The sequence below is a fragment of the Kocuria salsicia genome (assembly GCF_039532055.1).
Lineage (GTDB): Bacteria > Actinomycetota > Actinomycetes > Actinomycetales > Micrococcaceae > Kocuria > Kocuria salsicia.
The window spans coordinates 1-115,343 of sequence record NZ_BAAARF010000005.1; the positions used below are offsets into that span (position 1 = coordinate 1).

Genomic DNA, 115,343 nt, shown 5'->3' on the forward strand with positions numbered 1-115,343 from the left:
GACTCGTACAAGTCCACCGCCCGGCGACGGAACTCGTCGGTGTAGTTCTTCCTGGCCATCCTTGGATTCTCGCTTCTCCCAGCATCGTGCTGGATTCCGCGTGTCCAAGATCAAGGGTCAAGCCCCCTTCCAGCCCTCACCCGAACCGTGGCGCGTCATGCTCGACCCGATGGGTCACCTCTTCTGCTTGAGCGCTGTCCGCCTGGACTGATGAGAAACTCAACCGGAGGGCCCCAAACCATCGACCTCACACCGCCCGCGGCGATCAGCCCCGGCCGGCACCCCCTAACTCGCCTCTCGCGCGTGGTCTGAGATGCGTGCCATGGCCTCCCGGAACGGATCCGCATCTGCCCCGTCCAGGACTGTCACAGGAGCTTTGAGGTCTCGGCTGACCCACAGGACGTGCCATGCGAGGTCGTCCCAATCGGGTGCGCCCACCAGGAAACGGCAGCCGCGAGCAGTGGGTTCCAGATGGCTCCGATAGGGGGCCGGTATCCGGACGGTGGCTTTCTCCACATCGACGCCCATCTCCACGCGGACACGGCACGGGTAGCGGCTGGCAAGATCACGGCGGAAGTCCAGCGGCGGCGCCTCACGAACCGCGAACTGCCAGGTCGTGGCGCGGAGGTTGGTCACCCGGTCCAGGCGGAACACCCGCCAGTCGTCCCGCACGCGGTCGAAACCCTGCAAATACCAGTGCTCCCCCCGGGGTCATGAGTCGCACCGGCTCCACCTCCCGGGAGCTGACCTCCCCGGTGGGCTTGCGGTAGTCGAAACGCACCAACATGTGGTCACGCTGTGCCGTCGCCAGTTGCTGCAGCAGGTGGAGATCAACGGCAGGTCTGTTGCGCGGGAGAGCTCGAGTAGCCCCGTCGACGGCTGCGACGAGTGAGTGCAGTCGCGGAGGCAGAAGCTGGTCAAGCTTCGTCAGCGCGCGCAGAGCGGCTTCTCCCACGTCATCTGTGCCAGAGAGCGCGCCCATGCGGAGGCAGGCAACCAGGGCGACTGCTTCGTCGTCATCGAGCAGCAGGGGTGGGAGGCGGCGCCCGGCACCCAGGCGGTACCCGCCGTCCAGACCTCGTGCGGCTTCCACCGGGTAGCCCAGCTGCCGCAGCCTGGTCACATCCCTCCGTACGGTGCGCTCCGTCACTTCCAGACGGGTGGCGAGTTCGTGCGCCTGCCAGGTGGTGCGAGCTTCCAGCAGCCCGAGCAGGCGAAGGACGCGCTGAGTGGTTTCGGCCATGTCTGCATTCTCGCGGAGGCAGCGGACCGAAGCTGTCCGCAGGGCCTGGTGTCATGGTCGTGACAGCGCCCGCTGACCCCGAGAGGACATCATCGTGTACCTGCCCCAGATCGACAACGAGCGTGCCACGCTCTGCAACTACCTGGACGTTCAGCTCGATGCCATCCGAGCCAGCTCCTACGGTCTCGACGACGACCAGGCTCGTCGCGCTCCCCGGCGCAGCACCTTGAGCATCAGTGGGATCACCAAGCACGTCGTCTACTGCATGAAGCAGTCGCTCTCCGGGGCGGGACGCCACGAGCACGACCAGCCGTTCGAGGCGTTCTTCGCGAGCTTCACGCCGTCGGACGACGAGGACATCGTGACGCTGCTGGAGACCTTCGACGAGGTTCGTGGCGAATACATGAGGATGTGCCGTGACGGTGAGCTCGACGCGGAGCTGCCAGTGGGCCCCATGCCCTGGGTGGGCATGACTGAAGCACGCCCGGCGAAGTTGCGATACCTCTACGTCCACCATGTGGAGGAGTTCGCCCGGCACGCGGGGCACGCCGACATCATCCGCGAGGAGATCGACGGCGCACAGGCCGCGGAGCTGCTCGCGGCGGTCGAGGGACGACCCGCGAATGACTTCGTGACCCCCTGGCAGGCCAGATAGCGCCGTCGTCCTGAACGCACGATCAGCACGGCGGGCAGACGGTGCGGTGTCCCGCCGTCACAAAGGTGGGGCAGGTCGTCGTCAGGCCTGGCCGCGCGAGATCAGGCGGCCGGTGGGTGTCTCGTAGTCCGCCTCGTGCCCGCCCACGAAGGTCTTGCGGACCTTCCCGGAGAGCACCGTGCCCTGGTGGGGGTGATGGGGTTCTCGTGGTTCAGTCGCTCGGCGTCCACCACGTGGCCCTCGTCCGGGGCGAAGACGGCCATGTCCGCGTCGTGCCTCGGTCCAGATCAGGGACACCCCCAGCTGCAGCGAGGACACCCCGCCCCACGCGACCTCGAAGTCCCCGTTGCCCTGGTCCTTGAGCTCGAGCGTGGAGGGGGAGCGGTCCGAGACGATGTCGTCGACGGTGCCGTTCACCAGCCCCTCCACAGCATCTCCCGGGTGGAGACTTCGCGCACGGGTGGGCAGCACTTGCCCGCAGTGGCGCCGTCCGGGATCTCCTCCGCGAGCAGTGTGAGGTAGTGGTGGCGGGTCTCCACGGTGATGTCCAGGCCGTCGTTCTTCGCGGAGCGGATCATGGGGATCGCGTCCGAGGAGGACGGGTGCAGGATGTGCGAGCGCCCACCGGTCCAGCGGGTGCGCCCGACGTTCTCCGCGAGCGCCTCCGCCATCTCGTCCGCCTCCAGGTGGGGGAACTCCTCCACCCCCGGAGTGCAGCAGGAAGCACTTGAAGCCGGACACGCCGTCATCGTGCGGGGGCGCAGGTCCTTCCTTGTTGCCGGGGACGGCGCCGCCCCGGAAGCCGATGTCCACGAACGCGTTCTGCGCCGTGAACAGCCGCTCGTACTCCAGGGCGGGCACGTTCACGGTGGCGGTCACGGAGTTCAGGGGCATGCGCCTGGTCCGCCGTGGCCCGCACCCGCTTCTTTGCGCGCTCCTCGTCGACCTCGGGGTCTGCGGCCGCCCCGGGCTGGGGGGGGTCTTGTCCCGGGTGGACTCCGGGGTCTTCCTCTGACGTGAACCGTGCTGCGGGGAGGCATTCGTGGAAGGGGTGCCCTTCCGCTGGCGCGTTCCGGCGCTCGTGGCCGGGCGGTGCGGTGCGTGAGGGGCGGCTCGTCCTCGAGTGCCCGTGGAAGTGGAAGGCTCCGTCACTGCGAGGCGATGCGGCGACCGACCTCACGGAGCAGGCGAGGTGCCCCTCGCATCGACGTTTCTGGGTCCGCTGCAAGCGCGCGCAGTTCGTGGACGGCGGCGAACCCCGCCTCGCGAAGTGTCGCGGCATCCAGGGTGGTGCGTCCGCACACGGCCACCACGGGCACGCCGTGGCGCCGCCCCACGTGCAGCACGCCCAGCGGCGTCTTCCCGCCGAGACTCTGCTCGTCCAGGCTGCCCTCGCCGGTGAGCAGCAGGTCCGCGCCGGCCACGGCGACGTCGAGCCCCACGAGGTCCAGCACGACGTCGATCCCCGGCCTGCGTTCCGCGCCCAGCACCGCGAGTGCCGCGTAGCCGACGCCGCCCGCAGCCCCCGCGCCGGGTGCGTCCGCGGCCTGGCGGGCCGGTTCGCCGAGCGCGTCCGCGAGGCGGTCGCGGAACACGGCCAGGGCGGCGTCGAGATCCGAGACGTCCTGCTTGGAGGCGCCCTTCTGGGGGCCGAAGACCGCGGCGGCTCCGCGCGGGCCGAGCAGCGGGTTGTCGACGTCCGCGGCGAGCACGAACTCTGCGTCCCGGATACGCGGGTGCAGCTGTGAGGCGTCCACGCGATGCAACCCCGCGAGCGCCGCGCCGCCAGGGGGCAGGTCGCGGCCGTCCAGGTCCAGCAGGCGCAGCCCCAGCGCGGCGAGCATCCCCGCGCCGCCGTCAGTGGTCGCGCTGCCGCCCACGCCGAGCAGCACGCGGGTGCAGCCGGCATCGAGCGCGGCGGCCACGAGCTCGCCCGTGCCGCGGCTCGTGGCGGTGCGGGGTGCGAGCACGGGGCGGCCGTCCTGGATGGGGAGGACAGCGAGGCCCGAGGCCAAGGACATCTCCACCACGGCCTCGTCCCCGCGTCGACCCCACGCGGCGGGGACGGGACTTCCCGCGGGTCCGGTGACGGTGAGGTCGTGGCGCTCGAAGCCCGCGTCCAGGGCGGCGTCGAGCGTCCCCTCCCCGCCGTCGGCGACCGGCAGAACCTCCACGACGGCGTCCGGGCGCACCTCGGCAATGCCCGCCGCAAGCTCGGCCGCCGCCTCGTGGGCGGTCACCGACCCCTTGAACTTGTCCGGTGCCACGACGACGCGCACGGTGTCCTCCTTCTGCGGATGTCCGGTTCCAGGACCATTCCAGCACGACGCCGCCCGCTCGGGGCCCGGCCGCGCGGTGCGCAGCTGTGCGGTGTCGGTGTGCCGAACAGGCGTGCGGCCTCACGCGCGCCGGTCGCGGGGGAGCCACGCGAAGGGGTCGTCCTGGGAGGGGACGTACTCCAGCGCCACCGGTCCGTGGTAGCCGCGCTCGTGGGCCCGGGCCACCCACCGGAGCAGCGGCAGATCGCCCGTGCCCGGCTCGTGGCGGCCGGGCGCATCCGCGAGCTGGATGTGCCCGAACTCCGCGGCGTGCCGTTCGATCAGGGCCTCGACGTCCTCCCCGTTGACCGCCAGGTGGTAGGAGTCCGCGAGCAGCTTCACGTTCGGGCAGTCCACGCGGTCGAGCACGGCCATGACGTCCGCGGCGGTGCGCAGAGGATACGTCGAGGCGCCGGAGAGCGGTTCCACCAGGACCGTCCCGCCGAAGACCGCCACCGCGTCCGCGGCGTACCGGAGGTTCTCGACGGCGGCGTCGTCCTGGTCGGCCACGGGCACGTCCGGCAGGCGGTTGCCGTGGAGGGCGTTGAAGGCCCGGCAGCCCGTGGCCTGGGCCACGCGTACCAGGGAGTCCACGCCTCGCCGGAACTCATCCGTGCGCGTGGGGTGGGAGAGGACTCCCCGCTCACCGGCAGGCATGTCCCCGGCAAAGAAGTTCAGGCCCGTGAGCTGGACGTTCGCGTCCTCCAGCGACCGGGCGAAGTCCTCGATCTCCCTCTCGGACGGGGTGGTGGCGGGGAACGGCCACCAGAACTCGACCGCGGAGAAGCCTGCACGCGCCACGGCGGCGGGGCGCTCCAGCACGGGCAGGTCGGTCAGCATGATCGAGGCGTTCACGGTGTACCGCACGGTGGGCCCTCTCCGGGGCGGTGGCGCGGCCGCCCGTTTTTCGCTTTGATTCCATGATATGGAATTTGAGTTCTGATGAATGAAAAATTATCGACCGATGTGATGCGCGTCAACCCTTGGTGTGGGATTTGAGAGCTGGACGGGGCGACGTCCTCTCACGGTTTCCTCCAGGACTTCCCCCGCACCACGGAGCAGGCGGCCGGTCGCCCCGAGCCCGGGCGCCCGCACGCACCGCCCGACGTCGCCCACGAGCCGCGCTCGGGCACGAGCGAGAGGCTCTACAACGTGGACCTCGCACCCACCAGCCGTTACGGGCGCACATGGAGCGCGCAGAGCATCTTCACCATGAGGGGCAACGACCTGCACTCTCCGGGCAACTACGGCTTCGCCATCGGCCTCTTCGCCCTCGGACTCGGTGCGTGGCAGGTGCTCGCGGTCCTGGGTGCGGGCGCGCTGCAGGTGCTCGCGTCCCTGGCGCTGCTGATCCTGCCGTGGAACCTCTACACCTCGCCCGTGGTGATCGTGTGCTTCCTGGGTGGGTTGGGCGCCGCTGCTCGGGTCGCTCTTTGGGATCAGCATGGTGGACTACCGGCTGATCCGCCGCTCCAGCGTGAACGTGCCCCGGGGCCTCCACGGACACCCACCACGGCGAGTACGTCTACCGCGGCGGCGTGACCCCCGGGCAATCGGGGCGTTCATCCCCGCAGCACCGGTCTCTCTGGCGCTCGCCCTGCTGCCCGTCTTCAGGCCACCAGCGCGTTCTCGTGGTTCATCGGGGCCGGCCTGGGCGCCCTGGGCTACCTCGTCACCGCCGAGCGCGAGCTCGAGTACACCGACCAGCACGGTGAGGCCACCGTGGCCGCCACTTCGCACCGACCCTGCGTCTCGCACGAGATCGCGGCCGACGACGCCGCCGCGGGCTGCCTCCCGCTCGCCCCGCAGGGTGGAGCCCGGCGTCGTCGTGCCACCCGATCCCCGGCCACCCGAAGGACCCACCAGGCGCATCCTGACCGTCAACGTGAACGCCACACCGTCCGTGACCGAGTCCATTGCGGAGGCCCCGCGCGCCGTGGCCGAGCCCGGCGTGGAGATCGTGGGGCTCACGCCCACATTCGGCGCGCCGTCGTGCGAAGGGAACGTGCAGTCCTACCTGGCCGCGGTGGGAGTGATGGACGCGGTGCTGACCTGTGACCAACCCTTCAACCCCGTGATCCAGGCCAGGTTCGGCGAGCACCGGCGGGAAGGTCTGCAGGAGCTCCTCGACCAGCCCGTCGTGGACATCCCGAGGCGGCCGCTTACATCGCCACCTTCGTGGGGCGCAGCGACACCGGGAGTGAGCACCCTGGGCCGCACCGTGCCGCTGATCGAGGACCGGTTGCGGCTGGCCGGGCTGATGGAGCGCTGCGCGTCCGTGCGGGCGTCGAGCACCTCCGTGCCGGACCTGGAGCGGGATGAGAACGCGGCGGTCGAGACGATCGTGGCTGAGGCGCAGCGGGCCGTCGAACAGGACCGCGCCGAGGTGGCTGTCCTTGGCTGCGGCGGGATGGCCGCCCTTGAGGGCGTCGTGCACCAGCGGTGCGGCGTGCCCGTGGTGGATGGCGTGGCTGCCGCGGTCAGCGTGGCGCAGTCGCTCGTGCGGCTGCGGCTGAGGACCTCCAAGGTCCGCGCGTACACGAGCCCTCTGCCGAAGGACCTCAAGGGTTTCCGGTTCGGGCGGTGAGGCCGGCTCGCGTCCCGGGCTTCCGACTACTTGCGGGGGAAGCCTCCGGCCAACAGGGCTGCCGCGATCAGGGCCGGCTGCCCAAACAGGCGGGCCAGTCGCCTGCCATCGGTGTCCAGGCCGAAGGCGTCGTGCCGTTCGGCGTACTGGCTGATGTTGCCGGGGAAGATCGCGGCGTAGAACGCGGCCAGCCCGGCGCCCACGGCGGCGCGCCGCTTCGGCAGTGCGAACAGTGCCGCACCGAACGCAATCTCCATCACCCCGGAGGCGAGCACCACCGTGTCTTTGTCCACAGGGAACCAGTCGGGAACCTGTGCCTGGAAGTCCTCGCGGGCAAAGGTCAGGTGGGAGATCCCCGCGGTGGACATGAACGCCCCGAGCCCCAGGCGGGCGACGTTCTGCGCAGTGGTGGGCTTGGGAGCGGGCGCGCTCAGTGACTGCAGTGCGTTGACAATGCGGGACATGGGATCTCCTGGAAGTCGCGTCGGGTACTTATACTTATCAGTAACAAACCCACCGGGCCCGTGAGTATTCCTCGGTGCTCCAGTGTGACACCGGAGCACCGAGGGACTACAGTCACCCGCCATGACTACCAACGTTGCTGCCTATCAGGCCGTTGCCTCCGGTGCCCCGCTCGAGAAGGGGACCGTCGAGCGGCGGGACCTGCGCCCGGACGACATCCGCATCGAGATCGAGTTCGCCGGGATCTGCCACTCGGACATCCACACCGTGCGCGAGGAGTGGGGGCCCATCGAGTTCCCCATGGTTCCGGGACACGAGATCATCGGCCGCGTCACCGAGGTCGGTTCCGAGGTGCGGAAGTTCACCGTGGGGGAGCGCGCCGGAGTGGGCTGCCTGGTGGACTCGTGCCGCGAGTGCGAGTGGTGCCTGAAGGGCGAGGAGAACAACTGCCCCCAGGCCGTGGGCACCTACAACGGCAAGGACCGTTTCGACGGCCGCCCCACCGACGGCGGGTACTCCACCGAGATCATCGTCTCCGAGGCGTTCGCCCTCCACATCCCCGAGAGCCTCGACCCGGCGGCCACCACGCCGCTGCTGTGCGCGGGCATCACCACCTACTCCCCGTTGCGCACCTGGGGCGTGACCGAGGGCTCCAAGGTGGCTGTGGTGGGCATGGGCGGGCTGGGCCACGTGGCCGTGAAGCTCGCCGCCGCCATGGGGGCCGAGGTCACCGTGATCAGCCAGACCCGCTCCAAGGAGGAGGACGGCCGGCGATTCGGCGCCACGAACTGGATCGCCCGCAAGGAGGACCCGGAGGCCCTGAAGGAGCACAAGGGCGAGTTCGACGTCATCATCAACACCGTGTCCGCGCACATCGACGTGCAGGAGTTCATGGCCACCCTGCGCCCCCACGGCGCCATGGTGCTGCTGGGTCTGCCCACCGAGGCCCTGGAGGTCAGTGCGGGTTCGCTCATCGGCGGTCGCAAGTCCCTCACGGGCTCCAACATCGGCGGCATCCGCGAGACCCAGGAGATGCTGGACTTCTGTGCCGAACACGGCGTCACCGCGGAGATCGAGCTCATCAAGGCGGACGAGATCAACGACGCCTACGACCGCGTGGTCGGCTCGGACGTCCGCTACCGCTTCGTGATCGACGCCAAGACGATCTGAGGTTCCGAACTGCGACGACGGCGCTCCAGGCCATGACGGCCCGGGGCGCCGTCCTCGTCTGGCCAGGGAATCAGGGATCGCCAGAGACACCTCGCGCTCGGAACACGTGAGCGCCACGAGGGCGGCCTCAAGCCTCCGGGTGATTCTTGGAAACGGGTCCGCGCGGGGAACCTGCCCGTCCTGCCGCAGAGGCTCTCCTCGCAGCCAGCCGAATCCCGCCGTACGCCACGACGGCGGCGATGCGAAAGGCCACGCCGGCTGGGGTACCGGCAATTTTTCGTGGGGGCGTCATCGTTTCTCCTCACGCGGCAAGCCGCGTCGTGGTGCGCCTCAAACGCAGGCAGCAAGATGCCTCGCGCACCATGGCCGTGCGACCACATGAAATCGCTCTCCTGGACCTCACACCAGTCCTCGTGGAGCCGGTACACGGCCTGGCCCTCGAGGATGTGGGGCCCGGGCTCCATCACGTGGGTCTCCGCGAAGGGGATGACCCCGCCGGGGAGGAACGTCACGATGGTCAGGTGCATGTCGTGGCGCAGGTCCGCGCGGGGCATAGAGCCCTCGGAGAGAACGGGGGCGTCCCCCGCCGCGCCGCGCGGGGCGGTCGTGGCGGGGGACGCGTGAGCGGCGTGGGCCGGTTGGGTCACTTGCTGCCTTCCAAGAGGTCATACGCGGACAGCGTGAGGAAGTTCGGGTAGTCCTCCCTGAGCACCATGTCCGAGATGAGCCGCCCGGCGGGCACGAACCACTTCTCGTAGTTCTCCTGGTCGATCTCACCGCGCAGCACCTCGAGCTGAGTGTCCAGTGCGTCGGAGACGAGCTCGCGCGTGGCGGTGTTGCCGGTGTCCGTGTAGACCACGCCGTTCTTGATCTGCTGCCAGATCTGCGAGCGGGAGATCTCCGCGGTGGCGGCGTCCTCCATGAGGTTGTGGATGGCCACCGCGCCGCTGCCGGACAGCCACACCGCCACGTAGCGGATGGCCACGTACAGGTTGGCGTTGAGCTCCTTCTCTGTGCGCTGGTCCCCCGCAGAGGGCACGTTCAGCAGCATCTCGGCGGTCACGTCCACGTCGGGGCGCTGGTGGTCCACCTGGTTGGGCTTCTCGCCGAGCACGCCGTCGAAGACCTCCTGGCACACGGGCACGAGGTCAGGGTGGGCCACCCACGAGCCGTCGAAGCCGTCCCCGGCCTCGCGGGTCTTGTCGTTGCGGACCTTCTCGAACGCGGCCTTGTTGATCTCCTCGTCCTTGCGGGAGGGGATGAACGCGGCCATGCCGCCCATCGCGAAGGCGCCGCGCTTGTGGCACGTCTGCACCAGCAGGTCCGTGTACGCGCGCATCAGGGGAGCGGTCATGGTCACGGCGGAGCGGTCTGCCAGGATGAACTTCTCCCCGGCGTCGCGGAAGTACTTGATGATGGAGAACAGGTAGTCCCAGCGCCCGGCGTTGAGCCCGGAGGCGTGGTCCCGCAGCTCGTAGAGGATCTCGTCCATCTGGAACGCGGCGGGGATGGTCTCGATCAGCACGGTCGCACGGACGGTGCCGTGCTCGATGCCCAGGTACTCCTCCGCGAACGTGAACACGTCGTTCCACAGCCGAGCCTCGAGGTAGGACTCCATCTTGGGCAGGTAGTAGTACGGGCCCTGGCCGTTCTCGATCAGCTGCTTCGCCGTGTGGAAGAAGTGCAGCCCGAAGTCCGTGAGGGAGCCGGAGCCGGTCTTGCCGTTGACCGTGATGTTGTACTCGGGCAGGTGCCAGCCGCGCGGACGCATGACCACCACGGCCAGGGGCACGTCCTCGCGCAGCTTGTACTCCTTGCCCTCCGGGGAGGTGAAGCCCAGGGTTCCGCGGGCGGCGTCGCGCAGGTTGGCGATCGCATCCACCTGGTTGGCCCAGCTGGGGGAGGCGGCGTCCTCGAGGTCCGCGAGCCACACCTTGGCGCCGGAGTTCAGGGCGTTGATCGCCATCTTCGCGGGCGATGCCGGTCCGGTCATCTCCACGCGCCGGTCCTGCAGGGCGGCGGGTGCCGGCGCGACCTTCCAGTCGCCCTCGCGGACCTCACTGGTCTCGGGGAGGAAGTTCATGGTCCCGGTCTCGGCGGCCTTGGCACGGGCGGTCTCGCGCTTGCCGAGCAGCTCCTCGCGGCGGTCCCCGAACTTCTGGTGCAGGGCCTCGACGAACGCGAGGGCCTCGTCCGAGAGGATCTGGTCCGCGGCGGCCACGTTCTCGGGCGTCGTGTGGGTGATGCTCATGGGTTGCCTCCTGGATGTCGGTGCAGTCGGTCGTGCCAGGGCAGCGGGCGCTGCGCCATTAAAAATCCGCATGGTGGAAAAATAATTCCACTAATGGCATCGTAGGCGTAGAATGTGACGCATGACAACCGCCAATTGAGTCCTGGCTCACACGGTGCGGTCGGTTCTTGAGGGCATCTCCCGGGGCGTCGCGGCACCCCTGCGAGCCGGTGACCCGGCCGACCCGGCGGTCAGCCCAACTCAGCAAGCAGAGGGAGCACACGCATGGTGGACGGCAGGAGCGCGGGCGGGGTCCGGTCCGTGGAGCGGGTCTTCGACCTGCTCAGCATCATCACCGCCTCCGGCGGAGAGTCCTCGCTCAGCGAGCTCGCCTCCCGGGCCGAACTGCCGCTGCCCACCATCCACCGACTGCTGCGCACGCTCATCCCGTTGGGCTACGTGCGCCAGCTTCCTAACCGCAGCTACGCGCTCGGCCCGGGGCTCATCCGGCTGGGCAACGCGGCCGGGCTGCAGCTCGGCACCTACGCGCAGCCCGTGCTGCAGGGGCTCGTGGACGAGCTGGGGGAGTCCGCGAACATGGCGATGCTGGACGGGCAGATGGTCATCTACGTGGGTCAGGCACAGTCCTCCCACTCCATGCGGATGTTCACGGAGGTGGGCCGCCGGGCCCACATGCACGACACCGGGGTGGGCAAGGCGATCCTGGCAGCCCTGCCGGAGCAGCAGGTTCTGAGCATCGTGACGTCCATGGGCATGCCCACCCCCACCGTGAAGAGCCACGGCACCGTGGAGTCCCTGCTCGCGGACCTCGAGGTGATCCGGGAGCGCGGCTACGCCGTGGACGACGAGGAGCAGGAGATCGGCGTGCGCTGCTTCTCCATGGTCCTGCCCAACGCCCCCACGCCCACGGCCATCTCGGTCTCGGGTCCCACCACGCGGGTGGACTGGGGGTTCGGCGAGCGTGCCGTTCCCCTCCTGCGCGACGCCGCCCAGCGGCTCTCGGCGCAGTTCGCCTCCGCGCGCTGAGCGCCCCACGGGACGCGGTGGTGCCGCCGTCGTGACCGCGCACGTGCGCGCGGTGAGGTGTCAGCGGCGAGGGAGTGCAGGCAAAATCGACGGCGCGGTAGCCGCCGATGTGCTCCGTGCCCAGGAGCAACGCCCGCGCGAGACCGTCCGGACGCGGATGCTGCGCGTACGTGGTCCACATGCCGAACCGTGGCCCGTCCTCGAGCCGCTCGGCGTCGTGCGGGGTGGTGATCACCAGGATCTCCCGCACCCCGGCCACCAGCAGCGTGGACAGCGGGTGACAGACCATCGGCGTGTCGTAGACGGGGGCCAGCTGCTTGCCCGCACCCTCGGTCACGGGGTGCAGGCGGGTGCCCGGGTGGCGTCGTCCCCGGCGCTGCCGCGCGGTGGCTAGCATGAGGGCATGAAACCCTTCGTGCTCCTGGCCACGCGCGCCGACGACACCATTGCGGACGAGGAATACCGTGCCGTGGCCCGCTTCGGGGGGCTCGAGGAATCCCAGCTCACCCGCATCCGGCTGGAGTCCGGGCAGTGGCCCGCGCTGGACCTGGACGAGTACAGCGGGATCATCGTGGGCGGCTCGCCGTTCAACTCGTCGGACCCGCCGGAGGAGAAGTCCAAGGCGCAGCGCACCGCGGAGACCTGGATCAGCTCCCTGCTGGACGAGGTGGTGGCCCGCGACTTCCCATTCCTGGGCGCGTGCTACGGCGTGGGAACCCTCGGCATCCACCAGGGCGCCACCGTGGACCACACGTGCCACGAGGACGTGGGACCCATCACCGTGACCCTCACCAAGGAGGGGGAGAAGGACCCGCTGCTCGCCGGGCTGCCGCACGAGTTCAGCGCGTACGTGGGCCACAAGGAGGGCACCCGGGTGATGCCGTCCCACGCCGTGCTGCTCGCCACGGGCTCCGTGTGCACAGTGCAGATGTACCGCATCAAGAACAACCTCTACGCCACCCAGTTCCACCCGGAGCTGGACCCCCAGGGCCTGGTCAGTCGCATCATGGCGTACAAGGACCTCGGCTACTTCCGACCCCAGGACACCGAGGCCGTGATCGACCGCGTGGTCAACGGGCCCGTGGTGGACCAGGCGCCCCGGATCCTGCGTGCCTTCGTGGAGCGATACCAGCGCTGAGCCGACGCCGGACCCGCGTGGACACGGCACGAGCCCCCGCGTCGGCACGAACACCCCGGTGCTGAGCCGGACCCGACCACGGGCCACCGCAGCCCGCCGGTCCACAGCGGGGCGGCCTGACGTCGTGCGGGTCCCCGGACCCGTTACCGTGGACGCATGAGTCAGCCGAGTGCCCCGTGGTCCCGCCCGACACCCCCGCAGCAGGGTGAGCAGCCCCGCCGCAGGGACCCCGGCGTGCGAGTTCCCGGCGTGCAGAACCCGGGCGTGCAAGGCCTGGCGCGGCCGTCCGACGGCCGCCACGTCCCCGGCCCGGTCTCAGCCCCCGGTCCCATCAGCGCGGGCACCACCCGCACGTTCTTCTACCACCGGCTGGCGCTCGCGGACCGCAACCACCGCTGGTGGATGCCCCTCGTGGAGGGTGTCATAGGGGTGGGCATCTACCTGGTGCTGAGCATCCTGTTCGGGATCGTCATCGCGTTCACCCTCCCGGAATCCCTGTCCGAGGACATCCTGGCGATGGACCAGATGGACCCGGCAGTGTTCCTGCTGCTCTTCGGCTCCGTGGCGCTGATGCTGCCCAGCGTGCTGCTGGCACGCCTGGTGCTCGGCCCCCGCCCGCTGGGCCTGGTCTTCTCCGTGGCCGGACGCATCCGCTGGAGGTGGCTGCTCACGTGCCTCGGGGCCGCGGCGGCCGTGTACGTGGTGGTCAACGCCGTGGGGATCGGTCTGGACATGACCACCGGCGGCGGCGTCCCGCAGCTCGAACTGGCACCGGGCTTCGGGTGGCTCGTGGTGCTGTGGCTCGTGGTGGTGCCCCTGCAGTGCACCGCCGAGGAGCTGGTCTTCCGCGGCTACCTGGCGCAGACCATCGGCCGCTGGCTCAAGCACCCGGCCTGGGCCATCCTCCTTCCGGTGCCGCTGTTCGTGCTCGGCCACACCTACGACGTGTGGGGTCAGGTCTCCGTGGGCATCATGGCCGTGACCATGGGCGTCGTCACGTGGCGCACGGGCGGCCTGGAGGCCGGGATCGCACTGCACACGGTGAACAACATGGTGGTCACAGCCATGGGCATGGTCGGTCTTGCGGACATGAACGAGACCTCCGGCAGCCCCTCGGACGTGGTCTTCGAGGTCATCCTCAACGGCGCGTACCTGGCGATCGTGTTCTGGCTCGTGCGCCGTCGCCCGGCGCTGGCCGTGACGCGCACCGTGATCCTCCCTCCGCCGCCGGCACCGCCGCGCATGCCCGACCTGCACGCCCGCCCCGCGGCGATCGCCGCGGACTCCTCAGGCATGGCCGCCTACGTGCTCAACCCCATCACCCAGACCTACATGACGCTGCCGCCGCAGTACGGCCCCTACTCGGTCCGCGACGCCGAGGGGCGCTACGTGGGCGTGCTGGACACGCGCACCTCGCAGGGGCAGCCGCAGCTGGCGCCCCCGGCGGACCGGGGCCGCCCGGAGAGCCCCTCCTACACTGGGGTCCATGACGAATAGATCGCCCGTGAGCTCCCCGTCCGCCGCCGACGCCGCGACGGGCTCCGCCCCGGAGACCGCCTTCGCGCGTGGTCTGGGGGAGTACGTCACCGCCTCGCCCAGCCCGTTCCACGCCGTCGCCACGGCCGCCGCCGCGCTGGAGGGCGCCGGGTTCACGCGCCTCTCGGAGGCCGAGGCCTGGCCGGAAGGCTCGGGGGGCCGCTACTACGCGGTGCGCGATGGCGCCCTGATCGCCTGGGTGCTGCCGTCCCGTGCCGCGGCCGGCGTGGGCTACCGCGTGCTGGGCGCCCACACCGACTCGCCGGGCTTCAAGCTCAAGCCCCGCCCCACCACCGTCTCCCACCGCTGGTACCAGGCCGGGGTGGAGGTCTACGGCGGCGCGCTGCTGAACTCCTGGCTGGACCGGGACCTGCGCTTTGCCGGGCGTCTCGTGGTACGAGGGGAGAACGGGCCCCGCGAGGTGCTGAGCGCCACCGGGCCCGTTGCCCGGATCCCGCAGCTGGCCATCCATCTGGACCGCAGCGCCAACGAGGCCCTCACCCTCGACAAGCAGCGCCACACCCAGCCCGTGTGGGGCGTGGGGGACGCGCAGGACGCGGACGTGCTGGCGGTGCTCGCGCAGGCCACGCACGCGTCGTCGTCGGCCGGTGACCAGGCGTTTGGGACTGTGGCGCCCGAGGACATTCTGGGCTACGACATCACCGTGGCGGACACCCAGGCTCCCGAGCTCATCGGAGCGCAGTCCAACCTGCTCGCGAGCGGGCGGCTCGACAACCTGACCTCGGTGTACGCGGGACTGCGTGCCATGACCGAGCACGTGGAGGAGCTCGAGGCCGCCCCGCACGTGAGCATCCTGGCAGCGTTCGACCACGAGGAGGTGGGCTCCGAGACCCGTTCGGGCGCGGGCGGACCGTTCCTCGAGGACGTCCTGGAACGCATCGCGGCCGCCCGCGGGCAGTCGCGGGAGGAGCACCTGCGGGAGATCGCGGGCTCCGTGTGCCTCTCCTCGGACGCCGGGCACCTGGTGCACCCCAACTACGAAGGCCACCACGATCCGGTCAACACGCCTGAACCTGGTCGCGGGCCCCTGCTGAAGATCAATGCGAAGCAGCGCTACACCACGGACGCCGTGGGTGCCGCGCTGTGGGCCGGGATCTGCGAGGACGCCGGGATCGACTACCAGGAGTTCGTGGCGAACAACGACATCCCGTGCGGTTCGACCATCGGACCCATCACGGCCACCCGGCTGGGGATGCGCACGCTGGACGTGGGCGTGGGGCTGCTGTCGATGCACTCGGCTCGCGAGCTCGTCCACACCGGGGACCTGTTGGCGCTGAACGTGGCGGTTGCGAGCTTCTGGCGGGGCTGAGCCGGTCACGGGAGGACACGCGCGTTGACACCCTCGCGGCCCGCGTGATGGATTGAGCACGTAACGCCATCCAGAGCGGCCGAGAGACGTGGCTCGTCGACGCCGCAGCAACCACCCGTGTCACGGGCCGGTGCTCCCACCACGGCCGATGGACAGTGCCATGCTCCGCTGACCGGTTCGGTGACCGTCGCCTCTCCCGCGGCGGGCGACGTCCGCGCCCCGCGTGCGCGGACGTCGCCCGGGGGAGGCCCGCGCCGCCGCACGGTCCCGGGCGCGTCCCGGCCGAGGGGCACGGCGCGCGGCGCGGATCCGACGCAGGGAGCCGTCAGCGCATGAGCACCACCCAGACCACCGAATCCCCCCGCACCCGGGCCCGCGAGAGCGCAGTACGGGAGGTGGCGCAGGAGGTCGCCGCAGCCACCGCGCTGCGGGAGGCCGCCGCCGCCGGGGCCTTCGGCACGGGAAGCACCCGCTCCGGCGGCGTCGTCCCCGGGGCATTCGCGGGCGGCGTTCCCGGCGGCTCCGCGGACAGCGACCGCGCCACGGGGTTCCCGCCCGCGGGCGAGATCCCCACGCAGGAGCTGCTGCAGGTCTTCCGCCCCGTGTTCGCGCGGATCGCCGCGCGCGCGGTGGCCCGCGAGCAGGACCACGAGTTGCCGTTCGAGTGCTTCGGGTGGCTCAACGCGCTGCGGTTCGGGGCGCTGACCCTGCCGGTGGCCCGGGGCGGCTACGGCGCCACGCTCGCGCAGACGGTGGAGCTGCTCGTGGAGCTCGCCGCCGCGGACTCCAGCGTGGCCCACGTCTACCGTTCCCACCTGGGCTTCCTCGCGAGCCTGGGTGCGGGCGAGGCGGACGTATGGTTCCCGCGCATTGCCGCGGGCGAGACCGTGGGCAACGCCGCCACCGAACGCTCCGGCGCCGCGCTGGGGACCGCCGCCACGAGCCTGGCCCGATCGGAGCAGGGCGGCAGCTGGGAGCTCAACGGCACCAAGTACTACTCGACCGGGTCGATCTTCTCGGACTGGATCCAGGTCACCGCGCAGATCCCCGGCCAGCAGGCCCGATCCCACGCGCTCGTGGGCAGCGACTGGGAGGGCGTGGAGATGGTGGACGACTGGGACGGCTTCGGCCAGCAGCTCACCGGCACGGGCACCACCCACTTCCGCGGCGTCGTGGTGCCTGCGGAGAATGTGCGGAACAGGGACGGGCGCAGCACGCAGGAGACCGCGGTCTTCCAGCTGGTGCTGCTCTCGGTGGAGGCGGGCATCGCGGGGGCCGCCGCGACCGCCGCCGTGGACCTGGTGCGTGCCAGGACCCGCGGCTTCAACACGGGCAACGGCGCGGTGACCCGTGAGGACCCCCAGGTGCTGCAGCGCGTGGGCGAGCTCAGTGCCCAGGCGGCCGCCGCGCGGGCGATCGTGCTGCAGGCCGCGCGCGAGGTCGACGCCGCCGTGGGGGTGCTCGGCCAGGAGCCCCGAATCACCGATCCCGAGGAGCTGACGAACGCGTGCGAGCTCGCCGTGGCCCAGGCGCACGTGGTGGTTCCCGGGCTGGTCAAGGACGTCACGGACGGAATCTTCGACGTCCTGGGTGCCTCGGCGGTGTCCTGCTCCAAGGCGCTGGACCGGTTCTGGCGCAACGCCCGCACCGTCGCCACGCACAACCCGGTGATCTACAAGGCGCGCATCGTCGGGGACCACCGCGTCAACGGCACGCCCATGTTCGGGGTCAACGCGATCGGTGAGGTCCGCGGCTCCGCGACCTCCTGACACGCCACCGACGACGACGCCCGGTGGCCCTCCGCGGGGGGAGGTCACCGGGCGCCGTTGTGCCGGGGCAGCGCCCCGGGAGGCCTGCTAGGGCAGCTGCAGCATGGAGATGTCCGCCATGCGGGCCATCACGCGCACCACCTGGCACGAGTAGCCGAACTCGTTGTCGTACCAGACGTAGAGGACCACGGAGCTGTTGTTCACGATGGTCGCGAGACCGTCCACCACGCCGGCGCGGCGGGAGCCCACGAGGTCCGTGGACACGACGTCCGGGGAGTCCACGTAGTCGATCTGCTTGCGCAGGGGCGAGTTCAGGGACATGTCCTTGAGGAACGCGTTGACCTGGTCCTTGTCCGCCGGGGCGTTCTCCAGCTGGAGGTTCAGGATGGCCATGGACACATCCGGGGTGGGAACGCGGATCGCGTTGCCCGTGAGCTTGCCCTGCATCACGGGCAGGGCCTTGGCCACGGCCTTCGCGGCGCCGGTCTCGGTGATCACCATGTTCATGGCGGCGGAGCGGCCGCGGCGGTCGCCCTTGTGCCAGTTGTCGATCAGGTTCTGGTCGTTCGTGTAGGAGTGCACGGTCTCCACGTGTCCCTGGACGATCCCGTACTCGTCGTTGAGCACCTTGATGACCGGGGTGATCGCGTTCGTGGTGCAGGACGCCGCGGAGAGGATGGTGTCCTCCGGGGAGATGTCCTTGTCGTTGACGCCGCACACGATGTTCTTCATGTCGCCCTTGCCGGGGGCGGTGAGCAGCACCTTGCCCACGCCCTTGGCCTGCAGGTGCTGGGAAAGGCCCTCCTCGTCACGCCACACGCCCGTGTTGTCGACCACCAGGGCGTCGTGGATGCCGTACTCGGTGTAGTCGATCTCCGAGGGGGAGTTCGCGTAGATGAACTGGATCGGCACGCCGTTGGCAGTGATCACGTTGTTCTCCTCGTCCACCGTGATGGTGCCGTCGAAGGAGCCGTGCACTGAGTCGCGGCGCAGCAGCGAGGCGCGCTTGACGAGGTCGTTTCCGGGCTTCTGGCGCACCACGACGGCGCGCAGGTTCAGGCCCGTGCCGTCGTTGCGGTTGAGCAGAATGCGCGCGAGCAGCCGGCCGATGCGGCCGAAGCCGTAGAGCACCACGTCCCGGGTCTCGGCGTCGTTGCTGCCGTGCTGGCCCACGGCGGGGGCGAGCGCCTCGCGCAGGTGAGCGGCCAGGTCCGTGGCACGGGAGTCCGTGAAGCCCTGGTACAGCTTGGCGACGTCCACGTTGCAGGCGCCCAGGTCCAGGCCGCCCAGGGCCGTGACTATCTCCACCGTCCTGTCCAGGGGCAGCTCCTCGCCCAGGATGCGGCGCGCGAAGCGGTGGACCTTGATGATGTCCGTGACGGACTTGTGCACCAGGGAGCGCCCGAACACGGTGGTGACGACCTTGTTGTTGCGGTGGAGCTGCCCCACCAGGGGGACCAGCTGCTCGGCGAGGGCTTCTCGTTCGGACCAGGTGGCGCTCATGAGCAACCTTCTTCCTCGGCCCGGGACGTCGTCGTCCGGGCCGTCTTGGAGTCGCGCGACAGTGCGCGGACTGGCGGGGTGGCGCGCCTCGTGAGCGGCGCTGCTCGTCGCCGCCCAGTTTACGGGTCCGCGGGGGCGGCCCCGATCTGTGCCGCAGGATGACGCCGCCGCCCGAGCGCGACGTCGTGGACGTACGCCCCGCACATGTCGTGCCGGTGTGTGCGGTCCTCCGCAGCCGGGTCACGCGCACCCCCTTTGCTACCGTGGTGCCATGTTGACGGTGATCGGCGAGGCCCTCGTGGACGTGGTGTCCCGCAGCGGCGCAGAACCCCGCGCACACGTGGGCGGAAGCCCCATGAACGTGGCCGTGGGACTCGCCCGGCTGGGCCAGGAGGTCCAGTTCCTGGGCCGCTACGGGCAGGACGACTACGGCCACCAGGTGGTGGAGCACCTGCGCAGCAACGGTGTGGCGCTGCCGTTCGAAGCGGACGCCCGCCCCACCTCCGTGGCCCAGGCGAACCTGGACGAGCACGGTGCGGCCACCTACGACTTCCAGCTGGACTGGTCCCTGGACGTGGACACCGCGCGGATCGACGAGCTGCTGGACGGCACCTCGCTGCTGCACGTGGGCTCGATCGGCGCGATGCTCGAACCCGGCGCCACCGTCGTGGGCGAGGCCGTGGAGCGTGCGCAGCGCACCGCTCTGGTCTCCTACGACCCCAACTGCCGCCCCACGATCATCCCTGACTCCTCCGACGCGCGTGCCCGGGCGGAGCGCATCGTTGCGCTGTCACACGTGGTCAAGGCCTCGGACGAGGACCTGCTGTGGCTCTACCCGCACCGCAGCATCGAGGAGACCGCGCGCGCCTGGCTCAAGGCCGGGCCCCGTCTCGTGGTGGTCACCCGCGGCGCCCAGGGCCCGTGGGCCGTGAGCCGCGGCACCGGGCGCGACGGAGTGTCCGTCCCGGCCGCGCACGTCATTGTCGCGGACACCGTGGGTGCAGGGGACTCCTTCATGGCGGCGCTGCTCTCCGCGCTCGCGGACCGCGAGATCCTGGGTGCCTCCGCGGTCACGTCCCTGGAGGAGCTGGGTGCCGACGAGGTCACCGGGCTGCTGCTCTACGCGGCGGCCGCCGCCGGGGTCACTGTCTCCCGGGCCGGCGCGGACCTGCCCACGCGCGAGGACCTGCCCGTCACCTCCTGACCCGCCAGGCCCACCAGAGCGCACCGTGTGCGGGCCCCACACCGCTGGGCTCCGCCCCGCCCGGTCATCAGAAGCCCGATCCGCACGACGAGAGGAACACCGTCATGTACGACCGCCACCCCTACGCCGACCTGCCTGAGCTCCCCGAGTTCACCGTGACGTCCACGGACGTGACCGAGGGCGCCACGTTCGCCATGCCCCAGGTTTCCGGGGTCATGGGCGCCGGTGGAGAGGACATCTCCCCGCAGCTGTCCTGGAGCGGCGCCCCGGAGGGCACGAAGTCCTACGTGGTCACGATGTTCGACCCGGACGCCCCCACCCCCAGCGGGTTCTGGCACTGGTGCCTGTCCAACATCCCTGCGGACGTGACAGAACTGGCGACCGGGGCGGCGTCGAATCCCCCGAAGGGCGCCGTGACGCAGCGCAACGACGGCGGCACGGACGAGTACCTGGGTGCAGCCCCGCCCGAGGGCCACGGCCCGCACCGCTACATCATCTGCGTGACCGCGGCGGACGTTGCCGAGCTGGAAGTTGACGAGACCTCGAGCCCCGCCGTGGTGAACTTCAACCTCTTTACGCACGCCATCGGGCGGGCGTTCCTCACGCCCGTCTACGAAGTGGCCTGAGCGCGCGTGCCGGAGCACACGGGGCTTTCCGCACCGCCCGTCCGTCTGATCGCGAGCGACCTGGACGGGACGGTGCTCGGTCACGACTTCCGCTTCCGGCCCCGAACCGTCGCGGCCATCACCGCCGCGAGGGACGCCGGGATCCAGGTGGTCTTTGTGACCGGGCGCCCCTCGCGCTGGCTGCACCCACTGCACGAGCAGCTCGACGACGTCGGCGTGGTCATCTGCTCCAACGGCGCGGTGATCTACGACCCGGGGACCGAACGGATCCTGGAGGCGAGCGTGTTCGACGTGGCCCAGGCGCTGCCCGTGGTCGAGGACATCTCCCGAGCCTGCCCCGGCTCGCTGTTCGCCGCGGAGACCCTGGACACCGTGCACACGGACCTCGGCTGGTCCCGCACCGACCGCATGGAGGTCGAGGGCATCACGGAGGCCCCGCTCGCCGAGTCCCTGACCCCGGGCACCGAGGTGGTCAAGCTGCTGGCCAAGCTGGACGACGCCGATCCCGCCGCGTACTTCGAGCGCGTCAGGGAGATCGTGGGGGACCGGCTGTCCGTGACACACTCCGTCGCGGCCGCCCCGCTCGTCGAGATGGGTCAGCGCGGCCTGACCAAGGCGCGGACGCTCGAACGCTTCGCCGCCGAGCTCGGCGTCTCCAGCGCCGAGGTGATGGCCTTTGGCGACATGCCCAACGACCTCGAGATGCTCACGTGGGCCGGGCGCGGCTACGCGATGGCGGACGGGCACCCCGGCGTGGTCGCAACGGTGTCCCGCACGGCGCCGGCGTTCACGGAGGACGGCGTGGCGCAGGTGATCGAGCAGTACCTCGCCTCTGTGCCGGGTGACCATGTCCATGACTGCGCCGGCGAGCACGCCGGGGAGAAGGAGACCGACCGTGCCTGAGAGCCCCGCGGCGGCGCCGCGCCCCGAACGCGCCCCGGGGTCCGGGCGCCGGAACCCGGCCGCGCTGGCCCACAGGGGCTTCTCCCTGGACGGCCACGAGAACACGCTCGCGGCGTTCGAGGCGGCCGCCGAGCTCGGGTTCGTGTGGCTGGAGACGGACGTGCACACCACCCGCGACGGCGTGGTCGTGGCATTCCACGACCCCACGCTGGAGCGCGTCACGGGCACCACCGGCGCGGTCAACGACCTCACGTGGGAGCAACTGCGGGAAGTGCGCATCGGCGGCACCGAGGAGATCCCCACGCTCACCGAGCTGCTGCGAGCGCTGCCCGAGGCGTGCCTGAACATCGACGTCAAGGACGAGGCGTCCGTCGCCGCCCTGCCTGGGGTCGTGGCGCGCGAGCACGCCGCGCACCGGTTGCGCGTCACGTCCTTCTCCGAATCACGACGACGCCGCGCGCTCGCAGGGATCACCCGGCTCACCGGGCGGCGCGCCAAGACCTCCGCGGGAACGCTCGGCACAGCGGGGTTCCTCGCCGTCGCCGCGGTCGCACCCCTCACCGACAAGATCTCGCCGCGGGTCGCGCACGCGCTGTGGGCGGCTCACCGGGCGGCGTGGTCCCGCGTGGTCGCACCCTTCGACACGCTGCAGTTACCAGAGCGGCACACCGTGGAGCTGCCCCTGGGGCGGCGGGTGACCGTGCGGATCGTGACGCGGCAGTTCTTGGACCTTGCCCACCGGGAGGGTCTGCGCGTGCAGGTGTGGACCGTCAACGAGCCCGCGGACATGGACCGGCTGCTCGACCTCGGGGTGGACGGGCTGATCACCGATCGCGCGGACCTGCTCCGGGACGTGCTCCTCCGCCGGGGACAGTGGCCGCCTGATCCCCAGGACTGATGCCCAGCGCTGACGCGGGCGCGGTCCCGTGCGGCGTGGATGCGCCTGGCCGCTGCGACCCGTGACCACCCCCGGTGCAGGGCGAGGAGCGTTCGACGCGCTCCGTCAAGGTGCCACGCTTCACCCGTTCGGTGCCCCAACACGGTAGCGTGGAACGTGATCGAGGCCACGAGCGGGCTGGCGAGCACCCCGTGCGCCGCGAGGCCCGCTCCGACGAGACCAGGGAGGCCACGTGCACTGCATGCGCCAGAGCCCTGCCCTCGTCCTTCCCGCCGGTAGCCGTCTGGGCGGGGCTCGGAAGCCCTCCCGCCGCGGCGGTGCACGCCGTTCGCAGCCCGAGATCTACCGTCGTCGGCTCACCGCTCAGACGCCCGTGCGGAGACACCGCGTGGTGGCCGCGCGCCTCAGCAAGATCCCGTAGCTGGCTCTGCGCCGCTGGGCACTCCCTCCGTGGGCTGCCGCGCCCTCCCCTTCCGCCGCTCTGCGTCGCTGCCTCTGCGCACGACGACCATGCCCGCGACCACGCCGCCTGCGAGGAACCATGAATCCACTGCCACCCCCTATCCAGCCATCCGAACGTAGGGCTGCCCCCGGCCGCGCTGCGGCCCCGCACGAGGTCGCAGCGTCCCCCGCCGTGGGTGCCGTGCTGCGCTCGGCGGTGTCCCGGAGGGGATTCATGGGCCTGGGTGCCGCTGCGGCGTCGTTGGCCCTCGCCGGGTGCGGCAGTGGAAGCCAGCCCGGAGCGGGGACGGCCCGGGCCACGGGTGAACCGCAGCGCGGAGGCACCCTGCGGGTCGGAATGACCGGGGGCGGCGCGTCCGACAGCCTGGACGCCCATGCACCCGTGGTCACCGCGGACGGCGGGCGCGTGATGGGGCTGTACGACCGGCTCTACGAGTTCGACCCCGACTACCAACTGGTCCCCGGCCTGGCGGAATCCGCAGAGCCCCGCAAGGGCGGGCGCGAGTGGGTGTTCCGGCTGCGGGAGGGCGTGCGCTTCCACGACGGCAGGCCCCTCACGCCCCAGGATGTGGTGGCCACGTTCGAGCGGATCACGGACCCCGACGATCCCAAGACCGGTGCCTCCGCTCTCGCTCTGCTCGAGCGCACCGTGGCGGTGGACGAGCGGACGGTGCGGTTCGAGCTGAAGGAACCGGACGCGTCCCTGGTGGACTCGATCGCCCAGAACTCGATGGGAATCGTGCCCGCGGACTACGATCCCGCCAAGCCCGTGGGCACCGGGCCGTTCACCCTCGGCTCGTTCGAGCCCGGCCAGGTGACCGTGCTCAAGCGCAACCCGGACTACTGGAGCGAACCGCCCTACGTGGACGAGGTCCATCTGCTGAACTTCAACGACCAGGACGCCCTGGTCAACGCGCTGCTCTCCACCCAGGTGGACGTGGTGGGTCAGCTGCCGCTGGCTCTGGTGGACGTGGTCAACACGGACCCGCGGTTGCACACGGTGCTCTCCGAGACGGGCAACTGGCTGCCGTTCACCATGCGCGTGGACACCGCCCCGTTCGACGACGCCCGGGTGCGCGAGGCATTCCGGCTGGTGGTGGACCGCGGGCAGATGGTGGAGCAGGTCTTCTCCGGCCACGGCACGGTGGGCAACGACATGTACTCGCCGTTCGACCCCGGCACGCCCACGCTGCCGCAGCGAACGCGGGACATCGCGAAGGCGAAGAAGCTCCTGGCAGAGGCGGGCCATCCCGCCGGTCTGGAGGTCGAGCTGGTCACCGCCCCCATCCAGTCGGGCGCCGTGGAGGCCGCCCAGGTCTTCGCGGAGCAGGCGGCCGAGGCTGGGATCACCGTGAAGCTGCGCCGCGTGGACAGCACCACGTTCTTCGGAGACGGGTACTTGAAGTACCCCTTCTCGCAGGACTTCTGGTACACCCGCAACTTCCTGTCCCAGACAGCGCAGGGCACCGTTCCGGGAGCCCCGTTCAACGAGACCCACGAGGCGGACCCGGAGTTCCGGGCCCTGTACAAGAAGGCCCGAGCCACGATGGACGAGAAGCAGCGCAACCAGCTCATCCAGGACGCGCAGAAGGTGCTCCACGACCGGGGCGGATACATCGCGTGGGGGTTCTTCAACCAGGCGGACGCCTACCAGAACTACGTGGGCGGTGGCTTCGGCCACCGCATCGGCATGCCCGTGTGCGGGTTCCACATGCGCCACCTGTGGATCGACCAGGAAGGGAAGTGATCGTGTGACCGCCATGATCCTGAAACGGCTGGGGGTCTCCGTCTTCGTGCTGCTGGCGGTGTCCCTGCTGGTGTTCATGTTCACCCTCCTGCTCCCGGGCGATCCGGCCCAGGCGATCCTGGGGCAGCAGGCCACCCCGGAACGGCTGGCCGCGCTGCGCGAGCAGCTGCAGCTCAACGATCCCTGGTACGTCCGCTACCTCACGTGGCTGGGCGGGCTGTTCGTGGGAAACCTGGGAACCTCCGCGGCCACGGGCGGCTCCGTGAACGCCCTGCTGGCCAGCAAGGTGTCCGCCTCCCTGGTGCTGATGGTGATCGCAGCCGTGATCGCGATCCCCGTGGGCCTGCTGCTCGGCACATGGTCCGCCATGCGCCAGGGCCGCGCCTCGGACCAGGCGCTCACCGGCCTCTCGCTCGTGCTCGCGGCCCTGCCCGAGTTCGTGATCGGCGTGGTGCTGACCACCCTGCTCTCCACCACGGTGTTCAGGCTGCTGCCCTCGGTCACCATGGCGGCACCCGGCACGCACGTGTGGGACCGGCCCCTGCAGCTGGTGCTGCCGTCCCTCACCCTGATCCTCGTGGTCGTGCCCTACATGATCCGCATGACCCGCACCACCATGATCGACGTCCTCGACTCCGGGTACGTGGAGATGGCCCGGCTCAAGGGCCTGCCCGAGCGCCAGGTGGTCTTCAAGCATGCCCTGCCGCACGCCGTAGGGCCCGTGGCCCAGGTGGTGGCCATGCAGCTCGCGTGGCTCGCCGGGGGCATTGTGGTGGTCGAGTTCCTCTTCCGCTACCCCGGACTCGGCCAGGCCATGGTCGATGCCGTGAACACCCGTGACGTGCAGGTGGTCCAGGCGCTGTCCATGATCATCGCCGCGTTCTACGTGGTCGTGAACCTGATCGCGGACGTGATCGGGATCCTCGCCAACCCCAAGCTGCGGACGGAGTCCCACTCATGAGCGCGCAGGACAGGACGAGCCACCCGCCCCGGCAGACCCGGGGGACTTCGGCGGCGAGCGACGTCGTCGTGGCCGAGGACGCCCTCGCAGCAGGCGACGGCGCCGGGGGCGGCCTCGGCGCCGCCACCGGCTCGGGGGACGCCGGAACGGCCCCGGACTTCGACCACTCCGAGTCCCGGGGGGACGCCCGTCCGGCGTCCTTTGCGCGGCGCGTGCTCTCCCAGCCCGTTGCGAAGCTGGGCTTCGTGCTCACCGGGATCGTGCTCGTGCTGGCCGTGCTGGGGCCCTTCGTGGTGCCGGCGTGGACCGGGCACACCCCCAACTCGTTCGCGGGCAAACCGTTCCAGGGCGGCGTCTTCGGCACCGACAACCTGGGCCGTGACGTGCTCTCCCGCTTCCTGGCCGGCGGCTGGCGGCTGCTGCTGTACTCGGCGCTGGCCACCGTGCTGGGCGTGGGGCTGGGTGCCGTGCTGGGCATGCTCGCCGCGTTCCGCGGGGGCTGGCTGGATGCGCTGATCATGCGCTGCGGGGACGTGCTGCTGGCCATCCCGCAGCTCGTGTTCGCCCTGCTGGCCGTGACCGTGCTGGGTCCGCAGGGGTGGGTGCTCGTGCTCGTGATCGGCGTGACCCACGCACCGCGCGTGGCCCGCGTGATCCGCGCTGCCAGCGCCGGGGTGGTGGCCGAGGACTACGTGCTCGCCTCCCAGATGTACGCCGTGCCGCAGTGGAAGATCCTGACCCGGGACCTGGTCCCCAACATCATGGGCCCGCTCATGGTGGAGGTGGGGCTGCGCCTGACCTACTCGATCGGTGCGGTGGCCTCGCTGTCCTTCCTGGGTCTCGGCATGCAGCCGCCCACCCCGGACTGGGGTCTGATGATCAACGAGAACCGGATCGCCCTGTCCCTGCAGCCCTGGGGCGTGATCCTTCCCGTGCTCGCGATCGCGGTGCTCACGGTGGGCACCAACCTCATTGCCGACGCCGTGGCCGGCGCCTCGGCGGGGCGGGTCGCCTCCACGGGACCGCGGCGTTCCCGGCGGAGAGCGGCCGAGCAGGCGGCGTCGAACGGCGCTGAGAGTCCCGCGGGCGGCACGGGCAGCGCAAGAGGTACGGGCCGGGCAGACGGGGCAGGCCGCTCGAGCAGCGCAGACGCCGCGGGCGCCGCAGATGTCGGGGACACCGGGGAGAAGAGGTCGTGATGAGGAAGTCAGAGCAGAGGGCCCGCGCCGAGGGCCGCGCGTCCGTCGTTCCGAGGGCCACGGTGGAGACCGCGATCGCGGTGGAGCACCTGAGCCTGGGTGTCGTGGACGGCGGGCTGATCCTGGACGACGTCGGTTTCCGGCTGCGCCCCGGGCGGATCCTCGCCCTCGTGGGGGAATCCGGGTCCGGCAAGACCACAGCGGCGCTCGCGTGCATGAACCACCTGCGCTCTGGGCTGGAGCTGCGCGGCGGCACCGTGGAGCTGCAGGAGGGGGCGTCCCGGTTCCACCGCAAGGCCGTGGACCTGCTGACGCTGTCCGAGAAGCAGATGCGGCAGCTGCGCGGTGGCACTATCGCCTACGTGCCACAGGACCCGGCGCTGTCCCTGAACGGGTCGCTGCGCGTGGGGGAGCAGATCGCGGAGGTGTTGCGCGCCCACGAGTTCGGCCGCAACGCCCGCGAACGCGACGCCCGCGTGGCCGAGGTCCTCAGCGAGGTGGGTCTGCCCAGCGACAGCGCGTACCAGCGCCGCTTCCCGCACCAGCTCTCCGGCGGGCAGCAGCAGCGCATCGGCATCGCCATGGCGTTCGCGTGCCGCCCCGCGGTCATCATCCTGGACGAGCCCACCACCGGTCTGGACGTGGCCACCCAGGACCTCGTGCTCAAGACCATCTACCAGCTGACCACCAAGCACGACGTCGCCGGGCTCTACATCACCCACGACCTCGCCGTGGTTGCGCAGGTCGCCAACGACGTCGCCGTCATGCTGCACGGGCGGATTGTGGAGGACGGTCCCGCGGAACAGATGCTGCGCCACCCGCAGCACGCGTACACGCGTTCGCTGCTCAGCGCCGTTCCCGACATGCAGGGTGCCCGGGACATGGGCGGCGGCCCCGCTGTCAGCCCTCTCGCCTCCGTGCGGGCGCCGTGGGACGACGGCCGTTCCGCGGCCACCCACTTCACCGCAGACAACACCACGTCCACGCCCTGCGCCGACACGTCCGACCATGGCCCGGCACCTTCTGAGCAGGATGCTGCTGCCGGGGAGGCCCCAGCCCCGACCGCACGTGCGGTGACGCGCGAGCGGGGCGCGGGCGGCGTCGTCGTGCCCGGGCAGGAGCACGAACCGGTCGTGCGGTTGCGGGACCTGCGCATGGCCTACGGGCAGGCGGTGATCCTGGACGGCATCAACCTGGAGCTGGAGGCCGGACAGACCACGATGCTGCTGGGTGAGTCCGGGTCCGGCAAAACCACCCTGTCCCGCAGCGTGGCGGGTCTCAACGACGACTACACGGGAGACGTGCTGCTGGACGGCGAGGTGCTTGCGCCCAGCACGCGGCGGCGCAGCAACGAGCAGCGCCGCCGGATCCAGTACGTCTTCCAGTCTCCGTTCTCGTCCCTGAACCCGCGGCGCAGCATCGGCGACTCGCTGCAGGTGCCGCTGCAGCTGGGTGGCGGGATGAACCGGGGGCAGCGCCGGGCGGCGGTGGCGGACGCGCTGGACGCGGTGCGGTTGGGGCGCAGCTACATCGACCGCCGTCCAGGAGAGCTCTCCGGCGGTGAACGGCAGCGCGCCGCCGTGGCTCGTGCCCTGGTGAACGCCCCGTCCGTGCTGGTGTGCGACGAGATCACCTCCGCGCTGGACGTCTCCGTGCAGGCCTCGGTGATCGAGCTGCTGCGCGAGCTGCAGCACGAGCGCGGGCTGGCCATGCTGTTCGTGACCCACAACATCGCGCTCGCTCGGCACATCTCGCACAAGCTCGCCGTCCTGGAACGCGGCAAGCTGGTGGACTACGGCCCCACGGACACGGTCCTGCGCAACCCCCGCCATGCGTACACGCGCTCGCTGCTGGAGCACGTGCCCACGCTGGAGGAGGTCGGCTGAGCACAGGGGTCCTCCCGGGGCGCGCGGTGCCGCCCGAGGGTGGACGCCACGGGTGGCCGGGTGCATGGCGTGGATCCGAGGTGTGGAGATACCGTTCCAGGTGCCCCGGGGCGGGTATGGCCACACCTCAGGTTCGGGTGCCGTGCGAGGTGCCCCGCCGTGCCACCCGGAGTGCGAGGGGCAGACGCCCGAACGTCTGAGGCACGACACGACGGCGGTTCCGGCCCGAGGGCGGGCGCGTCGCGCCTCAGAAGTTGCCGCAGCACGTCGGCAGTGGACTTGAGGCTGTCGGTGGGTGGCCGCATGCGGGCCAGCTCTGCACCTCAGATTCGGCCGGGGGCGACGACGCCGCGCGCCTCCCGCGGGCCCGTGTCTTCGTCCGTGCGCTGCGCCACCGCGATCAGCTCCGCGGCCAGGCCCCGGGTGCGTCGCGGGCCTCCCCACAGTGCGCGCAGTTCCCTCGTGAGGTGCAGCTCGGTGGGCACCTGCACGAGTGTTCCGGCGGCCACCGCCTCGTCCACTGCCAGTCGGCTCAGCACCGCGGGGGCCGCCCCCGACTGCACACTCACCCGCACCGCCGCGTTGCTCGGCATCTCGAACAGGGACACCGCCGGCTGCCCGAGTGCCAGGTCCAGGGCGGTGCGCGTGCCGGATCCGGCCTCGCGGGTGATCAGCGCGGCAGCGGCGAGTTCCGCCGCGGTGACGGGGCGGTCGCACCGGGCCCACGGGTGCTGCGGGTGGGTCACGAGCACCAGCTCGTCCCGTGCCACAACCTCGTGGTGCATGTCCTGCGGCGGATCGGGGCTCTCGATAAACCCCACGTCCGCGGCTCCCTCCCGCAGGTCCTGCACCACGTCCTGGGAGTTGTGCACGGTCACCTTCACGCGCGAGTCCGGGTGAGTGCGCCGCAGCTCCGCCAGCCAGCGGGGGAGCAGGTGCTCGGCGACGGTCTGACTGGCGGAGACCCGCAGCGGAGCGGCGCGGGATGCGTCGTGCGCGAGGAGGGACACGCCGTCGGCGAGACGCCGGGCCGCGTCCACCACGTCCCGCGCCCACTCGGTGACCACCAGGCCGTCCGGGGTGAGGGTGGAGCCGCGGGTGGAACGGTGCAGCAGGGTGACGCCCAGGGAGCGTTCGAGGCGCGCCATGGACCGGCTGGCGTTCGGCTGGGCCGTGCCCACGACGCGCGCGGCCGCGGCGAGGCTGCCGTGGTCGGCCACGGCGACCAGCAGCTCGAGCGCGGTGACATCCGGCCATGTGGACACATCCAGAGGATATATCGGCCATGCCAGTTTGCGGGCTACCGGTGGGCTGCGCGGCCGGGGGATTCTGAACCCATGTCCGCACTCCACAGCTGTTCAGCACCCCTCGACCTGCCCGCAGCGCTCGACGCCCGCGTGAAGGGCTCCGCCGCTGCCGACGACGCCGCCTCCCACTCCCTGCGCGGCTCCGCCTCGACGACGTCGGCCACACCGGACTCCCTGACAACGGGCGACGGCGCGGCGAACTCCGCCGGGCGACGTCGTGCGGACTCCGCCACCGGTCCCCGCGCCACCGTTACCCCGCCCGGGCCGCAGTGGTACGGGTCCCTCATGGGCACGGGCATCGCCGCGACCCTGACCCAGACGCTCGGCGGGGACCTGCCGGGTGGCCGGGCGCTCGCCGTCGTGCTGCTGGTGGTCGGGTGGGTGGTGTTCGCGGGGCTGACAGTGGCCTTCGGGCTGCGGATCGCCCGCCGCCCCGCCGTCTTCGCGGAGACCATCCGGGACATCCCCGTGCTGGCCGCGTGGGGCATGGTGTCCATGGGGGTGCTTTCGATCGGCTCTGCGACCTCCACCGTGGTGCCCGCCCACTGGCCCACGCTCGCCGGGGCGGCGTGGGCCGTCGACGGCGTGCTGTGGAGCGTGGGCACCGTGCTGGGGATCCTCACAACCCTGGGGTTCGCGGCGCGGCTGATCGGCCGTGAGGTCGGTGCGCCCACCACGGCATGGGGCCTGCCCATCGTGCCGCCCATGGTCTCCGCGACCACCGGCGCCGCGCTCGTCCCGCACCTGCAGACCCGGCCCGTCCAGCTGCTGCTGGTGATCGTCACGGTTGGGTGCTTCTTCCTGGCCCTCGTGCTGGGGTTCGTGGTCTTCTCGGTGGCCTACCACTACCACTGGCGGGTGGCGGAGCTGCCGACCGCTGCGGCGACGAGTGCGTGGATCCCGCTGGGCGTGGTCGGGCAGTCGACGGCGGCCGCCCAGGCCATCGCCGTGCAGGCCGAGCACTTCGTGCTGCCGCAGGACGTGGGCACGCTCGGGCTGGTGGCGAACGTCTACGGGATCGCGATGCTCAGCTGCGGCGTGCCCCTGATCGTGTGGGCCACCGTGGTGACCGTGCGCGGGTTCCGCCGGGGGATGCCGTTCTCCCCGGGCTGGTGGGCGCTCACGTTCCCCATCGGCACGGTGTGCCTGGGCCTGCACGGGCTCGAGGGCGGCACGGGAGTCCGGGCGTTCGGCATCGCCTCGGACCTCGTCTGTCTCGTGCTGCTGGGCACGTGGACGCTGTGCACGGTCGCCACGGTCAGGGCCGTGTGGTCGCGCCGGCCCGCGGCGGGGTAGGGCAGGAGCGGGAGGGTGACGACGCTGGGCCCCTGGCTCCCTGCCCTACCGGGCGCCTGCGCCGAATCACCGTCCGCCTTCTTGCAGGAGGGCCCGGCTCGCTCCCGGACGCTCGCAGCGGCGACGAGAAGGGGGCCGGGGCCGGCCACCCGCACCGGACGACCCACGGGCAGGCGGCCGCGGGCTCGAGCCGGGCGGGTGACGTCGTGCCCGGCGTGTGACGCCCACGACACCCCTGGTTAGCATGGGGAGCATGAAGGCAACCGAAGAATCGTTCGTCCGCGCCGAGATACAGGGCCACACCGGGGTGCTCACGCTGACCCGGGGCAAGGCCCTGAACGCGCTGAACCGCAGCATGTACCACCAGCTCGTCAACGCGCTGCAGGTGTGGCGTGACGACCCCGCGATCACCGAGGTGGTCGTGCGCTCGGAGCTGCCCAAGGCGTTCTGCGCGGGTGGTGACATCAAGGAGGTCCGCACCGCCGCGCTGGAGGGCCACGAGGACGAGATCCGGGACGCCTTCGGCACCGAGTACGCCATGAACGCGATCATCGCGAACTACCCGAAGCCGTACGTCGCAGTGATGAACGGGATCGTGATGGGTGGTGGCATGGGGCTCTCGGTCCACGGCTCGCACAGGATCGTCACGGAGACCACGCAGATGGCCATGCCGGAGACCGCGATCGGCTTCTTCACGGACGTGGGGGCCAGCTGGTTCCTGCCGCGCGTCACTCGCGGCGCCGGGGCGACGATCGACAACGACGCCGCGCGCCGCGAATCCCTCGCCGTCGCCCGCTACCTGGGGCTGGGAGGCGCACGTTTCAACGGTGCGGACGCGATCGCCCTGGGGCTGGCGGACACGTACATCGACTCCGCGGACGTGGACGCGTTCGTGGCGACGGTGCTGTCCGACGGGGTGGATGCCGCGGTGTCCTCGTTCGGCAAGGACGCCCCGTCCTCGAAGCTGCTCGGGCTCTGGGACGAGATCCTGCAGCGCTACTCCGGCGAGACCCTGGAGGAGGTCGTGGCGCAGGCCGGGTCCGAGTTGGACGGCATGAGCCCCACCTCCCTGGCCCGTGTGTTCGAGCTCCTGGAGCGCGGCTCGGTGGACGGGGACGTGGTCTCCTGTCTGGAGCGGGAGCTGCGCATGGCGGAGGACACCGCAGTGGGCCACGACTTCATCGAGGGCGTGCGCGCCATGGTGGTGGACAAGGACAAGAACCCGCAGTGGGATCCGGCCACCGCCGCGGAGGTGGACCTGGACCGCATCCGCTCGGTCGCGGACGAGAAGACGGAACTGCCCATCCGGGTGTGATCCGGCCGGTCCCTTCCGAGCCTCCCTGGAACGCTGACGCCCCGCACACGAGAGAGTTCGCGGGGCGTCGTGCTGCTCCGGGGGCGGGATCGTGGCCTTGGACGGTTGAGCAGCTGGCGTCCCGCGGCGACTAGTTCACGAGTTCATACCTCACGATGTGGTGCTAGCTGTACTGACCGGGGACGTTGGTCAATCGTGAGAACGGCGGTTGGTTGCCGCAGGCCGTGTGGGGCCGGTGGTGGTTGTCGTAGTCCAGCCGTCGAGCTCGTCCCGGCGTTCGGCTTCGGAGGCGTAGCAGCGGGCGTAGGCCCAGCCGTCGGCCAGGGTGCGGTGGAATCTCTCGATCTTGCCGTTGGTCTGCGGCCGGTAGGGCCTGGTGCGTTTGTGCTTGATCCCGAGTTCGGCGCAGGTGTCGCGCCACAGGTGGGAGCGGTAGGCACCGCCATTGTCGGACAGGACCCGTTCGACGGTGACGCCTCGCTGGTTAGACCACTCGACGGCCCGGGCCAGTACGCCGGCTGCGGTGAGTGCCGTTTCGTCGTCGTGGATTTCGGCGTAGGCGACGCGGGAGTGGTCATCGGTGACGGTGTGGACGTAGGCCTTGCCCATCAACGGGTCCCGGTCCTTGTTCCGGGGCTTGCCCTGTGTGGCGGCCCGGTTCTTCTCGCCTTGCTGTCGGCCGACGTAGCGCCAGCCTCCGCCGTCGGGGATGTTGCCGAGCTTCTTCACGTCGACGTGGAGCATCGCGCCGGGGTGGTCGTGCTCGTGACGACGGACGGGTTCCCCCGTTGCGCGGTCGACATGTGAGAGCCGGTTCAAGCGGGCATCGACAAGGTTCCGGTGGACCGTCGATGGCGCGATCCCCAGCCGACTGGTCAACGGGACTGGTCCTTAGCGGAGACGCAGCCGGAGCTGGATGCAGCGTTGGGTCGTATTCGTATCGGTCCTGTTCGGCGAGTGGCGCGGTCGCGACGAGCGGTCCTGCATGGTCTCGCCCGCTCGGTACCGGTCTGCCCAGCGCTTCACCGTGGACCACGAGACCTGGAAGCGGGCAGCGACCTCGCTAATCGGCCAGCCATCATCCACGACGAGCTGGCCGACGATCAGGCGGCGGCGTGGGGTCAGTGCAGCATCGGGGTGGGACATGGACGTCCTCCAAGGTGTGATGGGCGGCCACCTCACGGTGGCCGCCCATCACAAGCGCCCCGCCGCGGAGCAACCGACGGAGAGTGTCAGTTGTTCTGGTTGCTCATTTCTGCGGCCCAGGCATCAACCCGGCGAGCTGATTCCTCATCGCTGAGGTCCTCGACGCGCGTCATCACCGACCACCGGATCCCGAACGGATCGCGGATGCTCCCGTAACGGTCACCAGAGACGAAACCCGTCACAGCCTCGCGCAGCACAGCGCCGCGAGCGACCGCGGTCTCAACGACCCTGTCCACGTTCGCGACGTATATGCCGAGGGAGAACGGCGCGTCTTCGGCCTCCGGATCCAGCGCCCGCAGGTGATAGGCCTCCATCGCCGGCCCCAGTTGGAGGCGACCACACCCGAAGTCGAGCTCCGCGTGGATGATCATCCCCTCCATCTCGGTGGAGTTCAGTACGCGGGCACCGAATACGTTCGTGTAGAACTCCAATGCAGCCTTCGGATTCTTGAGCGCAACGAAGGGAGTCAGGCTGGAGAAGCCCTTGGGGCGACCGTTGTCGGTGTACTTGCCATGGGCGGGGGAAAATGGTGCCGTCGTCATGATCTGGACACTAGGGGCCAGTGACGTGGGTGGTCTTGTAGATTCCTGCCATGACCGCCACGTCTGACGTCAGTGGACGGGGTCCCTTGTTCCCAGCGGAGCTACCCTCGGATTTCGCCCGGATTCCACCAGGTCACCAGGACCTGGTGGCCTGGTGGTGGACCAGCACCTGGGACCTTCCCTCGGGGTACCACTCGTCGCAAGAACTCCTGGCCTTTCCTGCGAGCAACCTCGCCTTCGAAAGGGAGCACGTGCGATTCTGGGGCCCCACCACGCGGCGCTCCACACGAGTCCTGGTCGGGCAGGGATGGGTGCTTGGCGCCCTGCTGCGCCCCGCGGCAGTGCCCGCCTTCACCCAGCAGCCGGCGACCTGCCGCGACGACTCCCTCCCTGTCGCGGCACCGCAACTGCACGAAACAGTTCGGGCATCAGACAGCAACCTCGCCGATGTCGTCGACAAGGTCGAGACGTGGCTTGAAGGCCATGTGGGTCCGCTGACCGACGAGGCTCACCAAGCCAACCGATTGGCCGACCTTGCCATCACAGACTCCACCATCGCCACGGTGCAAGATCTCGCGGACGCCCTGGGGATCTCGACCCGGACGGTCAACCGCCTCACCACGAAATACGTGGGCCTGTCGCCCTACACCATGATCCGCCGGCGCCGCCTCCAAGAGGCGACCGAATGGATCCGTGGCAATCCGGATGAAGCGCTGGCCGATGTCGCAGTCCGCTACGGCTTCGTCGATCAGGCACACCTGAGTCGTGAAGCGCGCACCCTTCTTGGACTGACCCTTACGGACTACCGCGTGCGCACGATCAGGCCGTGACGATACGCACCTAGCCTCAATCAACGTGTCCGGTCAGTCCAGCTAGCCACCGGTCTTCTCCTGCCCGAGAGGGAACGTCACGTGCTTCCCCGGCGTCGTGGCTGGGCGGCGTGGCCGTCGGGAGGAGCGGTGCCTCAGCCCAGGGGTGACGGGCTCTGCGAGGTGTCCGGGGTGAGCGGGTCCGAGCCCACGGAACCGCGTGCCCGGGCGATGCCCGCCATGAGGTGGTAGACCACCAGGGCCGCGGCGGTGCCCAGGGCGATGCCCGCGAAGTCGAGCCCGGCGAAGGACCAGGTGTAGTCGCCGATGCCCACGATCATCGCGATCGCTGCTGTGGTGAGGTTGACCGGGTTGGAGAAGTCCACGCGGTTCTGCACCCAGATCCGTACGCCCAGCATGCCGATCATGCCGTAGAGCACGGTGGCCGCGCCGCCCAGCACGCCCTGGGGGACTGTCGCGACCGCCGCGCCGAACACGGGAGTGACACTGAGCAGGATCGCCACGAGGGCGGCCACCCAGTACGCGGCGGTCGAGTAGACCCGGGTGGCGGCCATGACGCCGATGTTCTCCGCGTACGTGGTGGTGCCGGAACCGCCGCCGGAGCCCGCGATCATGGTGGCCAGACCGTCCGACATGATGGCGCGGCCGGTGTACGGATCGAGGTCGTCACCGGTCATCAGCGCCACGGACTTCACGTGCCCGATGTTCTCCGCGACCAGCACCAGGATCACCGGGATGAACAACCCCGCGAGGTTGAGGTGGAACTCCGGCGACTGGAAGTGGGGGAGGCCGAAGAGCCCCTGCGCGTCCCACGCGGCGCGGATCGAGGTGAAGTCCACCTCACCGCGGATCACGGCGGTGACGTAGCCAATTGCCACGCCCAGGAGGATGGACAGGCGGCCCAGCAGGCCGCGGAACAGCACGGAGATGAGGATGATCGAACCGAGTGTCACCAGCGCGGTGACGGGCGCGGCGGTGAAGTTCTCCTTGGCGGACGGTGCCAGGTTGAAGCCGATGAGCGCCACGATGGTGCCCGTGACCGCCGGCGGCATGAGCTTCTGCAGCCACCCTGTGCCCGCGATCTGCACGAGCAGCCCGATCAGGAACAGCGCGGCACCGGCCATGATCACGCCGCCGAGCGCGCCGCCCGGGCCGTACTGGTTCACGGACGCGGTGATCGGGGCGATGAACGCGAACGAGGACCCCAGGTAGCTGGGCACCCGCCCCGCCGTGATGACGAGGAACAGCACCGTGCCGATGCCCGAGAAGAACAGCGTGGTGGCCGGCGGGAAGCCCGTGAGCAGCGGCACCAGGAACGTGGCACCGAACATCGCCACCACGTGCTGCGCACCGATCGAGATGGTCCGCGGCCACGCCAGCCGCTCCCGCGGGGTCACCACGTCTCCGGGTGCCACGTGCCTGCCGTCCCCGTGCAGGCGCCAGTTCAGGCCCAGGCGGTCGACGATGCCCCCGCGCCGAGCGGGCGCATCCGTCTTGTCCCGTGCGGAGCCGAGCTTTGTCTGCGGCGGCTCATGCGACTCGCTGGGCTGGGGTTGAGGTGGCTGGGGCGGGGGCACAGACGAACTCATGGGGGCTCCTTGTCGACGGCGGCCCGGACCTGCCGCCCACGGAATTCTATTCGGTACTGGTCGCTACCGGTCTGTCTGCGGCGGCGCCCGGCGCGTTCTGCCGGCCCGGTGCGGCGGGGTGCCGGGCAGCCGCGTGCACCCCGCCGCACCGGACTGGTGCCGGGACGGTGAGCGCGGCGCAGGGCTCGTCAAGCTGCGGTGCCCCGCAGGAAACGGAAGAGGCGTGCGGGAGGTGGCCGTGCGGCGTCGTCGCCCCCTGGCGGGAAACCTACGGGCGAGTAAGGTTGGTGACGAGGGCCACGCCCGTGGTCCCTGGACTCGCGGGAGACCGCCTCCTGCGGGGAGACTCACGAGGAAGTGGGAGAACCCATCATGGCTGAGCTGCAGAACCTCACCGTCATCGGATCCGGAGTGCTCGGGTCCCAGATCGCGTTCCAGGCGGCGTACTTCGGCAAGACCGTGACCGTGTACGACATCAGCGAGGAGATCCTCGGGGCACTGCCCGGCAAGTGGGAGAAGCTGTCCCTGCTGTACACGCGGGACATGGCGGCCACCCCCGGGCAACTGGAGGCGGCCAAAGCCCGGTTGAGCGGCACCACGGATCTCGAGGCGGCCCTGCAGGACGCGGACATCGTGATCGAGGCGGTGCCCGAGAACCTGGAGCTCAAGAAGAAGGTGTGGTCCCAGATCGGTGCGGCCGCGCCGGAGAAGACCGTCCTGTGCACCAACTCCTCCACGCTGCTGCCCAGTGACATTGCCGAGTCCACAGGCCACCCGGAGCGGTTCCTGGCGCTGCACTTCGCCAACGAGGTGTGGCGCAACAACACCGCTGAGGTCATGGGGCACGCGGGCACGGACCCCGCGGCAGTGCAGGCCGTCCTGCAGTTCGCGGAGGAGATCGGGATGGTGCCGATCCACATCAAGAAGGAGCAGGCGGGCTACATCCTCAACACCCTGCTGGTGCCGTTCCTGACGGCGGCATCGCACTTGTGGGTCAACGACATCGCACAGGCCGAGGACATCGACAAGACCTGGCGCACCGCCACCGGTTCTCCCCTGGGCCCCTTCCAGATCCTGGACCACGTGGGCATGGAGACCTATTACCAGATCAACATGAATGCGGGGACCGAGGAGTCCCAGCGGGTTGCGGAACGCGTGAAGCGGGAGTTCATCGACCAGGGTCACATGGGGCGCAGCTCCGGGCAGGGGTTCTACACGTACGAGTGATGCCCCGGCCGAGCCCCGGCGCGGAGCCGCACGCGGCCGCGGCCCACGCCGGGCAATAACGGAGCACAGGCAGATCTGAGCGCCATTTTCTGTGTTCGCTCCGCTATGGCACGTCTCCTGCGGGACTCATTCCGCCGCAGCGGCCCTGCAGGCGGGCGCGTCCCCGTCGCACGGCCTGACGACGCCGCAGGGTGACCCCTCGCGCGCGGCCGACGGCGCGGCGTCGCCGGGTGTCGCGGCACCCGAAGCGACTTCGGACGGGAGCCCGGACGCGGTCCCGAGAACGGCCCGAGCGGCGTCGCCTCCGTCTGCCGTCCCCGGCGCGAACGCCGAGGGGCGCACCCTTGGGGACGTCCCCGGCGGGCCGCTAGCCTGAACCCGTGCACCCCGCAGAGCTGAGCCCGGCCACCCAGGACTACCTGAAGACCATCTGGCGGCTGGGCGAGTGGGAGCCGGAGCGGGTGACCACCACGTCGCTGGCCGCGCGCATGGGCCTGGCGGCCTCCACCGTCTCGGAGGCGCTGAAGAAGCTCACCGCACAGGGCCTGGTGACCCGGCCCGCGTACGGGGTCGTCGAGCTCACCGAGCAGGGGCGGGACGTGGCCGTGCACATGGTGCGCCGCCACCGCATCCTGGAGATGTTCCTGGCCACCGAGCTGGGCTACGCGTGGGACGAGATCCACGACGAGGCCGAGGTCCTCGAGCATGCCGTCACCGACCGATTCATTGACCGTGTGGACGCCAAGCTCGGCCACCCGTCCGAGGACCCGCACGGGGATGCGATCCCCTCACGGGACGGGGTGGTCACCCCCGCCCCGGCCGTTCCGCTCGCGGACGTCACCCACCCGGAGCCCGTGCGGGTCACGCGCGTCTCGGACGAGAGCCCCGAGACCCTGCGGGTGCTCGCCGAGGCGGGGATCCAGCCGGGCGCGGTGCTGCGGGTGCTCCCGGGCCCGGCCCGCAGCGCCACGGTGCAGGTGCGGGTGGCCGGTGGGGGCACGACGCCGGAAGGTGGCCTTCTCGGGGACGGCTCGCCAGCCGATCGGCAGACGCAGACCTCTCCCGGTACCCAGGGCGCGGACGTGACCTGGGGTGACGCCCTGGAACTCGGCATCCTCATGGCGGAGGCCGTCTGGGTGCAGGCCCTCACCCACGCGGGCTGAACGGGACGGCCGCTCGCCGGGCCGGCTGCGGACAGCATCAGCCTCGCGCTGGACCGGTCGATGCCTCCCCGGGCAGCAGGGTTCTCTGCCGTGTCCGGCGCCGCCGCGGGCCCACAAGGTGAACAGCAGGTGACCGGAACATGTCCTACCCTTGAAAAAACACGAACTCGAACGCGACGGCACACCATGCCCGGGCCGCGGCGGTGCGGGCTGGCACCGGATGATCCAGGAACACGAGGTCCAGACATGTCCGAGGGTTTTCTGCGCGTGGGCAGGCGAGTGGGCCGCTGGACGGGTCGCGGGCTCTGCTACGGCCTGATCTGGCTGGGACTGACCCTGCTCGCGGCGGGCGGGATCATCCGGCACTACTGGGGCCAGATCTCGGTGGGGCAGATGCGCATGAACCTGATGTCCGTGCAGGCAGACGGTGGCGGCGGGTCCGTGGTGTGGATCTCCGTGCTGGTCATCGGGGTACTTCCCCTCCTGGTCACCGTGGGCATCGCCTTCGCGCGTCGGGCGTGGGTCCGCAGAGCACGACGCGCGCAGGGCACCCGGTCGTCCCGCGGCGTCGTGCGCTCGGCCTCCGCCGTGACCGTGGCGGCGGTGTTCGTGGCCGGGAGCACGAGCTTCGCGTCCGCGGTGGACCTGCCCCAGTACGTCAAGGCCGTGAAGTCCCCTCACGACATCGGCTCCACGTACGTCCAGCCCACCATCACGAGTGACGCGGACAAGCGCAACCTGGTGGTCATCTACCTGGAGTCCGGGGAGGCCACGCTCGCGGACGACCAGCTGTTCGAGAAGAACGCCTTCGCTCCGCTCGAGGAGGTCACCCGGCCCGAGGACGGGTGGCGCAGCGCCGAGGACTTCCAGCAGTACGAGGGCGGTGGCTGGACCATGGCCGGGATCGTCTCCACGCAGTGCGGGATCCCGCTCAAGGAGTCGGGTGACGCAGGCTCCGCCGACATCGGCGCCGGGCAGGAACAGTATCTGGGTGGCGTGACCTGCCTGGGGGACGTGCTGCAGAACCACGGGTACACGAACACGTTCCTGGGCGGGGCCAACTCCTCCTTCGCGGGCAAGGACACGTTCCTGCGAAGCCACGGCTACACCGAGGACAAGGGTCTGGAGGACTGGCGTGCGGCGGGCGAGTCCGCGGAGAACTTCCGCAGCGACTGGGGCCTGAGTGACGAGCGGCTCATGGCCCACGCCAAGGACGAGGTGGACCGCCTGCACGCCGAGTCCGAGCGCACGGGCCAGCCGTTCAACCTGTCCATGCTGACCCTGGACACCCACGAACCCGTCCACGTCTACAATTCGTGCGACGTGGACACCCAGAACCAGGTGACCTCCGTGTTCGCGTGCTCCATGACCCAGGTGGCCGGGTTCGTGGAGCACATGAAGACCCAGGGCTACCTGGAGGACACCTCCGTGGTGATCATGGGCGACCACCTCAAGCACATGAGCGCGGGGGACGCCTTCCACGATCAGCTGGACCACCACCCCAACCGCACCGTGTTCAACCGCGTGTGGATCCCGGGCGAGACCGCCGGGCAGCCCCTGCGGGCCGGGGCGGACCAGCTCAGCATGTACCCCACTCTTCTGGAGGCGGCGGGACTCTCGGTGCACGACGGCGCCGCGGGCCTCGGCACGTCCGTCCGGCGGCAGGAGCCTCCCCAGGGCTCGGCGCAGGCGATGGACCCGGAGGAGTACCAGCAGCTGCTGGACTCGCGCTCCGCGGACTTCTACTCGCGGGCATGGGACCCCGAGAACCCGGTGGGATGACCCCCTGACCCCTCCGGGTGGCTACTTCCCACCCGCCTGCGTCCCGCCGGTCAGCCCGGCACGGATGCGGCCCGCTGCCTCCCGGGCGCGCGTGCGCGCCGAGCCCGCCTCGTCCCGGGCGCGGCGGGCGGCGGTGCGGAGGTAGTCCGCGCTCTGGGCCGTGAACCCCTTGCGCCCGATGGTGCGGTGCTGCAGCTCGATCACCGCCTCGGCGGCGTCCGGACGGGAGTCCGAGGCCAGGGCGATGACCTTGTCCCCGTGCCGCCGCCACAGATTGCGGCTGGTGCGTGTCATGGCGGCCAGGGTCTGCTCCGGCTCGCGAGTGAGATCCACCCACCGCGTGTACGCGGGCTGGATGTCCCGCGGGGCCGGCCGTGCTTCGAGCCGGTGCAGACCCGCGGCGATCGCGGGTGTCGTGGCGTTCTGCCGCTGCACGGCGGCCGCGAAGGCCGTGCCCACCGGGGACGGCACCTGTGGCTCCACCCGCAACCACGCCACCGAGTGCTCTCGCGCCGCCGAGCGCAGTTCGCGCACCGCGTCGGGCAGAAGCTCGGGGTGCGCCAGGGCCGGGCCCGTACGGGGTGTACCAGACCACCCCGGCACGGGAGCGCTCCTCGACGACGAGGGCGTGCCACCCGGCGCAGTCAAGGGTCTGAGCGCGTCGCGAGAGACCGGTCAGGAAGTGCTGCCAGGGCTCGGCCTGCAGCACGCTGGACGGGCCGAGGCCTGTCAGGGGTCCGGTTGGGCGTGGGCGTGCCTCATGCGGGGTGCTCATCCTTGAGCGTCTGCCCCCGCTGCAAGGGAGCGACCTGGGGCCGCGGAGGTCGATCCTCCTCAGATAGCCAACCTCACCGACCCGCAACATCACCCGTGCGGCGTGTTCCCGTGCGATGGCGGCGTTTCCTCCGCCGCACGCCAGAGAATCGTGTCTCCGCACTGCCCCTCCCCAGGAGGACTGCCAGCTGGGACGGCGGACGCCCGGCCGCATCCGAGGGACGCACCGTCGGGGTGAGCTGAGCGGAACGGCCGGTGGGTCGCGCCTGCGGCGCGCACCACCGGCCGTCCAGCCGTGGGGAGGAACCGGCACGGAATCAGCCGGGCCAGCAGTGTCCTCCCCGTCTCACGGCCGGGAGATCACTGCTCCCGGACCACCGCCGGGTGCAGCAGGGCGCGCCGACCCGGCGTGCTCTGCACACTGGCGAGCGACGTCCCGGGGTCGAACGAGGCCGCAGCCCCGCGCTGCAGCGTGTGGAACCGTTCCAGCAGGGCGGGGTCGTGGCACCACCACGTGCGGGTCTCGCCGTCCGGGAACGTGGCCTGCACCGTGTTCCCGTGCGGGGGGTCCAGCTCCACCCGGACCCACCGGTCCCGGTTCTCGGAAGCCAGGCGGGCCTGGATGTAGTGTGCGTTGTGCCCCGGGTGGTAGCTCCGGCAGGCGGAACCGTCCTCCGGGTGGATGCACGGGTGTTCGGGGGTGTGAACGGAGACGCTCATGATGGTGACCTTTCGCAGTCTTCCGCGCGGCGGGTGCCGGGCGGCGGATCTTCCTCCGGGGGCACCGGGTGCGAACAACCGGTTGCCAGCCGACCAGCCGGAGGGCTGATGGTCGGGCTTCTTGATCCGGGGACATCACAGCACAGTGCTCAGACAGGCACAAGCGTCGGTGCTGTCCGACGACAAAGAGGGGCCGCCGAGTGGCACGGGAGGGAGCACCCCGTACCGCTCAGCGGCCCCTGGACAGCCTGCCAGCGCGGGACGTGCCCGCACCGCGGCACTCAGCCGATCACCGAGTCCACCAGCGCCTTCGCCTCCTGCTGGACCTGCTTCAGGTGCTCCTCGCCCTTGAAGGACTCCGCGTAGATCTTGTAGACGTCCTCCGTGCCGGAGGGGCGGGCCGCGAACCAGGCGTTCTCCGTGGTGACCTTCAGTCCGCCGATCGCCGCGCCGTTGCCGGGTGCCTCTGTGAGCTTGGCGGTGATGCGCTCACCGGCCAGGGTGTCCGCGGTGACCTGCTCGGGGGACAGCTTCTTGAGCGCGGCCTTCTGCTCGCGGTTCGCCGGGGCGTCAATGCGCTGGTAGACGGGGTCGCCGAACTGCTCGGTGAGCTCGCGGTAGCGCTGAGAAGGCGTCTTGCCGGTGCGCGCGGTGATCTCCGCAGCGAGCAGGGCCATGATGATGCCGTCCTTGTCCGTGGTCCACGCGGAGCCGTCCAGCCGCAGGAAGGACGCACCGGCGGACTCCTCGCCGCCGAAGCCGACGGAGCCGTCCAGCAGACCGGGGACAAACCACTTGAAGCCCACGGGCACCTCGTCCAGGCGCCGCCCCAGGGACTCGGCCACGCGGTCGATGATGGAGGAGGAGACCAGGGTCTTGCCCACCCCGGCGTCCTCCCGCCAGCCCTCGCGGTTGCGGTAGAGGTAGTCGATGGCCACGGCGAGGTAGTGGTTGGGGTTCATGAGCCCGGCGTCCGGGGTGACGATGCCGTGGCGGTCGCTGTCGGCGTCGTTGCCCGTGGCGATGTCGTAGCGGTCCCTGTTGCCGATCAGGGATGCCATGGCGAACGGGGAGGAGCAGTCCATGCGGATCTTCTCGTCCCAGTCCAGGGTCATGAACGCCCACTGCGGGTCCACGGTGGGGTTCACGACGTCGAGGTTCAGCCCGAAGCGCCGGCCGATCTCCTCCCAGTACGCGACCGAGGCGGAACCCATGGGGTCCGCGCCGATGTGCAGCCCGGACTTCCGGATGGCGTCGAGGTCGATGATCTGCGGCAGCGCGGACACGTAGCTGTCCAGGAAGTCGAAGGTCCCGGTGGTCTCCGCGGCGGCGGCCTCCTCCAGGGGCACCCGCTCCACGCCATCGAGGCCCGCCGCGATGAGGTCGTTGGCGCGGTTCGCGATCCACTCGGTGGCGTCCGTGTCCGCGGGACCGCCGTGCGGGGGGTTGTACTTGAAGCCGCCGTCCGTGGGCGGGTTGTGGGACGGGGTGATCACGATGCCATCCGCGCGGTCCTCGGGCTCGGAGGCGTTGTACGTGAGGATTGCGTGGGACAGCGCCGGGGTGGGCGTGAAGCCGTCCCGGGAGTCCAGCAGGGTGCGCACGCCGTTGGCCGCGAGCACCTGCAGCGCGGTGTCCTGCGCGGGTCCGGACAGCGCGTGCGTGTCCTTGCCCATGAACAGGGGGCCGGTGATGCCCTGTGCCGTGCGGTACTCCACGATCGCCTGGGTGATCGCCGCAATGTGGTTCTCGTTGAACGAGGTCTTCAGTGAGGACCCGCGGTGCCCGGAGGTGCCGAACACCACGCGCTGGTCAGGATCGTCCGCGTCCGGTACGCGGTCGAAGTACGCGGCCAGGAGCTGGTCGATGTCCACGAGGTCACTGGGTTGGGCGACGGTGCCCGCACGGTTGGTCATGTCACCAACCTAGTCCCGAATCCGCGTCCCGTCAGGCGGCACATCCAGTTCCGTGCGTGCCGGATCCTGCCAGGGATGGCGACGCCGCGCGGGTGGGATGCCTTCGTCACGGTCACGGGGACTCGACGGCGGCACGTGGCCGTCCCGCGGAATCGGGCACTGCGGTCCGGGGGAGGGGGCGCGGCGAGACGGCGGGTCAGGCGACGAGGTGCGCGCGCGGCGTCGTCGCCGGGTCCAGCTGGGCGACGAGCGCGAGCAGCCGGGCCTCCGAGGACGGTCCGCCGATCAGCTGGACGCCCATGGGCACGGGGCCCGGGTAGTCGCCCGTGGCGGGAACGGCCCACGTGGTGGGGTACGTGATGGCAGGCAGTCCCACCACGTTCACCACGGACGTCCACGGCGTGTACTGGCACTGGCGCTCGTAGTCCTGGTCCGCCCCAGCGGGGTCCGCGATGTCGTACCCCTCGTGGAACCACCCCACGGGCCGGGGCGGCATGGCCAGCGCGGGCGTCAGGACCATGTCCAGGTCCGCGAACCGCCGGATCACGTCCGCCTCGATGCCGCGCAGCACGGCCACGGCGTCCGCGAGCTCCACGGCCCCTCGCTGCAGGGCGCGGGCGCGGAACGTGCGCGCGAGTCCGGTGAGCAGGTGCTCCCGGCCCTCCAGGGGCAGCTGGCCCGTGGCGGTGGTCCACAGGGCGGAAAAAGCCTCGGGGTAGGCGGGATCGAATCCGAGGTCCACGGCCTCCACCGTGTGCCCGAGATCCTCGAGCTGCCGCACGCCCCGCTCCAGGGCGGTGCGCGCCTCGGGGGAAACCTGCACGTCGTAGGTGCCGTCGAACGGGGACTGCGTGGTCACGCCGATCCGCAGGGGCCGCTCGCCCCAGGGCGTGTCTCCGCGGTGGGCGGCGCGGACGACGTCGCGGAAGGAGTTCTCAGGTGCTGCCGCCACGGGCCGCGGGATCCGGTCGTGGCCGGGGGTGCGGCACAGCACGTCCATGAGCAGGGCGGCGTCCTCAGCGGTGCGGGCAATCGGCCCGTTCACGCCCAGCTGCCCCGCGTTGGAGAGCGCGTCGCTGCTGGGGACCCGACCGCGGTTGGGCTTCAGCCCGATGAGACCGCACGCCGCGGCGGGGATGCGCACGGAGCCGCCGCCGTCCGAGCCGATCGCGCCCGGCAGGATCCCCGCCGCGACCGCCGCGGCCTGACCCCCGGACGATCCACCGGGGGAGCAGTCCAGGGCGAACGGGTTGCGTGCCGCCGGGTACATGCGGTTCTCGGAATAGCTGTTGAGCAGGAACTCTGGCACCTGCGTCTTGCCCAGGATCACGGCCCCGGCGGCCTCGAGCGTCCCGGAGAGCTCGTCGGAACGCTGAGCGCGGGCCAGATCACCGTGCCCGTCCCGCGATGCGAGGCTGCCCCAGGAGGTGGGCATCCCGGCGACGTCGTGCCCGTCCTTGAGCGCGGTGGGAACCCCCAGCAGCGCGGGCAGGGTGGTCAACCCACCGGGGGCGTCCGAGGCACGGCCGGTCCCGCCTCGGACTGCGTCGGCCGGGCGCTGGCCCGCGGACAGCCTCTCGTCCGCGGCGCGGGCGCTGACCAGTGCCGCATCCCGCGCCACGTGGACGAACGCCCCCAGATGCCCGTTCAGCGCGTCGATGCGGTCCAGGGCGTCCGAGGTGAGTGCCTCGCTGGTCGTCTCACCGCGGCGCAGCGCCGCCACGGTCTCGGTCAGGGTGGGGAAGTGCTCCATGGGGTCCTCTCGCGCACGGTCGGTGGACGGTGGTGGATCAGGCCGTGGGCGTCGTGGCGGGAGCCGCGGCTCTGGGTGTCTGGCGGCGTCGCAGGTTGCGGCGCACGAGCGGCCAGAACACGGCCAGCACACCGACGGCCACGAGGCTCGTCCACACCTGGGTGCGGCTCGCGTCGTCCGAGACCAGCATGACCACCACGATCCCCGCGACGGCCACGATCACCAGGATGCCGAGCCACGGGTGCAGCCATATCTTCAGCTTGAGGTTGGCGCGCTCCTCGGGGCTCATCCGCGAGCGCAGCTTCATCTGGGTGATCGCCACGAACACGTACACGAACAGAGCCACGAGACCCGCAGAGTTCATGATGAAGTCGAAGATCCCGGACTCCGGGGCCAGGAAGTTCACGAACACCGCCGCATATCCGCCCAGGGTGGAGGCAATCACGGCGACCACGGGAACGCCGTTCTTGGACTTCCGTGCCACGATGCGCGGAGCCAGTCCTTCCGCCGCGAGAGCGGAGAACATGCGCGCTGCGGAATACAGCCCGGAGTTCAGCACGGAGCACACTGCGGTGAAGATGACGATGCTCATGATCATCTCCGCGCCGGGCACCCCGAAGAGGTCGAAGACGTACACGAACGGTGCCTGCTCGTCCGGGTCCGGAAGCTGGTTCCACGGCACGATGGTCACGATCAGCAGGATGGAGCCCACGAAGAAGATCAGGATGCGCCACACCACGGTCACGGTGGCCTGGCGGATGCCCTTGGCGGGGTCCTCGGACTCCGCGGCGGCCATCACGGCGATCTCCGTGCCGAAGTAGGAGAAGATCACCACGGCCACGCCTGAGACTACGGCCCAGCCACCCTCAGGGGCGAAGCCGCCGTGCTGCCACAGGTTCGGGATCGAGAAGCCGGCGCCGGGCCACAGCCCGAACGCGAAGAGGGTCCCCACGGCGAGGAACGCGACGATCACCGCCACCTTGACGCTCGCGAGCCAGAACTCCACTTCCCCGAACGAGCGCACGGAGATCAGGTTGGTGCCCGTGAAGATCAGCAGCAGGATCACGGAGCCCAGCCACACGGGCATGGCTGGGAACCACCCCGCGAGCAGCGATCCACCCACCACGGCCTCGAACGCGATCACACCCACCCAGAAGTACCAGTAGAGCCATCCCACGAAGTAGCCGGCCCATTCCCCGAGGCCCACGCGCGCGTACTCCATGAAGGAGCCCACGGCCGGCCGGGCGGCGGCCATCTCCCCGAGCATCCGCATGGCCAGGAACACGAGCAGCCCGCCCAGCAGGTAGGACAGCACTGCGGCCGGTCCGACCATGCGGATCACGTTGCCGGAGCCCACGAACAGGCTCGCGCCGATGATCCCGCCCAGCGTGATCATGGTGACGTGGCGTGATCGCAGGGCCTTGTGGGTGATCTCGGGGGAGTCTCCGCCGGCCGCAGTGGCCGTGGTGGCCGCGGAGCTGCCGGAGGGTGCGCCGCCGTGCGGTGCGCCGTCGTTGCTCATCAGAGTTCCTTTCGGCCGTCGGCCGGGTGCAGGGTGGAACGGGCCGGTGCCTGATGCTGAGTGCGGGCGGCAGGTTCCGGGTGGGACAGGTGAGTTCTACCACAGACGGTGTGACAGGGGTGTTTCGTGCGCGGCCTCCGCACCTCCACATCCCCGTACTGCGTGCTGCGGAGCCGAGGCAGCAAAGGCGCGGCGCGGCGTCGTCGTCGGAACCGAGGAAGAGCGGGCGGAGGACGAGCGGGCGGGCAGCAACCGGAGAACCGGTCACCGCCCGCCCGCTGGGGACGCTCCTCGTGGAGCGCGTGGCGTCAGATCCTCGGGATCAGGCGCCGGCATCCTCGATGGCCTTGGCGAAGACGCGCAGGCCGTCGCGCAGCAGGTCGAAGTCGATGACCAGCGGGGGCAGCAGGCGCACAATGTTGCCGTAGGTGCCGCAGGTCAGAATGGCTACACCCTTCTCGAGGCAGGTGGCCGCGATCTGCTTGGCCGCCTCCGGGTTCGGGTCCTTGGAACCGGGCTCCACGAACTCCAGCGCAATCATCGCGCCGCGTCCGCGCAGCTCGCCCACGATCGGGGAGGACTCGGCGAGGGAGCCGAGCTCCTCCTTGATGATCGACTCGATCTCGAGCGCGCGGTCCACGAGGTCCCACTCCTCGATGGTCTCCAGGGCGCCCAGCGCGGCCGCGCAGGCCACGGGGTTGCCGCCGTAGGTACCGCCCAGACCACCGCCGTGCACGGCGTCCATGATCTCGGCACGGCCCACCACGCCGGACAGCGGCATGCCGCCGGCGATGCCCTTGGCGAAGGTCACCAGGTCCGGCTCCACGCCCTCGTACTCAGACGCGAACCAGCGGCCCGCGCGGGCCACGCCGGCCTGCACCTCGTCCGCCACGAACACGGCGCCGTTGTCCTGGCACCAGGAGGACAGCGCGGGCAGGAAGCCCTCGGCGGGGACGATGAAGCCGCCCTCACCCTGGATGGGCTCAATGACCACGGCGGCCACGTTCTCCGCGCCCACCTGTTTCTCCACGATGCCCAGCGCGCGGCGGGCGGCCTCCTCGCCCGTCATGCCCTCCGGATCCCGGAACGGGTAGGACATGGGAACGCGGTAGACCTCGTTGGCGAACGGTCCGAAGCCCTGCTTGTAGGGCATCACCTTGGCGGTCATGGCCATCGTGAGGTTCGTGCGGCCGTGGTAGGCGTGGTCGAAGACGACCACTGCCTGACGCTTCGTGTGCACCCGCGCGATCTTCACGGCGTTCTCCACGGCTTCGGAGCCGGAGGTGAACAGCGCGGTGCGCTTTTCGAACGAGCCGGGGGTCAGCGCGGCGATCTTCTCGCCCACGCTCACGTAGTCCTCGTACGGGGTGACCATGAAGCACGTGTGCGTGAACTTGGCCACGGCGTCCTGCACGCGCGAGACCACCTTGGGTGCGGAGGCACCCACGGAGGTCACGGCGATGCCGGAGCCGAGGTCCACGAGCTGGTTGCCGTCCACGTCCCGGATCACGCCGCCGTCCAGCTCGTCCGCGAAGACGGGCAGGGAGGAAGCGACGCCAGCCGAGACGGCCTTCTTGCGGCGTTCCGTCAGCGCCTGGGACTTGGGGCCGGGGATGCTGGTCTTGAGCTCGCGCTTCTGAGGGAGCCGGTACTCGATGTCTGCCATGTGGGTGTTCCTTTCGTGCAGGGTGCTCGTGCGGAGAGGGCGGATCAGGCCCAGGGAGAGGGCAGGCCCATGTACTGGACCGTGGTGTACTCCTCGATGCCCTCGGCGCCGCCCTCCCGGCCCAGGCCGGACTCCTTCACGCCGCCGAACGGTGCAGCGGCGTTGGAGATCACACCCACGTTCAGGCCCAGCAGGCCGTACTCGATGCGCTCGCCGATGCGCAGCGCGCGGGAGATGTCCTCAGTGAAGACGTAGGAGGCCAGGCCGTACTCGGTCTTGTTGGCCAGGCGCACGGCGTCGTCCTCGTCCGTGAACGTGATGACGGGAGCCACGGGACCGAAGATCTCCTCGGTGAACACGCGGCACTCCTCGGTCACGCCGGTGAGCAGGGTGGGCTCGAAGAAGTAGCCGGGGCCGTCCACGGCCTTGCCACCGACTTCCGCCTTCGCGCCCTTGTCCAGGGCGTCCTGCACGAACTCGGCCACGCTGTCGCGGGCCTTCTTCTCCACCAGGGGGCCCACGGTGGAGTCCTCGTCCAGGCCGTTGCCGGGCTTGAGCGCGGCGAGCTTTGCGGCGAACTTCTGCGAGAACTCCTCAGCCACGGACTCGTGCACCAGGAAGCGGTTGGCCGCGGTGCAGGCCTCGCCCATGTTGCGCATCTTGGCGGCCATGGCGCCGTCCACGGCCTTGTCCAGGTCCGCGTCCTCGAAGACGATGAACGGACCGTTGCCGCCCAGCTCCATGGAGGTGCGCAGCACGTGGTCCGTGGCAGTCTTCATGAGCTGCTTGCCCACGGGGGTGGAGCCCGTGAAGGAGACCTTGCGCAGCCGCGGGTCCGCCATGATGGGCCCCGACACGTTGGACGCGGAGGCCGAGGAGACGACGTTGAGCACACCGTCGGGCAGGCCAGCCTCGACCATGAGCTTCGCGAAGAACTGGGAGGTCAGCGGGGTCAGGCGCGCGGGCTTGAGGATCATGGTGCACCCGGCGGCGACGGCGGGCGCGACCTTGCGCGTGGCCATGGCCAGCGGGAAGTTCCACGGGGTGATCAGCAGGCACGGGCCCACGGGCTTGTGGGTCACGATCATCTTGAGGTTGCCCTCGGGGGTGGACGCGTAGCGGCCGTAGTGGCGCACGGCCTCCTCGGAGAACCAGCGCAGGAACTCGCCGCCGTAGACGACCTCCCCCTGGGCCTCCTTGAAGGGCTTGCCCATCTCCAGGGTCATCAGCAGCGCGAGGTCGTCCTTGTGCTCCTGCACGAGGTCGAACGCTCGGCGCAGGATCTCGGAGCGCTCGCGGGTGCTGGTGCGGGCCCAGGACTCCTGGGCGTCCGCGGCGGCGTCCATGGCCGCGCGAGAGTCGTCCTCCGTGGCCGAGGCCAGGGTCGCGAGCACCTCGCCGGTCGCGGGGTTCTCGACGTCGAACGTCCCGCCGTCCGAGGCGTCGCGCCACTCGCCGTTGATCAGCAGTCCCTTGGGGGTGGCGTCGAGAACCTCTGACACCTTGTCCTTGATGCTCAAATCTCGTTCCTTTCAGAATCCGCGCGCGGTTCGTTCACGTGCGCTCGCGGGGGTGTGCGGACAGAGTCCTTCCTGTCCATCGTATGCCCGGGGGCAAGGGGCGGTTCAGCGTTCGTGCTTGCGTGACTCGACGGCTCGCACGAGACGGTGCTCGGCGTCCTCCCCGGGAAGGTGCAGCGCGGCGAGCCCCAGGCACAGCACCACCGAGAGGACACCGTTGGCCGTGCCGCCGTGACCCCTGCCCCCGATTCGGTACGGGCGTTCCAGCTGCGGCTCGCGCCGGCGCAGCAGCACGAACACGACCGAGACGAGCGGACGGGCCGCGAGGCTCGACGGCCAGCCCGAGTCCACGAGCAGCACGTTGGCCATCACCACGGAGTGGAAGAGCGCGTCGAACGCTTCCGCTGCGGCGATGTCCGCGCCAGCCAGGTCCTCGGCGCTCATCGCGGAGGACGTCGTGAGGATGACCATGGCGTACCAGACGGTCGCGATCAGCACGGAGGTCGCGATCGTCCCGCCGAGCTTGAGCGGCGGCAGGTGCATCTCCTCGCAGACCTGGGGGATCACGTCGAAGCCCACGAAGAGGAACGGCACGACGACGAGCTCCAGGAAGAGGATCACGAAGATCTGCACGGTGGACGCCTGAGTCACACCGCGCAGGTTGATCCCAGTGATGACGACGGCGCTTAGCACGCCCACCAGGGCCCAGGCCAGCTTCGAACCCGGCAGCGGTCCACAGGGGTACGTTGCTCAGGTCCGGGAAGATGTACTCCACCGTGTGGAGCACGGCCACGGCCACGGCCTCGAGCCCGTCCCCGGCCGGTACGTGCTCTCGCGTCATGGGGTCCCTCCCGGGGCTCTGTGGCGCTGGTCGCGGCGATGTGCTGGTGCGGGGGGGGGGGCGTGACACGTGTGACCTATCGCCCTGCGTGAACGCCCTGTCGAAGCGGTGTGACGCCGCATAGGCTCGCACCATGGCTTACGCAACGATCAACCCCGCCACGGGGGAAACCGTCAAGGAATTCGAGACCGCCTCGGACCAGGAGGTGCGCGACACCGTCGCCCGCTCCGCCGAGGAGTACAAGAGCTGGCGCAACGTGCCGGTGGCGGAGCGCGCCGCCATGATGCACCGCATGGCCGAGCTCTACCGCGAGCGCCAGGACGAGCTGGCCGCTCTGATCACACTGGAGATGGGCAAGCCCGCCCAGCAAGCCGCCGGTGAGGTGCAGATCGCGGCCGCGATCTACGACTACTACGCGGACAACGCGGAGGAGTTCATGAAGGGCCGCACCCTCAACCCGTCCACGGGCGGGGAGGCTCGCGTGGTGCTGGACTCCACGGGCGTGCTGCTGGGGATCATGCCGTGGAACTTCCCCTACTACCAGGTGGCGCGGTTCGCGGCCCCGAACGTGATGCTGGGCAACACGGTCATCCTCAAGCACGCGGGCAATGTCCCGCAGTCCGCGCTCGTGCAGGAGCAGCTCTTCCACGAGGCGGGCTTCCCCGAGGACGTTTACATCAACGTGTTCGCGTCCAACGACCAGGTCGCGGAGATCATCATCCCGGATCCGGCGGTGCAGGGCGTGTCCCTGACCGGTTCGGAGCGGGCGGGCGCGTCCGTCGCGGCCACCGCCGGCAAGAACCTCAAGAAGGTTGTGCTGGAGCTGGGCGGCTCGGACCCGTTCATCGTGCTGGACGACTCCAACGTGGAGCGCACCGTGAAGCAGGCGGTCTCCGGGCGCATGAGCAACAGCGGCCAGGCCTGCACGAACTCCAAGCGCTTCATCGTGCTGGAGGACGCCTACGACACGTTCGTGGAGAACTTCGCGCAGGCCGTGCAGGGCATCACCCCGGGGGATCCCACGGATGAGAAGACCTTCGTGGGCCCGGTGAGCACCGTGGGTGCCCGGGACGAGATCATGGAGCAGGTCCAGGACGCCGTGGCCAAGGGCGCCACCGTGCTGGCCGGTGGCGGAAAGCCCGACAAGCCGGGCGCCTGGATCGAACCCACCCTGCTCGCGGACGTCACCCCCGAGATGCGTGCGTACGCGGAGGAGATCTTCGGTCCCGTGGCCGTGGTCTACAAGGTCAAGGACGTGGACGAGGCTGTGGAGCTCGCCAACTCCTCGCCGTTCGGCCTGGGCGGCTCCGTGTTCGGCGCGGACGAGGCCGCGGCCCTGGAGGTCGCGCAGCGCGTGGACTCCGGCATGGTCTTCGTCAACGCCGTCACTGACACGGCCCCGGACCTGCCCTTCGGCGGCGTCAAGCGCTCCGGCGTGGGCCGTGAGCTCGGCCCGTTCGGCATCGAGGAGTTCGCCAACAAGAAGCTGATCCACACGCCCAAGAAGAAGTAGGGCCCCGGTCGACGACGCCCCCGCACCGTGGTAGGTGCGGGGGCGTCGTCGCATTCTGGCGGGACGAGGATCTCGCCGTGAAAGACGCCTCGTGTCACGGGCCAACGAACCCCGGAGGGCCCCATGAACCCGCTCGTTCCGTCACCGATCGCCCAGTTCATGTTCGCCCTGGGTGCGGTAGCCGCGGTCCTGTGGCTCGTGGCGATCTGGACGCCCGCGAAGAACAAGGCCGCGCACGCCCGCTCAGCAGCTGCTGTTGACACTGGCGGCCCGTCATCGGCCCGGCACTGTGGCTGACCGCCGGCCGACGTGCGGGTGCGACGCCTGCAGGTGAGCGCCTGACTGCCCGGCCATGTCCGGCACTGAGCCCCCGCGCGTAAGGCGGGCGACATCGCTCTGTGCCGTGCGCGGGCGACGTCGCCGCGTACGGCGAGCGGGCGGCGTCGCCTCCGAGGACGACGCCGACCGGCGCGGTCTCCGCGCCCGCCTCAGTCCTCGCGCTGGTAGCGGATCTGGGCGCCCACCACGGTGGTGCGCACCGCGGTGTCCCGCACGGCCTGCGCGTCCTCGGCGAAGACGTCCCGGTCCACGCACACGAAGTCCGCGAGCATCCCGGGGGCGAGGCAGCCCTTGAGGTTCTCCTCGTAGGAGGCGCGGGCCACGGCGTGGGTGTAGTAGTCCACGGCCTCGGGGCGCGTGATGGTCTCGTGGGGCTGCCAGCCGCCTTCGGGGAGCCCGTCGCGGGTGCGGGTGATGGCGGCGTGGATGCCGTGGAACGGGTTGGGGTCCTCCACCGGGGCGTCCGAGCCGAAGACGAGCTCGGCTCCGGCCGCGCGCAGACTGTTCCACCCGTAGGCCACGAGGTCCCGGCCCTCCAGGAAGCCGTTCATGGGCATGTCCGAGGTGCAGTGCATGGGCTGCATGGACGCGGTGACCCCGAGCTCCCGCAGTCGGGGGACGTCCCCGCGCTTGATGTACTGCGCGTGCTCGATGCGGTGGCGCAGCCCGAACGCGCGGGAGATGGAGCTGGTGGTGGCGATGGCGTCGAGGGCCTCGCTGGCGGCCTGGTCCCCGATCGCGTGCACCGCCGAGGCGATCCCCGCCGCGGCGGCCAGGTGGATCCAGTGGTCGAGCTCAGCGGGCTCCATGACGCTCATCCCGTGGTCCTGGGTGCCGGGCCACGGCTCGGACATGTGGCACGTGTGGGAGCCCAGGGCGCCGTCCGCGAAGAGTTTGAGGGGGCCCATGGAGATCCACTCGTCACCGGCGCCCGTGCGGATCCCGCGGCGGATGAACTCGTGGATCTGCTCCTGGCGCAGGATCTTGTGCACGCGGATGTCCAGCTCACCGCGCTCGCGGAGCTTGCGGTAGGCGTGGAGGCAGTCCACGCCGTCGATGTCGTGGATGGACGTGATGCCGCGCTTCAGCAGCTCGCGCTGCCCGAGGGGGAGGTAGCTGTCGATGTCCCCGGACACGTCCGACTGCATGAGCCCGTCCCGGATGGGGATGGCCGCGGCCTCGCGCAGCACACCCGTGAGCTCGCCGTCCTCGTAGCGCTCGAACTCGCCGCCGTCCGGGTCCTTCACGGTGCGGTCCAGGCCGAGCTCCTGCAGCGCCTTCGAGTTCAGCCACAGGGTGTGCAGGTCCAGGGAGCTCAGGGCCACGGGAATGTCCGGGGCCACGGTGTCCAGGACATGGCGGTCCGGCAGCTCGGTGGTGGTCCACGCGTTGATGTTCCACTGCCCGCCGAAGATCCAGGTGATCGACTCGTCCGCCATGGCCCGCTCCACGAACGGGCGCAGGACCGCCAGCGCGGAGTCCAGGTCCGTGCAGTGGCGCATGTCCGGCTCGATGAGCGAGCGGGAGTACATGGCGGAGTGGATGTGGCCGTCCCCCATGCCCGGCATCACGAACCCACCACCCAGGTCCGTGCGCTCCGTGCCCAGCGGCGCCTGGTCCTTCAGCTCGCTGTAGTCGCCCACGGCCAGGATGCGGTCCCCGGAGGTCAGCAGCGCGTTCGGGTGCGCCATGCTGTGGGACTGCCACTGGCCCTGGGGCGTCCAGCCGGTGGCCGGGTTCATGGCGTGGACCGTGGCGTTGTGGAACAGGCGGTGCATGGTGGGACTCCTCGTGGTGCGCCGAGCACGGCAGCGGCTGGTGGCCGCCGATCGTCACGGACCACCCTACGGCGACCCCGTCGCAGACCCGAGGGGTGCGGTACGCCGCCGTTGCGGGGACAGCTACATGCCGGGCAGCAGCTTCGCCGGGTCCGCGACCACGTGCACCACGGCCGGGACCCGGTCCTCGGTGACGGCGCGCACGGCGTCGGCGATGACGCCCTCGATGTCCTCGTTGCGCTCCAGCCGCGCACCGTGCGCCCCGTAGCCGCGGGCCACCGCGGCGAAGTCCGGGTTGCGCAGCTGCGTGCCGGAGACCCGGCCGGGGTAGTGGCGCTCCTGGTGCGCACGGATGGTTCCGTACTGGCCGTTGTCCACAACCACGATCAGCGGGCGCGCGCCGTACTGCACCGCGGTGGCGAGCTCCTGCGAGTTCATGAGGAACTCGCCGTCCCCGGAGACCGAGAGCACGAAGCGCTCGGGTTGGGCCAGGGAGACGGCGACGGCGGAGGGCACGGAGTAGCCCATGGTCCCGTTGCGCACCGAGAAGTGGCACGGGTAGCCGCCCTTGGGCACGTAGCGCTGCGCCCACGCGGTGTGGTTGCCCGAGCCGGTGGTCACGGCGGTGTCCTCGGGCAGGTGGGGCAGCAGCGCCTTCACCACCAGCTCCATGTCCGCGGTCCCGGGAGCGTTGTTCCCGGCGGACGACGGGATGCGCATGTGCTCGCGGTGCGCGCTCGCGGCGGGTTCGAGCCAGTCCGTCCAGTCGGGGTGCTCACCGAGTTCCATGCCGGCGACGGCGCTCCCGAAGGCCACGGGGCTCGCCAGGATGTGCCGGGTCACCGCCCCGGAGTGCTGGCGCAGCCCGGCGTCCACGTTGACCACCCAGTTGCGCGCCGAGTGCTGCTGGCGCAGCGTGAAGCCGTCGGTGGGGATGTCCGAGAGGGTGGTGCCCACCACCAGCAGCAGGTCCGCTTCCGTGAGCACACGCACGGTGTCCTCGGTGCGGCTGTAGCCGAGCTCGCCCACGGCCACGGGGGAGTCGGTGCGGATCCTGTCCCCGGCGCGCCAGTCGGAGACCACGGGGATGCCGTGGCGCTCCGCGAAGCCGGTGACCAGCGCGGCGGCCTCGGGGGTCCACCGCGGCCCGCCGAGCATGATGGCCGGCCGTTCGGCCGTCTCCAGTGCGGCTGCCAGCTCGGAGAGCTCCTCCGCGGAGACCGCGCCCTCGGCCACGGGCAGCGGCGGGACCACGGGGGCGTCCGTGCGCTGGGTGATGACGTCCTCCGGCAGTCCCACCACCACGGGGCCGGGGCGCCCGGAGCTCGCGGCGAAGAACGCCTCCGCCACGTACTCGGAGGCCCGGTCCGGGTCGTCCAGGACCATCACCCGCTTGGCCTGGGAGCAGAACCACTGGTGCGGGTCGAACTCCTGGAAGGCTTCCTTCTCCCGGTGCGCCACGGGCACCAGGCCCACGAAGAGCACCAGGGGAGTGGAGTCCTGCCACGCGAGGTGCACGCCCACGAACGCGTTGGACGCGCCCGGGCCGCGGGTCACCATGGCCACGCCCGGTCGGCCCGTCAGCTTCCCGTGGGCCTCGGCCATGTAGGTTGACCCGCCCTCCTGGCGGCACACCACGTTCTGCACGGACGAGTCGTGGAGCCCGTCCAGCACGTCCAGGAAGCTCTCCCCGGGCACGGTGAACACGCGGTCCACGCCGTGGGCCTCGAGGGACTCGACGATCAGGTGGCCGGCCGACTGCTCGGGCATGTCTACTCCTGTGTGTCCTGGCGGGGGCCCGGGATGCTCGCGGTCCCGGTCACCCGGGGTGGCCGGGGTGACCCGCGCCACGTGGGCGGTGGTCCCGTGAGCCTACCGCCGCGCCGTCGAGATCGGCGCGGTCCGCACGTGCGCCGTCGGGTGCGCACGGCCCGCGGGCCGTCCCGGGCGGACCCCGCGGCGTGATCGGTCGACGGCGGGAGCGGTGGGCGGTGCGTGCGGCCGCCGGTGCGTGTGGTCGACGGCGCGTGCGCTCACAGGCTCCCGTGGACCACCTCGCCACCGATCACCGTGGCGGTGACCCCGATGTCCTTGATGCTCGTGGGGTCCACCGCGTAGATGTCCTCGGAGAGCACCACGAAGTCCGCGAGCTTGCCCACGCTCAGGGATCCCTTCTCGTGCTCCTGGTGGGAGGCCTGCGCACTGGCCACGGAGTAGGCGTGCAGCGCCTCGTCCACGGTGATGCGCTCCTCCGGGACGAAGTCTGCTCCGGAGGCGGTGCGGCGGTTGACCATGTCGTGGATGTTGGACAGCGGCGGGTAGTCCACGATGGGCGCGTCCGTGGAGGCGGGCACCGTCATGCCGGCCTCCAGCAGGGACTTCATGCGGTAGCAGAACCGGGTGCGCTCGGGCCCGAGCGCACGGGCCATGCCATCGCCGAGCTCGTTGACGAACCTGCCCTGCGGCACGGGGACCACGCCGAGCGACGCCGCGCGTGCCACCTGCTCCTCGCTGGCCACTCCGAAGTGCTCGATGCGGTGGCGGCAGTCCTCGCGCGGGAACCGGCGCTGGGCCTCTTCGATGATGTCCAGGACCACGTCCACGGCGCCGTCGCCGATGGCGTGGACGGCCAGCTGCCAGCCGTTCTCGTGGGCGGCCACGAGTCGGGCCTCGAGCCACTCGCGGGGGAACTGCAGGTATCCGAGGTTCTCCTCCGCGGCGCAGGAGTGGGGCTCGCCCTCCGCGGACAGAGCGTCGTCCGCGGGGGAGGTCTCGGGCTCGTAGCCCACCGTCATCAGCGCGGAGCGCCCGATCAGCGAGCCGTCCGAGAGCACCTTGACCGCGCCGATGCGCAACCACTCGTCGCCCATCCCGGAGCGGATGCCGAGATCCAGTCCGAACCCCTGGCCCTCGTGCGGGTACGGCTCGGCCACCGTGAGCCCGGTAGGGTCCACGGGGTGCAGGGTTGTGAGGTAGGGCATCACGGTGGCGCGCACGCGCAGCAGCCCCTCGTCCCGGGCGAGCTGGTAGGCGGCGATGTCCGTGGGGGACTGACCCAGGTGCGCGGGGGCCCCGAGCCCCGGTTCGGTGATGGACGTGATTCCCGCGGCCACGGCGACGTCGCCCGCGGCCCCGATCTGCTCGGCCACCGCGCGCGTGGTCTTGGCCGGGAGGTGGTCCGAGACCAGCGCGCGGGCGGTCTCCTCGAGCAGGCCCTGTGCCGAGCCGTCGTCGTCCAGCGGGACGCGGCCGCCCTCCGGGACGGTGAAGCCGGCGCGCCCCGGGTAGCCGGCCACCGCGAAGGCGGCCGAGTTCGCTACCGCCATGTGGCGCGAGTTGTGCCACAGCCACACAGGGTTCAGCGGGGCCACGGCGTCCAGCTCCACAGCCAGCGGGTGGTGGCCGTCCAGGTAGTTCTGGTCGTAGCCCTGGCCCATGACCCACTCGCCCGGCTCCGAGTCTCGCGCGGCCGCGCCGATCCGCTCCAGCAGCTCCGCCATGGTGGGCGCAGCCCGCGGGCTCACGTCCACCTGCACGAGCGCCTCGCCGAGCAGACTCAGGTGGCAGTGCGCGTCGTGGAAGCCCGGGACCACCGTGGCGCCGCGCAGGTTCACCACTCGGTCGAAGGCCTCACGGGGCAGCTGCTCGTCCACGCTCACGATCCTGCCGCCGTGCACCCCCAGCGCGTGCACCAGGGGGTGCCCGGGGTCCTGCGTGTGGATGGAGCCGTTCGTGAAGATCACGTCGAGTGCCATGGTGGTGCCGTCCTCGGGGTCGTGTGCGTGGTCCGCGCACCGGGTTCCGGGCACGACGTCGTGCTCGGGCGAGCGGGCGAGTCCGCCCATCGTCTCGCGCGGGTGTGCCCCGTGTCACGCGACGTCACGGGCCATGACGGGCCGTGACCCGGCGGCGACCGACCGTGACCGGTGACCACGCGCGGCCCCCGGCCCGCTCACCCGGCCCGCGCCCGGGAGGGGCTGACGCAAACCGGGGTCGCCCCCCGCGCGGCGACTACCCTCGAGGCAACGGCATCGGCCACCCCCGCCCCGGGGTGTGGACGGGCCACTGGCCTCTCGCACGGATGTGCCCCACCTCGCACAGCAGGAGAACACCATGCCCTTCGATCCACAGGCCCCGGCCACCGGCCCCATGCCCGTTTTCCACGAGAGGGGGGACCAGGGGTACAAGAAGTCCCTGGGCCACTTCCAGATCCAGATGATCGGCATCGGTGGTGCCATCGGCGTGGGCCTGTTCCTGGGCATCGGCGGGCGCCTCGCGGCGGCGGGCCCCGCGCTGGTCGTCTCCTACCTGGTGGTCTCCGCCGTGGTGTACCTGCTCATGCGCGCCCTGGGGGAGCTCGTGATCCACCGCCCCACCACGGGCGCGTGGGTCTCCTACGCGCGCGAGTTCGTGGGCGACCGCTTCGCGTTCATGACGGGGTGGATCTATGTAGCGCTCTCCGCCGTGGCCGGGGTGGGCGAGATCGCCGCGCTCGCGGTGTACGTGCAGTTCTGGTGGCCAGAGATCCCGGGATGGATCCCGTCCCTGGTCGCGGCGATGACGATCGTGGGCTGCAACCTGCTCAGCGTGAAGCTCTACGGGTTCATCGAGACGTGGGCGGCCATGGTCAAGGTGCTCGCGATCCTGCTTTTCCTGGCGGCGGGCCTCGTCCTGGTGGTCGCCGGTGACATCTTCCACGCCCCCACCGCGGCGTCGGTCACCAACCTGTGGAGCGGCGGCTTCGCCACACGGGGAGTGCTCGTGCTGGTGGTCGTGATGACCGGCGTGGTCTTCTCCTTCTCCGCGATCGAGATCGTGGGCGTGTCCGCGGGTGAGGCCAAGGACCCGGAGAAGTCCATGCCCAAGGCCATCAACTCCGTGGTGCTGCGCATCGCCCTGTTCTACATCGGCTCCATCCTGGTGCTTTCCATGCTGCTGCCCACGGACGAGTACTCCGGAGACGAGTCCCCGTTCGTCACCGCGCTCGCCTCCCTGCACATCCCCGCGCTGGCCGGGATCATGAACTTCGTGGTGCTCACGGCGGCGATCTCCGGCGTGAACGCGACCCTCTACGCGAGCGTGCGGCTGCTGCGCAACCTCTCCGCGCACGGCCAGGCGCCCAAGGTGATGGCCTCGGTGGGTCACCGCGGTGTGCCCACGGGGGCGCTGCTGTGCATCTTCGGCTTCGACCTGGTCGGCATCGTGATGATCTACGCGCTGGGCGCCTCGGACGCGTTCGAAGTGGTGCTCAGCGCCTGCTCAATCTTCGTGCTCTTCGGTTGGATCTCAATCTTCGTCTCCCACCTGGGCTACCGGCGCCAGGTCGCCCGCGGGCAGGTCGCGCCCGTTCACTTCAAGATGCCCGGTGCGCCCGTGACCAACTACGTGTGCCTGGTGTTCCTCACGGTGCTCTCCCTCTACATCATGTTCGACTTCAGCAACCCCCACTGGTACTACAGCCTCCTGGCCGGTGTGCTGATCCTGGTGGCCACGAACATCGGCTACGAGATCTCCCGACGCCACGTGCGCCGCAACGGCCTGCCTGACCTCACACCCTCGAACGAGGAGCACGACGACGAGGCAGGGCACCACGACGCCGTGGGGAACGGTGCCGCCGAGGGCGAGGGGCGGGGCCCCGGCACGCGCTGAGCACCGTCGTCCCCCGGACCGTGGACGTGAGCCGCGCCACGGCCCCCGGACCCGCCGGAATCGGTTGCCCTGCCGCTAGGGTGGAGCACTGGTAAATCCGGGGCGCCGCGAAAAGCGGCGGGACCGAGGCTGGAGGAGCACATGGACAACATCAACAACCTGCCGTCCGCGAGCGTGGACGAGATCCCCGCGGGCGCACCCGTGCTGGACGTGCGCGAGCAGGACGAGTGGGATGCCGGGCACATCGAGGGCGCCCAGCACCTGCCGCTCTCGCAGCTCGCCGAGCGTACCGACGAGGTGCCGCTGGACGTGGACGTCTACGTGATCTGCCGCTCCGGCGGTCGGTCACTGCGCGCCACGGCGTACCTCGCGCAGTACGGCTACGACCCCGTGAACGTGCTGGGCGGCATGGGTGCGTGGGCGGACGCAGGCAGACCCATCGTGTCCGAGACCGGGGAAACGGCGCGCGTTCTGTGAACGCGGCGGTCTCCGGCGTGGCCCCGGGTCCCTCGGACCCGGGGCCACGCGCCCGTCGCTACGCGTTCCTCGGTCCTGAGGGCACCTTCACCGAAGCCGCACTGATGCAGGTTCCGGGGGCGCCGGACGCCGAGTGCATCCCCATGAACTCGGTGCCGGCCGCACTCGCCGCGGTGCGCGAGGAGACGGTGGACGCCGCCGTCGTGCCCCTCGAGAACTCGGTGGAGGGCGGGGTGAGCGCCACCCTCGACGACGTCTCCTTCGGCGCCGAGCTGCGGATCTTGCAGGAGATCCTCGTGCCCATCCGCTTCGTGCTCGTGGCACCGGACGGCGTGCGGCTGCAGGACGTCCGCACCGTCTCGACCCACACGCACGCGTGGGCGCAGATCCGTGGCTGGGCCGAGACGAACCTGCCAGGCGTCACGTACGTCCCGGCGCCGTCCACGGCGGCCTCCGCGGTGGCCATGCTCGACGGCCGCGGCGGGGTCAGCACCCAGGGCCTGGGATACGACGCCGGGGTGTGCTCGCCGGTGGTCGTGCAGCGGCACCCGGAGCTGCAGGTGCTCGCGGAGGACATCAGCGACAACGAGAAGGCCGTGACCCGCTTCGTGCTCGTGGCCCGCCCGGACGCCACCATGCCCGCCCCCACCGGCGCGGACAAGACCTCGCTGGTGGTCCCCCTGTGGGAGGACCGCCCCGGGGCGCTGCTGGAGATCCTCGAGCAGTTCGCCACCCGCGGCGTGAACCTCACCCGTATCGAGTCCCGCCCCACCAAGACCCACCTGGGCGACTACTTCTTCTCTGTGGACATCGACGGCCACATCCAGGACGACCGCGTCGCTGACGCCCTCATGGGCGTGCGCCGGATCTGTCCCCGCACCCGTTTCCTCGGCTCCTACCCCCGCGCGGACAGGCGAGAGGTCCGCGTGGCGAAGCACCACAGTGACGCCGCGTTCATCCAGGCCCGCTCGTGGGTCGACAACCTGAAAGGACAGTGACGTCCATGGACATCGAGGGCTGGAGCCAGACGCTCACCGCAGGCCCCCTCCTGCTCATCGCAGCGGCGGCCATTGCCGTGCTGCTGGTGCTCATCATCAAGCTGCGCGTGCACGCGTTCCTGGCACTGATCATCATCTCGGCCCTCACGGCCTTCGCCACCGGGATCCCCACGGACCAGGTGGTCCCCGTGATGCTTGACGGCTTCGGCAAGACGCTCGCGAGCGTTGCGCTGCTCGTGGGCCTCGGCGCGATGCTCGGGCGCCTGCTGGAAACCTCCGGCGGCGCGCAGGTGCTCGCGGACCGGCTGATCCGGGCCTTCGGCGAGAAGCGCGCACCGCTCGCGCTCGGCGTGGCCTCCCTGCTGTTCGGCTTCCCGATCTTCTTCGACGCAGGCCTGGTGGTCATGCTTCCCGTGGTCTTCTCGGTGGCCCGCCGCCTGGGAGGCAGCGTGCTGACCTACGCGCTGCCCGCCGTGGGCGCGTTCTCCGTGATGCACGTGTTCCTGCCACCGCACCCGGGGCCCGTCACCGCGGCCACGTTCTTCGAGGCCAACGTGGGCTACATCATCCTGGTGGGCCTGATCTGTGCGATCCCCGCGTGGTACGTGTCCTCCTACCTTTTCGGCAAGGTGGTCGGACGCCGGATCTCCCTGCCCGTGCCCACGATTTTGGGCGAGGCCGAGGACGTGCGGAACCCGCCGAAGGTGGGCACCGTGGTGGCCATGCTGCTGCTGCCCATGGTGCTGATCTTCCTCAACACCGGTCTGGGAACCCTCGCGAAATCCGGGGCGGTGTCCCAGGAGACCGCATCCCAGACATGGTTCCAGCTGCTGCGCTCCCTCGGCGAGACCCCCCTCGCGCTGACCATCACACTGATCGTGGCCGCGCTGTGCATCGGCCGGGCCCGTGGGCTCAGCGGCACCGCGATCGAGAAGACGTTCGACTCCGCACTGGGTCCCGTGTGCTCGGTCATCCTCATCACCGGCGCCGGCGGGATGTTCGGTGGCGTGCTGCGCACCTCCGGGATCGGTGCCGCCCTCGAGGACGTGCTCGCGGATCTGGGGATCCCCGTGATCCTCGCGGGCTTCCTGATCGCCGCTGTGATGCGCGTGGCGCAGGGCTCGGCCACCGTGGCCCTGACCACTGCGGCGGGGCTGATTTCTCCCGCCGTGCTCGCGGGCGACTTCAACGGCGTGCAGCTGGCGGCGATGGTCGTGGCCGTGGCGGCCGGTTCCGTGGTGCTCTCCCACGTCAACGACTCCGGGTTCTGGCTCGTGGGCCGGTTCCTGGAGATGGACGTGCGCACCACGTTCAAGACGTGGACGGTGCTCGAGACCATCATCGGCGTGCTCGGCTTCGCGCTCGCGGCCCTGCTGTTCGCGGTGGCCGGGGCCTTCTGACCTTGCCCCCCGGCGGGGGTGACGACGGCCACGTCGTCGCGTCCCGTTCCGGCCGCGCCCGGCCGCGGTCCCCGCGCGGTGCCCGCGAGCCCCTGACAGGAGGACCCGGCTCTCCCAGGAGAACCGGGTCCTCCTGTCAGCCGGGCTGGGTCAGTCTGCCTGGGAGGGTGGCACGCGGACCCGCAGGGAGCGGTGGTCCACGATGGACTCCAGGGCGGTGATGCTGCCGAGCAGGTCCCCGTCCACCTCGCACTCGATGGGCTCGTGGAACTCCACGCGCACGGACTTGCCGCTGTAGAAGTCGATCACCGGCAGGTCGTGGCGGTGGCGGAAGGCCACCTTGGCCACCATTCCCAGCCAGCCAAGGACCGAGCGCGGGGACATCACCACGAGGTCCAGGTAGCCGTCGTCCAGCTTGGCCTTCGGCACCAGGATCAGCCCGGCGGTGAGCTCGCCGCAGTTGCACACCATGACGGAACGCACCAGGCGGGACTCCCACGGGCCGCCGTCCACGCTGAAGCGCGCCCACCGTGGGTGGCTGAACAGATGGCGCATCCCGGCCTCGCCGTAGGCGGCCCACCCCACGAGGTTCTTGAGGTCGTCCTTGGTGTCCGCCATGATCTGGGCGTCGAAGCCCGCGCCGCCCATGACCAGGAAGCGGTGGTCCTCCGTGCGCCCGTCCTCGGTCTCCAGGTGCATGGTGATGGAGTCGATCGCCTTCTGCGAGCCGAACAGCGCCACGTCCACGGAGTGGTGCGGGTCCGTAAGGTCCGCGTGCAGGTTCCGGGCCAGCAGGTTGCCGGTGCCGAGCGGCACGAGACCCAGGGGAATCTCCCCGCCCACCAGAGACTCGCCCACCGCGCGAATGGTGCCGTCCCCGCCCGCGGCCAGCACGACGTCGGCACCGGACTCCACAGCGCGCCGCGCCATGGAGAATCCGGGGTCGTCGATCTCAGTCTCGTAGATCACCGGGTCTGCCCAGCCGGCCTTGCGGCACGCCACGATCAGCGCATCCCGGGCCACTCCCGCCTGGGCCTTGATCGGGTTGACCACCATGGCCACTCGCTGGGGCTGCCACTTGTTGTCCGGCACTGAGTCCCTTCCGGGGATCGGTTCACGCTGGTTGTCGACAGCGGCAAGTCTACGGGTCCGGCCTCCCCGTTCCCCGGGACACCGCCCGGTTGGATACCCTGGAAGGGTGATCGACATCAACGACCTGCGCGCCGACCCCGAAACCTACCGTGCCTCCCAGACCGCCCGCGGGGCGGACGCGGGGCTCGTGGACCGCATCCTGGAGGCGGACTCCCGGCGTCGCAGTGCGATCACGGACTTCGAGTCCCTGCGCGCGGAGCAGAACGCCTTCGGCAAGAAGGTGGCCAAGGCCCAGGGTGAGGAAAAACAGCAGCTGCTGACCCAGGTCAAGCAGCTTGCCGCGGATGTGAAGACCGCGCAGGCCACCGCGGATGATGCACAGGCCCAGCAGCAGGAGCTCGTGGCACAGTTCCCCAACGTCATCGTGGAGGGCATCCCCTCCGGCGGTGAGGACGACTTCGTGCTGCTGCGCACCGAGGGCACACCCCGGGACTTCGCGGCCGAGGGGTTCGAGCCCCGCGACCACCTGGCGCTCGGGGAGCTGCTGGACGGCATCGACATGGAGCGCGGTGCGAAGGTCTCCGGCTCCCGGTTCTACTTCCTCAAGCGGGACGTCGCCCGCCTGGAGACCGCGCTGCTGATGGCCGCGCAGGACCTCGCCCTGGACAACGGGTTTGTCCCCATGACCACGCCCAACTTGGTGCGCCCGGCCGTCATGAACGGCACGGGCTTCGACGTGGAGCACGACGACGAGATCTACCGCGTGGGCAAGGATGACCTCTACCTGGTGGGCACCTCCGAGGTGGCGCTGGCCGGGTACCACCAGGACGAGATCCTGAACCTCTCCGACGGCCCGCTGCGCTACGCCGGGTGGTCCTCGTGCTACCGACGCGAGGCCGGTTCCGCGGGCAAGGACACCCGCGGCATCATCCGCGTGCACCAGTTCAACAAACTGGAGATGTTCGTCTACTGCCGTCCGGAGGACGCCGCCGCCGAGCACGAGAAGCTGCTCGCGTGGGAGGAGCAGATGCTGCAGGCCTGCGGTCTGAGCTACCGTGTGATTGACACCGCCGCGGGGGACCTCGGCACCTCCGCCGCCCGCAAGTTCGACTGCGAGGCCTGGATCCCCACGCAGGGCAAGTACCGCGAGCTGACCTCCACCTCCAACTGCACCACCTACCAGGCGCGCCGGCTCAACATCCGCGAGCGGCTGCCCGAGACCACGGACGCTAACGGCAAGGTCAAGAAGGGCGGCACGCGCGCCGTCGCCACCCTCAACGGTACGCTCGCCACCACCCGCTGGCTCGTGGCGCTGCTCGAGACCCACCAGCAGACGGACGGCTCCGTGACGATCCCGCAGATCCTGCGCCCGTACATGCGCGGCCAGGAGGTCATGCGCCCCGTCGCGTGAGCAGCCGCGCCCCCCGCCCGACGACGCTGCTCCCCGACGATGTCGCCCGCCCGCCGTGCCCGCGCACGGTGCGCGGGCGTCGTCGTTTGCCGCCCCGTGGCCCGGACGTCACCCGCAGGTCACCGGGGCGTCCACCGCAGGACGTGCCGCCATGGTGATGTGACACCATGACTGTCATGACTGATACCCGAACCGGCATCGACGACCGGCACACCGACGAGCGCGCGAAGAGCGCGGCCGACGCCTTCGCGCCCCTGAAGGTCCAGACCCCTCGCACCAGCTCCTGGACCCGCGAGGAGGGCGCACGCTACCTCGTGGCCCTGGACGTGGACGGCACCCTCGTGGACCACGACGGCCGGATGTCCCGCGGCGTGAAGGACGCCCTGCGCGCCGTGGTGGCCGCCGGGCACCACGTGGTGATCTCCACCGGCCGCTCCATGGGCGCCACCCTGCCCGTGATCCGCCAGGCACACATCGACTCCGGCTTCGCCGTGTGCTCCAACGGCGGCGTGACCCTGCGCCTGGACCCCGAGCTGCCCGAGCACTACGAGGTCACCGACCGCGTGAGCTTCGACCCCGCCCACGCACTGGAGGCGCTCGCGAGCACGCTGCCCACCGCCAAGTTCGCGCTCGAGGGCGCGGACGGGAAGTTCTACTCCACGGAGCGCTTCCAGGACGCCTCCTTCGGCATCGAGGCCGTGCCCGTGGACCTGCACGAACTCGCCCAAATCCCCGCCGTGCGCCTGGTGGTCTACAGCGCCACGGACGCTCCCGGGGACTTCGCGGACGCCATCGAGCGTGCCGGGCTGCACGGCGTGGCCTACTCCGTGGGCTGGTCCTCGTGGCTGGACGTGGCCGCGAACGGCGTGTCCAAGGCGAGCGCGCTGGAGCAGATCCGCCAGCACCTGGACGTGGACCCCGCTCACACCGTGGCCATGGGGGACGGACGCAACGACATCGAGATGCTGCAGTGGGCCGCACGCGGGGTGGCCATGGGCCAGGCCCCGGACGAGGTCGCCGCCGTGAGCCGCGAGGTCACGGACAGCGTCTACGACGACGGCGCTGCGGCAGTCCTGCGCTCGCTGCTCTGAGCCGCGCGGCTCTGCGGCATCCCCCGGGGGCTCCGCGGGCCTGGTATCCGGGGACCTCTGCGGCCGGAGCACCGTTGACCAGGGCGCCGTCCTCAGGAATGCCGTGGCCCGGGGCTCCGAGGTCAGGCACCGTGGTCGGGCACTGCGCCCGGGCGCCGCGTCTGGCACGCGGGCGGTGCTGCCCGTGAAATGGCATGGAACTGCGATACTGGGACCGTGTTCGTCCTGACCCTGACCCAGCGCGTGGCGGACGCCTCCCGTCCTGATCCCGCCACGGACCGCGAGGTGTGCCGGCTGCTGAGCGGGCTGTCCGTGCGCGCACCCTTCCAGCCGTCGGCGGCGGGGGTCGTGCGCGGGCTCACCGAGGACGCAGACGTTGCAGTGACCGCAGCGATGGTGGCCCTGCGCGACGACGCCTACGCCGTGGGGATCGGGGTGGGGGACGTGTTCCTCACGCCCGTCGACCAGGAGGACGGCCGGGTGGCCGTCACGGCGGAAGGTCCCGGCATGGGTTTCGGGCACGACGCCGCCCAGCACACCCGCAGCACGGAGCGCGTGGCCGTGCGGGTCAGCGCGGCGGACCCGGAGGCGGCAGAGCAGGCGGAGGCCGTGCTGCGACTCGTGGGCCACATTGTGAGCGTGCGCAGCGACGCCGAGTGGCGTGTGGTGGACCTCCTGGTTCCCGGCGCCCGCGGCCAGCAGAAGACCGTGGCCCGGCAGCTGGGCATCACCCCGCAGGCGGTGTCCAAGGCTGTGGTGCGCTCCCTGTGGCACGAGGAGTGGCGGGCCCGCCCCGCGGCGGCCACGCTGCTGCGGCTGTGCGAGTCCGGCGGCCTGCAGGGCTGAGCCCCGTCACCACCAGGTGTCCACCGTGTACCCGGCGGCTGCGAGATCCGTCTCCAGCACGGGCAGGCACTCTGCGGGCAGACGCAGGGAGCCCGCGACGTCCCGGGCGTCGAAGTAGCCCGTGAGCCACGTGAACGCCGGGTGGTCCCGGGCGAGGGACTCGCACCGGGTGACGATGCGCCTGGTCTCGGCCTCCGGTGAGAAGACCCAGAAGGACTCCAGGTCCGTCAGCTGGAACAGACCCACCCCGTGGTGCCCCCGGGGAGCGGGAAGCCCTCCGGTCCCGGTTCCGGCACCCGCGGCGGGATCTCCCCAGCCCTGCGCGGGGCTGCGGACCCATCCCCCGGAGGCCGCCGGTCCCAGCGCGGGAGCGAGCGGGTCCAGCTCCCAGCGGGGTGCGCGGAGCAGCCAGTCCGGTGGACTGGGCGGGAAGAGTGCTCCGTCCGGCGAGTCCGGCCACTGCTCGCGCCACGTGGCCCAGCTGCCTGCCTCAACGCGGTCCCAGAAGCGCTGCGCACCGATCTCCACGGAGAGGTCCGACACCGTGCTGTGCTGGCGTGCCCAGCTGCCGCCGGACCCACCGGGATCCTGACCGGCCTCGGCGGTGAACGGGCGCAGGGTGATGTCCGGGTGCAGCGGGGGTCCCGGGGCAGCCGCCGTCCCCGCGGCCGTCAGCAGCCCTCGCACCCGGCCCATGAGGTGCTCGGGACCCAGCACCTGGGTGGAGTCCGTGCCGTGGAAGACGTACACGCGCTCCACGTCGCTCGACTGCGCATCAAACACGGGCACCACCTCCGGGGATACGGCGGGCGGTGACGGTTTCACCACCCGCGCAACGGGCTGCGATCATCCCACCACGTCCCGGCGACAGGCATAAGGGACGGGTTCTGAACGGGCGATCCCCGCCGCCGGAGGGGTGCTCCGAGGGCGGGGATCTGCATCACGCGGTGAGTGCGGGAGCTCAGTCGTCCTGCTCCGCCTCCGCGGCGGTGTCGTACTGGGACTGCTGGAAGCGCTCCTGTGCCTCGACGATCAGGCGCTCGGCGGTCTCCTTGCCCTCCCAGCCCTCGCCCTTGACCCACTTGTTGGGCTCGAGGTCCTTGTAGCGCTCGAAGAAGTGCTGGATCTCCTTCTGCAGGAACTCGTTGACGTCCTCGAGGCCCTGGATCCCGTCGTAGCGCTTGTCCGTGGATACGCACAGCACCTTGGCGTCTCCGCCGGCCTCGTCGGTCATGTTGAAGACGGCGATGGGGCGGGCCTCCAGGATCACACCGGGCATGATGTCGACGTCCATGATGACCATGGCGTCCAGGGGGTCGCCGTCCTCGCCCAGGGTGTCCTCGAAGTAGCCGTAGTGCGTGGGGTACTGCATGGAGGTGAAGAGCACGCGGTCCAGGCGGATCCGGCCGGTCTCGTGGTCGATCTCGTACTTGACGCGCGAGCCGCGCGGGATCTCGATGGTGACGTCCAACTCCATGGTGAAACTCCTTGGTTCGTAGTGGTGCGCGCCGCGGTGGATTGCCCCGGGGCGTCGCACACGGCGGCGCTCCGACGGCGCGCGTCCGAGCTGATGCGTCCCACGATACCGGCCTCCCCCGCGGCCGGCCCGCATCGGTGGCGGTCTCCGCGCGGGCCCCGGCACGAGGACTGCGGCGTCAGGGGCCATGGCAACGTGGGTTCTCTGCGGGGTGGTGGTGTCGCGGCGTCGTGAGGTTGTCCGCGTCGGAGCGGCACGGAAGAATCGGCTCATGCTCGCAACCCCGCACAAGACCCCGGCGCGCCACCTCGTGTGGCCCGTCGTGTGCGTGCTGCTCGTCGTCGCGCTGGTGGTTGCGTCGGTCGTCGCGGTGCCCGCGGCGCTGGCGGAGGTCGCACCCGGCTCCGGCGCGAGCACCGGCACCGGTTCTGGCGCCGTCGACGGCTCGGGCGACACTGCGGCCGCGAACCCGTCGGTGGCGGGGGACTCGGAGGAGGCGCCCCCGGTGGACGCGGATGCCGTGCAGCGCGCCCTGGACGGGGTGCTGGAGGGTGCCCCGGGAACGGCGGGCGCCGCCGTTCTCGCGGTGGACTCGGACGATGTCGTGGCGGGGGAGTCCCCGGAGCGGGCCGTGGTCCCCGCCTCGAACCAGAAGCTGGTGACTGCGCTGAGCCTCGCTGAGCACCTGGACCCGCACGAACGTCTGCGGACCACGGTGGTCACGGGGGAGGACCCTGGCAAGCTCACCCTGGTGGCGGGAGGGGACACGCTGCTCTCACCCGGGGACGGGGACCCGGAGGCTGTCAACGGCCGTGCCGGTCTCGGGACGCTCGCCCGGCGCACCGCGGACGCCCTGCGCGAGCGGGCTCCAGAAGCCGCTTCGAACGGTGTGACCGTGGCCGTGGACACGAGCCTGTTCACGGGGGCGGACCTGAACCCGGACTGGGACCCGGAGGACATAGAGTCCGGGGAGATCACCCGGGTGGCGCCCATCGCCCTGTACTCGCACCGGGTGCCCACGGCGGACGGTGCGGACCCCGGTTCCCAGGGCAGCCGCCCCTCGGACCCCGCGGCAGCCGCCGCGCAGGCGTTCGCGGACCGGCTCTCCGAGCAGTTGGGAGGCGCCCGCGTGTCCGTCAAGGGGACCGCCGCGGCACCGCAGGACGCCGAGGAGCTCGCGGCCGTGGAGTCCGCACCCGTGCACGAGCAGAGCGCCTACATGCTCGCCCACTCGGACAACTCCCTCGCGGAGACCCTCGCCCGGGTCGCTGCCGTCGCCTCGGGGCGCGAGGGCAGCGTGGCCGGTGTGCAGGAGATGCTGCCGGAGGCCCTGCAGGAGCAGGGCATTGCCACCGACGGCCTCGCGGTCAAGGACGCGAGCGGCATGGCCGCGGCAGACCGGCTCACGCCGCTGGTCCTCGCGCGCACCGTCCGCGCGCTGGTCACGGAGCAGCGCTTCGCCCCCTACGGGCGGGGGCTGCCCGTGGGCGGCGGCGCGGGAACACTGGCCCAGCGCTTCGACGACTCCTCGGAAGCGGCCGCCCGAGGACGCACCCGCGCCAAGACGGGCACACTGCTGGACGTGGCATCGCTCTCCGGCTACGTCCAGTGCGAGGACGGCAACGTGCTCGTCTACTCCCTGGTGCTCAACGGCGTGAAGGGGAAGACGGACCGCGCCCGGAACACCGTGGACACCGCCGTGGCCGCCCTGACTGGTGCCGCCTGACGCAACGGCGACCACCCACCCGCCTGGCAGCCCACGCGCTCACCCGGCCACGCACCCCCCCCAGGCGGGCACCCCACCAGCCAAGCACCGGACAGCGCAGTCACCTGACCGCCCGGTGGCTGGCCGCCCGACACCACGGCAACGGCTCGAGCACAGCACGGCCGACTCCCGCGCACCGCACTGCGGCCGTGCAGGAAGCCGCCGGGGACTTGCCAGGAGGTGGGGCGGGAAACCCCCAACGCGGCGTCGGGGCCGTGTGGTTGAGTGGGCGCATGAGCCAAGAACTGACGCAGCGTTCGCTCGTCGACTGGGATGCAGCCGCGCAGCTAGCCGCCAAGATGACTCCTCCGGGACCTACCCCGGCCCCGCGCGAGATGTCCAAGGCCGTGGAGTCCCTGCGCTACTTCGCGCACGAGTCTGTGCACCACGTGCACACGATCACCCGCCTGGACGCAGCCGAGAACCTGCGGGACTCCACCGTTCTGGTGGTGGACCGCGCGGGCTGGGCGAAGGCGAACACCCAGACGTTCTCCGTGCTGATGCAGCCCGTCTTCGACCGGCTGCGCGCCAAGGACCCCCAGAAGTTCGACGCCGCCAGGCGCGGTGTGGCACCCACGGCCACCGCCGCGGAGATGGCTGCGTTCGTGGGCTTCCTGTCCTCGAAGGTGCTCGGCCAGTACGACCCCTACGCGGGGCTCGTCTCCGAGACCGCGGCCCGCTCCCACCCCGGTGGCCGCCTGATGTTCGTGGCGCCCAACGTGCTGTGGACGGAGAAGGAGCTCAACGTGGCACCGGAGGACTTCCGGCTGTGGGTGTGCCTGCACGAGCAGACCCACCGCGTGCAGTTTGCCGCCGCGCCGTGGCTGCGGGACCACATGCTGGAGCAGATCACGAGCCTCGGCTCCCTGGACGCCTCCGTGTGGGACCGGGTGCGTGCGCTGGCGTCATCCGTCACGGGCCGTTCGCGCGGTGAGCGCCCGGACGCGGGTCTTGGCCCGCTGACCCACCTGCTCACCGCGCAGGAGCGGGCCACGGTCTCCCACGTCACCGCGGTGATGTCCTTGCTGGAAGGTCATGCGAACGCGGTCATGGACGCCGTGGACGCGAGGATCGTGCCCACCGTGAAGACCATCCGTCGGCGCTTCGACAACCGTTCCGCGGACCACGGTGTGGTGGACCGCTTCATCCGTTCGGTGCTGGGCATGGACGCCAAGATGCGTCAGTACAGCAACGGCCAGAAGTTCGTGGAGCACATTGTGGAGCGCGAGGGCATGGACCGCTTCAACACCGTGTGGAGCTCCCCGCAGACACTGCCCACCGAGGCGGAGATCCACGACCCCCGGGCGTGGGTGGAGCGGGTCCTGCGCTGAGTCCGCACCTGCCAGGTGATCGTTCAGACGGGTATGTCAAGATGACCCCGTGAGCTCTGAAAACATCGAACAACAGGTACGGCTGTACGGACAGCCGTTGTCAGAGCGTTTTGGCGCCGTGGTGGGGGCCTACGGTATTACGCAGCGTCGGCTGGCCCAGGTTCTGGGTCTGTCGGCGCCCATGCTCTCCCAACTCATCAGCGGCAGACGCATCAAAATCGGAAATCCGGCGGTCTACGAACGCCTGGTCATGCTCGAGGACAGCGTGAGCACCTCGGACCGGGAGGCCGTTCTGACCAGGGTGGAGGCATCCCAGCCGGTGCTCTCCACGTCCCAGATCCGCACCGGGATCGCCACGAACACGGACGCCGTGAGCGCGCTGGCTTCCGTGGTTCCGGTGGGGGAACTGGAACGCGCGCTGGTCATGCTCGGGGAGAGCACGCCGGTGCTGTCCAAGGTGCTGGCCATGGCGGAGGAGACCGCGCAGCGCTCCGGGCACGCACGGGGCTGAGGGGTGCAGCAGGGGCGCTTCGGGCGGCTGAATCCCGTGGTCGCGCGGGCGCGGCGGGCCGTTGCCCGCGGTGTGTCCGGACTGGACACCGCGGGATCTGCACCACCACTCGTGCTCGTGGGGTGCAGCGGTGGCGGGGACTCGCTCGCGCTGGCCGCCGCGGCACTGCACCTGCAGCGCCGCGGCGGCCTGCGGGTGGGGGCCGTCGTGGTCGACCACCAGCTCCAGGACGGGTCCCAGGCGGTCGCGCGGCGCACCGCTGAGGTGCTGCGAGTTGCGGGAGCGGATCCCGTGCTCGTGGAGCGGGTCACCGTCTCGCAGCGCGGGCACGGCCCGGAGATGGCCGCCCGTCTCGCCCGCTACGCCGCATTCCAGCGCGCTGTGGCTCGCACGGGAGCGGCGGCGGTGCTGCTGGGCCACACGCGGGACGACCAGGCGGAGACCGTGCTGCTCGGCCTCACGCGGGGCTCAGGCACGCGCTCGCTGGCGGGAATGTCCGAGCGCCACGTCCTGGACGGTGTGACGTATCTGCGACCGTTCCTGTGGCTCACCCGCACGGAGACCGAGACGGTCTGCGCCGCGGAGGGCCTGGACCCGTGGCTCGACCCCACCAACCGGGACACCACGCTGACCCGCTCGCGGATCCGCCACGACGTCCTGCCGCACCTCGAGCGCGAGCTCGGACCAGGCGTCGCCAAGGCGCTGGCCCGCACCGCCTCGGTGCTCGGCGCGGACGCCGACTACTTGGACGAGCAGGCTCTCGCCGCGCTCGCCGCCGCCCTGGTTCAGCCCGGCACGGCTCGGCAGCGCACACCGCAGTCCGCTCCCGAACAGGATCCCAGACCGGCCCATCTATCTCCTGGGCCCCGCGCCCAGCGGGAACCGGAGCGCCCGGGGGGCGCCGCGCCGTCGTCCGTGGTCCTGGACGCCGCCACGGTGCAGGCGACACCACCCGCCCTGCGACGCCGTCTGCTCGCGCGCGCCTGCGCGCTCGCCGGAGGGGAGACGCCCACGTTCGAGCGGCTCGCCGCGCTCGAGGACTTCGCGCTCGGCCACGGCGCCGCTGGACCCGTCCAGCTGGCGGGTAAGGTGACTGCGTGGCGGCACCGCGCGGACGCCGAGCACGCGCGGGGGTGCCTGGAGCTGCGAGGCGGTTCCGGGAGCACGCCCCAGCAGACGACGCCCACCCAGAACAACCCCGGGAGTGCCCAGTGAAGCCGGAACACGTCAGCGAGGACCTCAGCAGCATCCTGTTCACCAAGGAACAGATCGCAGAGAAGGTCCACGACCTCGCGCAGCAGATCGACCGTGACTACGAGGGCCGGCAGGTGCTGCTCGTGGGTGTGCTCAAGGGCGCGGTGATGGTCATGGCGGACCTCATGCGCGAACTCGAGGGCCAGTACCCCATGGACTGGATGGCGGTGTCCTCGTACGGTTCCGGCACCAAGTCCTCCGGTGTGGTGCGCATCCTCAAGGACCTCGACACGGACCTGCACGGCAAGGACGTGCTGATCGTGGAGGACATCATCGACTCCGGCCTCACACTCTCGTGGCTGCGCACCAACCTGGAGTCCCGCGGGCCCAACTCCGTGGAGATCTGCACGCTGCTGCGCAAGCCGGAGGCCATGAAGACGAGCATCGACGTCCGCTACGTGGGTTGGGACATCCCCAACGAGTTCGTGGTGGGCTACGGCCTGGACTTCGCCGAGCAGTACCGCACGCTGGACTGCATCGCCACGCTCGCGCCGCACGTCTACTCCTGAGCCCGCCCGCGCGCAGCGGCGGTGGAGAATGTGGTTCCCCGAACCGTGGTCCGCGCCGGCACCTCGCGACCGCCGAGAACCAGGCATCCCCGACGACGACGCCGCGCTGCGGGGCCACGCGCGTCTCCCGGCGGCGTCGTGCCCGCTCCCAGTCAACGCCGGGACGGGCGGGGTAGCGTGAGCCGATCGTGTGCGCTGTGAAAGAACGGACCGCACTCGAGACGAACTGGCGCCACACGAGACGATAGATTGTGGCACACGCGTCACGGCCATCGGATTCCTGGCACTCCACCCGGAGGGCCACCCGCAGGGAACGGGCCGCGCTCGGCAACGTGTCACGTCCACGGGAGGATCAACGGCTTGGCCACGGCAAAAAAACCCACAAGTTTCTTCAAGGGACCGCTCTTCTGGATCCTGCTCGCCATCGTGGTCCTGGTGCCCGTGGGCGCCATGATGTTCAGCCCCACCTCCTCCCGCGTGGACACCAACGTGGGCCTGCAGCTGCTGCACGACGGCAAGGTCAACGAGGCCAAGATCTACGACGGTGAGCAGAAGGTCGAACTCTCACTCAAGGACGACCTCAACCAGAATGACCAGAACCTCGGCAAGGACGTCGAGTTCTTCTACGTGCAGCCGCGTGCGGAGGAGGTCGTCAAGAGCATGGACGACGCCCACCTCAGCGGGTTCACGGACCAGCCGGTGGAGAACAACTGGTTCCTCTCCCTGGTGCGCTTCATGCTCCCGTTCCTCATCATCCTGGGGATCTTCTGGTTCGTGTTCTCCCGCATGCAGACCGGCGGGCAGGCCATGAAATTCGGCCGCTCCAAGGCCAAGATGTTCAACAAGGAGAACTCCGAGGTCACGTTCGCGGACGTGGCGGGCGCGGACGAGGCCGTCCAGGAGCTCGACGAGATCAAACAGTTCCTGGTGGAGCACGACCGCTTCACCGCCGTGGGCGCCAAGGTCCCCAAGGGCGTGCTGCTCTACGGGCCCCCGGGCACCGGCAAGACCCTGCTGGCCAAGGCCGTGGCGGGCGAGGCGGGCGTGCCGTTCTACTCGATCTCCGGCTCGGACTTCGTGGAGATGTTCGTGGGCGTGGGCGCGTCCCGTGTGCGTGACCTGTTCCAGCAGGCCAAGGAGAACTCCCCGGCCATCATCTTCGTGGACGAGATCGACGCCGTGGGCCGCCAGCGCGGCGCAGGCATGGGCGGCGGCAACGACGAGCGCGAGCAGACCCTGAACCAGCTCCTGGTGGAGATGGACGGCTTTGACGCCAACACCAACGTGATCCTGATCGCGGCCACCAACCGTCCGGACGTGCTGGACCCCGCACTGCTGCGCCCGGGTCGCTTCGACCGTCAGATCGGCGTGGACGCCCCGGACATGAAGGGTCGCGAGCAGATCCTGCGCGTGCACTCGAAGAACAAGCCGCTCGCGGACAACGTGGACCTCGCGTCCGTGGCCAAGCGGACCCCGGGCTTCACCGGCGCGGAGCTCGCCAACGTGATGAACGAGGCGGCCCTGCTGACCGCCCGTTCCCACGCCCAGCTGATCGACGACCGCGCGGTGGACGAGGCGATCGACCGCGTGATCGCCGGCCCGCAGAAGCGTTCGCGCGTCATGAAGGAGCTCGAGCGCAAGGTCACGGCGTACCACGAGGGCGGTCACGCGCTCGTCGCCGCTGCACTGCGCAACACGGACCCCGTCACCAAGATCACGATCCTGCCGCGCGGCCGCGCCCTGGGCTACACCATGGTGATGCCCACGGACGACAAGTACTCGACCACCCGCAACGAGCTGCTGGACCAGATGGCCTACGCCATGGGCGGGCGAGCCGCGGAGGAGATCGTCTTCCACGACCCCTCCACCGGTGCCTCCAACGACATCCAGAAGGCCACGGACACGGCCCGGAAGATGGTCACGCAGTACGGCATGAGCTCGAAGATCGGCTCCGTGAAGATCGGCGGGGACAACTCGGACCCGTTCGTGGGCCGTGAAATGGGCTCCGGAGGCAAGGAGTACTCGGACCGCACGCTGGCCGTGGTGGACGACGAGGTGCGTCTGCTGCTCGAGCAGGCCCACGACGAGGCCCACCAGATCCTGCTGCAGAACCGGGCCGTGCTGGACCGCCTGGCGCTGGAGCTGCTGGAGAAGGAGACCCTCAACGAGGCCCAGATCCGCGAGATCTTCCGGGACGTCACCCTGCGGGACGTGCGCCCGGTGTGGCAGTCCGGTGAGGAGCGTGAGGTCTCGTACACCCCGCCGGTCGTCACCGCGGCCGAGCGCGAGGAGGCCCGTCGCAAGAACCTTCAGGACCCCAGCACCATGGCCCCGCAGGACCAGGCGGTGGGCGCCAAGCCGGAGCATCCCCTCGAGGTGCCCGAGCACCAGGACCCCCGGCCGGGCGGCGAGGACCAGTCCGGCCCGGGCGGTTCCGCGACCGGTGGCTCCACGGCCGGCGAGCCCGGCCAGGAACCGGGCGGTGTCCGGCGGGAGAGCCGCTGAATGACGTCCGCTGATCAGCACGGTGTCCCCGAGCCGGTCTCGGGATCCTACGAGGAGTTGGCCGCGGTCGCGTCGGCGTCCCCCGCCGTGGACCAGCCCCGCATCGCGGCGGCGGTCCGGGAGATCCTGCTGGCCGTGGGGGAGGACCCGGACCGCAGCGGACTGGAGGACACCCCTGAGCGGGTGGCGCGGGCCTACGCGGAGATCTTCGCGGGCCTGCACGAGGACCCGGCGAAGCTACTCGCCACCTCGTTCGACATCGGGCACTCCGAGATGGTGCTCGTGAAGGACATCCCGTTCTACTCCACGTGCGAGCACCACCTGGTGCCGTTCCACGGCGTGGCCCACGTGGGCTACATCCCGGGTCCGGAGGGCAAGGTCACCGGCCTGTCCAAGCTCGCACGGCTCGTGGACCTCTTTGCGAAGCGGCCCCAGGTGCAGGAACGGCTCACCACACAGGTGGTCGAGGCGCTGGTGACGCACCTGAACCCGGCGGGCGCGATCGTCGTGGTCGAGTGCGAGCACCTGTGCATGTCCATGCGCGGAGTCCGCAAGCCGGGCGCCCGCACCGTGACCTCGGCCGTGCGTGGGCAGCTGCGCGACCCCGCCACCCGCGCGGAGGCCATGAACCTGATTGCCGCGGAGCACCGGCGGTGAACGGCGCGCACGACGCCGCTGTGCTCCACCCGGGTGCCCCGCGGCCGGTCTCCGGCGACACCGGACCGCAGGATGCCCTCGGCTGGGGCTCCTTCGCGGCCCTGCCCACCGGGCGGACCCTGGTCATGGGTATCCTCAACGTCACGCCGGACTCCTTCAGCGACGGCGGCCACCACGACACCGAGTCCGCCGCGGTAGAGCACGGGCTGCGGCTCGCGCGGGCCGGTGCGGACATCGTGGACGTGGGCGGTGAGTCCACCCGCCCGCACAGCACGCGCGTGGCACCGCAGGAGGAGCAGCGCCGCATCCTCACGGTGATCCGCGAACTAAGCCGCCGTGGCGTCGTCGTCAGCGTGGACACCTTCAACGCGGAGACGGCCGAGGCTGCACTGGCGGCCGGCGCCCACTTGGTCAACGACGTCTCCGGGACGAACGTCAGCCCCGAGATGGTCGAACTGGCCGGTCGCAGCGGCGCACCCTACGTTCTCATGCACTCGCGCGGGACGCCCGAGACCATGACCACCCTGACCCACTACGACGACACCGTTGCGGACGTGCTCCGCGAGCTCGCCGGGGTCCGAGACCGCCTGCTCGCCGCGGGCGTGCACCCCGAACGGCTGATCGTGGACCCGGGGCTCGGATTCGCCAAGGCCGGCGGGCAGGACTGGGAGTTGCTCCGGGCCCTGCCGCGGCTGCGGGAGATGGGCCACAAGGTCCTCGTGGCGGCGTCGCGCAAGCGGTTCCTGGGCGCCCTGCTGGCCGAGGGCGGGGAACCCCGCCCGGCCACGGGACGCGACGGCGCCACGGCAGCCATCAGCGCACTGGCCGCGTTCGGGGGAGCCTGGGCAGTGCGAGTCCACGACGTCGCGGCCACCGTGGACGCGGTCACCACCGCGCACGCGTGGCTGGGCGTCGAACCACCCGCCCTGCACCCCCGGGATCCTGGAAGCTGAACCCGTCATGAACAAGATCGTCCCCGTCGCGAACCACTGCGACCGCATCACGCTCACCGGCCTGGGGGCTGTGGGCTACCACGGCGTCTTCGAGAAGGAGCGCCGCAGCGGGCAGCCCTTCTTCGTGGACCTCGTGCTCTACGTGGACCTGCGCCCGTCCGGTGCCACGGACGAGCTCACGCTCACCGTGCACTACGGGGAGGTCGCGGAGATGGTGCGGGAGATCATCATCGGCACGCGCTTCCAGCTCATCGAGGCGCTCGCGGAGGAGATCGCCCGCTGCCTGCTGCAGCGCTTCACCGCCGTGCGCGCCCTGGACGTGACCGTCCACAAGCCCAAGGCGCCCATTGACGTCACCTTCTCGGACGTGGCGGTGAGCATCTTCCGCTCCCGCGCAGGGGAGGACACCCCCGTGGCGCCGGAGGGCGGTCGCTGATGGCGTCCCGGTGCGTCGTCGCCCTGGGGGCGAACCTCGGCGACCGAGCGGCCGTGCTGCGCGACGCAGTGGCGGCCCTGGACGCCGTTCCCCGCACGCGCGTGCAGGCGTGCTCGCCCGTGGTCGAGACCCGCCCTGTGGGCGGACCCGCGAACTCGCCGGACTACCTCAACGCCGTGGTGGAGCTGGCCACGCAGCTCGGTCCGGACGAGGTGCTCAGCGCGTGCCAGCGCATCGAGAACGCGCACGGGCGCACCCGCGAGGTGCGCTGGGGTCCCCGCACCCTGGACCTGGACGTCGTGTGCTTCGAGGGCGTGCGCAGCGATGACCCGCGGCTGATCCTGCCGCACCCGCGTGCCGCCGAGCGCGCGTTCGTGCTCGAGCCCTGGGCGCTCATGGACCCCGCCGCGGTGCTGGAGGGGCGTTCCGTGCGCGAGCTCGCGGACACAGCACCGGACCGCGCGGACCTGACCGTGACCGACGTCGTCCTGTGCTTGCCCGAACAGGAGGGAGAGGCCCCGTGCGCTACCTGAACCCGTGGACCCTCGTGGTGGTGGCGGCCGTGTCCGCCGCCGTGGGCTGGAGCATCAACCACGTGGTCAGCGGTGCCCACCAGGCGCTGCTGATCCTGCCGTGGGTGAGTCTCGTGGCGGAGCTGGGGGCGGGGATCGTCGTCGGCTACCTCGGGCTGCGGCTGCGGGCCTACCGGGACCCGGAGAGGGAGGGCGCGCGGCGCAGGGACCAGGCCCGTCGCAAGCCGTACGACCCGGTGTGGGCCGTCGGCACTGCCGCAGCGGCGCAGGCCATCGCGTACTACGGGGTGCTGTGCGCGGGCTGGCACACGGGGATCGGCGGGGACCAGCTGAGCCTGCTCGCGCTGCGCTCCACCCAGGAGCCGCTGTGGCAGTGCGTGGCCCAGGTGGTGGCCGGTCTGCTGCTCGTGGTGCTCGGGTGGATCGTGGAGAAATCCTGCCGCCTGCCACCGGATGACCCGGACGCGGGGGAGGAAACCCCCTACGGTGGACGGCAAGACCCGTACGCGACAGGAGAGGGAGGGTATGCCCGCCACGAATGACCCCCATGAGCTCTCCCCCGCGGAGCTGACGTGGCACCGCGTGTCCCCGCGCTACGTCACGGCGCGGCTGCTGAACAGGGTGGTGACCACGGTGATCTGGACGGCCATCGTCTCGGTCCCGGTCCTCCTGGCGCTGCTCGGCGTCTGGAGCGGCGGGGTGCAGTGGTGGCTGTGGTTGCCCCCGGCGGTCGTGCTCGCGTGGGGCGTGGTGCAACTGTGCCTGACCCCGCGCCGGGTGCGCGCCATCGGCTACGCGCAGGCACCCACCGAGCTGTGGCTGCGCAAGGGTCTCTTCTTCCGCACCGTGACTGTGGTGCCGTACGGGCGCATGCAGTACGTGGAGATCAGCACGGGGCCGGTCCTCAACGCCTTCGGGCTGGCCTCGGTCACGCTGCACACGGCCTCCGCGGGCACCGACGCAGTGCTGCCCGGACTGCCCCGCGAGGAGGCGGACCGGCTGCGGGAGCAGCTCACGGAGCGCGGTGAAGCCCACATGGTGGGCCTGTGATGGCGTGCGCAACCCCCGGTGGCCAGCCCTTCGGGGACCAGCCTGCAGGGGGCCAGCCCTTCGTCGACCAGCCGTGGGCAGACACCGCGGACACGACGTCGCCCGGCCGCAGCGGGGGCCTGGAGCCCCTCCAGCCGGACGCCCCGGACGTGTGGCACCGCGTGCACCCCCTCACGCCGTTCGTGCGCAGCTGGCTCCTGCTCGTGGCGCTCGTCTGGGGCATCGGCCACACGTTCGTGGAGGACATCGTCTCTGCCCTGATCAAGGGCGAGCCCATCAGCGTGGACGTGGGCGGCCCCGTCCAGGTGGTGGGAGCTGGACTGTTCATCGCCCTTTTGTGCGGTGTGCTGGGCCTGCTGATCGGTCTGGGGCTGCTCTCGTGGTGGTTCACGCGCTACCAGATCACGCGGGAGCACGTCCGCTTCCGGAGCGGGTGGTTCTTCCGCACCCAGCGCCAGGCGCGGCTGGATCGCGTCCAGGGCATCGACATCGAGCGCAAGTTCCTGCCCCGGATCCTGGGTCTGGCGGCTCTGAAGTTCGACGTGGCCGACGGCGGGTCCAGCGTCCTCGAGCTCTCCTACCTGGGCCGCGACCACGCCCGGCTGCTGCGGAAGCAGCTGCTCGTGGCTTCCCACGAGGCCGCCGACGACGCACTCGCCGTCTCCCGCGGGCAGCGCACGGGGGACTCGGCCATCCTCGCGCAGGGCACCGTCGAATCGGCCGCGTCCGCAGACGGCAGCGTCGTCGGCCAGGCAGGCGGAACCTCCGGGAAGGTGGCGGCGTCCGAGGGTGGGGCTCTCCCGACCGGCGGCGCAGCGGCGCATACGGCTCCCTGGGACAGTTCGGGCACGGCCGCCGCACCGGCGGCCGGGACGGGAGCTGTGCGCGGTGCCCCCGGCGAGGCGAGCATTCCGCCGGGTGCCGCAGTGGAGGAAGCGGGGACGGCCTCGTCGTCGATGCCCGACCGTGACGGCGTGGACGTGCGCGTGGCCCGGAAGTACGGGCTGCTCACGGAGAAGGACGAGCTGCGGCAGGTCTTCACCGTGCCCACAGGAAGGGTTCTGCTGAGCCTCGTGTGCTCGGTGCCCGCGGTGCTGCTGGCCCTGGTGCTGGTGGCTGCCGCCGTGGCGTGGGTGGTCTACCCGGACGCGCTGCTCGTGCTGGTGCCCACCGCCGTCCCGATGCTGCTGGGCGTGGTCTCCGGGCTCTACGGGCGGCTCGAGAAGAGCTGGGGTTTCACGCTCAGCGAGGTTCCCAGCGGTGTCCGGTCCCGAGCGGGGCTGTTCAACGAGCGCTCCTCGACCATCCCCACCGGCCGGGTGCAGGCGCTGGAGGTGACGCGGCCCGCCCTGTGGCGCATCTTCGGCGGTCACCGGGTGGTCGTGACCACCGCGGGCAAGGGTGGTGCGGAGGCGGCCGAGGGACTGGGCTCGCTCGTGCTCCCCGTGGGCACGGCCGAGCAGGTGCGCGTGATCCTGGCCCTGCTCCTGCCCCTGCCGGACGACCCGGAACCGCTCGTGACCGAGGGCCTCGACGGCGTGGGGGACGGCGGCCGGTTCACCACCAGTCCGCGGCGTGCCCGGTGGTTCGACCCGGTCACGTGGCGGCGCACCGGCTTCGCGATGGACGACTCCTCCCTGGTGCTGCGCCGTGGCCGGCTCAGTCGGCACGCGAGCGTGGTCCCGCACCACAAGACGCAGTCCGTCGCGCTCTCGCAGGGGCCGCTGGAGCGTCGCCTGCGGCTCGCGAGCTTTGCTGTGCACGTGACGGCCGGAAGCGTGACGACGTCCGTGGACCACCTGGACGTGGACCGCGCCCGCGAGGCGCAGTGGCGCCAGAGCGAGCTCGCGCGAGCCGCGCGCGAGCGGGTCGGCGCGCACCGCGGGAACGCCGGGGCCGTCACCTCGGACACCCGAGGCAGCGACGTCGCGGTTGACATCCCGCGTGCCGGCGGACCCGTCCCGCTTCGCCCCTGACCGCCCCATGTTCCCCGCACCGGCGTGCGCTAGCCTGTGGGTGCCATCGTCCCTCCCGAGGAGTTCTCCGTGCCCCAGCCCAGTCACCGCCCAGGCCGTCTCGGTGTGGGCGTCATCAGTGCAGGGAAGGTGGGGGCCGTACTCGGTGCCGCCCTGCGAGCGGCGGGACACGCCGTCGTCGGTGTCCACGCGTCCTCGTCCGAGAGCCGGGAACGAGCCGCCGCCCTGCTGCCGGACGTGCCCGTGCTGGACGTCCCCACCATCGTGGAGCGCAGCGAGCTCGTTCTGCTCGCCGTCCCGGACGACCAGCTGCCGGGGCTCGTGAGCGGCCTCGCGCAGACCGGTGCGTGGCAGCCCGGCCAGCTCGTGGTGCACACGGCGGGCCGCTACGGCACGGACGTGCTGGAACCGGTGCGTGCCGCGGGCGGGATCGGCCTGGCCATCCACCCCGCGATGACCTTCACGGGACTGAGCCTGGACCTGCAGCGGCTCGTGGACTGCAGCTTCGGGGTCACCGCCGCGGCACCCGTGCTCCCCATCGCCCAGGCGCTCGTGGTGGAGATGGGAGCCGATCCGGTGGTGGTCGCCGAGGCGGACCGCCCGCTCTACCATGCGGCCCTCGCCCACGGATCGAACCACGTCATGACGCTGCTCGGTGAGTCCATGCAGCTGCTCGGGGAGATCGGGGTCGAGCGCCCGGACCGCGTCCTCGGCCCGCTCGTACGCGCCACGGTGGACAACGCACTGGCCTCCGGGGAGAACGCGCTCACGGGCCCGGTGGCGCGCGGGGACGTGGCCACCGTCGAGGCGCACGTGGCCGCCCTGCGGGAGCTGGCGGGCGGCGCTGCGGCCACGGGCCCCGACACTGGGCCCCAGCTGCTGACCGGTTATCTGGCCCTGGGACGGCAGACGGCCGAACGGGCCCGCGCGTCCGGCAGACTGGACGAGACGACGTACCGCGCGGTGCTGACCGCGCTCGAGGAAGGGGAACGGCCGTGACGGAACCGGCGGTGTGCACCACCGTGGCGCAGCTGCGCGATGAGGTGGCCGCGCGCACCGCGGCCGGCGCGGCGAGCGTGGGGCTGCTGCCCACCATGGGCGCGCTGCACCCGGGGCACCTGCAGATTGCGCGCCGCACGCGGGCGGAGAACGACGTCGCCGTCGTCTCGGTCTTCGTGAACCCCCTGCAGTTCGGCCCGGGGGAGGACTTCGAGAGCTACCCGCGGCAGCTGGCGCAGGACGTCCGGATGCTCGCGCAGGAGGGCGTGGACCTCGTGTTCGCCCCCTCGGTGGAGGAGATGTACCCGGGTGGCACACCGGTGGTGTCCGTGACGTCGGGTGCGGCCGGTGCCGTGCTGGAGGGGGCCACGCGCCCCGGTCACTTCGACGGCGCGCTGACCGTGGTGAACAAGCTGCTCACCATCGTGGACCCCGGCCCGCGGATCCCGTTCCGGGCCTACTTCGGTGAGAAGGACGCCCAGCAGCTGCTGCTCATGCAGCGCATGGTGCGTGACTTCAACCTCCGCGTGGAGATCCGCCCGGTGCCCATCGTCCGCTCCGGGCAGGGCCTTGCGCTGTCATCCCGCAACCAGTACCTCTCACCGGAGCAGGCCGGGCACGCGCTCGTGCTCAACGCCACCCTGCGGGCCCTGGCCGCCGGGGAGCTCACTCTGGACGAGGCCCGACGCCGCGTGGCCGCAGAACCGGAGGTCTCCCTCGACTACCTCGTGACCGTGGATCCCGACACGCTTGCGGTCACGGAACCCCGCCCCGGCGCGCTCGCACTGGTGGCGGCGTGGGTGGGCCCCACCCGACTGATCGACAACATGCGGATACCCGCGTGAACGGTATCCTGGTCGACTGTGACCGAACAGCCTGAAACCACCGTTCCCGCAGCGTCCCCCAGCTCCGACCCCGAGCTGAGCGCACACGAGCTCAACGACCAGATGCTGGTGCGCGCCGAGAAGCGCCAGGCGGCTTCGGACGCCGGGATGGCACCGTACCCGGTGGGTGTGAACCGTACCGCCACCCTGGCCGAGGTGCGCGAGCAGTTCGGCCACCTGGAGTCCGGCCAGGAGACCGAGCACATGGTCACCGTGGCCGGGCGCGTGGTGCACGTGCGCAACACGGGCAAGCTGTGCTTCGGAACCCTCCAGGAGGGGGACGGCACCCGCCTGCAGGTCATGCTCTCCAAGGCGAACGTGGGGGACGAGCCCCTCGCGCAGTGGAAGGCCCTCGTGGACCTGGGCGACTTCGTGGCCGTCACGGGCCGCGTGATCAGCTCCCGCCGCGGCGAGCTCTCCGTGATGGCTGACTCCTGGACGATGGCGTCCAAGGCCCTGCGCCCTTTGCCCACCATGCACAAGGAGCTCAACGAGGAGACCAGGGTGCGCCAGCGCTACCTGGACCTGATCGTGCGCCAGGAGGCGCGCGACGTTGTGCTCACCCGCTCCGCGATCATCCGCACCGTGCGTCGCGTGATGGAGGAGCAGGGCTACGTCGAGATCGAGACCCCCATGCTCCAGCTGGTTCACGGCGGTGCCGCCGCGCGCCCGTTCGAGACGCACCTCAACGCGTTCGACCAGGACATGACCCTGCGCATCGCCACCGAGCTCTACCTCAAGCGCGCCGTGGTGGGCGGGATCGAGCGCGTGTTCGAGATCGGGCGCGTGTTTCGCAATGAGGGCGTGGACTCCTCCCACAGTCCCGAGTTCACCACTCTGGAGGCCTACGAGGCCTACGGGGACCAGTTCACGATGGCCGATCGCATCAGGACGATCATCCAGGAGTGCGCCCGCGTGCTGGGCGTCGAGGGCGTGGACACCCCCCAGGGCCGGATCGAGCTGTTCGGCGAGTGGAAGTGGCTCTCCGTGTACCCGGCGCTGTCCGAGGCCGTGGGGCGCGAGATCACCCCGGACACCCCCGCGGAGGTGCTGCGCACGGCCGCGGCCGAGCGCGAGATCCCGGTCAACCCCGCCTGGGACGCGCAGAAGCTCGTGATCGAGCTCTTCGGAGAGATCGTGGAGCCCACCCTGCTGCAGCCCACGTTCGTGTGCGACTACCCGCCGGCCGCTCAGCCGCTGGCGCGCCAGCACCGCTCGGAGCCCGGCCTGATCGAGGCCTGGGACCTGATCATCGGCGGCATGGAGCGCGGCACTGCGTTCTCCGAGCTGGTGGACCCCGTGGTGCAGCGCGAACGCCTCGTGGCGCAGTCCCGCCTGGCCGCGGCCGGGGACGACGAGGCCATGCAGCTGGACGAGGACTTCCTGCGCGCCCTGGAACACGGAGCGCCGCCCATGGGCGGACTCGGACTCGGTCTGGACCGTCTCATCATGCTTTTCACGAACCTCGGAATCCGGGAGACCATTCTCTTCCCACTCATGAAGCCCGAGTGATTCGACCCGCAGTACACTCGCGCACAGCAATCGCACAGACCCCCGGAGGATGATCACCCGCATGGATTACCTGGCCGTATTTCTCCCCTCGCTGGGCGTGGGTGTGGTGTTCTACCTGGTGATGCGCTGGCTGTTCCGCGGGGATCGGGCCGAGCGCAGTGCGCAGACACGGGCGCAGCAGGACGCCGAGCGCTGGTACCGCGAGGTGCGGGAGCGTGAGGGGGACGCAGCGCCCTTTGGACACGAGCAGGAAATGCAGCGGCCGCAGCGCGGACTGGCCCTGCGCAACAGCATTCCTATTCGTGAATCACCGGAAGACCCCGGGCGCGCGGAATAGGCTGTCATGACAATTGACGAATTGCGTGCAATGATGGGGCATGTGATTCGGGGAAATCGGCGCGCGTTCGATTTACACTCCGCCCGCAATGTCATGAATGTACTGCAGCGCATGCTGGGCGCGTGGGCGGATTCGGGGACGGGCGGCGTATTCTGCGGTTCACCCCACACCTTTCGTTCACCACAGCAAAGCAAAAGAACTATTCTGCCCGCGGGCACTTGGAGGAGATGACATGGCTCAGACCGTGAAGATCATTCTTGAGGACGACATCGACGGCGGCGAGGCCAACGAGACGGTGCGCTTCGGTCTGGACGGGGGCCAGTACGAGATCGACCTCAGCTCCGCGAATGCGACCAAGCTGCGCGACGCCATGCGGCCGTACGTGACCGCAGGGCGCCGCGCCACCGCCAAGAGCGGGCGCACCACCACCGCCACCACTCGTCCCAACCGCTCCGGCAACCCGGAGACCCCCAAGATCCGCGCGTGGGCCAAGGAGAAGGGCCTGCAGGTCTCGGACCGCGGCCGGATCCACCAGGACATCCAGGACCAGTACTACGCCGAGAACGGCAACTGATCCGCCACGGTCTGCCACCCGGGACCCCTCCCGGGCAGCTGCGGACCGTGCGGTGCCGTGGGAGAGTCACGTGCTGACCCGCGGCACCACCCGGCAACGGCCGGAACACGCCAGCACTGACGTGTTCCGGCCGTCGTCGTCGGTGGGGAAAGCGGCGGGGCGCGCATGCGCGCGCGGCACCGGGGGAGGAATTTTGCTGAGGGCTGGATACCGTGCGCCAGTGGCGAACAGTGCCCGGAGCGGCGACTCAGGTGCCTAGCATCGTGGGCAGAGATCAATGAAGGAGTATCCATGTTCGAACGCTTCACCGACCGTGCCCGCAGGGTCGTCGTGCTGGCCCAGGAAGAGGCCAGGATGCTCAACCACAACTACATCGGGACCGAGCACCTGCTGCTCGGCCTGATCCATGAAGGCGAGGGTGTTGCCGCCAAGGCCCTCGAGTCCATGGGCATCACGTTGAGCGCCGCGCGCGAGCAGGTCCAGGACATCATCGGTCCGGGCCAGCAGGCGCCGTCGGGCCACATCCCGTTCACGCCCCGCGCCAAGAAGGTGCTGGAGCACTCGCTGCGCGAGGCCCTGCAGCTGGGGCACAACTACATCGGCACCGAGCACATCCTGCTCGGCATCATTCGTGCCGGCGAGGGCGTGGCCTCCCAGGTGCTCGTCAAGCTCGGGGCGGATCCCGCCAAGGTGCGTGCCACCGTGCTGGAGCTCATCTCGGGCTACCAGTCCGGCAGCGGTGGCGGCGAGAAGGAGGCCGCCGGCGTCGGCTCCGGTGGTCGTGCGGAGGGAACCCCCGCAGGCTCCGCCGTGTTGGACCAGTTCGGCCGCAACCTCACCGCGGCCGCCCGCGAGTCTCAGCTGGACCCTGTGATTGGACGCTACCGCGAGATGGAGCGCGTCATGCAGGTGCTCTCGCGGCGCACCAAGAACAACCCTGTGCTGATCGGCGAGCCCGGCGTCGGCAAGACCGCCGTGGTGGAGGGCCTGGCCCAGGCAATCGTGCGCGGGGACGTGCCCGAGACGCTGAAGGACAAGCAGCTCTACACGCTGGACCTCGGTTCCCTGGTGGCGGGTTCGCGCTACCGCGGCGACTTCGAGGAACGGCTCAAGAAGGTCCTCAAGGAGATCCGCACGCGCGGTGACATCATCCTGTTCATCGACGAGATCCACACCCTGGTGGGTGCCGGTGCCGCTGAGGGCGCGATCGATGCCGCCTCCATCCTCAAGCCCATGCTGGCGCGGGGCGAGCTGCAGACCATCGGCGCCACCACGCTGGACGAGTACCGCAAGCACATCGAGAAGGACGCCGCCCTGGAGCGCCGCTTCCAGCCCATCCAGGTGGACGAGCCCTCCGAGGCCCACGCTGTGGAGATCCTCAAGGGCCTGCGGGACAAGTACGAGGCGCACCACCGCGTGTCCATCTCGGACGACGCCCTGGACGCCGCCGTGCACATGTCCGCGCGCTACATCTCGGACCGTTTCCTGCCGGACAAGGCCATCGACCTGATCGACGAGGCCGGTGCCCGCCTGCGCATCAAGCGCATGACGGCACCGCCGGAGATCAAGGCCCTGGACGAGAAGATCGCGGAGACCAAGCAGGGCAAGGAAGCCGCGATCGACGGCCAGGACTACGAGAAGGCCGCGGCCCTGCGTGACACCGAGCAGAAGCTCATCGCGGAGCGGGACCAGAAGGACAAGGCCTGGCGAGAGGGGGACGAGCAGATCTCGGAGGTGACCCCGGAGGTCATCTCGGACGTGCTCTCAGCCTCCACGGGAGTGCCGGTGTACAAGCTCTCCGAGGAGGAGTCCGGACGGCTCCTGCACATGGAGGACGAGCTGCACAAGCGCGTCATCGGGCAGGACGAGGCCATCAAGGCACTGTCCCGCTCGATCCGCCGCACCCGCGCGGGTCTGAAGGATCCCCGTCGCCCCGGTGGCTCGTTCATCTTCGCCGGACCCACCGGCGTGGGCAAGACCGAGCTGGCCAAGGCGCTCGCGGAGTTCCTGTTCGGCGACGAGGACGCCCTGATCACGCTGGACATGTCCGAGTACCAGGAGAAGCACACGGTCTCGCGGCTCTTCGGTGCCCCTCCGGGCTACGTGGGCTACGAGGAGGGCGGCCAGCTGACCGAGAAGGTCCGCCGCAAGCCGTTCTCCGTGGTGCTCTTCGACGAGGTCGAGAAGGCGCACCAGGACCTGTTCAACTCGCTGCTGCAGATCCTCGAGGACGGTCGTCTGACCGACTCGCAGGGCCGCGTGGTGGACTTCAAGAACACAGTGATCATCATGACCACCAACCTGGGCACCCGGGACATCTCCCGCACGGTTCCCGTGGGCTTCCAGGCCAGCGGGGACGCGGCGACGTCCTACGACCGCATGCAGGCCAAGGTGCAGGAGGAGCTCAAGGAGCACTTCCGCCCCGAGTTCCTCAACCGCGTGGACGAGATCATCGTGTTCCCGCAGCTGAGCGAGTCCGAGATCGTGCAGATCGTGGACCTGTTCGTGGCGCGGCTGCAGCAGCGGCTGCGCGAGCAGGACATGTCGATCACGCTCACGGACGAGGCCAAGAAGCTCGTGGCCAAGCGCGGCTACGACCCCTCCATGGGTGCGCGTCCGCTGCGCCGGACCATGCAGCGCGAGATCGAGGACCAGCTCTCGGAGCGGATCCTGTTCGGTGAGATCGCCTCCGGCGAGAAGATCACCGTGGGTGTCGAGGGAGAGGGCGACGACGCCGCCTTCACCTTCTCCTCCACGCCCATGTCCGAGCTCTCGGCCGAGGAGCTGCAGGAGATCGAGGACACGCCGAGCCTCACGGACGGGGACGACAGCCAGTCCGGCAAGGACGTCCCGCGCTCGCCCCACACCGGTGGCGACACCGGCGGGGGAGCGGCGCAGGCCCAGGCCTGAGCCTGACGGGCCGTGCCGGGAGACCGGCACGGACCCCCTGACGCGAGCGGGCGGCGTCGTGGACCACAGCGGTTCACGACGCCGCCCGCTCGCGTTGTCGTGTCCGGTCCCCGCTCCGCATTGCCGGGCAGGCACCTCTCCGCGTTGCCTGGTCGGCTCCGAGCCGGTCGTTGGCGGCGGGCCACCGCGTACAGTCGGGGCCATGACAGAGATCCGCATCCGCCCCGCCCGGACCACCGACGTCCACGGGATCAAGGAGCTCGTGGCGCCCATGGCGGCCGAGCGCATCCTGATCACCAAGGACACGGTCACCTACTACGAGAGCATCCAGGAGTTCGTGGTCGCGGAGGACGGCGAGGGGACCCTGGTGGGGTGCGGTGCGCTGCACGTGATGTGGGAGGACCTCGCGGAGGTGCGCACGCTCGCCACGTCCCCGGCGGCGCGCGGGCACGGCGTGGGCGGGGGCATGATCCGGGAGCTGCTGGCGCGGGCCTCCCGGCTGGGGGTGAGCCGGGTCTTCTGCCTCACGTTCGAGGTGGACTTCTTCGCGGCGCACGGCTTCGAGGTCATGGCGAACCAGGAGACCATCCCGCCGGAGGTGTTCGCGGAGCTGCTGCGCTCCCACGACGAGGGTGTGGCCGAGTACCTGGACCTCGCCCGGGTGAAGCCGAACACGCTGGGCAACACCCGGATGATCCGTTCCGTCACACCGGAAGGCACCGCCATATCGGAAGGCGCCGTCACACCGGGAATCGCCACCACACCGGGCGGCGCCGTCACACCGGAAGGCTGAGCCCGCCGTCGGACTCGGCGGCCAGGCCGTCCGCGAGCAGCCCGGCCAGGGCGCGTTCGCGCTGCTCGGCCGGGGCGGGCAGCCGCCACAGGGCGGTGAGACCGTCCACGACCACCTGCGGCGGCGCCCCGTGCTCCGTGGCGAGCTGCTCTGCGGAGGAGGCGTCCGCGAGCAGCAGGCGGCGGGGCACCGGTTCCTCCGCGGCACGCAGCACGGCCATGAGTGCACCGCGCACCTGCCGGTCGGTTCCGTGCCACGCCTGCCCGCGCGGCACGTCCTCGGCCGGGGGGCTGCCCGCGGCCAGCCACGCGCAGTCCTCCCGCACCGGGCAGTCGGAGCAGCGCGGAGAACGTGCCGTGCAGACCAGGGCGCCAAGCTCCATGACGGCCTGGTTCCACGCGACGGACTCGGGGACGCCCCGGGGCAGCAGCTCCTCGGCGAGCCGCGTCTCGGCGGCCGTGAGGGAACGGGAGGGCAGCGCTCGCCCCGTGAACAGCCGGGCCTCCACGCGCCGGATGTTGGTGTCCACCACCGCGTGGCGCTGGCCGAACGCGAAGACGGCCACCGCGGCGGCGGTGTACGCCCCGATCCCGGGCAGCGCGAGCAGCTCGGAGTGCCTGCTCGGCACCCGCCCGCCGTGCTCGTCACGGATGCTCTGGGCGGCAGCGTGCAGCCGCAGGGCGCGGCGGGGGTAGCCGAGCCGATCCCAGGCGCGGACGACGTCCGCCGGGGAGGCCTCCGCCAGGTCCCGGGGCTCCGGCCACTGCTGCATCCAGCGCCGCCACACGGGCAGCACGCGCACCACGGGGGTCTGCTGCAGCATGATCTCGCTGACGAGCACCTGCCACGGGGTGCGCTCCGGTGCCCGCCAGGGGAGGTCCCGTGCGGCGCGCCGGTACCACTCGATCACGGTGCGGTGGATGCCCTGGGGGACGTCCTGCTGGGGGTCTTCCGCGGCGGGCCCGGCGCTCGAGTTCATAACTCCCCACGGTAACCTGGAGACCATGGCTTCCCACGGTTCCGAGCGTCACGATCCCCCCACGCACCCCTCCGACGACGGGGGCTCGGAGGCCCGCCTGCCGGACCACGTCTACCGGCGACGCCGCCTGGTGGCGCTGTCCGTGCTGGTGCTCCTCGCCCTGTTCCTCGTCGGGGGTGTCACCATGGGCATCCGTGCTGTGACGTCGTCGGGCTCCGGAGACGAGGACCCGGCACCGGCCCCTGCGTCGGCGGCGAGCACCCAGGTCACGGCCAATCCGGACCAGAAGTTCGCCGACTTCACGCCCCGTCCCAGCCCGTCGGGCTCCGGCAGCGCGGCGCCGTCGTCATCGCCCAGCACGAGCAGCACCCCCCAGGCGTGCGGGACGAACCTCACGGTCACGGCCTCCACCGACAAGGAGACCTACGCCACCAAGGAGGAGCCCGTGCTCGTGATGACCCTGGAGAACACCGGGGACAACCAGTGCACCGTGAACGCCGGCAGCAAGCAGATGGCGTTCGTGGTGACCTCCGGCTCGGACACCGTGTTCGACTCGCGCCACTGCGCCGCCCCGGGCGAGGACAAGACGGTCACGCTCGACGCGGGGCAGAAGGAGACGTCGCGGCTGACCTGGAACCGCGTCCGCACCGCAGAGGGCTGCCCCGCCGGTCAGGCGGAAGCGCTCGCGGGGTACTACAACCTCACGGCCTCCCTGGGCGAGGACAGCAGCCCCCAGGTGGCGTTCGTCCTGCAGTAGGCGGCCCTGACCGCGAGGGGGCGTTCACAGCCAGCGGCGCTTTTCTCGGCAGGAGAAACTCTCGCCCGGGGCGGCGGTCGCCACCTCCGGCCGGTTGGCTCGCGCCCCCAGGAGCGTGCCGCTGGACGGCAGCGGCTCACATGAAGCGGTCGAGCAGGCTCGTCTCTGCCATGCGGGAGAGGGACTCGCGGACCGTGCGGGCCCGCTGCTCGCCGATGCCCTCCACGGACATCAGGTCCTCGAGGTTCGCGGCCATCAGGGACTGCAGCCCGTCGAACTGCGCCACGAGTCGCTTGGCCACCGCGCGCGGCATGGACTTGATCCCCTCGAGCAGCCGGTAGCCGTGGGGGTGGAGGTCTGTCTCCAGGCTCCCCTGCGGTGCCGTGAGACCCGCGGCGGAGGCGACCTTCTGCAGGTCGATGAGGTCCGCGGAGGACAGCTCCGCCAGTCGCTCCAGGGCCGCGTCCAGCTCCTCGGCGGGGGTGGGGTCCGGGAGGTAGTCCCGCAGGACGACGTCCGGGCCGGGACCGGTGCCGGCGGTGAGCTCCTCGAGCTGCAGGGAGATCAGCCGCCCGTCCTCGCCGAGCTCCAGCACGTACCACCCGATCTCCTCCGAAATGCGCCGGACCATCTCCATGCGCTGCAGGGTGAGGGCGACGTCCCGTGCGGTCACCGCCGCCTCGATCTCGAGGGCCGAGAGGGCCCCGAGCACCTGCTCCAGACGGTGGCTGTAGTGCTCGAGGGTCTGCAGCGCCTGGTTCGCCCGGGCCATGATGGCCTGCGAGCCCTCGATGACGTACCGGTAGTCGTCCACGTAGATGGTGATCACGCTCATCGACTGGCTCACCGAGATCACGGGCAGGCCGGTCTGCTTGGCGGTGCGCTCCGCGGAGCGGTGCCGCGTGCCGGACTCCTGAGTGGTGATTCGTGCATCCGGCATGAGCTGGACCCCGGCCTTCAGGAGGCGGGAGGCGTCCCTGTCGCACACGATCGCACCGTCCATCTTGGCGAGCTCGCGCAGCTTGGTGGGGGTGAAGTCCGTGTCGATGTCGAAGCCCCCGGAGCACAGCGACTCCATGGAGCGCTCGAAGCCGAGGACGATCAGCGCACCCGTGCGACCCCGCAGGATGCGCTCCAGCCCGGTCCGCAGCTCGGTCCCGGGGGCGACCCGCGCGAGGGTCTTCCGCAGAGCGGTTTCACGTGTCTTCACCACGACACCATTCTATGTACGGGTCTCTGTACGGGCCGCGCACAGCGTGGTGCAGGCTCTGCGGCCAGCCCGCGGCCCGTCCTCGCCCGCCGCGGCCCACGGGCTCAGCCGGCCCGCGGCGGGAAGAGCAGCTCCATGGCCTGGTTCACCGTGGTGACCTCCCGCACCGAGAACCCCGGCGGGATCTTCCCCGGGCCGCTGGGCGAGGCGGGGACGACCGCGTGGGTGAATCCCAGGCGGGCGACCTCCTGGATCCGACGGTTGATCTCCGGCACCGGCCGCACCTCCCCGGCCAGCCCGATCTCCCCGAAGCACACGAGCCGCTGCGGCAGCGGGCGGTCCTGCGCGGCGGAGGCCAGGGCCATGCACACGGCCAGGTCCGTGGCGGGCTCCGTGAGCCGCACCCCGCCCACCGTGGAGACGTAGCAGTCCATGGAGGCGAGGGCCACGCCGGCCCTGCGCTGCAGCACGGCCAGCAGCATGGCTACGCGGGAGCCGTCCAGCCCGGCGGTGGCCCGCCGCGGCTGCGCGGTGCTCGACTTGTCCAGCAGCGCCTGGACCTCGGCGAGCAGGGGTCGGCGGCCCTCCACCGTGACGCTCAGGCACGTGCCCGCCACCGGCACGGGGGTGCGGGAGACGAACAGTCCCGAGGGGTCCGAGACGGAGCGGATGCCGTTCTCCTCGAGGTCGAAGCACCCCACCTCGTCCGTGGGCCCGAAGCGGTTCTTGACGGCCCGCAGCAGCCGGATGCGCGAGTGCTTGTCACCCTCGAACTGGCACACCACGTCCACGAGGTGCTCGAGCAGCCGGGGCCCGGCGATCGAGCCCTCCTTGGTCACGTGGCCCACGAGCAGGGTGGTCATGTTCCTGGTCTTCGCGGCGTGGATGAGGCTCGCGGCCACCTCCCGCACCTGGCTCACACCGCCGGCGGAGCCCTCGATCTCCGAGCTCGCCAACGTCTGCACGGAGTCCACGACCAGCAGGTCCGGGGACAGCGCCTCGACTTGCGCCAGTGCCGCCGAGAGGTCCGACTCCGCCGCCAGGTACAGCGTGTCTGAGAGTGCGTTGATCCGCTCGGCTCTCAGCTTCACCTGCGCGGCGGACTCCTCCCCGGTCACGTAGAGCACGGTGCGAGGGGAGGCCCCGGACGACGTTGCCCGCGAACCGGACGCGCGTTCCGCGCCCTCGCCGGTACTGGCGTTCGGCCCCGCGGTGCGCATCGCCTCACCCGCGGCGCCCGCGGCAACCTTCGCGGCGGCGTCCAGCAGCAGGGTGGACTTGCCCACGCCGGGTTCACCGGCGAGCAGGATCACGGCGCCCGGGACGAGCCCGCCCCCGAGCACCCTGTCCAGCTCGGGAACCTGGGTGGGGGTGAACCGCGCGACGGAGGAGTCCACCTGGGAGATGGGCCGTGCCGGAGTGGCCACGGAGGACGCCGCTCGGGTGCGACCGTGCTCCTGGCTGCCGCCCATCTCCTGGACGGTTCCCCAGGCCTGGCACTCACCGCAGCGCCCCACCCACTTGGCGGTGGTCCACCCACACTCCGTGCAGCGGTAGGTCACGGAGGGCTTACGGGTCTTCGTGCTCATGGACTCACCATAGGGGGCGGCTCCGACGCGCATAGGCGACCGGGCCGGCCCCGCCGCCTCACTGCCCGCCGAGCGCCGGGAGGCTCTTGGCGGCGGTCTCGTGGGAGACCCCTGCGGCCTCGAGCAGGTCCACCACCATGGGACGCAGCAGCAGCACGAGCGCCTCGCCCTCCATAGTGCGGATGCCCATGGCACCAGGTTCCAGACGCTGGGCCACGGAGAACAGCTCGTTGCGCGTCTGGCGCAGGTAGCTCTCCCTCGTCTGCTCGTGGCTCTCGGCCAGGGCGTGGCCCAGGCTCAGGACGGCGTCCGAGAGGTCGGCGAGGGCCCCGGAGAGGGAAGTCACGGCGTCGTCGGCGAGCGTGACCCTGTTGAGCACGGACGCGAGGCGGCGTGCGAAGACCCGGGAGTTGCGCACCGCGAGGTCGAGGTAGCGGATGCTCTCACTCAGCTCGTCGATCTCGTGGCGGTGGCGCCGGTAGAGGGGGGACGCGTACGTGATCTCGCGCGAGCCCATGAGCCCCGTGCGCACCGAGTCCACCAGCGGCTGGGTCTGGCGTCCCCGGACCAGAGCGTGCCACGCGAGCCGGGAGTCGGTGTCCGCGACGGCGTGCGAGCAGTCGGTGAGAATGCGCGTGAACTCGTCAATGAGCTTGCTGAGGTCCTGGCGGGGTTCGCGGCGCGGGTCCTGCGGCACGATGTACGCGAGCACGAGCGCGCACAAGCAGCCCACGACCGCGTCGAGCGAGCGGGCGAACACGCCGTCCTGGGAGGGTGGCAGCAGCACCACGAGCACGGACTGCAGACCCATCTGGGTGGTGAAGATGGCGCCGTTGTCCAGGAACCGGGCGAGCAGCAGGGACACGAGCAGGACGACGGCGGCCTGCCACTCCCCGGGACCCAGCAGGTGGATCAGGAGGTCGCCCACGACGATCCCGAGCGTGCAGCCGATGGAGACCTCGAGCACGCGGCGGTAGCGCAGCCCTCCCTTGGCGTAGCCGAGGGAGACGAGGGCGGCGGTGGCGGCGAAGATGGGGCCGTGGTGGCCCAGCAGCCGCTCGGCGATCACGTACGCCCCCACGGCGGCCACCGTCATCTGGACCGCCTGAAAGTAGCCTGCGGTCATCCGCACCCACCCGGTGCGGCCGCGACGGCCCGCGATCTCGGGGACACGGCGGAGTCGGGAGCGGTGGGTAGCTGCTTCCGAGGAGGCCATGAGGCCATCCTAGGCTCTCCCTCCGACAGCCCCTGTGCCAGTTGTTAATCGCCCGTTCACCTTCGTGGCCGACGCTGTCCACGTTCGATGCCTACGGTGAGCGCTGGGCGCACTGAGAGCGCTGCGGTGGTGCACGCCGAGACCCGTTCGGCCCCGTTCACCCGCTCCACCGGTACATGCTTTCGAAGGGAAAAACTGTGAAGCTTTCGCACGTCGGCCGCTCCGCCGCAGTCCTGGCCATTGGTGCCCTCGCCCTGACCGCTTGCGGCTCCGACAACCCCACCGGAAGTGCCGGGGGCGGCTCGGGGGAGCAGAGCGGGGTCTCCGGGACCCTGACCGGCATCGGCGCCTCCTCGCAGCAGGCCGCCATGACCGCGTGGCAGAACGGCTTCCAGTCCGCGAACAGCGGTGCCACGGTGCAGTACTCGCCGGACGGCTCCGGAGCCGGGCGCAAGGCGTTTCTGGCGGGCGGGGCGAACTTCGCCGGTTCGGACGCGTACCTCTCCGAGGACGAGGTCTCCCAGGCGAAGAAGCAGTGCGGTGACGCCGGGGCCCTGGACCTGCCCGTCTACGTCTCCCCGATCTCGGTGGCCTTCAACCTGCCGGGCGTGAAGTCGCTGAACCTGGACGCGCCCACGATCGCCAAGATCTTCAAGGGCGAGATCAAGAAGTGGAACGCGGACGAGATCAAGAAGCAGAACCCGGACGCCGATCTGCCGGACACAGCCGTGACCGTGGTGCACCGCAGCGACGACTCCGGCACCACCGAGAACTTCACGGACTACCTCTCCAAGGCCGCGCCCCAGGACTGGACGGAGGAGCCTGCCCAGGCGTGGCCCACCAAGTACGCGGCCGAGAACAACAAGGGCACCTCCGGCGTGGTTTCCACGACCTCCAGCACCGAGGGCGCCGTGACGTACGCGGACTCCTCCGCCGTGGGGGACCTCGGCACCGCGGCCATCAAGGTGGGTGAGAAGTACGTGGCCCACTCCGCGGACGCCGCCGCCAAGGCCGTGGAGGTCTCCAAGCAGGTCGAGGGCCGCGGCGAGCACGACATGGCCATCGACATCGACCGCGCCACCACGGAGGCCGGGGCCTACCCGCTGGTGCTGATCTCCTACCACGTGGTGTGCTCCACCTACGACTCCCAGGAGACGGCGGACCTCGTGAAGTCCTTCGAGAAGTACGTGGTCTCCGAGGACGGCCAGAAGGCCGCCGCGGACTCCGCCGGCTCCGCCCCGCTGTCCCAGTCCCTGCGGGACGAGGCCAAGGCCGCCGTGGAGTCCATCTCCGCGAAGGGCTGACCCGCCCGCAGCGCACGGACGCGGCGTCGGCACCTCACGGGGAGCCGACGCCGCAGCCACGCCCCCGGGGCCCACGAGCCCCTAGGCTGGGCGGTGGCCTTCGCCCAGCACGCACCAGACCTTGATCGAAGGGACTGTTCCATGTCCACCACCCTCAGTGCACGCAGACCCGGGACCAGCTCGTCCGCGGGCGGGCGTGCCGGTGACGCCGTCTTCTCCGGGCTCAGCCTGGCCGCGGGGACCCTGATCTTCGCGGTCCTGGCGGCCGTGGCGCTGTTCCTGCTGCTGCAGGCGCTGCCCACGTTCACCGCCCCCGCGGCCGAGATCACCGGGGGCGCCGGGTTCTTCAGCTACATCGGCCCGCTCGTGGTCGGAACGCTGATCGCCTCGGTGATCGCCCTGCTGATCGCCACGCCCGTGGGCATCCTCGTGGCCCTCTACATCTCGCACTACGCACCGGCGCGGATCTCCACCCCGGTCGGCTATGTGATCGACCTGCTCGCGGCGATCCCCTCCGTGATCTACGGCGCGTGGGGCGCCACCGTGCTCGCCCCCGCGCTCGTGCCGCTGTACACCTGGCTCAGCGAGCACGCCGGGTTCATCCCCTTCTTCACGGGCCCCGCGTCCCAGACCGGCAAGACCATGCTCACCGCGGGCATCGTGCTCGCCATCATGATCCTGCCCATCATCACGTCCATGTCCCGCGAGATCTTCTCCCAGACCCCCAAGCTGCACGAGGAGGCCGCGCTCGCCCTGGGCGCCACGCGCTGGGAGATGATCCGCATGTCCGTGCTGCCCTTCGCGCGCCCGGGGATCGTCTCCTCGATCATGCTCGCGCTCGGCCGCGCCCTCGGCGAGACCATGGCGGTGGCCCTGGTGCTCTCGTCCGGACCGATGATCGCGTCCCTCGTCAAGTCCGGCAACCAGACCATCGCGGCGGAGATCGCCCTGAACTTCCCGGAGGCCTACGGCCTGCGGCTGTCCGAGCTGATCGCCGCCGGGCTGGTGCTGTTCCTCATCACCCTGGTGGTCAACATGATTGCCCGCGCCATCATCGCCCGCTACAAGGAATTCTCGGGGGCCAACTGATGTCCACGTCCACGCAGACCTCCCAGCCCGGCCCCGGCGTCTCGCCGGTGCGCCGCTCCAAGCTCACGCGCGGGCAGCGGCCCCGCTGGCTCGTGCCCGTGGTGGGCGTCGTCGCCGTGGTGGCGGGTGCCGCGCTCGCCGCGCTGGTGGGCTTCGGCATCGCCCTGTGGGCGCTGTTCGCCGCGGTGATCTTCCTGGTGGTGGGACCGCTCGCCGTGGGGCTCATCGAGGGCTCCCGCGCCGGGAAGGACTCGCTGATGACCTTCCTGGTCTACACGGCCTTCGTCCTGGCGGTCATCCCGCTGGTCTCCGTGATCTGGACGGTGCTCGTCAACGGCGTCCCCGGGCTGACCGGCAACATGCTGTGGACCTCCATGAACGGGGTCACCGGCCTGCAGGACAACACCGCGGGATCCTCCGGCGAGGTGGTGGGCGGTGCGTACCACGCGATCGTGGGCACGGTGTCCATCACCTTCTGGGCCACGGTCATGTCGGTGCCGGTGGGCCTGCTCACCGCCATCTACCTGGTCGAGTACTCCCAGGGCGGCTGGCTCGGCAAGGCGATCACGTTCTTCGTGGACGTGATGACCGGCATCCCGTCCATCGTGGCCGGTCTCTTCGCCGCGGCCCTGTTCGGGATGATCTTCGGGCCCTCCACCCGCACGGGCTTCGTGGCCGCCGTGGCACTGACCGTGCTGATGATCCCCACGGTGGTCAAGAACACGGAGGAGATGCTGCGGATCGTGCCCAACGAGCTGCGCGAGGCCTCCTACGCGCTGGGCGTGCGCAAGTGGCGCACCATCCTCAAGGTGGTCATCCCCACCGCGATCTCGGGCATCGCGTCCGGCGTGACGCTGGCGATCGCGCGCGTGATCGGTGAGACCGCGCCCCTGCTGGTGACGGCGGGCTTCGCCACGGCCATCAACTGGAACTCGTTCTCCGGCTGGATGACCACGCTGCCCACGTTCATCTACTACCAGATCATGAACCCGACGTCGCCCACGAACCCCGACCCCTCGCTGCAGCGGGCGTGGGCCGCGGCCCTGATCCTCATCATCATCGTGATGCTGCTGAACCTCGTGGCGCGCCTGATCGCCCGGGCGTTCGCCCCCAAGACCGCCGGGCGCTGAGCGCGGCCCTAACCACCTGAGCGAAGGACTGACACCCATGTCGAAACGCATCGACGTCGAACACCTCAACGTCTACTACGGCGACTTCCTGGCCGTGCAGGACGTCAGCATGAACATCGAGCCGCGCTCCGTGACCGCGTTCATCGGCCCCTCCGGCTGCGGCAAGTCCACGTTCCTGCGCACCCTCAACCGCATGCACGAGGTCATCCCCGGGGCGCGCGCGGAGGGCAAGGTGCTCCTGGACGGGGACGACCTCTACGGCAAGGGCGTGGACCCGGTCACCGTGCGCTCCATGGTGGGGATGGTCTTCCAGCGCCCCAACCCGTTCCCCACCATGTCCATCCGGGACAACGTCCTGGCGGGCGTGAAGCTGAACAACAAGCGGATCTCGAGCAGCGACGCCGACGACCTCGTGGAGAGCTCCCTGCGCGGCGCCAACCTGTGGAACGAGGTCAAGGACCGGCTGGGCAAGCCGGGATCGGGGCTCTCCGGCGGGCAGCAGCAGCGCCTGTGCATCGCCCGCGCGATCGCGGTGAAGCCCGAGGTGATCCTCATGGACGAGCCGTGCTCCGCGCTGGACCCCATCTCCACGCTGGCCATCGAGGACCTCATCAACGACATCAAGACCGACTACACCGTGGTGATCGTGACCCACAACATGCAGCAGGCCTCGCGTGTCTCGGACAAGACCGCGTTCTTCAACATCGAGGGCACCGGCAAGCCCGGGCGCCTGATCGAGTACGCGCCCACGTCCGAGATCTTCAACACGCCGCAGAAGCAGGAGACCGAGGACTACGTCTCGGGGCGCTTCGGCTGATCCTCTGGCTGGCGCGGCAGGGCACGACGACGTCGCATGGCCCCCGGGATGGGGCCGTGCCGCTATGGGTGCGGGGCCGGGTCACCCGTGGCTCGGGCTCAGGCTTCGGGCACGGGGACAGGGCAGTGGCGTCCGGACGTGGCCGTGCAGCGTCGTCGTCGGCTCAGAGCAGGGCGGGGAGAAGGGGAGACAGCGCGAGGAAGAGCATCCCCGAGACCAGCCCGCACAGCGGGGCGGTGACGATCCACGTGAGGAGCAGGCGCACCACGGTCTTGTGGTAGACGGTGCGGAACTTCTGGGTGGAGCCGGCGCCGAGGATCGCGCCCGTGCTCGTCTGCGAGGTGGACAGCGGGATGGGGGAGAGGAAGCCGCCCACGAAGAGCAGGGCGCCGGAGACCGTCTGGGCGATCGCACCGCGCAGGGGGTCCAGGGTGACCACGCGCGAGGAGAGCGTGTAGGCGATCCGCCACCCGCCCAGCAGCGTCCCGAAGCCCAGGCAGAGGCCCACCAGCAGGACCAGCCACACGGGGATGCTGCCGCGGGAGAAGCCGGAGCCGAGCACGAGCATCAGGACCATGAGGATCCACAGGGTGCGGCGGGCGTGCTGGATCCCGTGGCCGAAGTGGATGGCCGCGGCACCCGTGGCCTGCACCACGCCCGAGCGGAAGTTCACGCGCCCCGGCGTCTCGTGGCGGACCAGGTGCACCAGGGGCGGCACCAGCAGGTAGGCGGCAGCGAACGCGACCACCGGGGAGACGACCAGGGGCACCAGCACGTTCCACGAGAGGTAGGGGCCCACCGGCAGGGGGCCGTGGAGCAGCCCCACGGCGCGCGCCCCCAGCAGGGCACCCACCACCGCGCCGCCGATCGCCGCGGTGGAGGAGGACGGCATCCGCCACCACCAGGTGGCGAGGTCCCAGCCGATCGCGGTCACGAGCGAGCACAGCAGCGCCACGACCCCCACCACGTCCAACGGCACGGGGATCTCGAAGGTGATCATCCGGTTCAGCACCAGCCCCACGAGCAGCGCGCCCACGAGGTTGAACACCGCTCCCAGCCACAGCGCCACGCGCGGGGTGAGGGCGTTGAAGCGCACGGGCAGCGCCACGGCGTTGGAGGCGTCGTGGAAGCCGTTGACCACCGTGAAGACGAGCGTGAGGAGGATCCCCAGCAGGGCCAGCAGCTCGGTCACGGGCTCAGGACTCCGCCACGAGGATCCGGCCCACCTCGGAGGAGACCTGGCCGAGGGCCTGCGCGGCGTCGAAGAGCTGCTGGGCGGTGTCCATTCGGCGGATGGCCTGACCGGCCTTGAACTCGTCCAGCAGGCTGGCCCGGTAGCTGCGCTGGGTGCGCTCGGCCTGGCGGGTCAGCCGGATCATCTCGAACCAGTAGTCGTCGAGCTCCTCCAGGCTGGTCAGGCGGCCCATGGCCTTGAGCGTCATGTGGGCCATGTGCTGGATTACGGCGAGCTGCTCGGTGGCGTGGGAGCTGGGCCGTTCCACCTTGTACTGGCGGTGGAGCTCGGCGCACGCCACGAGGCACTGCACGGCGCGCAGCAGCCAGTGGCCCAGCACGTAGACGTCCTGGCGGGGGATGGGCACCACGTAGGAGGAGCGCGTGGTGGTCATCAGGGAGAAGTAGAGGTTGGTGCAGCGGTCCTCGGTGTCCAGGAGGTCCGTGATGGGCAGCTCCCAGACCTTGTCGATCTGCCCGAGGTGCTCCGAGAGCTGCTCCACCGCCGTCAGGACGCACTGGGCCATCTGGACCAGCAGGTCCGTGACGCGCTCGTCCTCCGGGAAGATCCGAAAGGCCATCCGTCCGTCCTCCCGCGTCCTGGGCTCCGTCAGCCTCGTGCTCGGCTTCGTGTCGGCGCAACTGTACCGAACGAAGGTTACAGGTGGGGAGTACCGTGACGGGGCACGGGTGGAGGCGCGCAAACCCGCGCGAAGAGAGGGGGAGAAGTAGGCGGTGCCGGACCGGGAGCGCCTCTCGGCGGAAGGCCGCTCGAAGCGGCTAAATGATGGAGCCCGGGGCTGCCACGGCCCGACACCTGCACCCATCGTAGCGCGAGCCCCCGGGGCCGCCTCAACCCCGGTGGGGCGAGGCCCGATCCGCCGCACCGCGGCACCCCGTGGGCGGCACCAGGCGCGGCCCGGCGTTGCGGCCCGGCAACGTGGGCGTGGTGGGCGACGACAGCACGGCGTCGACGACGGCGTCCCCGGCGAGGCCGACGGCGCGGGCGCGGTGGGCGACGACGCCGCGGTGCCTACTCGAGCGAGCCGGCCCGCCAGGCCTGCGCGGCGGCCTCCAGGTCCTCGGCCGTGCGCAGCAGCCGGGGGATCCGCTCCCACGGATCGCGCACGCTGAGACCGGGCACGTCCAGTGTGTGCTCCTGGCCCGCGGCGACCACCCGGGCGAACGCCGCGAAACGCTCCAGGGCGACGTCGAACTCGCCCTCGAACGCGCCAGAGAGGATGGTGTCCGCGACGTCGCAGATCTCCTGCGCACCCGGCGGGTCCGCGACCCCGGCCACGACGTTCGGCACCTGCGCGGTGTACCGCCCGGCGGCGAACCAGCGGCTCATGCGGTCCGGGTCCTTGCGTGCGGAGGCACGCAGCGCGTAGAGGCGCCAGAGCGTGCCCGGCAGGGACACCGCGGGGGCCTCGGACCACATCTCGGCGATCCCCTCGAGGCCCTGCTCGTCCGTGAGGCGCACCAGGCGTTCCCGGACCGCAGGGTCCTGGGAGTCCCTGCCGCGGGAGACGAGGGCCTGGGCGGCGAGGTGCGCGGCCTCGGAGACCCGAGCGGGATCGGTCCCGCCCTCCTGGGCCTCGAACATCTGCGGTGAGAACTTCACGGGTGAGTGGTGAGTACGGCGTTCGGGCATGCGCCCGAGTGTACGCCCGGGGTCCCCGGCCGGTTCATGACCGCGGTCACGAGCTCAGCCGGCCGTGTGGGTCTCCCCGGCGCGCTGGCGCCAGCGCTCCTCGATGCGCAGCATCGCCTGCTGGCCTACGGCTCGCCACCAGCGCAGCGCCAGGCGCGGGTCCTCCTCCTCGATCTGCGCGATGGCCTCCGGGGACAGCCGCTGGGCGGTGACGTCCGACAGGGCCGTGAAGCTCACCAGGTGGCGCAGCCCGGTGCCCATGGCGATCTCGCCGAAGCTCATTCCCGGGCCGATGATCTCCAGCTCCACCCGGTCGCCCTGCGGGGAGCGGCGGGAGACCTCCACACGCCCCGAGGTCACCATGAACACGCCGTTGAACTTCTGGCCGGCGCGTAGCACGGTGGCGCCGGCGTCCCACGACACGGGCTCGGTGTGCGCGCGGATGCGGCGGACGTCCTCCTCGTCCATGGTGCTCAGCAGCTCGGAGCGGGTGGAGGCCACCTTGTCCGGAGTGCACTCGCCTCCGCCGAACTCCTCGAGGATCCGGTCCTCAGCCCAGGTGAGGGCCTCGGCGCGCGTGGTGAACACCGGCATGGGGTGCTCCAGATGCCCGGCGTGCTCGTTGCCCTTCTCCGCGATCAGCACCACGTGGTGGCCCGTGTTCTCCACCTGCTCCGCCGCGCGACCGAGCATGGGGATCACGAACCGAGCCATGTCGTCCACCTGGCGGATGTCCACGAGCACGTAGCGGGACTGCCGTGCGGCCTCCCGCACCGTGCGGACGGCGGTCTCCGCACCCGCGAAGCGCAGGTCCCCCTGCAGCTCGATGATCCGTGCGTCCTCACCGTGCTCCTCGAGGACCTCCGTGGCGGCCTCGTTGCGACGCACGAGGGACGGCGCCTCCGCGAGGGTGTACTCGGCGCGCACGGTGGAGTGTCCGTTGCGCTCGGTGCGCGCGAAGTGCAGGTCCAGGTCCTTGGTGAGCCGCTCGCACGCCGCCACGCCGCGCACCGAGTTTCCGTGCCGGTCCAGCGGCGGGGAGAACACCGCCACCGCGAGCTGGCCGGGCAGCACAGCGACGACGCCGCCGCTCACACCCGACTTCGCGGGCAAACCCACGCGCAGCGCCCAGCGCCCGGCGTCGTCGTACATGCCGCACGTGCTCATCACGGACAGGACGTCCGAGACCACCGGGGGCTCCAGCACACGCTCCCCGGTCACCGGGTTCCTGCCGCCCGCGGCGAGCGTGGCACCCATCCGGGCCAGGTCCACGCAGTTGAGCATCACCGCGCACTGGCTGAAGTAGTCTTCCAGGGCGCGTGTGGGATCGCCCTCGATGATCCCGCGGGAGGTCAGCAGCCAGCCCAGGGCGCGGTTGCGGTCCCCGGCCCGGCGCTCCTGTGCCTGCACGGTCTTGTTGATCCGCAGCTGCCGGCCGGCGCAGCGCGAGTACAGCCGCAGGATGCGCTCCATGCGCGAGCCGTGGGACGTGTTGCGCACCAGCGAGGTGGACGCGATGGCCCCGGCGTTGATCATGGGGTTGGAGGGACGTCCGGTGTCCGGCTGCAGGGATATCTCGTTGAAGGCGTCCCCGCTGGGCTCCACGTCGATCTTCTCGAAGACACCCTCCACACCGCGGTCCGTCAGCGCCTGCGCATACGTGAAGGCCTTGGAGATGGACTGGATGCTGAACTCCTGCTTGGTGTCACCGGCCTGGTACAGCGCGCCGTCCACGGTGGCCACGGCGATGCCCACGGTCGAGGGGTCCGCGTTCGCAAGCTCCGGGATCGAGGTGTTGACGGCGCCGCCCTCCACCTCGCGCAGGTCCGCCACGACGCGGCGCAGGTACTCCGTGACGGGCGAGGGGCCCAGCTTGGTCATGGGAACGGTGCTCACGGATCACTCCTGGGGATTGGGGGTCGGCCCGGGTACGGCGGTGGCGCGGCGGGCCGGGGCTGGCAGGACCCCGGTGGCGGGGCCTGCACGGCGGGTTCGGATGTTGCCCCAAGGATCCCACACCGTGCGGGTCCCACCGCGGGTTCCCCGCCGCCGGGATCCGCACTGCCTGGCACTTCCCACTGCCGCGCACCCCCACTTTAAGGCCCGTCGCAGCCGGAGGCACGAGGAGCGACGACGCCGCGCGGACGGGCGGAGCGAATCCGCGGCGTGCCTGCGGTAGAGTGGCGGTGCCCGATCGCCGCACCGCGAGATCGGGCACGCGCCTTTAGCTCAGTTGGTAGAGCAGTGGACTTTTAATCCATGGGTCGTGGGTTCGAGCCCCACAGGGCGCACCCTCCAGCCCCGTCCCGGTTCCGACCGGCGCGGGGCTTCTTCATGTGTGGCCTCCGGCGTCCTGCAGCGGGCCCACCGGTCGTTCGGTCTGTCCCCATTTTGCGGTACGTGCGCCGGGTCGGGCCGCCGCGGTGGCGGGGTTCGACCGCCTATAAACGGCTTCTGACATGCGTGAATATGCTTTGTAAGTGGCTTGTCCACAGAATTGTGATGGGTCTGCAGGTGCTTCCGCAGCGGTGGAAATCCCGGGAGTGACGTGTCAGCATGAAGTCATCGCACCACGGGAGAACGAGCGACGCGCGGTCATGACCGGGGGGAATACGGGCCGCGCAGATCGTCGTGATCCGGTCCCCTGACACGCTGGGGGCGTGACAGGACCGGGACGTCTTGTGGAGCGTTGCAACGGGGTCCACGCCGGGGGGCGTGTGCTCCGAGCGGATCTGATCCGCGCCGGTTACCGGCGTGTGCGTCCGCTGCACCGAGAGGACCGCTTCGGGGGAAGGGTCCGGGTGCAGCGGACGTATCACGTTGACGGGCAGCCCCGCGCCGGCACCGCAGGCCGCTTATTCGTGTCCGAGGCACCTGCGAGACTTCGCCCATGACCGAGACGGCGGAACACGGCACCACTTCGCTGCGCGAGCGCGCGCAGCGCCACCTGCGGGACCTCACGGGCAGCCCCGCGGCGGACTTCCACCCGGGGCAGTTCGAGGCCATCTCGGCGCTCGTCCAGGACCACCGCCGGGCGCTCGTGGTTCAGCGCACAGGGTGGGGGAAGTCCGCCGTCTACTTCCTTTCGGCGCTGCTGATGCGCGCCCAGGGCTTCGGGCCAACCCTCATCATCTCTCCGCTGCTGGCGCTGATGCGGGACCAGGTCTCCGCCGCGCAGCGCGCGGGTGTGCGCGCTGCGGCCATCTCCTCCGCCAACCCCACGGAGTGGTCCGAGATCAGCGCGGCACTGGACCGCGGGGAGCTGGATGTCCTGCTCGTCTCCCCGGAACGTCTCAACAACCCGCGCTTCCGAGACGAGCAGCTCCCGCAGCTCGTCTCCCGGCTCGGCCTGCTCGTGGTGGACGAGGCACACTGCATCTCGGACTGGGGACACGACTTCCGCCCGGACTACCGCCGGATCAAGGACATGCTCGCGGACCTGCCGGAGTCCGTGGCAGTGCTGGCCACCACGGCCACCGCGAACGAGCGCGTGATCGAGGACGTCCGCGAGCAGCTCGGCGTGGGCTCCGGATACCAGCAGGAGGTCTTCATGCTGCGCGGTCCCCTCTCCCGGGCGTCCCTGCGGCTCGGCGTGCTGAAGCTGCCCTCCGCCGCCATCCGGCTCGCGTGGCTGCTCCAGCACCTCGAGGAGCTGCCGGGCAGCGGGATCATCTACGCCCTGACCATCGGTGCGGCGGAGGACACCGCGCGGGCGCTGTCGGACGCCGGGCACGCCGTCGCCTCCTACACCGGCCGCACGGACGCCGCGGAGCGCGAGGAGCTCGAGGCCGCACTCAAGGAGAATCAGGTCAAGGCCCTCGTGGCCACGTCCGCGCTGGGCATGGGCTTCGACAAGCCGGATCTCGGCTTTGTGGTGCACCTGGGTGCGCCGTCCTCACCGGTCGCCTACTACCAGCAGGTGGGACGAGCCGGGCGTGCCACGGACAGTGCGGACGTCCTGCTGCTGCCCGGAGCCGAGGACCGGGAGATCTGGGAGTACTTCGCCACAGCCTCCATGCCCACGCAGGAGAAGGCCATGGCGGTGCTCACGGCGCTCGCGGAGCACGGCGGGCCGCTGTCGGTGGCCGCGCTGGAGCCCCGGGTCAACATCAAGCGCTCGCCCCTGGAGCTGCTGCTGAAGGTGCTCGCGGTGGACGGCGCCGTGGAGCGCGTGGCCGGCGGCTGGCAGAGTACGGGCAGGCCGTGGAGCTACGACGCCCCGCGCTACGAGCGCGTGCGGCGGGCTCGGGAAGCCGAGCAGCAGGCCATGCTGGACTACCAGGCCACCACCGAGTGCCGCATGCGGTTCCTCACCCGGCAGCTGGACGATCCCACGGCGCAGCCCTGCGGGCGGTGCGATGTGTGCGCGGGGCCCTGGTACGCCACGGGTGTCGACGCCCAGGCCTCGGACGCCGCGGACGCCGCTCTGCACCGGGCAGGCCTGCCGGTCGAGCCGCGTGCCCAGTGGCCCACGGGCATGGACAGGCTTGGGCTGCCGCTGAAGGGGAAGATCCCGGAGACGGAGCGGGCCGAGCGTGGCAGGGCGCTGGCACGGCTCACGGATCTCGGCTGGGGCCAGCGGCTGCGGGAGGTCTTCCGGGCGGGGGAGGACGGTGCACCCGTGGACTCCGAGGTCACGGCGGACCTCGGGCGGGCGAGCATCTCCGTGCTCGCCCAGTGGGACTGGCAGCGGCGGCCCACCGCTGTGGTGGCCATGCCGTCCGTGTCCCGGCCGCGGCTCGTGGACTCTCTCGCCCGCGGGATCGCCTCCGCCGGGCACCTGCCGTACTGGGGTGCGCTAAATCTGAATCCGGACATCCCCCGGGGCAGCCACGGCGGCAACAGCGCCTACCGGCTGGCAGAGGTGTGGGACCGTTTCGTGGTCCCGCCGCAGCTTGCCGAGCAGCTCGGGTCCGCCCCACAGGCGAGCATCCTGCTGGTGGACGACCTCGTCGACAGCCGGTGGAGCCTCACCGTAGCGGCCCGGGAGCTGCGGAGAGCGGGAGCGGAGGCGGTCCTGCCGTTCGTGCTCGCGTCCCAGGGCTGAGTCGAGCCAGGCTCCCTCGGCACGGGACGCCCCGCGCGGAACCGAGGCGCACAGAGGCTTGGATGTTCAGGCGCCGACGCGGCAGGCGAACGACGTGCCCGGGCGTCCTGGGGCAGACGCCCCACGGGGTAGACCTGCCCGTGTGCCCGTGTGCCCGTGTGCCCGTGTGCCCGTGTGCCCGTGTGCCAGGGGTCAGATGTGCCGAGGCGCCCTCCCGCAGGGGTCCACGGGGATCGGCTGGCGGTTCCACGGACGGGGCTCAATTATCCTGGTGGCATGGTCGAACACCCGGCTCATCCGCTCGTGGACATCGTGATCCCCGTCCACTCCACCTCGCGACCGCTCGCACGCGCCGTGGCCTCAGCATGGCTGGCCGCCCGAGGGGCTGCGCCGGGTCAGTGCCGCGTGACCGTGGTGGCCCACCACCTCACCGGGGACCAGGTCCGAGAGATGCTGCCCCCGGAGCACCGTGCGGCCGTGCACGTGCTGGAGTGCGAGGACCGGGGAACCACCGCCGCGGTCCCGCGCAACGAGGCGCTGCGCCGCACCACCGCCCGCTACGTCAGCTTCCTGGACAGTGACGACACCCTTGACCCGGGCGCCGTGACCCGCTGGATCGGGATCGCGGAGCACCGGGGAAGCGACCTCGTGATGCCGTTCCAGCACCACGAGAACGACCGCGTGGACATCACCCCCATCACCCGTCCGTTCCGCTCTGCCCGGCTCGATCCCGTCAGGGACCGGCTGGCCTACCGGAGTTCCGCGTTCGGTCTGGTGCGCGTGGCCACGGCCCGCCGTCTGACCGCGTACTTCGACGAGGACGTCCGCACCGGTGAGGACCAGTCCTTCGTCGTGGCGCTCTGCACAGGGGCGCGCCGGGTCGACCTTGCCCCGGGGACGCCGGGCTATCTGGTCCACACGGATGCGGATGCGAGGGTCTCCCGGCAGCCCCTTCCCATCCGGGACGAGGTGGCTGCGGCCCTGGACCTCGCACTCAAGCCCTGGTTTGCCGGGGTGTCCGCTGCGTTCCGCACCTCGTTCGTCCTGAAGTACGTCCGCGTGAACTTCTTTCCCGCCGTGGAGCGCTCGGTGCGTTCAGGACAGTGGGGAGAGGGGAGGGCCCAGGCCACGAAATCGGTGGCCGCGGAGCTCCTGGGCTTCGCCCCGCACGTCGCGGGCCAGCTCTCGCGTGCAGACCGGCGCGTGCTCAGCCTGCTCGAGGGCACTGCGGAGGAGGGGGAGCTGCTCGCGGCCCTCGAGGCGCGACGACGGTTCGGGACTCCTGCGGCACTGCTCACCGAGGGCCCGCGCTGGCTGCTTGCACGGCAGGCACCTGTGCGCGTGGCCGTGGCCAGCGCCGTGCAGATCGCGAGGTACCGGCGAGGACTCGTAAAGTGTCGCCGTCCCTGAGGTCGGTACGGCCGTGGCTCAGGAGCGCCGCAGCCTGCGGGCCACCATGGCCATCCGCGGGGCGAGGTCGCGCCACGAGATCGCGCACCAGGCAACGAGGAAACTCAGGGTCGCCACCACGGTGGTGCCCAGACCCGGCAGGGTGAGGATGAACCACAGGGCCGCCAGGATCAACAGGTAGCCCAGGGCCACCCGCGTCATCAGCCCCGCCCAGTGCATGCGGTCGTGGATCCACACGATGACCAGGGGCCCCAGGGAGCTCACGAGGCACCCGACCAGGTAGCCCAGTGCCGCTGACATGATTCCGAGGCTCGGCCCCCACCACAGGACGGTGGCGATGCCGAGGACCAGACCCAGGGCGTTGCAGCCGGCGAGCGCGCGGACACCCCAGCTTTCCCCGCCGTTGAGGCGCGAGTTGGAGGCGTTGAAACTGGTGGCGGACACGGCGAAGAACAGGACCATCAGCAGGGGTACGGCGCCCTCGAACTCGTGGGCCCGGGCGTTGTAGAGCAGATGGATCACAGGTCTGGCCCACAGGATTCCCACCCCGAACACCGGCAGGAACACGAGCACCATCACGCGCAGGATCGAGTCGAGCTGGCGCTGGACTCCCGCCATGTCCCCGGCGGTGTACATGCGGGCGACGGCGGGTGCCAGGGCCACGAGCATGGACGAGGAGAGCATGCTCGCGGGGGTCGCGATGCTCACCGCGGCCGAGTACTGCCCGACGGCCAGCGGGGTGTCGTAGTGCTTGCCGAGCATCATGGACAGCTGCAGCAACCCTGACGCCGTGATGATGTTGACCGCGGCCCACGCGGTGAACGAGTTGATCTGCCGCTTGAGGGACGCGGGCAGCTGGCCACCGGAGCGTCGGGGCCAGCCAGGGACGGCGTAGCAGAGGTAGCCGATGCTCAGGGGCAGGAGCAGCAGCGGCGTGAGGCCGCCCAGCAGCACTACCAGCAGCAGGGTGAGGGTGATGCCGGAGCTGATGCAGTCCCAGATGGCGGTGGTGACGAACTGGTTGTTGCCGGTACGCACGCCGCGCACGAAGTTGTACGCGGACAGCGCGATAACCAGCAGCCCGGTGGAGAGCGCGTAGCTCGGGGGAAGGTGCAGGAACCAGGTGGCGATCACCACGGCCGCGACTGCGAGAACCGCAGAGGCCAGGGCCGCGGTGCGGGAGGTGTAGACCGCAACCGACAGCTGCTCCTCGCGGTGCTGCTGCCCGCGCGCCATCGCGATGAACTTCGAGGCCGCGTTCCCGGAGGCCTGGGGCCATAGCAGCACCAGGAACAGCGCGAGGGAGATGGCCAGGTTGACCTGTCCCAGGATCTCGCTGCCCAGCATGTTGCCCACCAGCAGGCTGTACCCGAAGCGGGATAGCCCCTGCACGAAGACCGCAATCACGGTCAGGGCGAATGAGGACCCGAGGGGGTTGTCCCGGTTCTCGTGGTTGGGCGGGGGGAAGAGGATGCCCCGCCAGCGGCCGGAGGACGTGGCGGGGGCGGGGGTTTTCGTCACGCCCTGGAGTTTATCGGCTCGACGCCGTGCGAGGGTCCCCGCCCGAGACCGCGCGGTAGAGCCTCGAGAACAGGGTTCCGACCTCCGCACGGGAGAAGCGGGACCGCACGGTGCCCGCGATCTCCGCGGGGGAGGAGTGGCGGAACCGCTCCCAGGCGGTCTCGACGGCGTCGGCGAGGACCGGCACGTCCCAGCTGTCCGTGAGGACGGAGTTATCGGGCGTGCAGTAGTCGTCGAAGCCACCGCTCAGCGGCACGGCGGCGGGGCGGCCAGCGGCAATGGCTTCCGCGACAGCGGTGAAGAAGTTCTCCTGCTCGCTCGGCAGGAAGAAGATGTGGGCGGCGGAGAGCCGGTCTGCTACCTCCGCCGGGGGGATCGGACCGGTGAGCTCCACCCGGTCCTCGATGCCCAGGCTGCGGGCGGTATCCCGCAGGGTCTGCATGAGCGGGCCGTTCCCCACGAGGGTGTAGTGCACGTCCACGCCGCGGCCCACGAGCTCGGCCACGGTCTCGAGCGCGCGGACGGGCTGCTTGCGGTCGATGAGCGCGCCCACGCCCACGAGCCGGATCGGGGGCGCTGCGGGGAACTCCCGCGCCGGGTGGGGGTTCTCGACGACGCATGGCACCACGTGGGTGGCGCCGGGGCGCGAGAAACGGGCCATCTCCCGGCACAGCTCGCCGGTCACTCCGGTGACGGCGTGCGGCAGCCGCAGTGCATGGCGCAGCCACGCGGTGCGTTCCCACAGGGGCCCCACGCTGGCCGGGTTGACCACGCCGTTCCAGTGCTCGGTGTGCACCCACGGGATCCGTCGGGTCAGCCAGGGCACCGCGGCGAAGAGGACGGCGGAGAAGGCCATGGTGTGCAGGACGTCCGCCCCGCGCAGGCCGGTGGCGATCAGGCGCTCCACCCGCAGGTAGCTCAGGGGATCCGCGATGTTGAGCGCGACCCTGGTCACGGGGATGCCCTGGTAGACATCCTGGGACGTGGGCGCCGAGGCGCGGCCGATAGTGATGTGGACGACGGCGACGTCGTGCCCCGCCTCCTGCAGGGCCCAGCAGTGCTCCACGACGAACGGGGTTCGGCTGGGGGTCTGCGCGTCGGGGAACCAGGCGGTGACGACGAGTGATCGCACGGGAGGAGGACCTTTCGGGCGGCGGGGACTGAGCGGGACGCTCACGCACCATGACTACCACGGAGCCATGGGACGGTGCTGGATCTCCTACCGCTTTGACCGCCCATGCACCCGGCCGATACGATGACATCCGTTGTTTTGTGATGAGCCACATCCTTCGGGGGTGGTGCATCACGGACGGCCGAGGAGACGTGCCAGAGCGGCCGAATGGACTTCACTGCTAATGAAGGGCTCGGTTTAACCCCGGGCCGGGGGTTCAAATCCCCCCGTCTCCGCCGGTGTCCGTCCCTGCGAGTTCGCGGGGCGGACCACGAAAGCCGCGGGTCCACGAGAGTGGACCCGCGGCTTTCGTGGTGTCCGGGGGCTTCAGCGGGCCGCGCCCCCGGGAGATCACGCGACCCCGGGGCCTCAGGCTGCGGTGTCGTCACCCGTCCGGGAGAGCTCCGTGTGCTCGCCACGGCGCATGAAGCAGGTCAGCACCATAACGGCCACGGCGATCACGGTGGCCGTGACGAACGCGGCGTGCACACCGGGGATGGAGTCCGTGACGGTGCTGCCGTCCGCGCGCCGCGAGACCACAGTGCCGGCCTGCAGCACCCCCACGAGCAGAGCCGTACCGGCGCCGCCGGCCACCTGCTGCAGCGTGGAGAGCGTGGCCGAGCCGTGCGAGTACAGGTGCGGGGGCAGTGGGTTCAGTCCGGCGGTGAAGGCCGGGGTGAAGATCAGCGCCAGGCCCACGGACATCGCGATCTGCAGGGTCACGATCCACCACACGGGGGTGTCCGCCTGCAGTCGGGAGAAGCCGAACATCACGAGCGCCAGCAGGGCGGCGCCGGGAACGGACAGCGGACGGGGGCCCCACGCGTCGAACAGGCGTCCGACCACCGGGCCCAGCAGCCCCATGACCAGCCCTCCGGGCAGCAGGATCAGACCCGTCTCGAGGGTGTCCAGACCGCGCCCGGTCTGCAGGTACAGCGGCAGCACGATCACGCCGCCGAACAGCGTCATCATGCCCAGCGCGAGCACCGCGACCGACACGGTGAAGTCCCGGTGGCGGAACGTGCGCATGTCCAGGAAGGGCTCGTCGCGCCGCTGCAGGACGAGCTGACGCCACACGAACAGCGCCACGAGCACCACTCCGAGCACCAGCACGGTGATTCCGCCGGCGGTCGAGGAGAGCCAGCTGGTGTGCCCGCCGGTCTCGGAGCCGGCCGCGCCCACGGCGGAGAGCCCCTGCACGAGGGACCCGAAGCCCACCACGGAAAGCGCCACGGAGACCAGGTCCAGAGTGAGCGTGCCGCGCTCGCTGACGTCCTTGAGTCGCACGAGCCCGATCACCAGCGCCAGCAGGGAGATGGGCAGCACGAACCAGAAGATGGTGCGCCACGGGAAGTGCGCCAGGATCACGCCGGACAGTGTGGGGCCGAGCGCGGGCGCCACCGAGATCACGATGGACACGTTGCCCATCACCACACCGCGCCGTTGCCTGGGCACGAGCATCAGGATGGTGGTCATCAGCAGGGGCAGCATGATCGCAGAGCCGAAGGCCTGGACCACGCGGGCCAGGATCAGCACACCGAAGCTGGGGGTCAGGGCGGCGAGCAGTGTACCCAGGGAGAAGCTGCCCATGGCCAGGGCGAAGACCGTGCGGGTGCCGAAGCGCTGCAGCAGGAACCCCGTGGTGGGGATGACCACGGCCATGGTGAGCATGAAGGAAGTGGTCACCCACTGGACGGTCGCCGCGCTCACGGCCATGTCCGCCATGATGTGCGGCAGGGCCACGTTGAGGACGGTCTCGTTGAGGATCACCACGAACGCGGCCACAAGCAGCACGGCAATGGTCGCGGTGGTC

General features: G+C 70.7%; 93 protein-coding genes, 2 tRNA genes, 5 pseudogenes and 2 riboswitches (1 of these 102 running past the window's edge). Of the genes and pseudogenes, 61 read left to right on the forward strand and 39 right to left on the reverse strand.

Going from position 1 to position 115,343, the window contains the following annotated elements; translation table 11 throughout:
- Positions 1 to 285: 285 nt before the first annotated feature.
- Both ABD264_RS05450 and ABD264_RS05455 read right to left on the reverse strand, forming a co-directional pair.
- The gene (locus ABD264_RS05450; protein ID WP_344204849.1) at positions 286 to 672 is read right to left on the reverse strand and encodes a WYL domain-containing protein; all 387 of its coding nucleotides are present in this window, start codon (positions 670 to 672) and stop codon (positions 286 to 288) included.
- Positions 593 to 1,243, reverse strand: coding sequence for a helix-turn-helix transcriptional regulator (locus ABD264_RS05455; RefSeq protein WP_303106668.1), 651 nt, complete (start codon positions 1,241 to 1,243; stop codon positions 593 to 595). Before ABD264_RS05455 ends, ABD264_RS05450 begins: the two co-directional genes overlap by 80 nt.
- A gap of 94 nt (positions 1,244 to 1,337) precedes the next feature.
- Between ABD264_RS05455 and ABD264_RS05460 the strand changes: the two genes are divergently transcribed.
- Positions 1,338 to 1,898, forward strand: a complete 561-nt coding sequence (locus ABD264_RS05460) for a mycothiol transferase (RefSeq protein ID WP_144943373.1) — start codon at positions 1,338 to 1,340, stop codon at positions 1,896 to 1,898.
- Positions 1,899 to 1,979: 81 nt separating this feature from the next.
- Here the strand turns inward: ABD264_RS05460 and ABD264_RS05465 are convergent.
- The 3 genes and pseudogenes from ABD264_RS05465 to ABD264_RS05475 all read right to left on the reverse strand — a co-directional run.
- Positions 1,980 to 2,867, reverse strand: a pseudogene (locus tag ABD264_RS05465) (amidohydrolase family protein); the annotation flags it as partial.
- A gap of 179 nt (positions 2,868 to 3,046) precedes the next feature.
- Positions 3,047 to 4,177: a glycerate kinase gene (locus ABD264_RS05470; RefSeq protein WP_303106667.1), complete on the reverse strand. Its 1,131-nt coding sequence runs from the start codon at positions 4,175 to 4,177 to the stop codon at positions 3,047 to 3,049.
- A gap of 120 nt (positions 4,178 to 4,297) precedes the next feature.
- Positions 4,298 to 5,083 (reverse strand): hydroxypyruvate isomerase family protein, encoded by a 786-nt coding sequence (locus tag ABD264_RS05475; protein WP_303106665.1) that lies wholly within the window; start codon positions 5,081 to 5,083, stop codon positions 4,298 to 4,300.
- A 285-nt stretch (positions 5,084 to 5,368) separates the two neighbouring features.
- Here ABD264_RS05475 and ABD264_RS05480 point away from each other — a divergent pair, with 285 nt between their 5' ends.
- Complete coding sequence (locus tag ABD264_RS05480; RefSeq protein ID WP_303106664.1) at positions 5,369 to 5,758, forward strand: hypothetical protein; 390 nt, start codon at positions 5,369 to 5,371, stop codon at positions 5,756 to 5,758.
- 286 nt (positions 5,759 to 6,044) lie between these two features.
- A complete protein-coding gene (locus ABD264_RS05485; protein ID WP_425554289.1) occupies positions 6,045 to 6,803 on the forward strand; it encodes an aspartate/glutamate racemase family protein in 759 nt (252 codons plus the stop codon).
- 26 nt (positions 6,804 to 6,829) lie between these two features.
- Here the strand turns inward: ABD264_RS05485 and ABD264_RS05490 are convergent, their stop codons facing one another.
- Positions 6,830 to 7,267 (reverse strand): DoxX family protein, encoded by a 438-nt coding sequence (locus ABD264_RS05490; protein ID WP_303106660.1) that lies wholly within the window; start codon positions 7,265 to 7,267, stop codon positions 6,830 to 6,832.
- Positions 7,268 to 7,388: 121 nt separating this feature from the next.
- On the opposite strand from ABD264_RS05490, the gene ABD264_RS05495 reads away from it, so the two are divergent.
- Positions 7,389 to 8,435, forward strand: coding sequence for an NAD(P)-dependent alcohol dehydrogenase (locus ABD264_RS05495; protein ID WP_144943367.1), 1,047 nt, complete (start codon positions 7,389 to 7,391; stop codon positions 8,433 to 8,435).
- Between the two features lie 374 nt (positions 8,436 to 8,809).
- Here ABD264_RS05495 and ABD264_RS05500 read toward each other — a convergent pair.
- Positions 8,810 to 8,980, reverse strand: a pseudogene (locus tag ABD264_RS05500) ((S)-ureidoglycine aminohydrolase); the annotation flags it as partial.
- Positions 8,981 to 9,078: 98 nt separating this feature from the next.
- Positions 9,079 to 10,686, reverse strand: a complete 1,608-nt coding sequence (gene aceB / locus ABD264_RS05505) for a malate synthase A (protein ID WP_303106658.1) — start codon at positions 10,684 to 10,686, stop codon at positions 9,079 to 9,081.
- A gap of 264 nt (positions 10,687 to 10,950) precedes the next feature.
- On the opposite strand from aceB, the gene ABD264_RS05510 reads away from it, so the two are divergent.
- On the forward strand, positions 10,951 to 11,712 hold the full coding sequence (locus ABD264_RS05510; protein WP_414672749.1) for an IclR family transcriptional regulator: 762 nt from the start codon (positions 10,951 to 10,953) through the stop codon (positions 11,710 to 11,712).
- Positions 11,713 to 11,818: 106 nt separating this feature from the next.
- Here the strand turns inward: ABD264_RS05510 and ABD264_RS05515 are convergent.
- Positions 11,819 to 12,109 (reverse strand): annotated as a pseudogene (locus ABD264_RS05515) (sugar phosphate nucleotidyltransferase); the annotation flags it as partial.
- Positions 12,110 to 12,115: 6 nt separating this feature from the next.
- Here ABD264_RS05515 and ABD264_RS05520 point away from each other — a divergent pair.
- From ABD264_RS05520 to ABD264_RS05535, 4 genes are all read left to right on the forward strand, one after another.
- The gene (locus tag ABD264_RS05520; protein ID WP_303106657.1) at positions 12,116 to 12,850 is read left to right on the forward strand and encodes a glutamine amidotransferase; all 735 of its coding nucleotides are present in this window, start codon (positions 12,116 to 12,118) and stop codon (positions 12,848 to 12,850) included.
- Between the two features lie 156 nt (positions 12,851 to 13,006).
- Positions 13,007 to 14,347, forward strand: coding sequence for a CPBP family intramembrane glutamic endopeptidase (locus ABD264_RS05525; RefSeq protein ID WP_144943364.1), 1,341 nt, complete (start codon positions 13,007 to 13,009; stop codon positions 14,345 to 14,347).
- Positions 14,337 to 15,716 (forward strand): M18 family aminopeptidase, encoded by a 1,380-nt coding sequence (locus ABD264_RS05530; RefSeq protein WP_303106655.1) that lies wholly within the window; start codon positions 14,337 to 14,339, stop codon positions 15,714 to 15,716. The genes ABD264_RS05525 and ABD264_RS05530 overlap by 11 nt, the downstream gene beginning before the upstream one ends.
- Before the next feature lie 63 nt (positions 15,717 to 15,779).
- Positions 15,780 to 15,871: riboswitch (SAM riboswitch) on the forward strand.
- Between the two features lie 177 nt (positions 15,872 to 16,048).
- Positions 16,049 to 17,485, forward strand: a complete 1,437-nt coding sequence (locus ABD264_RS05535) for an acyl-CoA dehydrogenase family protein (protein WP_290500204.1) — start codon at positions 16,049 to 16,051, stop codon at positions 17,483 to 17,485.
- A gap of 87 nt (positions 17,486 to 17,572) precedes the next feature.
- Here the strand turns inward: ABD264_RS05535 and ABD264_RS05540 are convergent, their stop codons facing one another.
- Positions 17,573 to 18,988 (reverse strand): glyceraldehyde-3-phosphate dehydrogenase, encoded by a 1,416-nt coding sequence (locus tag ABD264_RS05540; protein ID WP_303106652.1) that lies wholly within the window; start codon positions 18,986 to 18,988, stop codon positions 17,573 to 17,575.
- Between the two features lie 271 nt (positions 18,989 to 19,259).
- Here ABD264_RS05540 and ABD264_RS05545 point away from each other — a divergent pair, with 271 nt between their 5' ends.
- The 8 genes from ABD264_RS05545 (at position 19,260) to ABD264_RS05580 (ending at position 28,874) form a co-directional block, all read left to right on the forward strand.
- Positions 19,260 to 20,192 carry a carbohydrate kinase family protein gene (locus ABD264_RS05545; RefSeq protein WP_303106651.1) on the forward strand — a complete coding sequence of 311 codons (933 nt, stop codon included), beginning with the start codon at positions 19,260 to 19,262 and terminating at the stop codon, positions 20,190 to 20,192.
- A gap of 104 nt (positions 20,193 to 20,296) precedes the next feature.
- Positions 20,297 to 20,818 (forward strand): YbhB/YbcL family Raf kinase inhibitor-like protein, encoded by a 522-nt coding sequence (locus ABD264_RS05550; protein ID WP_295110112.1) that lies wholly within the window; start codon positions 20,297 to 20,299, stop codon positions 20,816 to 20,818.
- Between the two features lie 6 nt (positions 20,819 to 20,824).
- Positions 20,825 to 21,721 carry an HAD family hydrolase gene (locus ABD264_RS05555; protein WP_244944931.1) on the forward strand — a complete coding sequence of 299 codons (897 nt, stop codon included), beginning with the start codon at positions 20,825 to 20,827 and terminating at the stop codon, positions 21,719 to 21,721.
- A complete protein-coding gene (locus tag ABD264_RS05560; protein WP_260983428.1) occupies positions 21,714 to 22,619 on the forward strand; it encodes a glycerophosphodiester phosphodiesterase family protein in 906 nt (301 codons plus the stop codon). The genes ABD264_RS05555 and ABD264_RS05560 overlap by 8 nt, the downstream gene beginning before the upstream one ends.
- A 799-nt stretch (positions 22,620 to 23,418) precedes the next feature.
- A complete protein-coding gene (locus ABD264_RS05565; protein WP_186366791.1) occupies positions 23,419 to 24,828 on the forward strand; it encodes an ABC transporter substrate-binding protein in 1,410 nt (469 codons plus the stop codon).
- 4 nt (positions 24,829 to 24,832) lie between these two features.
- Positions 24,833 to 25,789, forward strand: a complete 957-nt coding sequence (locus tag ABD264_RS05570) for an ABC transporter permease (protein ID WP_290500195.1) — start codon at positions 24,833 to 24,835, stop codon at positions 25,787 to 25,789.
- Positions 25,786 to 26,988, forward strand: a complete 1,203-nt coding sequence (locus ABD264_RS05575) for an ABC transporter permease (RefSeq protein WP_425554290.1) — start codon at positions 25,786 to 25,788, stop codon at positions 26,986 to 26,988. Before ABD264_RS05570 ends, ABD264_RS05575 begins: the two co-directional genes overlap by 4 nt.
- Positions 26,988 to 28,874, forward strand: a complete 1,887-nt coding sequence (locus ABD264_RS05580; RefSeq protein ID WP_303106674.1) for an ABC transporter ATP-binding protein — start codon at positions 26,988 to 26,990, stop codon at positions 28,872 to 28,874. Before ABD264_RS05575 ends, ABD264_RS05580 begins: the two co-directional genes overlap by 1 nt.
- Before the next feature lie 323 nt (positions 28,875 to 29,197).
- Here the strand turns inward: ABD264_RS05580 and ABD264_RS05585 are convergent, their stop codons facing one another.
- A complete protein-coding gene (locus ABD264_RS05585) occupies positions 29,198 to 30,139 on the reverse strand; it encodes a LysR substrate-binding domain-containing protein (protein WP_290500192.1) in 942 nt (313 codons plus the stop codon).
- A 72-nt stretch (positions 30,140 to 30,211) separates the two neighbouring features.
- Between ABD264_RS05585 and ABD264_RS05590 the strand changes: the two genes are divergently transcribed.
- Both ABD264_RS05590 and ABD264_RS05595 read left to right on the forward strand, forming a co-directional pair.
- On the forward strand, positions 30,212 to 31,477 hold the full coding sequence (locus tag ABD264_RS05590; RefSeq protein WP_344204868.1) for a TDT family transporter: 1,266 nt from the start codon (positions 30,212 to 30,214) through the stop codon (positions 31,475 to 31,477).
- A 253-nt stretch (positions 31,478 to 31,730) separates the two neighbouring features.
- On the forward strand, positions 31,731 to 32,792 hold the full coding sequence (locus tag ABD264_RS05595) for an enoyl-CoA hydratase/isomerase family protein (RefSeq protein WP_244944928.1): 1,062 nt from the start codon (positions 31,731 to 31,733) through the stop codon (positions 32,790 to 32,792).
- A gap of 163 nt (positions 32,793 to 32,955) precedes the next feature.
- On the opposite strand, the pseudogene ABD264_RS05600 reads toward ABD264_RS05595, so the two are convergent.
- Positions 32,956 to 33,938, reverse strand: a pseudogene (locus tag ABD264_RS05600) (IS481 family transposase).
- 86 nt (positions 33,939 to 34,024) lie between these two features.
- Positions 34,025 to 34,540, reverse strand: a complete 516-nt coding sequence (locus ABD264_RS05605; RefSeq protein WP_344204871.1) for a VOC family protein — start codon at positions 34,538 to 34,540, stop codon at positions 34,025 to 34,027.
- 50 nt (positions 34,541 to 34,590) lie between these two features.
- Here ABD264_RS05605 and ABD264_RS05610 point away from each other — a divergent pair, with 50 nt between their 5' ends.
- Positions 34,591 to 35,370, forward strand: a complete 780-nt coding sequence (locus tag ABD264_RS05610) for a helix-turn-helix domain-containing protein (protein ID WP_144943065.1) — start codon at positions 34,591 to 34,593, stop codon at positions 35,368 to 35,370.
- 134 nt (positions 35,371 to 35,504) lie between these two features.
- Here the strand turns inward: ABD264_RS05610 and ABD264_RS05615 are convergent, their stop codons facing one another.
- Positions 35,505 to 36,959, reverse strand: a complete 1,455-nt coding sequence (locus ABD264_RS05615) for a uracil-xanthine permease family protein (protein ID WP_244944875.1) — start codon at positions 36,957 to 36,959, stop codon at positions 35,505 to 35,507.
- A gap of 372 nt (positions 36,960 to 37,331) precedes the next feature.
- Between ABD264_RS05615 and ABD264_RS05620 the strand changes: the two genes are divergently transcribed.
- The 3 genes from ABD264_RS05620 (at position 37,332) to ABD264_RS05630 (ending at position 41,131) form a co-directional block, all read left to right on the forward strand.
- Positions 37,332 to 38,186: a 3-hydroxyacyl-CoA dehydrogenase gene (locus ABD264_RS05620; RefSeq protein WP_344204875.1), complete on the forward strand. Its 855-nt coding sequence runs from the start codon at positions 37,332 to 37,334 to the stop codon at positions 38,184 to 38,186.
- Between the two features lie 380 nt (positions 38,187 to 38,566).
- Entirely contained in the window at positions 38,567 to 39,349 is a 783-nt protein-coding gene (locus tag ABD264_RS05625) for a metal-dependent transcriptional regulator (RefSeq protein WP_144943067.1), read from the forward strand.
- A gap of 246 nt (positions 39,350 to 39,595) precedes the next feature.
- Positions 39,596 to 41,131 (forward strand): LTA synthase family protein, encoded by a 1,536-nt coding sequence (locus ABD264_RS05630; RefSeq protein ID WP_145011619.1) that lies wholly within the window; start codon positions 39,596 to 39,598, stop codon positions 41,129 to 41,131.
- Positions 41,132 to 41,152: 21 nt separating this feature from the next.
- Here the strand turns inward: ABD264_RS05630 and ABD264_RS05635 are convergent, their stop codons facing one another.
- The 8 genes from ABD264_RS05635 to ABD264_RS05670 all read right to left on the reverse strand — a co-directional run bounded on the left by ABD264_RS05635 (position 41,153) and on the right by ABD264_RS05670 (position 51,653).
- Complete coding sequence (locus tag ABD264_RS05635) at positions 41,153 to 41,734, reverse strand: hypothetical protein (protein WP_244944874.1); 582 nt, start codon at positions 41,732 to 41,734, stop codon at positions 41,153 to 41,155.
- A 531-nt stretch (positions 41,735 to 42,265) separates the two neighbouring features.
- Positions 42,266 to 42,625 carry a hypothetical protein gene (locus ABD264_RS05640; protein ID WP_144943069.1) on the reverse strand — a complete coding sequence of 120 codons (360 nt, stop codon included), beginning with the start codon at positions 42,623 to 42,625 and terminating at the stop codon, positions 42,266 to 42,268.
- Positions 42,626 to 42,636: 11 nt separating this feature from the next.
- Positions 42,637 to 42,752, reverse strand: a riboswitch (SAM riboswitch).
- A 154-nt stretch (positions 42,753 to 42,906) separates the two neighbouring features.
- On the reverse strand, positions 42,907 to 44,541 hold the full coding sequence (gene pgm, locus ABD264_RS05645; protein WP_344204880.1) for a phosphoglucomutase (alpha-D-glucose-1,6-bisphosphate-dependent): 1,635 nt from the start codon (positions 44,539 to 44,541) through the stop codon (positions 42,907 to 42,909).
- A 196-nt stretch (positions 44,542 to 44,737) separates the two neighbouring features.
- Complete coding sequence (locus ABD264_RS05650; protein ID WP_344204882.1) at positions 44,738 to 46,294, reverse strand: amidase; 1,557 nt, start codon at positions 46,292 to 46,294, stop codon at positions 44,738 to 44,740.
- A 37-nt stretch (positions 46,295 to 46,331) separates the two neighbouring features.
- Positions 46,332 to 47,816, reverse strand: a complete 1,485-nt coding sequence (locus ABD264_RS05655; protein WP_290500311.1) for an amino acid permease — start codon at positions 47,814 to 47,816, stop codon at positions 46,332 to 46,334.
- Positions 47,817 to 48,138: 322 nt separating this feature from the next.
- Entirely contained in the window at positions 48,139 to 49,482 is a 1,344-nt protein-coding gene (gene gabT / locus ABD264_RS05660) for a 4-aminobutyrate--2-oxoglutarate transaminase (protein ID WP_344204884.1), read from the reverse strand.
- Positions 49,483 to 49,526: 44 nt separating this feature from the next.
- Positions 49,527 to 51,002, reverse strand: a complete 1,476-nt coding sequence (locus ABD264_RS05665; protein ID WP_144943074.1) for an NAD-dependent succinate-semialdehyde dehydrogenase — start codon at positions 51,000 to 51,002, stop codon at positions 49,527 to 49,529.
- 105 nt (positions 51,003 to 51,107) lie between these two features.
- On the reverse strand, positions 51,108 to 51,653 hold the full coding sequence (locus ABD264_RS05670; RefSeq protein WP_344204887.1) for a hypothetical protein: 546 nt from the start codon (positions 51,651 to 51,653) through the stop codon (positions 51,108 to 51,110).
- Positions 51,654 to 51,976: 323 nt separating this feature from the next.
- Between ABD264_RS05670 and ABD264_RS05675 the strand changes: the two genes are divergently transcribed.
- Positions 51,977 to 53,356, forward strand: coding sequence for an NAD-dependent succinate-semialdehyde dehydrogenase (locus ABD264_RS05675; RefSeq protein WP_144943075.1), 1,380 nt, complete (start codon positions 51,977 to 51,979; stop codon positions 53,354 to 53,356).
- Positions 53,357 to 53,479: 123 nt separating this feature from the next.
- The gene (locus ABD264_RS05680; protein ID WP_186366754.1) at positions 53,480 to 53,653 is read left to right on the forward strand and encodes a hypothetical protein; all 174 of its coding nucleotides are present in this window, start codon (positions 53,480 to 53,482) and stop codon (positions 53,651 to 53,653) included.
- A gap of 191 nt (positions 53,654 to 53,844) precedes the next feature.
- On the opposite strand, the gene ABD264_RS05685 is transcribed toward ABD264_RS05680, so the two are convergent.
- The 3 genes from ABD264_RS05685 to ABD264_RS05695 all read right to left on the reverse strand — a co-directional run bounded on the left by ABD264_RS05685 (position 53,845) and on the right by ABD264_RS05695 (position 59,318).
- A complete protein-coding gene (locus ABD264_RS05685) occupies positions 53,845 to 55,473 on the reverse strand; it encodes an amidohydrolase (RefSeq protein ID WP_303106630.1) in 1,629 nt (542 codons plus the stop codon).
- Between the two features lie 123 nt (positions 55,474 to 55,596).
- Positions 55,597 to 57,243, reverse strand: a complete 1,647-nt coding sequence (locus tag ABD264_RS05690; RefSeq protein WP_344204891.1) for a thiamine pyrophosphate-dependent enzyme — start codon at positions 57,241 to 57,243, stop codon at positions 55,597 to 55,599.
- Positions 57,244 to 57,506: 263 nt separating this feature from the next.
- Positions 57,507 to 59,318, reverse strand: coding sequence for an amidohydrolase (locus tag ABD264_RS05695; protein ID WP_344204892.1), 1,812 nt, complete (start codon positions 59,316 to 59,318; stop codon positions 57,507 to 57,509).
- Between the two features lie 268 nt (positions 59,319 to 59,586).
- Between ABD264_RS05695 and ABD264_RS05700 the strand changes: the two genes are divergently transcribed.
- The 4 genes from ABD264_RS05700 to ABD264_RS05715 all read left to right on the forward strand — a co-directional run bounded on the left by ABD264_RS05700 (position 59,587) and on the right by ABD264_RS05715 (position 63,997).
- Positions 59,587 to 61,122, forward strand: a complete 1,536-nt coding sequence (locus ABD264_RS05700; RefSeq protein ID WP_344204893.1) for an amino acid permease — start codon at positions 59,587 to 59,589, stop codon at positions 61,120 to 61,122.
- A gap of 141 nt (positions 61,123 to 61,263) precedes the next feature.
- The gene (locus tag ABD264_RS05705; protein ID WP_068471077.1) at positions 61,264 to 61,599 is read left to right on the forward strand and encodes a rhodanese-like domain-containing protein; all 336 of its coding nucleotides are present in this window, start codon (positions 61,264 to 61,266) and stop codon (positions 61,597 to 61,599) included.
- Positions 61,596 to 62,597 carry a prephenate dehydratase gene (gene pheA / locus ABD264_RS05710; protein ID WP_144943079.1) on the forward strand — a complete coding sequence of 334 codons (1,002 nt, stop codon included), beginning with the start codon at positions 61,596 to 61,598 and terminating at the stop codon, positions 62,595 to 62,597. Before ABD264_RS05705 ends, pheA begins: the two co-directional genes overlap by 4 nt.
- Before the next feature lie 5 nt (positions 62,598 to 62,602).
- Positions 62,603 to 63,997, forward strand: coding sequence for a GntP family permease (locus ABD264_RS05715; RefSeq protein ID WP_290500127.1), 1,395 nt, complete (start codon positions 62,603 to 62,605; stop codon positions 63,995 to 63,997).
- A 150-nt stretch (positions 63,998 to 64,147) separates the two neighbouring features.
- Here ABD264_RS05715 and ABD264_RS05720 read toward each other — a convergent pair whose 3' ends face one another.
- A complete protein-coding gene (locus ABD264_RS05720; protein ID WP_244944873.1) occupies positions 64,148 to 65,089 on the reverse strand; it encodes a diacylglycerol/lipid kinase family protein in 942 nt (313 codons plus the stop codon).
- 106 nt (positions 65,090 to 65,195) lie between these two features.
- Between ABD264_RS05720 and serS the strand changes: the two genes are divergently transcribed.
- From serS to ABD264_RS05735, 3 genes are all read left to right on the forward strand, one after another.
- Positions 65,196 to 66,500 carry a serine--tRNA ligase gene (gene serS / locus ABD264_RS05725; protein ID WP_144943080.1) on the forward strand — a complete coding sequence of 435 codons (1,305 nt, stop codon included), beginning with the start codon at positions 65,196 to 65,198 and terminating at the stop codon, positions 66,498 to 66,500.
- 176 nt (positions 66,501 to 66,676) lie between these two features.
- Positions 66,677 to 67,591, forward strand: a complete 915-nt coding sequence (locus ABD264_RS05730) for an HAD family hydrolase (RefSeq protein ID WP_174233428.1) — start codon at positions 66,677 to 66,679, stop codon at positions 67,589 to 67,591.
- Between the two features lie 216 nt (positions 67,592 to 67,807).
- The gene (locus tag ABD264_RS05735; RefSeq protein WP_055082561.1) at positions 67,808 to 68,437 is read left to right on the forward strand and encodes a hypothetical protein; all 630 of its coding nucleotides are present in this window, start codon (positions 67,808 to 67,810) and stop codon (positions 68,435 to 68,437) included.
- Between the two features lie 6 nt (positions 68,438 to 68,443).
- Here ABD264_RS05735 and ABD264_RS05740 read toward each other — a convergent pair whose 3' ends face one another.
- The gene (locus tag ABD264_RS05740) at positions 68,444 to 69,220 is read right to left on the reverse strand and encodes a hypothetical protein (RefSeq protein ID WP_244944872.1); all 777 of its coding nucleotides are present in this window, start codon (positions 69,218 to 69,220) and stop codon (positions 68,444 to 68,446) included.
- Between the two features lie 178 nt (positions 69,221 to 69,398).
- Positions 69,399 to 69,914, reverse strand: a complete 516-nt coding sequence (locus tag ABD264_RS05745) for an inorganic diphosphatase (RefSeq protein WP_055082557.1) — start codon at positions 69,912 to 69,914, stop codon at positions 69,399 to 69,401.
- A 271-nt stretch (positions 69,915 to 70,185) separates the two neighbouring features.
- Between ABD264_RS05745 and dacB the strand changes: the two genes are divergently transcribed.
- The 20 genes and pseudogenes from dacB to ABD264_RS05845 form a co-directional block, all read left to right on the forward strand.
- Positions 70,186 to 71,640, forward strand: a complete 1,455-nt coding sequence (dacB, locus tag ABD264_RS05750; protein ID WP_344204904.1) for a D-alanyl-D-alanine carboxypeptidase/D-alanyl-D-alanine endopeptidase — start codon at positions 70,186 to 70,188, stop codon at positions 71,638 to 71,640.
- A 272-nt stretch (positions 71,641 to 71,912) separates the two neighbouring features.
- Positions 71,913 to 73,010 (forward strand): zinc-dependent metalloprotease, encoded by a 1,098-nt coding sequence (locus ABD264_RS05755; RefSeq protein ID WP_145011592.1) that lies wholly within the window; start codon positions 71,913 to 71,915, stop codon positions 73,008 to 73,010.
- 49 nt (positions 73,011 to 73,059) lie between these two features.
- Positions 73,060 to 73,521, forward strand: a complete 462-nt coding sequence (locus ABD264_RS05760) for a DNA-binding protein (protein WP_055082551.1) — start codon at positions 73,060 to 73,062, stop codon at positions 73,519 to 73,521.
- Positions 73,522 to 73,524: 3 nt separating this feature from the next.
- Entirely contained in the window at positions 73,525 to 74,736 is a 1,212-nt protein-coding gene (gene tilS, locus ABD264_RS05765) for a tRNA lysidine(34) synthetase TilS (RefSeq protein WP_344204907.1), read from the forward strand.
- Positions 74,733 to 75,284 carry a hypoxanthine phosphoribosyltransferase gene (gene hpt, locus ABD264_RS05770; RefSeq protein WP_055082547.1) on the forward strand — a complete coding sequence of 184 codons (552 nt, stop codon included), beginning with the start codon at positions 74,733 to 74,735 and terminating at the stop codon, positions 75,282 to 75,284. The genes tilS and hpt overlap by 4 nt, the downstream gene beginning before the upstream one ends.
- A 360-nt stretch (positions 75,285 to 75,644) precedes the next feature.
- Complete coding sequence (ftsH, locus tag ABD264_RS05775; protein ID WP_144943085.1) at positions 75,645 to 77,789, forward strand: ATP-dependent zinc metalloprotease FtsH; 2,145 nt, start codon at positions 75,645 to 75,647, stop codon at positions 77,787 to 77,789.
- Positions 77,790 to 78,446 carry a GTP cyclohydrolase I FolE gene (gene folE / locus ABD264_RS05780; RefSeq protein ID WP_144943086.1) on the forward strand — a complete coding sequence of 219 codons (657 nt, stop codon included), beginning with the start codon at positions 77,790 to 77,792 and terminating at the stop codon, positions 78,444 to 78,446.
- Positions 78,443 to 79,399: a dihydropteroate synthase gene (gene folP / locus ABD264_RS05785; RefSeq protein WP_371413759.1), complete on the forward strand. Its 957-nt coding sequence runs from the start codon at positions 78,443 to 78,445 to the stop codon at positions 79,397 to 79,399. Before folE ends, folP begins: the two co-directional genes overlap by 4 nt.
- Before the next feature lie 7 nt (positions 79,400 to 79,406).
- Positions 79,407 to 79,835 carry a dihydroneopterin aldolase gene (gene folB / locus ABD264_RS05790; protein WP_055082543.1) on the forward strand — a complete coding sequence of 143 codons (429 nt, stop codon included), beginning with the start codon at positions 79,407 to 79,409 and terminating at the stop codon, positions 79,833 to 79,835.
- Positions 79,835 to 80,368, forward strand: coding sequence for a 2-amino-4-hydroxy-6-hydroxymethyldihydropteridine diphosphokinase (folK, locus tag ABD264_RS05795; RefSeq protein ID WP_144943087.1), 534 nt, complete (start codon positions 79,835 to 79,837; stop codon positions 80,366 to 80,368). Before folB ends, folK begins: the two co-directional genes overlap by 1 nt.
- The gene (locus ABD264_RS05800) at positions 80,356 to 80,910 is read left to right on the forward strand and encodes a DUF3180 domain-containing protein (protein ID WP_344204912.1); all 555 of its coding nucleotides are present in this window, start codon (positions 80,356 to 80,358) and stop codon (positions 80,908 to 80,910) included. The genes folK and ABD264_RS05800 overlap by 13 nt, the downstream gene beginning before the upstream one ends.
- A complete protein-coding gene (locus ABD264_RS05805) occupies positions 80,894 to 81,418 on the forward strand; it encodes a PH domain-containing protein (protein ID WP_303106615.1) in 525 nt (174 codons plus the stop codon). The genes ABD264_RS05800 and ABD264_RS05805 overlap by 17 nt, the downstream gene beginning before the upstream one ends.
- Entirely contained in the window at positions 81,418 to 83,394 is a 1,977-nt protein-coding gene (locus tag ABD264_RS05810) for a PH domain-containing protein (RefSeq protein WP_144943090.1), read from the forward strand. The genes ABD264_RS05805 and ABD264_RS05810 overlap by 1 nt, the downstream gene beginning before the upstream one ends.
- 69 nt (positions 83,395 to 83,463) lie before the next feature.
- Positions 83,464 to 84,393 (forward strand): Rossmann-like and DUF2520 domain-containing protein, encoded by a 930-nt coding sequence (locus ABD264_RS05815; RefSeq protein WP_303106613.1) that lies wholly within the window; start codon positions 83,464 to 83,466, stop codon positions 84,391 to 84,393.
- Positions 84,390 to 85,238 (forward strand): pantoate--beta-alanine ligase, encoded by an 849-nt coding sequence (gene panC, locus ABD264_RS05820; RefSeq protein WP_303106612.1) that lies wholly within the window; start codon positions 84,390 to 84,392, stop codon positions 85,236 to 85,238. Before ABD264_RS05815 ends, panC begins: the two co-directional genes overlap by 4 nt.
- Positions 85,239 to 85,256: 18 nt before the next feature.
- Positions 85,257 to 86,789 (forward strand): lysine--tRNA ligase, encoded by a 1,533-nt coding sequence (lysS, locus tag ABD264_RS05825; protein ID WP_425554292.1) that lies wholly within the window; start codon positions 85,257 to 85,259, stop codon positions 86,787 to 86,789.
- Between the two features lie 61 nt (positions 86,790 to 86,850).
- A complete protein-coding gene (locus tag ABD264_RS05830) occupies positions 86,851 to 87,126 on the forward strand; it encodes a hypothetical protein (protein WP_344204917.1) in 276 nt (91 codons plus the stop codon).
- A gap of 232 nt (positions 87,127 to 87,358) precedes the next feature.
- The gene (locus ABD264_RS05835; protein WP_144943095.1) at positions 87,359 to 87,700 is read left to right on the forward strand and encodes a histone-like nucleoid-structuring protein Lsr2; all 342 of its coding nucleotides are present in this window, start codon (positions 87,359 to 87,361) and stop codon (positions 87,698 to 87,700) included.
- A gap of 291 nt (positions 87,701 to 87,991) precedes the next feature.
- Positions 87,992 to 90,610, forward strand: coding sequence for an ATP-dependent Clp protease ATP-binding subunit (locus ABD264_RS05840; RefSeq protein WP_144943096.1), 2,619 nt, complete (start codon positions 87,992 to 87,994; stop codon positions 90,608 to 90,610).
- Positions 90,611 to 90,812: 202 nt separating this feature from the next.
- Positions 90,813 to 91,316, forward strand: a pseudogene (locus tag ABD264_RS05845) (amino-acid N-acetyltransferase); the annotation flags it as partial.
- A 70-nt stretch (positions 91,317 to 91,386) separates the two neighbouring features.
- Here the strand turns inward: ABD264_RS05845 and ABD264_RS05850 are convergent.
- Positions 91,387 to 92,382: an HhH-GPD family protein gene (locus ABD264_RS05850; RefSeq protein WP_303106676.1), complete on the reverse strand. Its 996-nt coding sequence runs from the start codon at positions 92,380 to 92,382 to the stop codon at positions 91,387 to 91,389.
- A gap of 25 nt (positions 92,383 to 92,407) precedes the next feature.
- Here ABD264_RS05850 and ABD264_RS05855 point away from each other — a divergent pair, with 25 nt between their 5' ends.
- Positions 92,408 to 93,139, forward strand: a complete 732-nt coding sequence (locus tag ABD264_RS05855; RefSeq protein ID WP_344204921.1) for a hypothetical protein — start codon at positions 92,408 to 92,410, stop codon at positions 93,137 to 93,139.
- Positions 93,140 to 93,275: 136 nt separating this feature from the next.
- Here the strand turns inward: ABD264_RS05855 and disA are convergent, their stop codons facing one another.
- The 3 genes from disA to ABD264_RS05870 form a co-directional block, all read right to left on the reverse strand.
- Positions 93,276 to 94,352 carry a DNA integrity scanning diadenylate cyclase DisA gene (disA, locus tag ABD264_RS05860; protein WP_055082912.1) on the reverse strand — a complete coding sequence of 359 codons (1,077 nt, stop codon included), beginning with the start codon at positions 94,350 to 94,352 and terminating at the stop codon, positions 93,276 to 93,278.
- 101 nt (positions 94,353 to 94,453) lie between these two features.
- Entirely contained in the window at positions 94,454 to 95,938 is a 1,485-nt protein-coding gene (radA, locus tag ABD264_RS05865; RefSeq protein ID WP_055082910.1) for a DNA repair protein RadA, read from the reverse strand.
- Positions 95,939 to 95,996: 58 nt separating this feature from the next.
- Entirely contained in the window at positions 95,997 to 97,154 is a 1,158-nt protein-coding gene (locus tag ABD264_RS05870) for an FUSC family protein (RefSeq protein ID WP_144943099.1), read from the reverse strand.
- 197 nt (positions 97,155 to 97,351) lie between these two features.
- Between ABD264_RS05870 and pstS the strand changes: the two genes are divergently transcribed.
- The 4 genes from pstS to pstB all read left to right on the forward strand — a co-directional run bounded on the left by pstS (position 97,352) and on the right by pstB (position 101,494).
- On the forward strand, positions 97,352 to 98,458 hold the full coding sequence (gene pstS, locus ABD264_RS05875) for a phosphate ABC transporter substrate-binding protein PstS (RefSeq protein WP_303106678.1): 1,107 nt from the start codon (positions 97,352 to 97,354) through the stop codon (positions 98,456 to 98,458).
- A gap of 141 nt (positions 98,459 to 98,599) precedes the next feature.
- Positions 98,600 to 99,547, forward strand: coding sequence for a phosphate ABC transporter permease subunit PstC (gene pstC / locus ABD264_RS05880; RefSeq protein ID WP_344204927.1), 948 nt, complete (start codon positions 98,600 to 98,602; stop codon positions 99,545 to 99,547).
- Entirely contained in the window at positions 99,547 to 100,677 is a 1,131-nt protein-coding gene (gene pstA, locus ABD264_RS05885) for a phosphate ABC transporter permease PstA (RefSeq protein WP_126874642.1), read from the forward strand. The genes pstC and pstA overlap by 1 nt, the downstream gene beginning before the upstream one ends.
- 37 nt (positions 100,678 to 100,714) lie before the next feature.
- A complete protein-coding gene (gene pstB, locus ABD264_RS05890) occupies positions 100,715 to 101,494 on the forward strand; it encodes a phosphate ABC transporter ATP-binding protein PstB (protein WP_344204930.1) in 780 nt (259 codons plus the stop codon).
- Positions 101,495 to 101,657: 163 nt separating this feature from the next.
- On the opposite strand, the gene ABD264_RS05895 is transcribed toward pstB, so the two are convergent.
- The 4 genes from ABD264_RS05895 to glsA all read right to left on the reverse strand — a co-directional run bounded on the left by ABD264_RS05895 (position 101,658) and on the right by glsA (position 106,277).
- Positions 101,658 to 102,686 carry an inorganic phosphate transporter gene (locus ABD264_RS05895; RefSeq protein ID WP_303106682.1) on the reverse strand — a complete coding sequence of 343 codons (1,029 nt, stop codon included), beginning with the start codon at positions 102,684 to 102,686 and terminating at the stop codon, positions 101,658 to 101,660.
- A gap of 4 nt (positions 102,687 to 102,690) precedes the next feature.
- Entirely contained in the window at positions 102,691 to 103,308 is a 618-nt protein-coding gene (locus tag ABD264_RS05900) for a hypothetical protein (protein WP_094393507.1), read from the reverse strand.
- A 452-nt stretch (positions 103,309 to 103,760) separates the two neighbouring features.
- Entirely contained in the window at positions 103,761 to 104,381 is a 621-nt protein-coding gene (locus tag ABD264_RS05905) for a hypothetical protein (protein WP_055082896.1), read from the reverse strand.
- A gap of 54 nt (positions 104,382 to 104,435) precedes the next feature.
- Positions 104,436 to 106,277: a glutaminase A gene (gene glsA, locus ABD264_RS05910; protein ID WP_055082894.1), complete on the reverse strand. Its 1,842-nt coding sequence runs from the start codon at positions 106,275 to 106,277 to the stop codon at positions 104,436 to 104,438.
- 322 nt (positions 106,278 to 106,599) lie between these two features.
- On the opposite strand from glsA, the gene ABD264_RS05915 reads away from it, so the two are divergent.
- The 3 genes from ABD264_RS05915 (at position 106,600) to ABD264_RS05925 (ending at position 110,838) form a co-directional block, all read left to right on the forward strand.
- Positions 106,600 to 106,672: transfer RNA gene (locus tag ABD264_RS05915), tRNA-Lys, on the forward strand.
- A gap of 599 nt (positions 106,673 to 107,271) precedes the next feature.
- Positions 107,272 to 109,428 carry a RecQ family ATP-dependent DNA helicase gene (locus tag ABD264_RS05920; RefSeq protein ID WP_144943105.1) on the forward strand — a complete coding sequence of 719 codons (2,157 nt, stop codon included), beginning with the start codon at positions 107,272 to 107,274 and terminating at the stop codon, positions 109,426 to 109,428.
- Between the two features lie 276 nt (positions 109,429 to 109,704).
- Complete coding sequence (locus ABD264_RS05925) at positions 109,705 to 110,838, forward strand: glycosyltransferase (RefSeq protein ID WP_303106684.1); 1,134 nt, start codon at positions 109,705 to 109,707, stop codon at positions 110,836 to 110,838.
- 18 nt (positions 110,839 to 110,856) lie between these two features.
- Here ABD264_RS05925 and ABD264_RS05930 read toward each other — a convergent pair whose 3' ends face one another.
- A complete protein-coding gene (locus ABD264_RS05930; protein ID WP_303106686.1) occupies positions 110,857 to 112,359 on the reverse strand; it encodes a lipopolysaccharide biosynthesis protein in 1,503 nt (500 codons plus the stop codon).
- Between the two features lie 10 nt (positions 112,360 to 112,369).
- Positions 112,370 to 113,491, reverse strand: a complete 1,122-nt coding sequence (locus tag ABD264_RS05935; protein WP_145011564.1) for a glycosyltransferase — start codon at positions 113,489 to 113,491, stop codon at positions 112,370 to 112,372.
- Positions 113,492 to 113,676: 185 nt separating this feature from the next.
- Here ABD264_RS05935 and ABD264_RS05940 point away from each other — a divergent pair.
- A tRNA-Ser gene (locus ABD264_RS05940) sits at positions 113,677 to 113,766 on the forward strand.
- A 133-nt stretch (positions 113,767 to 113,899) separates the two neighbouring features.
- Here ABD264_RS05940 and ABD264_RS05945 read toward each other — a convergent pair.
- Positions 113,900 to 115,343, reverse strand: the 3' portion of a protein-coding gene (locus tag ABD264_RS05945) for an MDR family MFS transporter (RefSeq protein WP_303106689.1). It continues 47 nt past the right edge of the window; the window shows 1,444 of its 1,491 coding nt (coding positions 48-1,491); the start codon falls outside the window, past its right edge; its stop codon occupies positions 113,900 to 113,902.

Bases quoted from the DNA above. Each gene is read 5' to 3' on its own strand.
- folE (WP_144943086.1), top strand. From the start codon at position 77,790: ATGACGTCCGCTGATCAGCACGGTGTCCCCGAGCCGGTCTCGGGATCC.
- ABD264_RS05535 (WP_290500204.1), top strand. From the start codon at position 16,049: ATGAGCACCACCCAGACCACCGAATCCCCCCGCACCCGGGCCCGCGAG.
- ABD264_RS05595 (WP_244944928.1), top strand. From the start codon at position 31,731: ATGAAGGCAACCGAAGAATCGTTCGTCCGCGCCGAGATACAGGGCCAC.
- ABD264_RS05850 (WP_303106676.1), bottom strand. From the start codon at position 92,382: ATGAACTCGAGCGCCGGGCCCGCCGCGGAAGACCCCCAGCAGGACGTC.
- ABD264_RS05590 (WP_344204868.1), top strand. From the start codon at position 30,212: ATGTCCGCACTCCACAGCTGTTCAGCACCCCTCGACCTGCCCGCAGCG.
- ABD264_RS05610 (WP_144943065.1), top strand. From the start codon at position 34,591: ATGACCGCCACGTCTGACGTCAGTGGACGGGGTCCCTTGTTCCCAGCG.
- ABD264_RS05755 (WP_145011592.1), top strand. From the start codon at position 71,913: ATGAGCCAAGAACTGACGCAGCGTTCGCTCGTCGACTGGGATGCAGCC.
- ABD264_RS05520 (WP_303106657.1), top strand. From the start codon at position 12,116: ATGAAACCCTTCGTGCTCCTGGCCACGCGCGCCGACGACACCATTGCG.
- ABD264_RS05545 (WP_303106651.1), top strand. From the start codon at position 19,260: ATGTTGACGGTGATCGGCGAGGCCCTCGTGGACGTGGTGTCCCGCAGC.
- ABD264_RS05495 (WP_144943367.1), top strand. From the start codon at position 7,389: ATGACTACCAACGTTGCTGCCTATCAGGCCGTTGCCTCCGGTGCCCCG.
- ABD264_RS05715 (WP_290500127.1), top strand. From the start codon at position 62,603: ATGGACATCGAGGGCTGGAGCCAGACGCTCACCGCAGGCCCCCTCCTG.
- ABD264_RS05870 (WP_144943099.1), bottom strand. From the start codon at position 97,154: ATGGCCTCCTCGGAAGCAGCTACCCACCGCTCCCGACTCCGCCGTGTC.
- ABD264_RS05540 (WP_303106652.1), bottom strand. From the start codon at position 18,988: ATGAGCGCCACCTGGTCCGAACGAGAAGCCCTCGCCGAGCAGCTGGTC.
- ABD264_RS05900 (WP_094393507.1), bottom strand. From the start codon at position 103,308: ATGGCCTTTCGGATCTTCCCGGAGGACGAGCGCGTCACGGACCTGCTG.
- ABD264_RS05745 (WP_055082557.1), bottom strand. From the start codon at position 69,914: ATGGAGTTGGACGTCACCATCGAGATCCCGCGCGGCTCGCGCGTCAAG.
- ABD264_RS05810 (WP_144943090.1), top strand. From the start codon at position 81,418: ATGGCGTGCGCAACCCCCGGTGGCCAGCCCTTCGGGGACCAGCCTGCA.
- folK (WP_144943087.1), top strand. From the start codon at position 79,835: ATGGCGTCCCGGTGCGTCGTCGCCCTGGGGGCGAACCTCGGCGACCGA.
- ABD264_RS05510 (WP_414672749.1), top strand. From the start codon at position 10,951: ATGGTGGACGGCAGGAGCGCGGGCGGGGTCCGGTCCGTGGAGCGGGTC.
- ABD264_RS05630 (WP_145011619.1), top strand. From the start codon at position 39,596: ATGTCCGAGGGTTTTCTGCGCGTGGGCAGGCGAGTGGGCCGCTGGACG.
- radA (WP_055082910.1), bottom strand. From the start codon at position 95,938: ATGAGCACGAAGACCCGTAAGCCCTCCGTGACCTACCGCTGCACGGAG.
- ABD264_RS05920 (WP_144943105.1), top strand. From the start codon at position 107,272: ATGACCGAGACGGCGGAACACGGCACCACTTCGCTGCGCGAGCGCGCG.
- ABD264_RS05650 (WP_344204882.1), bottom strand. From the start codon at position 46,294: ATGGAGCACTTCCCCACCCTGACCGAGACCGTGGCGGCGCTGCGCCGC.
- folB (WP_055082543.1), top strand. From the start codon at position 79,407: ATGAACAAGATCGTCCCCGTCGCGAACCACTGCGACCGCATCACGCTC.
- gabT (WP_344204884.1), bottom strand. From the start codon at position 49,482: ATGGCAGACATCGAGTACCGGCTCCCTCAGAAGCGCGAGCTCAAGACC.
- ABD264_RS05730 (WP_174233428.1), top strand. From the start codon at position 66,677: ATGACTGATACCCGAACCGGCATCGACGACCGGCACACCGACGAGCGC.
- ABD264_RS05700 (WP_344204893.1), top strand. From the start codon at position 59,587: ATGCCCTTCGATCCACAGGCCCCGGCCACCGGCCCCATGCCCGTTTTC.
- ABD264_RS05675 (WP_144943075.1), top strand. From the start codon at position 51,977: ATGGCTTACGCAACGATCAACCCCGCCACGGGGGAAACCGTCAAGGAA.
- ABD264_RS05680 (WP_186366754.1), top strand. From the start codon at position 53,480: ATGAACCCGCTCGTTCCGTCACCGATCGCCCAGTTCATGTTCGCCCTG.
- ABD264_RS05905 (WP_055082896.1), bottom strand. From the start codon at position 104,381: ATGCCCGAACGCCGTACTCACCACTCACCCGTGAAGTTCTCACCGCAG.
- ABD264_RS05830 (WP_344204917.1), top strand. From the start codon at position 86,851: ATGGATTACCTGGCCGTATTTCTCCCCTCGCTGGGCGTGGGTGTGGTG.
- ABD264_RS05925 (WP_303106684.1), top strand. From the start codon at position 109,705: ATGGTCGAACACCCGGCTCATCCGCTCGTGGACATCGTGATCCCCGTC.
- ABD264_RS05855 (WP_344204921.1), top strand. From the start codon at position 92,408: ATGGCTTCCCACGGTTCCGAGCGTCACGATCCCCCCACGCACCCCTCC.
- dacB (WP_344204904.1), top strand. From the start codon at position 70,186: ATGCTCGCAACCCCGCACAAGACCCCGGCGCGCCACCTCGTGTGGCCC.
- ABD264_RS05840 (WP_144943096.1), top strand. From the start codon at position 87,992: ATGTTCGAACGCTTCACCGACCGTGCCCGCAGGGTCGTCGTGCTGGCC.
- ABD264_RS05655 (WP_290500311.1), bottom strand. From the start codon at position 47,816: ATGAGCAACGACGGCGCACCGCACGGCGGCGCACCCTCCGGCAGCTCC.
- ABD264_RS05575 (WP_425554290.1), top strand. From the start codon at position 25,786: ATGAGCGCGCAGGACAGGACGAGCCACCCGCCCCGGCAGACCCGGGGG.
- pstB (WP_344204930.1), top strand. From the start codon at position 100,715: ATGTCGAAACGCATCGACGTCGAACACCTCAACGTCTACTACGGCGAC.
- pstC (WP_344204927.1), top strand. From the start codon at position 98,600: ATGTCCACCACCCTCAGTGCACGCAGACCCGGGACCAGCTCGTCCGCG.
- pgm (WP_344204880.1), bottom strand. From the start codon at position 44,541: ATGACCAACCGTGCGGGCACCGTCGCCCAACCCAGTGACCTCGTGGAC.
- ABD264_RS05620 (WP_344204875.1), top strand. From the start codon at position 37,332: ATGGCTGAGCTGCAGAACCTCACCGTCATCGGATCCGGAGTGCTCGGG.
- ABD264_RS05605 (WP_344204871.1), bottom strand. From the start codon at position 34,540: ATGACGACGGCACCATTTTCCCCCGCCCATGGCAAGTACACCGACAAC.
- pstA (WP_126874642.1), top strand. From the start codon at position 99,547: ATGTCCACGTCCACGCAGACCTCCCAGCCCGGCCCCGGCGTCTCGCCG.
- ABD264_RS05835 (WP_144943095.1), top strand. From the start codon at position 87,359: ATGGCTCAGACCGTGAAGATCATTCTTGAGGACGACATCGACGGCGGC.
- ABD264_RS05565 (WP_186366791.1), top strand. From the start codon at position 23,419: ATGACCGGGGGCGGCGCGTCCGACAGCCTGGACGCCCATGCACCCGTG.
- ABD264_RS05550 (WP_295110112.1), top strand. From the start codon at position 20,297: ATGTACGACCGCCACCCCTACGCCGACCTGCCTGAGCTCCCCGAGTTC.
- ABD264_RS05695 (WP_344204892.1), bottom strand. From the start codon at position 59,318: ATGGGCGGACTCGCCCGCTCGCCCGAGCACGACGTCGTGCCCGGAACC.
- ABD264_RS05455 (WP_303106668.1), bottom strand. From the start codon at position 1,243: ATGGCCGAAACCACTCAGCGCGTCCTTCGCCTGCTCGGGCTGCTGGAA.
- ABD264_RS05685 (WP_303106630.1), bottom strand. From the start codon at position 55,473: ATGCACCGCCTGTTCCACAACGCCACGGTCCACGCCATGAACCCGGCC.
- ABD264_RS05580 (WP_303106674.1), top strand. From the start codon at position 26,988: ATGAGGAAGTCAGAGCAGAGGGCCCGCGCCGAGGGCCGCGCGTCCGTC.
- ABD264_RS05690 (WP_344204891.1), bottom strand. From the start codon at position 57,243: ATGCCCGAGCAGTCGGCCGGCCACCTGATCGTCGAGTCCCTCGAGGCC.
- aceB (WP_303106658.1), bottom strand. From the start codon at position 10,686: ATGAGCATCACCCACACGACGCCCGAGAACGTGGCCGCCGCGGACCAG.
- ABD264_RS05530 (WP_303106655.1), top strand. From the start codon at position 14,337: ATGACGAATAGATCGCCCGTGAGCTCCCCGTCCGCCGCCGACGCCGCG.
- ABD264_RS05525 (WP_144943364.1), top strand. From the start codon at position 13,007: ATGAGTCAGCCGAGTGCCCCGTGGTCCCGCCCGACACCCCCGCAGCAG.
- ABD264_RS05805 (WP_303106615.1), top strand. From the start codon at position 80,894: ATGCCCGCCACGAATGACCCCCATGAGCTCTCCCCCGCGGAGCTGACG.
- ABD264_RS05615 (WP_244944875.1), bottom strand. From the start codon at position 36,959: ATGAGTTCGTCTGTGCCCCCGCCCCAGCCACCTCAACCCCAGCCCAGC.
- ABD264_RS05490 (WP_303106660.1), bottom strand. From the start codon at position 7,267: ATGTCCCGCATTGTCAACGCACTGCAGTCACTGAGCGCGCCCGCTCCC.
- ABD264_RS05640 (WP_144943069.1), bottom strand. From the start codon at position 42,625: ATGAGCGTCTCCGTTCACACCCCCGAACACCCGTGCATCCACCCGGAG.
- ABD264_RS05705 (WP_068471077.1), top strand. From the start codon at position 61,264: ATGGACAACATCAACAACCTGCCGTCCGCGAGCGTGGACGAGATCCCC.